Source organism: Rhizobium leguminosarum bv. viciae USDA 2370 (genome assembly GCF_002008365.1).
Taxonomy (GTDB): domain Bacteria; phylum Pseudomonadota; class Alphaproteobacteria; order Rhizobiales; family Rhizobiaceae; genus Rhizobium; species Rhizobium leguminosarum.
Map to the genome: position 1 here is coordinate 223,043 of NZ_MRDL01000051.1, position 115,343 is coordinate 338,385.

The window sequence follows — 115,343 nt, forward strand, 5'->3', positions numbered from 1 at the left end:
GGGCACGTGATCGTTACGAGCGAGGTGTTCGGATACTTCCGTGGCGATGACGAGCACTTCGTCCGCACGCGGAACCATTGGTATCAACTGGGCGAAAAGAGGGGCTGAGGTCATGCAGCACAGAATGACTGCAGCCGCGTTTAAGGAAGTGCGAAAACGTCCCGGCGTCCTGCTCGCCTATTTCCTACTTCGGCGCGCGTTTCGAAATACGCCGCAGTTTCGAGGAAACATCGCGGGCACCCTAATCGCAATTGTTGACAAGCGGTGGATCGGGCGTTTTGAACGGGCCGGCCAACTGCTTCTGTCGGGGCAGGCCAAAGCGTTTTTCCGCCCCGAATTGACCCGCCATCAAGTCATTACGGTGGAGACCGGTTCAAGGAAAAAGGTCGACATGGACGTGCTGAGAGGCTTCGCACAGACGATTGTCGTAGCGGATAGTCCGCAGGCTCTTTCCAAGACGATACGACTCGCCGCCGATGCCATGTTTGTCGTCGAGAAGCCCTCAGCGCGGCACGTGATGGCGATCAGAAAGCTGGCTGGTCGGTCCAGGGTCGAACTCGGGGAGGCAGAGAAACTCGTCCACCAGGATTGGGATGTGCTTGACGCACTTCTTTGCCGACAGGTGCTCGGCGACAATGCGTTCGAATCCTCGGCCATGCAGGATTCAATTACGGAAGTGCAACCACGCCTCAGTGAGTTGCCGGGCTATGCAAAGGCGAAACCTTGGGCGGCGGAACTTGCAGCCGACGTCGCGTCGTGGAGAAACGGAACGCTGGAGTGGTCTCAGGTCGACAGGGCAGCGCTCTTGACGGGTCCACCGGGAGTAGGGAAGTCCTTTCTGGCGGGAGCCCTTGCGGCCGAACTTCAAGTCGCACTCGTCGCAACGTCCCCTGGGCAGTGGCAGTCGTCCGGTGGCGGATATCTGGGCGACATGCTGAAGGCCATGCGCGCCTCGTTCGAAGAGGCACGTTCAAACGCCCCGGCCGTGCTGTTCCTGGACGAGCTCGACAGCATCGGCAATCGGCAACACCAAAGTCAGCACGCTTTCTATGAAACGCAGGTCGTCAACTTGTTCCTCGAGCTGACCGGGAGCGCCTCGAAGTGGCCCGGCGTGATACTTCTCGGCGCGACGAACCGTCCCGACGATATAGACCGGGCGGTTTTGCGATCCGGGAGGTTCGAGCGTCACATCAGGCTGGAAATCCCGACGCCCGACGAACGTGCGGAAATCCTCTCGTACCATCTATCGGGGCCCTGTTTACAAGAAGTTCGTCCACTCACCGATCTCCTCGAGCAATACAGTCCTGCCGATCTTGAATGGCTGGCCCGCGTCGCCAAACGACGCGCGCGAGCCGAAGGACGCGCAGTCGAGATCGTGGACGTCGAGCGGAGCATGCCCCAACGTCTGAAACTACCCGCCGACGTTCTTCGGCGCGTTGCCTTACACGAGTGCGGTCATGCGTTGATTGCCCTAGATTCCGGCTTCGTAGAGTCCGTCATCGTCTCGGTGACCGATACGATATTGGACGATCCAGCCAGGCAGACCGGCGGGAAGGCGCACTTCGACATGAAGGATTCGTTCCTACAGACCGAGGATTTCCTTCGAGCTCAGATCCGGATCGCCTTGGCTGGCGCGGTTGCGGAACAGGTGGGCATGGGAGGTCGGTCGACGGGAGGGGCTGGAAGCCGTGGCTCGGACCTCGATCTCGCCACCTCGATTGCAATGCGAATGGTGGCGAGCTACGGCATGGGGCCGGTGCCGCGCCTGTACGCCGATCTGGACAGAATTGCCGAATCCTTCCATCCATCGCCCGACATCTCCCGCGAGATCGATCGAATCCTTCGTGAAGAGTGGGACAAGTGCAGGTCATCGCTGATGAGGGACCGTGACAGACTGCTGGCCATGGCGGCGGATCTCGTGCGTCAAAGGAGGCTCTCTCTAGCAGCATAGCTTTGCGGGTTCTCGGACGAAACGTGACCTGTCGTGTCCAGCTCGGAACGCGATCGCCCGCCCTACCACGACCAGGTATCGTGTTCGCCTAGTGCTATCATGATGCGTTTCCGCGAAGATGGACGACGTCCCAGTTCAATGGCTTGCTGACGCCGGCTTGGCGTCTGATATTCGTCGTCTCACCCACCACGACCACGACCAATCTTTTTCCCAACGGAGCTCGATTTTGACCCCGCAAGACCTCGCTTCCCGCCTCCATGCAGAGAAGAGATTCCATATCCAACGCGCGCTTTCCGAATCCTTCTATTGGGGCCGCGCGATCGAACGGAACCAGAAGAAACCTTCGGATCAACGTTTGATCGAGACCTTCTCGAAAGGCCGACTGTCGACGATGTAAAGGAATTCTTCCCGACGTATCAGATCCATCGTGCCCCGTGGCAGTTCGAAACCGTTGCTATCCAAGTAAACGGTCTTCACGACGACAAAGACTGCACGCCGACTTCGGGAATTCAGGCCCTTGCGAAATCCCTTCCCAAGGCGCTCGAGAAATCGAAGGACGGGAAGGCGTTGCAGGATCGCCACCGGACATCCGCGGCGAGTAAGGTAGCGATGTTCGCACGGCCTGGAGACGACGTCTTCATCTGGGATCGGCTGGCGAACGTCGCCGTGGGCGTACGGGTGGCAGCGCGAAACACCGTGGCAAAGGCGATCAAGTATAATGTCAAAGGTCCCAACGGATACGACGTCTTCCATCGCCACTGCATGCTCGAATTGGAGGCCGAACTTGAGGTGGTAGAGTTTATTGCGGCGGTCGATGAGTTCATGGACTTCACCGCCTTTACGCGCTCCCGCAGGGAACCAGAACAGCTCGCTGGGCGACGGTATTTCGAGCGTCGCCTGTTTGACAAGCTGCTGGTCTGCGAAGGGGCGAGGATCGAGGAGCTTCGCGCCGCAGGGAGGGAGTTCGATCGCTCCTAGAAAGAAGCGAACGGCGTTCCAGCAAAGCGCCGACTGGAATCATCGTGCCGCACCAAATATTGGTGTGTTCGAACCAATGATGGGTGCATCCATGTCCCTGGTAGATTTCCTTCTCTCGCGACGGCAACAGAAGATGCTGGCGGCTCTGTTGGTCAATCCACGGCGGCAGTACGGCTCGAACGAGCTTGTTTCAATCGGTGGACCAGGATACGGCGCTGGGAAACGAGCTCTCGACCAGTTCGAGTCGTCGGGACTCGTCGTGAAGACGGCGCGGGGTAACCAGCTCCTTTACTCGATAAACACGGAACACCCGGTCTTTGCGGAACTTCGCTCGATCTGCATCAAGACTTTCGGGATGGGAGAAACGATAGCCGAAGAACTTGCCCCATTCCGTGATCGGATCAGCCTGGCATTCGTGTTCGGCTCGATCGCGCGCGGAACCGACGGCGCCGACAGCGACGTCGATCTAATGGTCGTCGGACATATAGACGCGTTCGAACTTGGGGAAACGATCGAGCGCATCGAAAGGAAGTTAGGTCGGTCGCTCGATCTCAACCTTCACCTTCCAGAAGAATGGGAGGCGTTGAAGACCGATCGGGTTGTCGCCGCGATCCTTGGGCAGCCGAAAATCATGCTTCATGGAGAGATACCGCAGCCGTCTGGCGCGCAGCCCGCCACGAGGCGCACATGATGTCCGCCTCGTAAGGTCAGTTACAATTCTTCGGAGCCTTCAAGGTCTTCACCATCCGGTCGACGAGCGGTCCGTAGCGCTGCTGCTTGGAGGCAGGGTACTCTAGTGTGAAGCTGCCCATTGCATCGTCGCAGAGCGCAATCTGCCGCATGTAGATGATGCGGTCGCCTTTGACCCCGGAGTAGCTCGCCCAGGATGCGCTGCGCTTCTCGTAGGTGAACTTCCAGCCGTCGTCGGATTCGAACTTCCGTCGCAGGTCGCTTTCCTGTGCGAAGCCGCCTTCAGTAACGTAGTTTCCCCACACCGATAACTTCCCTGTCCCGTCCATGCTTTCGAGGCCGATGCCGTCCCCGTTCTCTGGCGTAAGCATGGTCCTGAAGTCCGCAGGCAGGTCGATCTCGTAACCGAAACGACCGTTCTCGTAGCGTTTGAAATCCGCAGCGACAGCCGCAGTGGTGCAAATGGAGACGATGGCGATGGTAGCGAGACGACGCATGGCAGCTTTCTGGATTTCTCTAAAATACTGAGGTGACGAACGATGATCGGAGTCAACAGGCGCCAGCGAGCGATTTCACGAAAGTAACGACGGACTTCCGAATTCGGGTGTCGCCAATCCGCTGGAAGGCTTCATTTAGCTCTTTGCCTTCCGCCGAGGCTATGAACGCCTCAAGATCCTTCACGCCGCCGGGAACGCCATCGTTCGCGCTGGTGTCCTGCCGGAACAAGGTTGCCGGTGAAACGCCGAGCGCGTCCGCAATCTTTTGAAGCCTGCTCGGAGACACGCGATTGGATCCGATCTCATGTTTCTGGATCCGTTGGAAGGAGACGCCGGATTTCTTGCCAAGCTCCGTCTGAGACATCGCACGGAACTGTCTAAGCCGGATGCGGGCGCCAAGTTCCGAGTGGAAAGGAGAGCGGACGATTTCGTACCCTATTCAGGTCTTCCTCTCCTCGCCACCGCACTGACATCGTGCCCGATGTCTACCAGTTAATCCGCAGCCATCAATGCCGTGCACCATCGTAAATAATCATCTCTTCGGTGGATCGCGTCGGTCCCAGGCCAGGTCTCCCCGCGGCCGGTAGGATTCCTCGGCCGCGATTCACTTATAGTTGAGAAATGTCTCTGCAAAGGCTGATTTAAGAAGCAGTGAACTTGCCGAAACAGATGACTCTGGCCTTCGGAGCGATCATGTCCCGAAGTCCTTGCCTGCTGCAAGATCCAACAAAACGGGGTTGGCGAAACCTGTGTGGGCATTGATTCCTTGATGCTTTTTACCGACAGATCCAATCAATGTATCGAATATGACGATTGAGCGGGGTGGAATTTCGGCGTTTCCGGTGCGGATTCGGCCAGAACAACGCATCACATATTGTTGACAAAAACCCGGTTGTATTGTGAGTTCATCTAATGGGGATCATAACGAACATCCGACTGATTCACGGCATGGGTATCCATGCGAATCGCAACGCCCGATCTCCGTCGCTCAATTTCCGTCAATACAATCTCATCTACGGTTTCAACGGCTCGGGTAAGAGCACGCTCTCGCGCCTGTTCTCAAGTCTGCAGGCGGGTGAGCCGCATCCACGCTTGCCAGAGGGCTGCTCTTATGAAGTTTCGCTCGATGATGGTGCCGCCTACGGACATCCGTCGAATCCGACGGGTCTCGAAAAACGCATCTTGGTTTTCAACGCAGATTACATCGAGCAGAACCTGCAGTGGAGCGCGGGGATAGCTAACCCGGTCTTCTATATCGGTGCCGAACAAACAGGCGCCGCTGCCGAGCTGACGCGGATTGAAGACGAGATCACCAAGACCGAGACAGCGCGGACGCTGGCACGCGCGACCGAAAAAGCTGCTGAAAAGACCTTTGCGACATTCAGGCGAGAGCGAGCGAAATCTGTTGCATCACATCTCCATCTCGGCAGCCGCAAATACGAGGCACCAACTCTCGCCAAGGATTACGATTCCTGGAAGGACGATGCCGGCGTCGGCTTGACGGAAGAAGAACTGCGGGCTGCTGAGGATACCCGTCGGTCGGACGAGCCGATGCCCGCAATTGAACTGATCGCATTCGACGAGCCGAGCATCGGCGTTGCCTACAGATTCATTTCCGAGATCTGCGCACAGTCGTTGGCAAAAATTGCGCTTGATGAGGTTGAACGCTACCCGGCCATGCTGATGTGGCTGAAGCAAGGCCACGAATTCCATAAGGCCAACGAGGTCGAGAAATGCCTGCACTGCGGTAACGTGGTTACCAGCGACAGGCGGGCTCAACTGGATTCGGCGCTCGACGACCGAGTAGACGAGTTCATTGCGCGCCTCGCCAAGACCTCTGATCGCCTGAATGATCTACTCGGAACGCTCTCGCGCATTGAAAAAAACGTCCCCTCCAGGGACGCACTTGTCTCAGAAGTGCGAGTAGGATTCGGCGAAGCTAGGAGAGATGTCGAGCAGGCCGTCCAGGAGACGATCAAGAATCTCATCGGCCTCCAGAAGGTGCTTGAAGCGAAGCAAGCGCGCCCCGCATCACCTGCCGATCTGGGGAGGCTGGCATCCGAAACCGATGTCCTCGAATCCGCGAGGAAGTTGGCGGGCGCAGTGCTGTCGATAAATGAGCTGATCAGTCTCCACAACGGCACGGTAGCCAACTTCAACAAGCACAAGCATGATGCCGAGATCGCGATCCGACGTCACTTCCTGCTGGAAGCACGCGGCGACTATGCAAAGCATCTGAAGGAATTGTCGACTGCGACGCTTGACGTCGAAGCAAAGGGCCAGGCCCTCGAAAAACTGACGTTGAGCGCGGCCGAACTACGGCGCAAAATTCGTGCGCATGGTCCGGCGGCCACCCTCATCAACAAGCTCATCGCATCCTATCTTGGGCACGGGGAACTGACGATCCACCCGATCGAGGAGGGATATCAGCTTCACCGGCACGGAACACTAATTACCGGAATACCCAGCGAGGGCGAGAAGACAGCAATCGCGATCTCATACTTCCTGTCCTCGATCGAGGCCGAAAACCGCAAGCTCAAGGATGTCATCGTGGTAGTCGACGATCCGGTCTCCAGTCTCGACACCAAGGCGCTCAACTTTGCATGCTCGCTTGTCCGCGGGAGGCTCGACAAGGCTGGTCAGGTCATCGTGATGACCCACAACCTCCAGTGCATGAACGAATTCCGAAAAGGGTGGAAAAGTAAAGCACGACCGCCCGAGGGAAAGGATCCGACTGCGACATTCCTGTTCATCGACGTCGGCATCCCGGAAGGCCAGACGAAGCGAACATCAACAATCGTCGAGATGTCGAAACTGCTCAGAGAATACGACTCCGAGTACCACTTTCTCTTCAGCCATGTTCTCCGCTTCATCGAGAAGACCGACGCCCACGACGAGCACGGGTACATGCTTCCGAACGTCATGCGGCGCGTACTGGATGTCTTTCTTGCCTTCAAGTGTCCAGGCAGCTCGGGATTGAGTGGGCAGATGGCCAAGCTCTATTCCGACTATCCAGAACTCGATCGCGACAAGCTGACCGCGCTCGAGCGGCTTTCTCAAATCGAGTCTCATTCGGACAATCTGGACGATCTCCTTTCATTCTCCTCGATGACCTTGGAGGAGACGCGCGCCGCGGCAAAAGCGCTGATCGAGATGATGGAGGACGTCGATCCAAAACATCTCGCAGGCGTAAGGAAGCTGTGCCGATGAATGGCGAGGGCTCAGTCTTCGGTCATCGTTCGCGTTTTCGAGGGAGTTCATGATGAGCCATTCCCACATCGAAATACCCGCGGCTTTGTACGCCGCCTATACTAGTTCCAGCGCCGCAGTCGCGTCCGCGCCTGTGATGCCGAGGAACTCGCAGCCCAGCATTCCCCCTTCGGGGACCTGTGTTCTTCCGATCGGCGTAGGCTTGCCTCCCGCCCGGTTTCGGGGGCCTCTCGAAGAGAAGCGTTATGACGGCCTTTGCAAATGTGGCCCCTACGAAGGGAGTAACGACTGTAACGCTCGACAGCCTCCACTCCGACTTTGTCGGGAGTAACGTTCAAAGCGGCGAATGAACGCAATCCGGGTGGGGCGACATCATGAAGAAGATTTACGCGGGTATTCTATTCTACACAGCCATATGCGGCACGGCCGCGGGTGACGATTTAATGCCGTTGCTTGAGGATCCGGCCGGAACCCTTGTAGGCGTGGGTGATGCTGTACTTGGAAACGGTCCAATAGATTTGATCCCAGGCGTAAAGGACGCACAGGACAAGTTCTTGACACAGGCAGCCGGGAACGGGGCAGAATTTGTCAATGGGCTTACCAGCGATGCAGGCACGGCGTTCCAACAAGCTCTTACCAATGGCGATAAGGCTTAGAAGGACGCGGCCCGAAACGCGATGAAGGCCGCCAACGATGCCGTGGATGCAGTTAAGGCAGCAGAAAAGTTTGTCGAGCGCCAACTGAAGGGATTGCCCACTATCCTTAGCGATTCCGAGAAGCGCGCGCGGGAAGGAAAGGTCATCGATGCGATCTGGCATGTAGGCATTGATCAAATGAAGAACACGAACAAGAATGCTGCCGAGCTTATTCCCCTGCGCAGCCGCCTCGAGCTTCCGCCTGAGTGCCTGTTCTTGCTCATATGACTTATGCGGGAAATGCTCGAAGCACCACCAGCGGGTCGGCACGGCCGGGGATGGGCTGTTGCCCCAACCGCCCCATTCCTTGCATCCCTCTTCCTCGCAATAGTGGACATACATTTGCGGCGCGTTCGTCAACGCCGGCTTATCGGTGTCGCTCATATTCCCTCGTCATCTCGGTATCTTTTTGGCCGCAAACTTGCAGCGGCCTCTGCCGCCGCACTTCGTGCACTTCAATTGCCGCTCTAGATCGTGCAGCAGCGCGTTCTTGCCGTACCGCCGTATCAGCGGCCGACGATCCATGACTGTATCCCTGAGGCAATCCGGGCACGCTGCCAGTAGAATATACCAGTTGGGGATATCCTCGATCGTGGCTGTCGGCCCTGGTCGTTCAAGAGGTCGTTGCCTGCGCACCATGGCTTTTGCCCGCCAAAGCCCTCATCACAGCAATAGCCTTGGTTCGGCATTGGCATCGGCCACTATCTCTGTCGCCGGTAAAAGTACGAGTTGATCATTGCGGAGCGGTCGCTGCAGCTTGCTTGCCTCCTCCCAGGGAGCAGTGAGCCATGTCTCGAGCTCATCCTGGTTGGTGAGGATCGCCGGCATTGCCTTCTGATGGATCGGCGCCACGATCGCGTTAGGCTCCGTCGTTAGGAACCCAAAAAGGTCTGCGGTTATCAACCCCTCCTTGATCTTCCGGACGCTCTGCCACTGCGGCACCCAAATTCCTGCGAAGAACATCAGCGGGCGGCTCGGATCGGCGGCGAACCATGCATTCGGCGTTCGTCCGCCCTCGGGCTTGCTTGCGGGATCGGGCTCGGCAAAACTTGTGAAGGGCACGACACAGCGAAACTCGGTGCCGTGCCAGCGCTTCCAGTGCTTGCTGGTGACGTTGCGGACATTGGTTGTCCCGCCATCGGGCTCCATCTTCAGCAGCTCTTGAAAGTCGAATTGCTTGCCCTTTTTGCGCAGCGCGTCGGCACGCTTTTTTGCTGCCTGAAAAAGAGCCTGAGATGAACTCGGTAGGCCCCAGCGGACCTGTGCCAATTCACGGCCGGCGGGGGTGTTGCGAACGATCGGCGCCATGCGGTCCGGCCAGATCTCTGCAGTCGGCTCCATGTTGCCGGTGCTGTCGATCATCGCTCGAGTAATTCCGCGGATAGCCTCCTGGTTACTCAGCATGCTGTAGAGATTGCACACATCGCCCTCCTTTGGCGTCCACGTGCCTTTTCGGCTGACTTGGTTCGTGTCGATGAATTGGCCGTTCCAGCGGTCCCTGAAATGGCGGGCAGCTTCGCGGCTGCTGAAGCAAAAGACAAGATAGTCATCCGCTTCGATCGAAGCCCCATAGCTTTTTGAGCCGCCTTCAATGGCTAGCGCCGAGGTGATCACCGCACCCCGCTCGTGAAGGGGATACGCCTTTTCTCCAGTCTGATAATTTCCCCACCAGATTATGACATGGTGCGGCAGGTGGCTGTCGAGCCTCCAGCGCGCAAGCGGATTCTCGCGTCGAGATGCCATTTCTATAGGGTCCCGTCTTCCCAGATGGGCATTTGGACCGTCTTCACCCTGACCAGTTTCCGAACCACGAGCGTGCCGTAGTCGGATCCCTCCAGTTGCTGCACTTTCACGTTGATATAGTCTCCGCTTCGGCAGGGTTCGCACCGAAATCGAACGCGAGCGAGGCTGGTGTCTCGTCGAAATTTGAGGATGTCTCGCGGTCGATAGCGGTGGGTCGTGCGACATAGTTGGCACGTCACGACCAGTAGCTGGTCGGCATAGTCCGCCTGGCTGAGCGTCCAGCCACGCAGCTTTTTGTCGTAATTCATCTCGGGCATTGTCAGTCTCGATCGTAGCTCGGCCGCCAGCCGCGTGTCATGCCTCGGCCCATAGCGCCTTCTGTCAGTGCCAGTGCCGGCGAAGGTGGCGGATATCCTGAAGCAGAGTGCCGATCGCGGCCTGCATATCGCCTTTGTGATAGGCGACAACCTCGGCAAGCTCGTCGTCTACCTGTCTTGCATTTCCTCCCGGTTTCATGACTGCACTCAACGAATGTGCCCCTCCATTCGGAGATATTCGGATAACGTCGCTATGGCTTTTTCAACATCCTCGGTGCAGGAAAACCTGAATGGCCTAGTGGCCACGTCGACAAGGATCGGATCACGGGTCTCAGGGTCGGAGCCTGCTATTTCAACGGTCAGATAGATGCCGCAGGCCTCTCCGGCACCTTCATCGATCGCCATTTGAACACCTCCCAAACTGCAATCGGTCGGTACATCGATGAGATGGGTCTTGAAAAATCTCACGCCGCGACTGCCCGCCACGGCCTCGAGCAGGCTTTCGTGAACCTCGGAGACGTCGATCTCCGTCTCTGGCGGCCACATCACGCCGTCTGGAACCCACTCGTCATCTTCCACGGCTTCGCCGATCGGCTGCTCGCGCATATCCGTTCTCCATATTTTCGGTTTTCAGATTGGCGGCCGCCTCGCCGATGTTCTTATTATGTTCGCATCGATGGCGGAGTCAATAATCAATCTGGGTCAATTGCTTTTTCGGACGTTGCTGATGAAGTGGCGGCATGACCAAGCCACCTCGCATGCCTCCAAAACCGCTGCCGCACGAAGGTGCGCTGCAAGTCTGGCGAAACCGCAGACACAAAAAAAGCCCCACTACGGAGCGGGGCTAAGGTTGAGGTGGGTCGCATCGCGAAGTGTAACGAATCTCCGCACGGCCCGAAGGTTTTACGATCAACGGAGCATATTGTTCCCGTGCCGACAGATTTTTTTGAGTTCGTTTCCCTGTTTCGGGCTCCACGTCGTAGCGAAGCCTTTCTTTCAGTTGAAGAGCGTTATCGACCACCTGCCGGCCGAGCTAGTAGATTTACGCGATCGCCGGCCGGGAGAAGAGCGGGAACTGGCCGCCCATGATGAAAATCACGATTTTTCAAACGGGCTTAACCAAAAGTGTTCTGTCGCTCCTGCAATGCCTCTCTGGACGTTTTCTAACGCCGTGCCATGTGTGTCGAACAGGCAATTATAGGAGTGACAGATGGAGGGTGGCAGCTTGACAGCCATTACGATCGCGATCGTGGACGACCACCCACTTTTTCGAGAGGGCGTGAGCCGCAGTCTGTCTGAAATCAAGGATTTCGTCGTTGTCGGCGAAGGGGCAAGCGCAGATGATGCGGTCACGCTGGCGGCGTCCCATATGCCTGACGTCCTTCTCCTCGATGTGTCCATGCCGGGAGGAGGGATCGGTGCAATTTCCGAGATCTTGGTGCGAAGCCCGCAGACAAATGTCTTGATGCTGACGGCCTCGGAGGAAGTCGACGCCCTAATGGTGGTCATGCGACGAGGCGCAGCCGGATACCTCGTCAAGGGTATTGGATCACGCGGACTTGCTGAGGCTATTCGAACGGTCGCTGGAGGCTCGAGGTACATCTCGCCGACCATGCGCGCCAAGGTCGAACAAAGTCTTCTCGACAGACCGGCTTCACTCACTCCCCGCGAAACAGAGGTGATGGAACTGGTCGCCGAAGGACTTACCAACAAGCATATCGCGCGCCGCCTGGACCTCCAGGAGAAAACGGTCAAGCATCACATGACCGAAATATTGTCGAAGATTGGCGCCAGCAATCGGACGGAAGCAGCAATCAGATGGCGCCAGGGCACCTAGCGCAGCGCTGAAGATTGGCTCATCACTTGTCGAGATCCTATAAGCTGCAGACGTTCGCAATCCTGCCCCGTATCTTCTGCGGGGCTTTTTGTCATGTTGGCGCGAAACCGGTTCAGGCAGGGCTATCGAGAGCTTTCCAAGCGGCGATCGCCGCGCAGAAGGTTCAGCCAGGCCCCCGACACTTTCTCCCCGCCTTTGCCCCCGATATGGCAATCGTCGTAGCGGTCTTCTCCATCGAGCAACGCGTCATAATTTACGCCCTCTCGGATACCGTGGCCGCTTTTTGACAGGACCCGTTGCGCCCGTTCGATCGGATTATCTGGAATATGCTCCTTGAAGCCGCCGTTGCTCGGTTCGAGGCATTTCGATGCGATCGAAATGTAAACGGGTGCTTCGACGCCGTGCTGACGCAACGTGTCGACCATCGACATGAAATGTTCCTGATAGGCCTCCGCACTGGTGCCCATGACGAGGTCCTTCTCTCCTTGCACCCAGAGGACGCTCGTTATCCGATAGCCGGAATCCTGAATCTGTTTCATTGTGTCGACCAGCACAGGATTGAGGTCACCGCCTGTCGCCCATCGTGCAACCTCGGATCCGGAATATGCGAGAGGTGCGAGGATGACGCTGTCATTTTGTCCCGATGCGATCAAATTGTTCCCAAGAAGCGTCCAGTACTCTCCCTTTGTATCGGTCGATCCAAGAAGTGGCGACGCCGCGATGAAGCACCGTTTGTCAAAGGCGTTTACAACGCGGGCGCCATAATTTGACGTGTGCCGTTGTCCACCGTCGTTGGCCGCGTTCGATTGACCAAGAATGAGTAGGACAGCAGTTCGGTCAGTTTGAGTGGGGCAGGTCGCAGGCGTTTTTGATTCATCCCCGATGAGTCGTCCCTTGTTGTCGAAAGTATAACGGCTTGGAGCCGCCGGCTTCTCTCCGCCCACCATTTTCCTCAGCGCGGAAAGCTGTGGCCAAGGAAAGATCTCATGTCTCGCACTCACGCCGCCGAGAAAGTAGATGGCGATCAAGGCGGCGAGGCCGACTGCCATTGTTTTCCGCATGTCGTTACCTTTCAAACACAGCGTCATCAGGGAGGTTCTGACTGGAGTTGGGCAACATGCTCGAACCTCCCTGACGTCCTTGCAAGGATCGGGAGCCTGACAGCCTGACATCCTTGCAAAGATCAGGAAGATCTAAGCCGGATCGAACCGAGAGAAAGGCGGACTTAAGTCGGACAGGCGACCTCGGGACCTGCAGCACATATCTGGTTTGAAGCAAGGTGAAGGTCCGTGGAGGATTAGCCTACCGTCGATGTGACGCTTTTAGCTTTCCGTAGTGCTACTCAACCCTCCGGCATGCCTCTCGCGACGTTGCCTCCCATTCGCTGTGAGGAACGATATGTTCTCGTACCCATGGGACGTGGGTTGCGTTCCACTTCCACATACCACCTTGCCGTGGCTCGTCTGGTCTAGCTGGATTCGGCCGAACGACTGTTCGCCATCGAACCCCGTAAAGTCCTGATGTCCTTCTCCTGGCCAAGTTCCGCGCCATTTGTATCTTGGCTGATATTGATCTGACACCGGGTAGCCTCATCGAATTAGCAGCCGAGCTGGGCTTCCGCCCATATCATCTCGATGAACTCGGCGCTGGTCATGATCCTGGTTTCGTGGAAACCAAATTCACTGACGAAGGTGACCGCCCAGAGCGCACTGTCGACCTGAACTGCCATATGGAATGATCTCATAGTTGCCTCCTTTTTTCGAAGAAGACAGCACGGCAGTCGAGACGTGTCGACTCGCAAAACTGCGGGTCACCCATCGGCGACCGTCCAGGGATGTTGCTAGATGTTCTCGCCGGCAGACGAGTCAATAATGAATCTTAGTCAATTGCTTTTTAAGGTGTGGCTGCTGAACTGCAGTCATGACAAAGCCGTCCCGCAAGACTTCCAAGCCGCTGCTCGGTGAAGCCGATGCGCCGCTCCGCAGTCGCCCACGTCGGCGCCGAGATCCCGCGCAGCCGAACCTTCCCCTCGACCCCATGCCGGATCGCATAGATCCTTGCCTTGCTCTCCTCAAGCCGAAGCCGCCCAAAGGGCCGCATTGGGCTTTCGAGGTGAAATGGGATGGCTATCGCCTGGCAGTCCACATCGCGCCGTCCGGAGTGCGAATCCTGACGCGCGGCGGCCATGACTGGACCGATCGCTTCCCTGCCATTGCCACCGAGGCAAGACGCCTTGCCGTGGCGACGGCAATACTGGACGGCGAAGCGGTCGTGTTTGACGAGCATGGCCGATCGGACTTTGGCAGGCTTCAGCAGTCGCTCGGCGGCCGCGGCGGCAAGAGAATGTCCCGCGAAGCGGTCTTGATGGCGTTCGACCTGCTCTATTTCGACGGGCGGGACCTTACCGGAACCGAGCTTTTCGCACGGCGCCATCTCCTCGAGGGGCTGGTACCGGCCAGCGGCGAGGAGGCCATCCGATTATCCGAGGAGATCGACGCGGATGGTGACGTGCTTTTGCGCATAGCCTGCGAGCATGGGCTCGAAGGGATCATCGCCAAAGACCGCAACAGCGCCTACCGAAGTGGGCGCGGCGGCTCATGGCTGAAAATCAAATGCGTACAGAGCGACGGCTTCCTGATCGTTGGATTTGAGAAGTCGACAGCATCCTTTGGCGGCATCGGCCGGCTGCTGCTCGCCGCGCGCAAGGGAAGCGATCTGGTCTATGTCGGGGGAGTTGGAACCGGCTTTAACGAACGTTCCGCGAGTGAGCTCCGGGAGCAGATGGACAAGCTGATTATTGGCAAGTCCGCGGTCGATACCGGCAGGAAGCGAAATGCAGTCTTTATCCGTCCGGAGCTTGTTGCTGAGATCGAATATCGAGCTTGGACGGATGATGGAAAGCTGCGGCATGCGTCTTATAAAGGATTGCGTGAGGTGCCCGACAACGCGGCAGTTTACGAAATCGAGTAGAGGCGTTTCAAGTACGTTCAGCAAACGGCTAGCGTGGCATCACCAAGTTCCGCGTCCGATCACGCTGGGGCTAGCCTGCTAGTCACCTTTTCGACCAGGCCATCACTGGGCGCTCCAGCATTACCCACGATGCCAAAGCCATTAGCGTGGATAACGATCCAACGACAACCGTTGTAAACGGGCCACACACGAAGAGGTTCTGCCAAAATGGTCGCTCAATCTAAGAAGAACCGCCCAGACTGGAAGATAGTATAGATAGGCGCCGTAGCTGATCCTGCCCAAGCCGCTTAGAGATTTGTTCGCCAGGATCTTGAAAAGCTGCCCTTTTGAAGCCACAGCCACAAAACATCGCCAGAGGCTACCTCCGCTATGTTCCGATCGGCTCGAAAATAAGACCCGAGCCCGACGGAAAACACCCGAATTGAGGTAGCGCCACCGATCTCCGCCAAACGTCAGGGGAAGGCCGGGGTGCGCCAACTCTGATCATTGGACACCGAACGTCGAAGTTGATCTGCATACTCGATATTAACCTTTTGTTGTACTTGTCGCATGATGCCACTCTACATTAGTTAATGCGAATTCTATGCTAGCATCGCCTGATGTTGGCAAAGGGAAGGTTCGGGCCATCGAGAGGCCGAAAGCATTGAAACGGGGGTATGCCGATATGCCGAAACCATTCAAGCTTGCTATTCTCCGCGCTCGTCACGACCCGGCCTATCAATATATTCCAGACCAGACTTGCATCGAGATGGTCATGACCGGCACACAGTCGGTCCTGCGTTATTGGTCCGATACCACCCACGGTTATTTCGACTTTCTCAACAGCGCACTGTTGCCTTGGGTCGAGGTCACGCTCACGCCGCCTAACACCGATCGCGGAACCCAAGTCACCACCGCGATCCAGGCCGTGCGCGCCGCGAACCCCGGCTTTGACCCCCTTGCGGGTTTCGATGGGGTGCTACTGTTCACGTTGCCCGGCGGGCAGATCATCAGTGGCAGCTTTTCGGGATGGGACGGCGGTTCCGGCAAACTCGGTGACGGCCGACCCTATTCGACGATACCTGTTATCCCTTCCACGGGTGTATTCACCTGCCACGAGCTCGGGCACACGCTCGGCTTCGAGCATACCTTTGGCATCGACAACAACGGCACCGACTGGGCACCTGGCGACGCGACCATCATCGTCGGCCCCGAATATGGAGCGCCGCACGACATCATGTCGGCGGAGACCTTTGGTACGCGCTATCTCGGTACCGGGCCCAAGTGGTCCGGTAATCCGACCTATCGCGGCGACTATATACCCAACTGGCCGACGGACAGCTTCCGTTGGCGCGGTCCGCATATCTCGCGTGCAAACCTCCACCATTTCTATCCGGACGCCTTCGTCGGCGGGCGGGTGGTCGAGCACCCGTTTCCCGTCGCGGGGCAATCGGGGAGGGTGCGCCTGGGGCCGCCCAGCGCAAGAGGCGGCGCGACGCTCCTGATCCTGCATCCACCCGGCGAACCGGGCACCGGAGTTGGCCGTGTCTATGTCGAATATCGACCCGCGCGGGACTGGGATGCCGGACTGAAATACGACTTGTCCAACCTCTCCCAAGCGGGTTTAGTGGTGCACACGCTCGAGACTGTAGCGCCTGGAGTCCAGCGGGTCTGGTATCGGGGCGGCGTCCCCATGAACGGCATCGACTTCGACTTCCAACTGCCCGGAAGCGCGCTCACGATCACGCTTGAGGCTTTCGAGAACGACGATAATGGCTGTTGGGCCGACATATCCTGGTCGCTGGGATCGACTCGCTCCGCCATCATCCAGATCGGCGACGCCATCATAACGCCTCTCGGCCAAAGCGGTTCGAAGGAGGGGCGAACCCCGTGTGGCGATGTCACCACCAAGGTAACTTGGTCCACCTCGACGCTTACCTTTTTTTCTGTGCGTACCCTTGGCTTCGGCGGATCGCCGCTCCCCGGAACCCAACCGACCATCGCCTGGCACGTCGACGGAACGCCGGTGTCCGCTCCCTCGGGCACTGTCGACATTCTCTTCAACGGGTCGACCTTCACTCTGGAATACACGATTGATCCTCTGACCTTTGAGCTCGGTCTGACGTCGCGCGGCGGTGAACGGCTTGGAGCTTCGGTCGACGTCATCGCATCGGAAGCCGGCGGCGGGCCCAGTTCATCCGGTTCCGCGCGGTTCGAGGCGGAAGGATGGCATGAGGAATATACTCCGGAGAGCGTTGCGGTCATCGCCCGATGCATCGACCGCCTGAATCGTTATGTTGTGGTCGAAGACGGGCCGATCAGACCGCATGGGCCTGGGCCCGTCGAACGTCCAGACCCGATCCACATCCGCCAATTTGCCGAGGAGATCCGCTCTGGCGGCCTGGTGCTCCACCCACGGACCCAGATCCAGGTCGATCAACTCAGCCGATTTGGGTTATAGGTGACTGTTGTGGCTGCGGGCGTTTCGAATCTCAGCGACGGCGGATGCTCGGCCGACGCCGCCGCCGAATCTTCCACCGGTCGGCTGTGTTGTTTGGTGAACTTCTCCCGGACTAGCCGTTGACAGCTCCACAAATGTTCTCTCCACGATCCGTTGAAATCGAATGCCGCTTCCCGGCGCCTCCGAAGCCTGAAGCCAAGGTGCGGCTGGACGGCGTCGAAACCCCTCCTGACGACCGAGAGCGCCTCGCCACGAGCGGCGCTCTCCCGGTTCTCGACCCGCTCGGCTGATGCTCCGAAAGGAAGGCTTGCGGACGGGCGGCGGCGTCCGGCAGGGGGTAAGTCATCGGTTACGTCGGCGCGACGGGGATGGCCACGGACTTCGCGGTTGCAGGAGTCGATCTTGACGATTTCCATCGGGAGCCCGCCGGATCGACACGCCGCTGGAGTCGCCGCCCGGCGAGAGAGACACGTAGAGAGGTGCCCTCGAGATGTCGCACGCCCATGAACCCGGATCGCACGCGCATGATCATACCGCCGGGTCAAATGCCCGCTCCCTCGGGTGGGCGCTCGGTCTGACGTCGATCTTTCTCGTTGCCGAGGTAATAGCCGGCGTCGTCTTCAACAGCCTGGCGCTGCTGTCCGACGCCGCGCACATGATGACCGACGTCGCCGCGCTCGCGATCGCGTTGATGGCGATCAAGATCGGCGGGCGGCCCGCCGACGAACGGCGCACGTACGGCTACAAACGTCTCGAGGTCCTGCCCGCCGCCTTCAACGCCATCCTTCTTTTCGCGGTCGCCATCTACGTTCTCGTCGAGGCGATCGGAAGGTTCCGTTATCCGGAGCCGACGGAATCGACCGGCATGCTGGTCGTCGCCGTTCTGGGGCTAGTCGTCAACCTCGTCTCGATGCGGCTCCTCGCCTCCGGCCGGAACGAGAGCTTCAACGTCAAGGGCGCGTATCTCGAAGTGTGGGCGGACATGCTCGGTTCTTTGGGCGTCATCGCGGGCGCGCTGACGATCCGCTTCACGGGCTAGACCTGGGTCGATCCCATCGTCGCAGTCGCCATCGGACTGTGGGTGCTTCCGCGAACCTGGATACTACTGCGCGACACCACGAACGTTCTCCTTGAAGGCGTTTCCGGAGGTCTGAATCTTGCTGAAACCCGCGCAGCGGTCGCGTCCGTCCCCGGCGTTGCGGGTGTTCATGATCTGCACGTATGGTCGACTTCCAGCGACGACGTCAGCTTCACGGCCCACGTCGAGATAGTCGATGGCGAAGATCCGCTGGCTCTGCGCCAGATCGTGGAGGAGATGCTGGAGAAGCGCTTTTCAATCGAACACTCCACGATCCAGGTGGAGGCGAAGGGAGAAGAGCATGACGGACATAACTTCCATCCCTAGGCAAGGGATTGGGCTTCGACCGGAACACTTGTCGCCAACTCTGTGCAGCAACTACCGCCAGACGCCAGTTCTGTGAAATCTGAGGGCTATTTCTCGGATCATCCTTGCCGTCTTGAAGACGTGTGCCGCTCCGTTGTCATTTCAACTTTGGATTTTAATGTTATGTTGGCCCGTCAGCACGCATTGATCGCGAGGGGGAACGGCGATGAGGGACATGCGCAGCACGGATTTCGATTTTTCCACGTTATCGCTCGCGGACCTGATCGAGGCGCGCGACACCTTCCATTTCCATCTGATGAGCAAGGCCAACGTCGTAGGGACGGCCGTGGGGCTCTATCTGATCCGCAACGACGAAGAGTGGCCGAAGAACCCTGGCGAAGGCGCGAATCCTCCCAGAAAGAAGACCTATCCCCGCGAGTTCGGCAACTCGCAGGTGCGCGACTATTCCTGGCCCTGCATCATCGTGCTCGTCCGCGAATGGGTCGACGAGCATGCGTTCGGACGAAAGGGGATGCCCTCGTCGACGGACATGGTTCCGAAACGCATATATCTTCCGGACGGAAGGATAGTTCCCGTATGCACGGTCCTCGCGCCTCCACTTCCGCAGGGAGCCCCTCTGCCGATGACGCCGGTCGTCTGGCCGCAGGAGACTTTGGGCGGCGGACTGCCTCTGCTTGTCGAGGTGCAGAAGGAACAGCATGTCGCCACGATCGGCTGCCTAGTTTCGGACGGCCACACGACCTACGCGCTCACCGCCCGGCATGCCTGCGGCGAGCCCGGCACGGAGGTGATGGCGACGCTGCGAGACGGCGCGAGGAGGATAGGAACCAGCAGCGACCGCCAGATCACGCGCCGCCTGTTCTCGGACGTATATCCGGCGCTCCCCTTGAGGCAGACATGGCTCGGTCTGGACGTCGGCCTCGTTCGGCTCGACGACATGCGCGACTGGACCTCGAACGTCTATGGGCTGCCGAAGATGAAGCCTCTCTTCGACGTCTACGAACAGAATCTCTCCCTCCGGCGTCTCATGGACCAGCCGGTCGTCGCCGTCGGCGGCGCTTCGGGTCTGCTTCAGGGCAAGCTCAAGGCCATGTTCTACCGCTACCGCAGCGTTGGAGGATTCGACTACGTTTCCGACTTCCTGATCGCGCCGGTTCCAGGCGGCAAGGTTCCCCGGCATGGCGATTCCGGCGCGCTGTGGCACCTGCAGATGCCAGGCCCCGACGGGAAGGAGGACAAGCGTCCGATGGCGGAGCGGGACTTGCGCCCTCTTGCAATCGAATGGGGCGCGCAGGTCCTCGCCGACGGAGGCGAGCGTTCGACCTATTCGGTCGCCACAAGCTTGAGCAACATCAGCAAGCTGCTCGACGTCGAACTCGTGATGGAGGACGCCGACGGCGTCTCGGGGACGTGGGGAGCTGTCGGCCACTACTCCATCGGGTCGCTGGCGATCGACCTCGTGAGAGATCCGCAACTGAAGGCGCTGCTGGCGGCCAACGCCGATCTCATGAGCATCCCGCTCGACAGCCTGACCAAGGAGCCGAAGCAGAGGGACCTCCTGGAATCCGGCTTCGTCGCCCTCGCGGACGTTCCCGACATCGTCTGGAAGAAGTACCCGTCGCCGCACCGGAACCGAAAGGGCGAAGACATAGGCGTAGTAGGCGGACGCGATACGATGACCGTGAATCGCCGCTCGTCCGGCCCCGAACATCCGAACCACCATTGCGACGCCGACCAGCCCTTCCGTGGCCATGAGACGCTGCTCGACGCCTGCATCGCCGATCCGAACCTGATATCGGCCGCGTCGTGGAACGAGTACTTCAATGGTCTGGGCGAGAATAACGCGCTTAGAAAAGGCATTCTGCCGCTGCGAATCTGGCAGTATTTCGAACGGCTGAAGGACTATGCGGCCACGGACCCGGCGAAATTCCTCGCCGCGGCAGGAACTCTGGCGCACTACGTCGGAGACGCCTCCCAGCCCCTTCACGGCTCCAGCATGAGCGACGGCGACGAGTCGCGGCAGCCCGACATACCCCGCGACAGTCCCACCCGCGAGAACGCCGATGGCTCGAAGAAGCCCGCCTACCGGGGCGAGGGCGTGCACGGGGCGTTCGAGACCGACATGATCTCGTCCGCCGCCAGCCGCGGCCTTCTGTTCGCAGAGATACTCAAGAACCTTCATGCCGATCACGGACTCGATCTCCGCACGGACGGGCGCGAGGCGGCCCTGGCCGTCGTCGAACTGATGAAGGAGGTCGCAGGTATACTGCCTCCCACCGAAATCATCGACGCCTACGAACGAAGCTTTGCGCCCGGCTCGCCATCCCATAACAAGGCTCTGTGGGCCGATCTCGGCGTCCGCACCGGCGAGGTGATGGCCCTGGGCGTGAGGACGCTCGCGATGATATGGGACGCGGCCTGGACCGAGGGGAACGGAAACGCGCAGGCCGTTCGCCTCGACCCCGACGACCTGAGAACGCTTTACGAAAACCCCGATTTCATGCGGTCGGTGACCGTGGACGAGATCGAACACGAGATTTCGAACCCCATCGTGTGAGGCAGCGTCTCAATAGGGGAGTGAAACGTTGGGGTGGACTTCCCCGGCCCACGTCAGTCTCAGTCGTGACGGCGAGCCTCGGCAATTGGGTCGGAACTTCGTACGACCGCCAGAGCGGTGACCTTGCGGCCGTCCGACAGCGACACGGTCGCCGCCGTCTGGTCGCCGCTTCTCCTGCCTCGTGCCGCGCGCAGGAACAGGGTGTCGCCGCTCATCGAAATCTCGGTGCGGGCGGGTATGGTCACCAGACTCTCATCTGCAGGCTGGTCGAGCACTTCGTCGTCCTCGGTGCTTACGATGTCGACGCCTTCGTATCCGCTCATGGAGACGTTGGTCACCACCACCTCCTGATCGGTGCCATTCCAGATGGTGAGGTACGCGGCGTCCGCCCTCGGGTCTTCGGTCCGCTCGACGTCGACCTCCTCCAGGGTGACGACGCCGGGCGCGTGGACGTCTTCGTCCTGCGCGGCGCTGACGTTGCCGGGCGACATGAAGGAGAGGGCGACGAGGCTTACCAGGCGGAACATGGGTTTCTCCATTTGAACTTCGAGAAATAGCGGCATGCATGACTTTGAACAGCCCAATTTTGCATTGAGGAGCGGGCGCTGGTTCGCGAGGCGTTCAAAGAGCAGGCCGATCTCTGCCGAAACGGGATGCTGTTCCTCGCAGCCTTGATCTGTCCCCGTCGATGGAAGCTGCGCCGACGATCATCTGAACAATCCCTCGACCTTGTCCCAGAAGCTCGGCTCTTCATGTGGATGGGGTTTCTGCGATCTGTTGGTGAGCGCGTTGACGAACGTCACCAGGTTGACCGGTTCGAATTTCAGGCCATGGAACCGTGCCCGCAACTGGCCGTCCTGGTCGATCACGTGGGTGACGATGCCATGCATCTGCATGCCGTCGTCCTCTGCAACGAACTTCAGACCGTATGCCTCGGCGATCCTCCGGGTGCTGTCCTCCGGCTGGTCGGATCTGGCGGTGAGGAGGATCCAGTTGACCGGGTCGACGCCATGGGCCGAGCCATAGTCGCGGAGCACCTGCGGAGTGTCGCGCTTCGGATCCGTCGTGATGGTGACGAACGTGACCATCGTTTTCATCGGCGTCTGGTTCACCATCGCCTGGATCTGGGCGATGCGCTCCGTGTGCAGCGGGCAGACGTCCGGACAGCTCGTATAGATGAAGTTGAGCACCACGACCTTGCCGCGGAGATCGGCGAGGCCGACCGCCTTGCCGTCCGAATCCTGCAGCGCGAAGGCGGGCGCCGGGCTGTCGGCCGGCTGGAAATACTTCTCGTTGTCGCGTAAGTCCTGATCGACCTCGTCCAGCGAGTGCGCGAGCACGGGAGTGATCAGCGTTGTCATCAACGCAAGTCCTAGCAAGGCTGAACGCAGGAAGGCAATGACGTCTTGCTGCGCAGATCCTGCGGATGATGAAAATGAAGTAGCGGTCGCCGTCGATGTCGAAGTGGTCATGAGTTATTCCTTCTGCGGCTTGAGAACGAGTCCGTCCTCTCTGAGGGCGATGACCGATCGGAGGAAGGCGGTCATGTCCGGCGCGTCCCATTCGGCTGGTCCGACGAGCCTTCCAAGCTCCCGCCCCTGCGGGTCGACCAGTAGCGTCGTCGGCAGGCCGAAGGAAACAAGTGCAAACCCGGCCTGGCTCGTCGCATCCACGTGGATGGCGAGATGCTGGACGCCGGTCTCGGCATAGAACTTCTTCACCGCATCCGGTCCGCCGCGATCGATCGAGAGCGCCACCACCTCGAAATCCGGGCCGCCGAGGGTGGCCTGAAGCCGATCGAGCGTCGGCATCTCCTTCCGGCAGGGCAGGCACCATGACGCCCAGACATTGAGGAGGACGACCCTGCCGCGGAAGATGTCCAACGTCTGCGGCCTGCCGGCGTCGTCGGTGAATTGAAGCGCAGGGACTGGCTCCGGCGCGTCGTGGAACACGAAGCTCTTCGGCGGCCCTGCGGCGGCGGGAGATGCCAGGACAAAGGCCAGTGCCGCTATGAGGAACCATCTCATGGCGTCTCTTCCCCTGCGCTGATTTCGTTCATGGACATGTTCCGAGGCCCTCGATCACTCCGTCGCGTAGACGGACGGTGGCTTGCCGTCCTTGGTGACAGAATAGATCACGAAGTCTTCAGTCTTGGGGCCGGTCATGCCGGGCGATCCCATTGGCATTCCCGGCAATGTGATGCCGGCGATGGCGGGCTTTTCCGACAGGAGCTTGCGGACAATGTTTACCGGCACATGCCCGTCGACCACATAGCCGTCGATGAACATGGTATGGCAGCCCTCCAGATCCTCGGGCACGCCGGCCTTGCGGCTGATCTCGGCGAGGTCGTTGGTCGCCTTGACGTCGACGTCGAAGCCGTTCTCACGCAGATAGGCGGCGTAGCCTTCGCAGCAACCGCATTGAGGGTTCTTGTAGAGCATTGCGTGACCAGGGCCGTCGGCAGTCGCGGGAAGCGGCAGGAGCAGGGCAGCGGTGCCTGCGAGGAGAAAAGTACGTCTTTGCATCGGAGTTTTCCTTTCACAATGTTAGAGTTCAGGCGACACGCAGCACGGTCATCATGCCGGTCATCTGGTGGTCCATGACGTGGCAGTGCAGCATCCAGTCGCCGGGATTGTCGGCGACGAAGGCGGCTTCGACGACGTCCTTCGGCGCCATCAGCACGGTATCCTGCCATTCGCGGTGCGGGACGGGCGCTCCGTTGCGGCTCAACACCCGCATGCTGTGGCCGTGCAGGTGCATCGGATGCCACCAGGCGGTCTGGTTGCGCAGGATCAGTACGACGCTGCGTCCGCGCTGAAACGTGAGGGCCGGCTCCATGCCCGCATGGCCGTCGCCGGTCATCGACATGCCGTTGATCGCCCAGGCCGGGCCGCCGCCCATGCCCATCATCCCCTGCATCATTCCACCACCCATCATTCCCCCCATTCCCGCCATCATGCCTTCGCCCATCATGCCGCCCTGGAGCGTCAGGTCATGACGCTCGGCCGTTCCAAGGTCGGGTTCCGGCAGGGGGTTGCGTGGAAGGCCAAGCGACGCGTCGAGAGGACGCCCGCGAAGAGGCGGCTGTTGGTCATAGGCGAGTTGCGTCAGCCGATAGGACAGGCCGTCGTAGAAGTCGTCGACGACCTCGTAGCGCCGTCCCGGTTCCCCATGCATGTCCAGGACGACGTCGACGCGCATGGCGGGCCCAAGCAGGATGCGGCCGCCGTAGGGTTCGTGGGGATCGCAGGGCTGGCCGTCGATAGCGACTACCACTGGCTCGTGCCCCTCGAAGCGCAGCGCCATGATCCGCGCGAGCGAACCGTTGATAAGGCGTAGGCGGACGCGTTCGCCGGCGCGAACCGGTTCCCCCTCCGAGGCATGACCGTTCAGGGTGACGGTGTTTCCGACGCGGCCGGACATCGCCGCCTCCATCCGGTTGCCGAAGCCGGAGGCGATCTCGCCCGTCTCCCTGAGCCGCCAGTCGGCCAGGAGCCAGAGCAGATCGCGGTCGACGGCGACAGGGTCGCGCTCGTCGACGATCACGGCTCCGGCGAGGCCGCGGCCAAGCTGTTCGAGGCTGTTGGCGTGCGGGTGGTACCAGAACGTCCCGGCATCCGGTGGCGTGAACTCGTAGACGAAGCTATCGCCGGGCTTGATCGCAGGCTGCGTCAGGCCTGGCACGCCGTCCATGGCGTTGGGCAGCCTGATACCATGCCAATGGACCGTGGTCTCCTGGGCGAGCCGGTTTTCGACGACGAGCCGAGCGGATTCGCCTTGCCGCAGGCGCACGAGCGGTCCCGGTACGGTTCCGTCGTAGGCCCAGACGCCGGTCTCCGGACGATCCGGGCCGGCGAGACGCGCGCGGGCCTGCCCGGCGACGATCAGGTACTCGTTCGAGCCTGCCGCACGCAGCATCGATGACGGCGGCCCAGCGGCCAATAAAAGGCCCGCGCCGGCCTGGAGAAAACCCCGGCGAGAGACGCGGCCATTGAATTCGGTATTCACAGTCGATCCTTCCGATCATCGTTGATGGCGGAACGCGCTGCCTTCGTGGTTGTGGATACACACGTGCCACGACACGGCGCATACGCGTTCGCTTGCCCGGTTCGGTCGCGTCAGACGACCGCCGGAACGTCAGCCGATGTCGGTGGTTCGCGGAGGATGCAGATCGGGCGGCGCTCTCGTGCCACGGAGGAGCGAGTTACTTGTGGGGAACGAGGCGATCTGTCCGACAACCGGCACGGATGCTCCCTCGGGAAGCACGGCAAGGATGGGCGTCGTGCAGACGACGCTGCACGCCATCGCCTTCATGCCGTCGTCACCGCCGTCCGGGCAGTCCGGGCAGCCGTCATGCATCGAACCGGTCATCTGAGAGGCCATCGCCATTTTCATCGACATGGCTGTTACCTGGGCGACGGACAGGCTCATCCCCACGGCGACGAAAACCGCGAGGAACAAGGCGACAAGCTTGCGAGCCGACCAGCGTTTCATGGCAGTATAGAAGATGACGCTAAAATACGTCGAACACAAGCCGCGACTGCGTCCGGCCGCATCCCCACGCCCGCGTCTTGGAACGACTGTGTCCGCGACACGGGCGAAGACTTCAGCGGTAGAACAGATATTTGACCAGCGCGGCGATCAGGAGAACGACCACGACCAATCCGAGGAACCCCGCAAGCCCCATGCCCCACGTCATGCCGCCGCCCATCATGTCGTTCATCATCGCATCCTCCTTTCATTACTCGGCCGCCTCGAGCTTGTCTTGGCTCTCTTCGACGAGCTGATCGGACAACGATGCCGACGGGAGCCGCCAGCCCTTGACCACGCCGTAGACCGCCGGGATGACGACCAGCGTCAGCAGCGTCGACGATACCATGCCGCCGATCATCGGCACGGCGATGCGCTGCATGATCTCCGAACCCGTGCCGGTCCTCCAGAGGATCGGCAGGAGGCCGGCCATGATGGCGACGACGGTCATCATTTTCGGCCGGACGCGTTCGACCGCTCCGACCATGATCGCCCGGTTGAGGTCCGGTTTCGAGAAGGGCCTGCCTTCCTTTTCACAGGCTTCCCGCTGTTCCTTCATGGCGTGGTCGAGGTAGATCAGCATGATCACACCAGTCTCGGCCGCGACGCCCGCGAGCGCGATGAAGCCGACGGCGACCGCGACCGATGCGTTGAAGCCCAACCACCACATCAGCCAGATGCCGCCGACCAGTGCGAAGGGCAGGGACAGCATGACGATCAACGTCTCCGTCAGCCTCTTGAAGTTGAGGTAGAGCAGCAGGAAGATCAGCGCCAGCGTCAGCGGGACGACGACGGCAAGCCGCGCCTCGGCCCGTTGCAGGTATTCGAACTGGCCGCTCCAGGCGACGGAATAGCCGGGAGGCATCTTGATGCTCTTGGCAACCGCCTGCTGGGCTTCCGCGACATAGCCGCCGAGATCGCGGTTGGCGATGTCGACGTAGATGTAGACGGCGAGCTGGCCGTTTTCGGTGCGGATTGTCGTCGCGCCGCGGGTCAGCTTGACGTCCGCTACTTCACCGAGAGGAACGGTTCCTCCACCGGGCAGGGATATCTGCACATCCCTGGCGATGGATTGCGGATCGCTTCGGGACGCCCGTGGATATCGTATGGCCACGCCATAACGCTCGCGGCCTTCGACGGTCGATGTCACGACCTCCGAGCCGAGCGCCATGCCGACGACGTCCTGGACGTCGTTGATGGTCAGCCCGTAGCGGCCGAGCGCGAGGCGGTCGGGGACGATGTCGAGATAGTAGCCGCCGATCACCCGTTCAGCATAGGCGCTCGACGTTCCGGGGATCGTCTTCAGCACGCCTTCGATCTGCCGGGCGATCTTCTCCATCTCTCCGAGATCGGTGCCGTAGACCTTGACCCCGACGGGCGTCCTGATCCCGGTCGACAGCATGTCGATGCGGGCGCGGATCGGCATCGTCCAGGCATTGGAGACGCCGGGAAACTGCAGGGCGGCGTCCATCTCCTGCTTCAGGCTGTCGGTGGTTACGCCGGGCCGCCACTCGGATTTCGGCTTCAGAGTGATGATCGTCTCGAACATCTCCGTCGGAGCGGGATCCGTCGCGGTGAGGGCACGGCCGGCCTTGCCGAAGACGCTCTGGACCTCGGGAAAGGACTTGATGATGCGGTCCTGCGTCTGCATCAGCTCGGCCGCCTTGGTGACGGAGATGCCGGGCAGGGTGGTCGGCATGTACATCAGCGTGCCCTCGTCGAGATTGGGCATGAACTCGCTCCCGATATGCTGCACGGGCCAGACCGAGACCGCGAGGATCGCAAGGGCCGCAAGGATCGTCAGCGTCTTCACCCGCAATACGCTCGCGATCACGGGGCGATAGATCCAGATGAGGAATCGGTTCAACGGGTTCTTGTGCTCGGGGACGATGTATCCCCGAACGAAGAGGATCATCAGGGCTGGCACCAGCGTCACAGAAAGCAGCGCGGCGGCCGCCATCGAGAACGTCTTGGTGAAGGCGAGCGGCCCGAACAGGCGGCCTTCCTGCGATTCCAACGTGAAGATCGGCAGGAACGAGACGGTTATGATCAGCAGGCTGAAGAACAGCGCCGGGCCGACTTCGCTGGCCGCCTCGACCAGGATGTCGATGCGGGGCTTGTCCGGCGGCGCGCGCTCCAGATGCTTGTGGGCGTTTTCGATCATCACAATCGCCGCGTCGATCATCGCACCGATGGCAATCGCAATGCCGCCGAGGCTCATGATGTTTGCACCAATGCCCAGCAGCTTCATGGCGATGAAAGCCATCAGGATGCCGACGGGCAACATGATGATCGCGACGAGAGCGCTGCGGACATGCAGCAGGAAAGCGATGGTCACCAGAGCGACGACAATGGATTCCTCAAAGAGCGTGCCTTTCAGGGTTTCAATCGCCGCCTCGATCAGCGTCGAGCGGTCGTAGACCGGGACGATTTCCGTTCCCGCCGGCAGACTGCTCTTGATGGAATCGAGGCTCTTCTTGGCATTGTCGATGACCGTCAGGGCATTCGCCCCGAACCGCTGCAGCACGATGCCGCTTGCGACCTCGCCTTCGCCGTTCAGTTCTGTGATGCCGCGTCGTTCGTCGGGAACGAGTTCCACCCTGGCGACGTCGCTGAGCTTCAGCGGCACGCCGTTCCGGCTCTTCAGCACGATGCTCTCGATGTCGGGGATGCCCTTGAGATAGCCGCGACCGCGTACCATGAACTCGAATTCGGAAAGCTCGACGGTACGGCCGCCGACATCCGTGTTGCTCGCACGGACGGCGTTGGCGATATCGTTGAGCGAGACGCTCTGTGCTTTGAGGCGGGCTGGATCGACGACGATCGAATACTGCTTGACGAAGCCGCCGACGCTCGCGACTTCCGAGACGCCTTCGGACTTGGAAACGGCGAAGCGCACCACCCAGTCCTGCAGCGACCGCAGTTCGGCGAGCGACAGCTCCTTGGCGACGACGGCGTACTGGTAGACCCAGCCGACTCCCGTCGCATCGGGCCCGAGCGTCGGGGCGACGCCCTGCGGCAGCCGCCTCTGCGCGGCGTTCAGATATTCCAGCACGCGGCTGCGCGCCCAGTAGGGGTCGGTGCCGTCGTCGAAGATCACGTATACGAAGGAGACGCCGAAGAAGGAGAAGCCACGCACGACCTTCGACTTCGGTACGGTCAGCATAGACGTCGTCAGCGGATAGGTGACCTGGTCTTCGACCACCTGCGGGGCCTGGCCGGGATATTCGGTGTAGACGATGACCTGGATGTCGGAGAGATCGGGAATCGCGTCGAGGGGAAGGGAGCGCAGGGCGTAGACACCGCCTGTGACGGCGAGTGCCGCGCCGACGAAGATCAGGACGAGATTGTGGGCGGACCACGAGATGACGCGGGAGATCATGGCTTGGCCTCCTCGGTCATGGCGCTCAGAGCGGAGTTCAGGTTGCTTTCGGCGTCGAGAAGGAAATTGGCGGCAACGACCACCTTGTCGCCGGCGGCGATGCCCTTGGTGATCTCGGTCTTGTCTTCGCCGCGGACGCCGAGCGTGACGTCCTTCGGCTCGAACCGGCCTTCGCCTTTGTCGATGAAGACAACCTGGCGGTCGCCCGTGTCGATGACGGCGCTGTTCGGCACGGCGACCACGGGATTTGGCGCACCGGCCTCGACCTGGACCTCGGCGTACATGTTGGGGAGGAGGACGCCGTCCGGGTTTGGAATCTCGAGGCGGACTTTCGTTGTCCGCGTCTGCGTCTCGACTTCGGGATAGATCAGGTCGATCACGCCCTTGAACGTCCTGCCGGGCAGGCTCCGGACGACGACGTCGGCCGATGCGCCGATCCGGACGGAGGTCAGATCGTATTCGGGGACGTCGGCGACCACCCAGACATTGGAGATGTCGGCGATGCGGAACAGCACGTCGCCGGACTTGGCCATCATCCCGGTCGTCGCCGAGCGCTCGAGGACGACGCCGTCGCGCGGGGCGGTGTAGCTCATGCTCGCCGGCACCTCGCGGGTCCGGGCGATGTCGTCGACGACCTCCTGCGGCACGCCGAGGTTCTTCAGTCGCAGCGCCGGGCCGGCGTCGCCGTTGACGCGCGCTTCGCCCCTGCCGGCGGCGTATTCCGATGCCGCCGTGGCGATCTCCTTGGAATAGAAGCGGAACAGCTTCTCTCCCTTTCCGATGCGGGCGCCCGTCGTCACGTCGGCGACATCGTCGATGAAGGAATCCGTGCGCATCGAAATGATGCTGACCAGACGTTCGTCCAGGGCGACGGTCCCCGGCACCTGGATCTTGCGGCTTATGCGGGCCATCTCCGCGGAGGCCGTCTTCACGCCCGTGCGCTGCAGCTTGCCGAGCGAGACCTTGACGGTCGAGGCGTCGGGTTGATCGCCTTCATAGACAGGGATGTAGTCCATGCCCATGGAATCCTTCTTCGGCGCCTTCGAGGTGTCCGGCAAGCCCATAGGGTTGCGATAGTAGAGGATGCGTCCTTTCGAGGCCGAGGCCTCCGGTGCGGCGTCCGCGGCCGCAATGGCGGCGGGCACCTTGGCATTGTCGTCGAAACTGACGTCCTCGCTCGCATGCACGGCGACGAACAGTCGCCCGTCGTCGGCGTTCTTCGGCGTCGCCGAGAACTGCGGAAGGCCGTCCGGATGGCGGTAGTAGATGACCGCCCCGGTCGGGGTGGGCCTGGAACCAGTGGGCGTTGCCAGCGCCGTCTCGGCCAGCTCGATTCCGAAGACCGACGCCAGGTTGTTCGTGCCAGCCCAATAGCCTCCCCCGCCGACCAACACGGCGAGGGAGAGCGTGGCTGCCACGCGCGATGGCGTGTTCAAGGCGCTGCCTTGAGGACGACTTCGCCCTCGACGGTGTCCGGCTCGCCCTGGACCTTGGCGGCGAGCTTGAAGCGCCAGCCGCCCGCCATGGTGAAGTCGGACTTGAAGGCGTAGACGCCGGGTTCCGTCGAGCTGGCCGCTTCGACCGGGGTCGTCATCATCTCCATGCCCTCGGGGGCCATGTCCATGCGGGTGGTGAAGATCACGGCGTCGGGAACCGGCTTGCCCGTCCGCTTGTCGACCAGGCGGACGGAGACCGGCGATCCCTGACCCTGCTTGACGTCGGTCGAGACAGGCTGGAACTCGTAGTCCTGCGCGGCTGCGAAGGACATGGTTGCGGAGCCGGCGACCAGCGCGCCGGCGAGGAGCAGCGCTCCTGCTGAAAAGGAAGTCTTGTTCATGATTCCGATCTCATCGGGACGGATCTCTTGATCGCGTCCTGGGGTCAAAATTGATGGCCGTCGGATCCGTGCGGACGCATTCGTGCGTCCGGCGTGAACCGCAGGCGTGTTTCACAATTTGGCTTGAGATCAGGCTTTCGGAGGTCGGGCCGGAGGCTTGAGGAATGCCGACGTCAGTTGCGACGCGGGTATCAGGTCGTAGCGGTGCGACAGCCAGGAGACGGCGAACGACCAGCCATGGAAATGGGGAGCATGCGCGAAGATCGATGTCGTGCAGACCAAGGCCAGCGGGCAGCTTTTGGCGCAGTCCGGCTTGACGGGTTCCTTGTCGGGGCAGCATGGCATGTTTTCCGCCATTTGCATGCCGGACATGGAACTGGACATGTCCTCCATCGTCGCCGCACCCGAAGAGGCCATAGCGCTGCTGGCCAGCCCGATACTCATCGGACCGACAACGACCGCGAGCATGGCGAAGAACAAAAACAGACGATGGACGGTCCGCAGGAGAGTCATGGCGCGATACTGGCATGGCGTTTACGGGAATGGAAGCCAGGCTCACGGAGATGTGTTGTGCTCGCTACGCCGAACATGAATGCCAGCCGTGCTTGGATACCGCCCGGAAAGCGCGTCTCCTGAGGCGATAGGCGACGGCAAGTTCGGGAATACGATCAATCGCTTTTCCGGAGCCGGGCGGCGGCTGCCTGTCCGATGAGAAATACACCGCCAGGAAGGCGCTAGCCACAGCACGACCGCGTGGGTTGGCTGGCAAGATCCGTGAATATGACGCATTCGTCCCCCGGACCTCCGGCGCACGCCTCGTCGCACCGCTTCACGAACGTCTCCAGCCGCGCTTCCAGTTTCTTCAGCTCCTCCACCCTCTGCCTTACCTCGTCCAGATGACCCTGCGCGATGTCGCGCGTCTCGATGCAGTTCCTGTCGCTGCTGACGGATAGTTCCAGCAGCACGCGGATCTGATCGATCGAGAAGCCGAAGTCGCGGCATTGCTTGATGAAGGTCACCCGCGAAACATCCTCGTCCTCGTAGTAGCGCTGGCCGGATTGTGACCGCCGCGCCTTCGGAATGAGGCCGATCTCTTCGTAGAACCGGATGGTCGGCGTGGTGACGCCGGCAGACTTAGCAAGGTTGCCGATCGTGAACACGGACGTGTGATAGTTCATCGCATTTTTCTCCTTGCCCTTAAAGTAACTTGAAGGAGTAGCTTCGACCAATCACGATTGAAGGAGGTCGAAGGATGAATACGACAACCAAACTAGCGGGGTTTGGACTTGCCGCCTGCGCGGCGTGCTGTACGGTCCCGCTGCTCTCGGCTGGATCGGCCGTCGCCGCGGCAAGCCTGACGCCGTGGCTCGGACCGGCCGCTCTTCTCGCGGCGCTCCCGGTGCTCGGATATATGGTCCTGAACCGGAGAGCGCAGACAGCGGGCGGTGCGCCGCTTCCCGCGACGGCCTGTGGCTGCGGTTCGTGTGCCGCGCCAACCGCGGACAAGCCGATCGCCTGCACGTTGGATGGGGGCGACTTCAAGAAACGCGCGGCGGAGATTAAGAGGCTTGCGTCCAGCAGCCTACTCGAAGTCGTTCGAAAAGGCCTGTCCATAGAACTCATCTACGACGGCGCAGCTCGGCTGGAGCTGCAGGAGCTCGTCCGGAAGGAGCGCGAGTGCTGCGCGTTTCTCGACTTCGATCTGAAACAGGAAGTCGATACGATCCGGCTCACGATCACCGCGCCCGAGGAGGCCCGCGAATCCGCGGGCGCGCTCTTCTCCCACTTCGCACCTTCCTCCGTCACTCCCCGAAAGGAGATCGTCCTATGAACCGCCGTCAGTTTCTCGCTTCGACGTCCGCCGCACTTCTCACGGCCGGCCTTGCCTCCAATTCTGCATCCGCAGCAGAATTCATCCCTGGGTTCGACGACGCGGCCGCGAGGGGCGTGCCTGTACTCGTCCACGTCACGGCTCCGTGGTGCGAGGTCTGTCAGGCCCAGAAGCCTGTGGTCGCGCGCCTGCTCGGCACCGGCGATTTCAAGAGCATGAAGAAATTCGACGTTGACTTTGACAGCCAGAAGTCCGTCCTGCGCAAACTGAAAGTCCAGTCGCAGAGCACCATGGTTCTCTTCAAGGACGGCAAGGAGATCGACCGGAGCGTGGGCGTCAGCGACCCCGCCCGCATCGAAGCTTTCCTGCGCAAGGCCCTGTGACGATGGCGGCACTGGCATTTCTCGCGGGAGTCCTTTCCATCCTGTCGCCATGTGTCCTGCCTCTCGTGCCGGTCGTCATGGCGACGGCGGCTTCCGAACATCGCGCCGCACCCCTGGCCCTTGCGGCAGGCGTCGCGACTTCGTTCACGCTGATCGGCATCTTCGTCGCCACGATCGGATTCTCCATCGGTCTGGACATGACCGTGTTCCGGCTGGTCTCGGCCGCACTCCTCGTTGTCGTGGGAGCCGTCCTTCTCGCTCCGCGTCTTCAGGCCAACTTCGCAACGGCCGCAGGGCCGATCAGCGGGTGGGCGCAGAGCAGGTTCCGGACGATGTCGACGACGGGCGTCGGCGGGCAGTTCGCCGTAGGCTTCCTGCTCGGTGCGGTCTGGACGCCGTGCGTAGGGCCGACGCTCGGAGCGGCGTCGGTGATGGCGGCGAGGGGAGAGAACCTTGCCGCGGTCGCCTTCACGATGCTCGCCTTCGGCGTCGGTACCGCCTTTCCGCTACTGATCCTCGGATCGCTCTCCCGCGAGGCCCTGCAACGGTGGCGGGGACGAATGGCCGCTTCGGCCTCACGCCTCAAGGCGATCCTGGGCGTTCTGCTAGTGCTGGTCGGCACGATGACCCTGACGGGCCTGGACCGTTCGATCCAGAAGGCACTCGAAGCCGCCATGCCGGAGTGGCTCCTTGGCCTCACCACGCAGATATGATCTAGGGTCGGGTCCCACTAATCAGAGCAAGAAGATGACGGCCGCTGCTATGCGTTGCTTGAGAAATAGGTGTGGGCGCAGCGGTCGTATCGAGTGTGAATACGACGCCAGTCTTTGAGTTTTCCGAACATGTTTTCGATCTTGTGACGTTGCTTGTAGAGCCGTTGGCCCCACCATTCGCGTCTCGCGCCATCTTCGGGAGTAGTCCCCGAAGACCGGCCGAGAACCGCTAAGTCCATGGAATGCCGCGGGCGAACCGAACTGGCTATGATGTCTTGGCCATCGGCGGATGTTTCCACGTGCCATTCAGCGCCTCGTCTTTCGGCCAGTAGAGGCGCATCGCGACGAAGAAGGGGCCTTTGGGCGCTGGCAGCCAATTCGGCTCCTTGTCCTTGCCCGGCGACTCGTTCTGCACATAGAAGGTGTAGCCGCCGTCGGCATCCTTGACGAATTGCGACAGCATCGGCTTGTTGAGCAGGTATCGGTTGATCGGATTGGCGACCAGCAGGCTCGCCGGGAGATCATACATCGTCAGCGACCAGAAGGCGTGAACCGGCGGCATCTTGTCGGCTGCGAAGTGGACGGTGTAGTGGTTGGCGCCGTCGAGCTTCTGCCCCTCAACGTCAATGGCGTAGACCGGGTACATCGCTTCCTGCTTTGAATTTCCGTAAATTCCGAGAACGGCCGCCGCCATACGGTACAGATAGTTGTTCTTGAGGTATTCGCGCGTACCGAACATCTCGCCCGAGGTCACCGTGCCGGCGTCGATTTGCTTTTTCAATTCCCCAAGATCGGCCCAGGCGTCGGCCATGCCTTGTTCCATGGCCGCCTTGATGTCGGGCGAGAGCGCCGCAATGTCTATTGTCTTGCCTGCACCGACGCCGATCTTGGCAAAACGCGCCATCAACTCGGTCTCGGATGGATTGGCCGGGCAGAACTGCAGGACGAAATTCAGGATGTTGAAGAACTCAAGCGACTTGCGCTCGTCGTCCGGCGAAATCGGCTTCATGAAGTCGATTGCGGGAGCAGCCGCAGGCGCGGGCTTACCGAGAAACGCCGAAAGCGGCTCCGCCTTGTAGCCATCCTGGATCTTCTTCACATTGTCGAGGTCGTCTGGATTGAATAGCTGTGTGCGATAGGCCGCGATGATGAGATCTGTCTCCGCGCGAAACACCTTTTTGATGCCCGCAGGCGTCTCGCCTTTCCACCCTGGGCCAGCGACCAGGAAGCTGCCGCCGTCGTTGCCGGTCGTGCGGCTGCCGGCATAGTCGAAGTTGAACGTGTAGGCGTCGATAAGCTGGATGCTGAAGTACCGGTCCTTCTCGATCACTGGCACGGTCAGCACCATCGGCTCCGCGCGCAAGTCCATCCCGATCATCGAATAGGGCGTGTCGGAGTTGGGCGTCTGGATCGCCGTATCGGCGGGCGTGTAGACGCGGGGGATGTTCTTGAGGTGGTTCCACGGCGCCTTGTATTCCGGGTTCTTGTCATCGACGAAATAGGCGTGCTGGATGCGGTAGCTGTCGACCATCGGGAAGCCGTAGATATAGGCCTCCTTGGCGATGGCGCGGGCCTCCTCGGCCGGCACATCGTCGGCTGCGGCACCGGTGGAGCGAAGTCCCAAAAGACCTGCCGCCAATAATGAAGCTCTCGTGAAGTCGCGTCTGGTCAGTCTCATGGCATCCCCCCAATTGATTGAAATACACCAGCGTGTCCGTCACGCTCCGGCGTGGCAGATAGGATTCGTCGCCGGCAGGCTGGCAATACTTGCTGAATTCTCTTGGCGCAGCCCCCAGGTACGCTACTGTACATTAGGTTATTGTAAAATACATCACATAAGGCAGCAGAAATCGTCGAGTGTCTGCTTTAAATGCGGCCATGCCTTAGGACGGGATCGAGCTACGACTTTCGCAGCATCTTTGGCAAAGGTCTGGCGCTTTTGAGCCCTTGATCAAAATCTCACAATGGCGGGAAGTTACCGTTCGTGGCCTATTCCGAAAGCGACGGCTCTTGGCCGTCGATGCCAGATTAATAGGTCCTGACCCTAGCTACGACCGTCTCAATGCTATTCGATGGAGATGGATCGATCGATACGTTAGGACATGTCTTGAGCATTACTCGCGAGCGCCTCGAAGAAAACCAGGTCGCCATCTATTTCGTCGCCGTCGTCGTCGCGGCGCTTGCCGCATATTTCGTGCCGGGAACGACGTGGCTGGAAAGCGCCATCAATCCGGCGCTCGCCTTCATGCTCTTCGTGACTTTCCTCCAGGTGCCGGTGGCCGAGCTTGGAAAGGCGTTCTCACGCTTCAAGTTTCTGGGCGTGCTTCTGCTCACGAACTTCGTCGTCATTCCGTGCATCGTCGGCTTTCTCGTCCAGTTCCTCCCCGGCGATCCAATGCTTCGCCTGGGTGTCCTGCTCGTGCTTCTGACACCCTGCGTCGACTACGTCGTGACCTTCTCGCATCTTGGCCGGGCCGACGCCCGCCTTTTGCTGGCGGCGACGCCGATCCTTCTGATCGTCCAGATGATCGCTCTCCCGGTCTACCTCAGCGCCTTGCTCGGCGAGAACGCCGCCTCCCTCATTCAGGCTGGACCGTTCCTCCATGCCTTCGTTTGGTTGATCGCCATCCCGCTGGCTCTCGCAATAGCCGCGCATTTCTGGGCAAAGACGAGCCATATCGGGGAGAAGACGTCGGCTGCGCTCGGCCTGCTGCCAGTTCCGGCAACCGCTTTCGTGCTCTTCGTCGTCGTCGCTTCCGTCCTGCCGCAGCTCGGATCCGCGATTGGGGCTGCGATGACCGTCCTACCGGTCTACGTCGCGTTCGCCGTGCTGGCCCCGATCGCGGGCTGGCTCGTCGGCCGCATGTTGGGCCTAGTCCCGACCGAAGGTCGCGCAATTGCCTTCAGCGCGTCGACCCGCAACTCGCTGGTCGTGCTGCCTTTAGCGCTCGCCGTGCCCGGTGCCGCGCTTGTCCTTCCCGCCGTCATCGTCACTCAGATCTTGGTGGAACTGTTGAGCGAGCTTGTCTACGTGCGGGTCATGCCACTTCTTGGAAGATCGTTGGAGGCTTCCAAGGCGGCACAAACGTAGGGTCGGCCAGTGGAGCCGTCCTCGGGGCGGAATTTCGCGCGATCGAATTCTTTCAGGCAGATGACGGAGGGCGCAGGATTCTGTACAAGCCGGGGTTTCGCAAAACCCTTACGGCATTAGATGTTCAAGAACAAAAAATTCGACGTCGAACACGCTCTGATGCTGTATGCCCTCAGCTATCTAACACTTCCAGCCGAAGGACTGTACGATCGCAAAGAGCTCAAGGCGTTCAAGAAGCTTACGAAGAAGTGTCACATCTAAGTCGTGGGATTAGCCCCTAAGACCGAGTTCACGGGCGCCAGTGTCGATGGAATCGATCTTCGAATGTCGTTTCGCGTTCTCGGGAAGCCCTATGATCTGACTTGGGTTGTCGAAGAGGGCGTCGAAGCTGTAGAGACGGCCGAGGATGCCTGGAAGCATGGCACCGCCGGATTTCCTCGCCGGCGGTTCAAATGGATGTTTGGTCAATCGGCTCAGACGTGGGGCAGACCAAGGACGGATCGAAGTTCCTCCTCGGCGGCTTCAAATTCAGCTTTGTAGTCGTCATGGGTGCGGATCGTTTCGGCAATGACGGTGCCGGCGATGCGGCCAGCCTCGACGTCCGAAGCATAGTGAATGCCGCCGACAATACGGTTATGACCATATTCCCACGCGCGTGCCATCAGCTCGGTCCTTTTCTCCGGCACCATGTTGGAAAGGACGATGCCCATCAGCGTGCCGACGGTGGTGTGACCCGACGGATAAGCACCAGACTTCGAGAGGGGGACAATCGGCTTGACCAGGTCGCTGTAGAGGTGCGGCCGCGGACGCTTCCAGAAATCTTTGGCCGGATCGACAACAGCGCCTTCTGTGGCGACGACGCGGTCGAAGAAGGCGGCGAACTTCGGCAGGTTTTCCTTGGTGAACTTGGGATTGTCGATCACGTCGGCGAATCGCCAGACATCTTCATCCGCATCGGCGACGGCACGTGCGGCCATCTCAGGTGTGCGGGTAACCTGGATCGTCAGTATTTCAGCGAGTTCGGCCTGCATCTGCGGCGAATTATTGGCGGGCGGTGTCGGCAACAGCGAAACGAGGTCGATTTCCTTGGCATCGGAAAATGGCTTGGCATCTTCTGCTAAAACGGAAGAAGCAAGGCCGATGACGAGGGCGAGGGACAGGGCTAGATTGCGCATTGATTACTCCTTTTGAACGGCGATGCCGACGCTAGCACCCCGATATTCCGCTCGTGTGACAGTAACTTCACCAATCCGTGTGAAAGGGACACACTGTGGCGCAAACCTCCGAGCTTGCTCTCACGCCACCGCGCGCTGCATTTGCTCATTCCGGTCAAGGAACCCCTGGTTTCATTTCGCAATGCGGACATTACTCTTCGCGGAACATGCGCATGACCTAGTCTGTAAGCGGTTGACCAGAAAGGACAGCGTCGACGCTCTTCTGTCTGTACGAAAACCTCGACGGGCATTCCTGGCTATGCTTCATCGGATGTCTCCGTTCTTCCCCTCGTCGCCGTTTTCAACCCTGATTTGAGAGAGTGCCTCCATCTCGGTGCTGGATGATTTTGACTTGATCGGAAACGACCACTTGTTCATTGGCGATGACGGCACCTGGCATCAAACACCTAGGCCTTCATTGAGGCCATTCGTACAATGAGGCATGCGACAAGGCCGGGCCCGTCCTCGCGCATGGCAAGTGCAAGGCGCGCTCCTTGTCTTTCGGCTGCCGCCTTTGCGATCGACAGCCCCAAGCCGCTCCCCTCGCTATCCTGGGGCTTTGCCCTGAAGAACCGTTCAAAGACGCGGGGCATCTCTTCTTCCGCGATGCCGGGTCCGGTGTCGCGGATTTCGATCCGCGCTTCTTGCCCGGCGGCAACCACCGCGACGTCGACGGTCCCGGTCGGTGGCGTGTACCGCACCGCGTTCTCGACCAGATTGTCCAGGATGACCTCGAAATCGGCTAGCGAACCGATCGTGATAGCCCTGTCCTGGCACGTGATACCCAGGTCAATCCGCCGGCTCTCCGCGAGCGGCGTCAGGCTGGCCAACAGGAGGGCTCGAAGCGGTCATTGAACGCGTTCGTCGCAAATGTCCGCAATATCCTCGTCGGCGAGAAGCAGAGCCTGGCGGAGTTCCCTGCTGCGGCCAAGGATCCCCGCGGCAGTACGGAGGTCCAGGGCACTGGCACGTTTGTTATCGGGCAACAGCGAAGATCACCTGAATCATAGATGATGAGCAGCATCTGCAATTCCACGACTACGTGGGATGTAAGAAAGCCGGCGCCTCTCGGCGGCGAATCGCCGAGTTCGACGATACCTTCAGTGTCGCTGGGCCCGGCCGGGTTTGGCCTCGGCCTTGCGCCGACCGAGGCCTTGCCGAACCGGGCCTTCGAAATGAAGGCGGTCAGCCGACCGGGCGAGACAGGCGGCCGTGTCCAGCAAACGGTGCAAGCCTCGTCTATCCCACATGGCCTTCTCGTTATGATCTCCTCGCCTTGGGCAATGATGCCCTGGATGGCTGCGCAGGCCTTGCCACGTGCGGGTTTTCCGACGACTTCGAAGACCTGTTCATGGCGCTCGATCTGGCCTGCATCTCGTCACGGTGCTGCAGGAAAAGCCGGAACAGATGTCGGGGATGTGGCGGGCCTACTACGAAAAATGGCGGACAATGACGCGCGAGCAACTCGATCCGGGTTTGCTCGACATCGTGGAAGCGCTGAGGCATCTTATCCCGCCGGCACGCATACCTGACGACGCCCAAACCATCGTAGCGACGGGGGCGAGACGGGTGTTGACCTCGAGGACATCATGATCGCCACCTACGGCGAAGCGAAACGCAAGGTTCTCCGAGAAACGGAGTTCGACCGGGTGACGGCCGTCTTCGACCCTTTCTTCCGGAAGATACTCGCAATGGAGTAGTTTCCGCGGTGATGTCGGTGAACAACTCCTCTTCACTCGCGTTTCAAGCGAAACGGAGGAGAACGACATGCCAGCCTTGGACGAATCTTTCGACGAGTTCATGAAACGCCGCGAAAGCGTTTCCCTCGACTACATCAACGGCAACCCGGCCACCTTGATCGACATCTCGACGTCGCACGATCCGGCGACCTTCTTCCCGCCGTCCGGCGATCGGATTTCGGGTGCAACGAACGTGAACGCCGCCAACGAAAAGGGTGCATCCTCCTTCAAGGAGGGCAGCTCCGGACATTTCGAGGTGATCCAATCGGCGGAGAGTGGCGATCTCTCGTTCTGGACGGGTCTTCAACATGCCAAAGTGCGCATGGAGGGCAAGGAAGGAGAGGTTCCGATGTCCCTACGCGTCACGGAGGTCTTCCGACGTGAAAACGGCGAATGGAAGCTCGTCCATCGGCACGCCGACATGGCGGACACGAGCAGCAAGTAGCTTCGGCCCGCCCGTGTGTTCCCGATACCCCTCTGCGTACGTTGTCGTCCGAGCCATATGCCGATTGAGATCCGGGTCGCCATCCGTCCATCACGCCGGCCCGCGCTCTTCGGGGGCCCAGCTTATCACTGTATACCCGGATCTGCTCGTCCAGACCTTGCGGCCGGTGGCAGAATTCCCGATCTGATTGGCAGCCGGCCCCAGTCCACCAACGAATTCCCAATCGTCAGAAAAGCCCTGCAATCGGGTGCGCATCCTGTTCGTCAGACCGGGCAGGAATCCTTCCCTCGAAGCATCCTCCTTCGTCGGTGCCGCTTTCGCCAGAGGCGCATAGGAGACGCCATTCTCAAGCGCGCGACGGGCCTCGCTCTTTTTGGGGCTGCCTTGAAAGCCGAGGATCGTGTCCGACAACGCGCCGACGCCGATAGGATTCCAGGACCGGTCGAACTCCGGCCGTTCGCGCATCATGCCCACCCACTCTGCCGCGCCGCTCCATCCGTTCGCAGAGATCAGGTCGTGCAAGACGTCGCCCATGTCATGTTCGTCGCCAGATCGGGAAACTTCGGCGGCATCCGGAAGACGAGCATCGAAAGTGGATAGTGTAGGCGGCCGACGACGGCAGATCGGCCGGATCCTGATGTCAGAGCGTCTCAAGCACGGGTCTCAAGGAAGCCGAGACGACTTCGAACTCGCTGCTTTGTAGCACCGATCGCTTGTCGTTGAACTCGATCACGCTGGCGTCGCCCGGATCGATGCCGTGCATCGAAACCGTCCCCAGGATGGTCTGACCCTTGGGATGGCGCGAGTCTATGATCAGCGAAACCATTGACCGCGCGTTCGTGTCGTCCTGGTCCTGCTGGTTCGGACTGTCGATGACTATTGGTGCGGCGAACGCGGTGGAGAACTCCTGAATGGTCGCAAGCAGGGCCAGCTCGTACGCCAGAAGCAGGCGAGGCTGCTCGCTGCCGGTCTCGACGATGCGCCCGGTGATCTTGGATATGGCGTCGTAATCCGGATTGAGCACGTTCAGCTTGTCGATATAGCTGCGCATCCTGTCGGCATAGAAACGCTCACGCCTTTCTCGATGTTGCCGTTTGTTGAATTTCTTGAGCGCCGCCTCCATCTCGACGATGGACGCCTCGAAGCCCCCTATTTTCTCGTCGAGTTCGGAGATTTGCTCGTTGAAAAGCGACATGGCCTGCCGCCGGCCTTCGTTCTCGATCACCTCTTTGAGGGTGACCCGTCCACGTTCGACTTCGAGCGTCGACTGGACTTCAGCGATAACGCGGTCGGTAGAAACCATCTCCTTTTCGACGTCGCGCGCCTTCTTCGCGAGATCGTCGATCTTGTCGAGGGAGCTTGCCACGAATTCGAAGCACTGGTCGCGGTCTGCAAGAATTGAGAAACGATGTCTAAAATTATTCCGATGATCGGTTCCGCACGTCGGGCAGGCGATCGTCTCGCGTCCGTCCGAGGCCGCCCAGTTCGCATCGGCGCCGAGTTCTCTCGCCGCGGCGCGGGCCAGCTCGATCTGTTCTTCGAGAAGAATTCGCTCATCGACGACCTCGGCGAGTTTCGCTGCGCGCCGTTGCCGCGTGTCGCGCAGTTCTGTCAGGCGGACGAGAAGGTCCTCGACCGCGGCGTCGTGATCGTAGGCAGAAAGCTCGATGCCCTGAAATACCGGATCGAAACCCAACTTTGCGATGACGCCGGAAACGGTGTTCCTTTCGGACAAAGCCTCAGACTTCAGGCGGGCCGTCATCGTTCTTTCAGCGGAAATTTCGTAGAACTGGTTAGGCTTGATCCCCGAATGATATTCGATGATGGCTCGCTTGAAGTTCGCATACTGCGTCAGCCTGTCGAAAGACGAAAGTGGACGCTCCCATCCTCCGTCCTGGTCCATATAGAACGGCAGGAACGCATAGGCCGGAGGAGGGATCTCCGGTTCGTTCTGCCTGTTCAGAAGTGTGAGCCCGAAGTCGAGCTTGCCGGCAAGAAATGGTCCGAACTCATGCGTGATACTGTTCGTGGAGATCAGCTTCTTTCCTTCGGCGTCGAACATGGCCAGTTGTCGGCCGTCCCTGACGACGGAATACGAGGCGTCGTCTATGCGCACGTGAAGTCGGCTCTTCACGTTAGCCGCGACCCAGTCACGATGGATCGCCTGGGGAGCTGCACCCAATGTCCAGTAGAGGCTCTTGATGACCGAGGACTTACCGACCCCGTTCATTCCCGAGATGATCGTCAGCTTCGGGTGAAAGTCTATCGTCCGCGCCTTCCTTTCGGTCAGGGACAACAATTCCAGCCTTTCGAAGCTCAAGCGTTTCATTTTTTTCTTTTCTCAGATTTCGGACGAGAAGGGCGAAGCGTTCGCGTTCGTTCATTGGCGTTGGTACTCGTAGAGGATCATGGCGGCGATCGCGGCGTCGTCGGCGGTGGGCGACCAAGCCCGCACCACGTCCCGAACTTCCACGACGGCCTCTTGCAGAGCTACGGTGAAATCGTGGCGTCCATTGAAAATCGGTTCAATAGCGGACGCGAGCTTCGGCGCGACGTGTCGTAGCGTTTCCCAGCGGGTTCTGCGCTCGATCTCATAACGGTCCCACGCCTTCATGATCGCCGTGACCCTGACGAATCCCAGCGGCTGGAGAAATGGAGCGACATTCGCCCAGCTAGGCGCCGTGTGCTCGCCATGGACACCGAGGAATGATTCAACGTCGGACCTCTTGAGGACATGTGCGGCGTCGAACTCCGCCAAAGTGCGTACTGCGGGCTGGGGCTTCGCCTTCCGTCTGCATTCGCCGGACAGGGCGTCAAAGAACGTCTTCGCGCCGCGTTCGCTTCCCGTGCGCTTGAAAAGGACGTCGGCCACCTGTCCGACGACGGTGTGATGCGCGTTGTCGAAGTGGAGCGGGCTGTAGTGCAGGTGGTAGTACGGCAGGTGCGTCGCCACCACGAACGCGGCATCTTCGGCGCTCATTGCGACGCCGAGTTCTTTCAAGGAGTCCTTGTCGAGTGTTGTCAGGCAATGCTCGCCGACATCCAAGCTGAGTTTGGGCATGGGCATGTTCGTCACCATCACGGCTCGGTCGATGCACGTCGAGAAGCGCCTAATGTTATCGAACATTTTTCCCGCGACAGAAGCGCCGGGGCCGCCGCCGTCCTTCTCCTTCCTCCGCTCCGTGAACCGGCTTACCGTCCAGTTTCCGCTCTTGCGCGTTTTTACCTGGTAAAAGACGACCTTCTTCGGCGTCGCCTCGTGGTCGAGTTCCAAGATATCGTCGTGGGATTCGAACAAGAAAGCGTAGGATTGATCTGTAAGGTGGAGCGCGAGCATCCGTTGGATTCCCCACGCATACTGGTAGTCAAGGCGCTCGGTCAGGACCGCGCCGCCTTCCTCGCGTTTCGCTTGTTGTTTTATCTTCTCGACTACGCCCATCTCGCCCCGACGCGAATCAATATCCTCTGCGGCAGCCGAGAGTAGCAAAGTGTTCGTGAATAACGACAGTAATCAAAGCAGTTGGAGCACTATCCACGGGCAGGGATGCATGGCTCTGGCGCGAGCGATTCCTTTTGCTCGCTTGATCGAGCCAGCTCAAATAGCGGTACGCATCCTTCGCTGAGCACGAAGGATGTCTCCTCGGCTTCTGACGGCAGCATATAGAGAACGTCCAGCGGCAGTTCTTCACCAGCGAGGTAGATCTCGCTTTTCAGACGCGACAGCGGCTCGCCGGATGGGCCGACGATCAGGATGTCGAAGTCGTTGCCGGCGCGGACGAGCGAAGACCCAAACATGAAGGATTCGAACTCGCACAGCGAGGCGCAGGTATCGAGAAGGTGTCTCGCCACTTCACCGGCCGTCTTCAACGCCCCTTCAGAAGCGGCTTGAGCTCTTCCCATTTCATCACCTTGCAGCCTAGTTCCTGTCCGGCTTCGATAGCCTTCTGGGTAGGCTTTCCATTCGGATTGATGTTCCACACGACATCGACCGCACCGAACCGGTCCCATAAGCTCCGCACGGCTTCGGCCGTAGGCTCGTATTCCATGACCATGCCAATCCGAAGCTTTCGGCCGTCTGCGAGCGTCACGCTATGGATCCGATCAAACTCTCGATCGATGGACGTCACGGATCGGAGCTGCCTGATCAGCCGGTCGGAAAAGAAGAACTCCTTGTGGGCGGCCGTCTTTACGTTGTCGTCCTGAATAGCTGAGGTGAGCGTCCCGCTGTTGCCCCAGCCGATCTTCTGACCTTCGAGATATTTGATGGCGGCCCCTTCCCACACGGTGCCTTTTCTATAGCCGCAGAGGAAGTCCATCTCGGGATATTGCTGGTGGTATCCCTTCGCCAAGGTGACATCGATGAAGTCGGCGTCTGATATCACGGCGACGGATTCCGGCCGGCTCTGAGCCGTAATCTTTATCGCGTCTCCACGGATATTCTCCGCCCCCGTCACGCCGCGAACATCATGGATAGATTTGAGGGCGTATGCGACCTGCCAGCTCATGCGAAAATCCCGTCCATTTCTGCTGGATACCGTAAGCCGCTCCCAGCGACGTCGCAGACGTGCCGCTCGGAAAGACCTCTGACGTGTTCCAAGTATCGAGCGAAAGTATCCTTCTCCGCGTCGGTCGCATGATGCAGGTTTGCCTTCATGATCGCCAGGATGCGGAAATGGTTCGGCAGGATGACGCTTCGCATCCGCTGGGACCAGGTCTTCGCGGTTTCGGACTCCGGGTCGAAGTCGAAAGCCTCGCCGTCCACAGGCGCGAACTCCTTCCATACCGCCTTGTTTTCGCTCATGGCGGCAGTGACCGCGTCACGCACCTGCCCGCGCTCGTCGTAGGCCCGGATTCCCTGCTTATGCGCGAGCGCCCCAAGGTGCTCCGCCTTCCATCCCAGCAACGTGTTGCGAGGGTAGGCGTCCGGATCCTTGTCTATGATCGTGTGGCACGTCGGGCATAGGAGGATGAGATTTTCGAACGTGTCCGGTTCGAACTCTCCTGCTGGACGTTCTTCCCGGCGCGGGCCGTCCTCGCCGTGCGGGATGACATGCGCCATCTCCGCAATATGCTTGTCACCTCCCATTTCCGCGGGGAAGAGGGGAGCGAGGCAGTCAGGACGCTGGCAATGGCCGGCGGCCGCCGAGAAGAGGCGCAGTCTCAACTCTGTCGGGATATGCTTTCGATCTGCCATAGGTGGGCCTTAAGTTCGGACGCAATCCGAAATGGCACCGATGGCTCAAGGATTCAAGCCCGGCATGAACGCCGGGCTTTCTGATCCTCAATCCTTAGAGATTGCCCATGCCGCCGTCGATGACGAGCTCGCTGCCGACGATGAAGGAGGCCTTCGTCCGAAGCTAGGAAAACGATCGTCTTCGCAACTTCCGACGGGTCGCCGAAAAGACGAAGGGCAAGGTGAACCAGATCCTCTACTGGTCGCGGCCGCTCGACTGGCACAACCAGACCCTGACGCCCAATCCCGACGCGATCTATCTGATGGCATTCACCGACACTAAGGACGTGGGGCCCGTCGTGATCAAGGTGCCGCCCGTCGAGGGCGGCTCGATCAACGGCAACATCGTCAACATCTGGCAGATGGCGCTTGAAGATGCAGGCCCGTGCGGCGCCGATCAGGGCAAGGGTGGCAAGTATCTCGTGCTGCCGCCGGGATACAAGGACAAGGTCCCGGACGGGTACATCCCGCTCCAGTCCGACACCTTCGGCGGATACGCGCTTCTGCGATCGAACCTTGCCAGCCACAGTGATGCCGACGTTGCGAAGTCCGTCGCCTATGCAAAACGGCTGAAGGTCTACCCTCTCTCGCAAGCCGCGAACCCTCCCGAGACGGTCTTTACCGATGCCGAGGGTGTCTCTTCAACGGCTTCTGGCTGCGTGGCATCGGCCACATACACGCTCCGCTGGACCTCTACGCCTTTTTGTTGCATCTAAAGGTTAGTAAGGGGGCAGGAACATGGATGACATTGCAGGCATCGCGCCCGATCAAGGCGAAACCTCGATCTTTCAAAGCAATCTGTCTGTCGAGGCGAAGATCGAAAAGGCAAGAACTGAACTTCTTGATCTCTCCGCGCGCAATCGACTGCTGAACGTTCCCCGCTTCTCCAAGAGCGCCAAGACCATCGACGTCGTCGAGGAGAAGTCGTCCGAGATCTTCAGGGTTCTAGTCTCCGAGTCGAAGACAATGACTTTCCTGGCGGGCGCGAAGGGGCGCGACAACAAGGATGGCGACGACGGCGAAGAACTGATCGAACTCGCGCTCCCCGATGACGACGAGCGCGACGCCCAAGGGCGGCTCGTCCGTCATGGCGACACCAAGCTTCAGACGCGGATGACTCCGAACGCGCTGCAGAAGCGTCTGCTCGACCTCTACTTCGACGCCCGGACCCTCGAGGAGGAGCAGGGCGTGAACATCCTGTTCCTTGGACTCGGCACTCTGAAATGGATTGATCCGAACAACAGCGAGAATATCAGATACGCGCCTCTGATCCTCGTTCCCGTCTCGCTCGAAAGAGGCAGCGCCGCCGAGCGCTTTCGCCTTCGTGCGCGTCAGGAAGACTTCGCATCGAATCTTTCTCTGGAGGCGTTCCTCGACCGCATCCATAAGATCTCAATGCCAGCCTTCGAAGCGAACGACGAGTTCTCCTTTGACGACTACGTTGCCAAGGTCGCCGAAGCCGTTTCGATGAAGCCGAACTGGTCGGTCCAACCCGACGACATCGTGCTCGGATTCTTCAGTTTCGCGAAGTTCCTGATGTATCGAGACCTCGATCCGACACTGTGGCCAAAGGATTCGAAGTTCACCGACCGGCCGCTCGTGACAGGACTCGTCTCCAACGGTTTCGAGCGGACGGATGAGATGCTGGCGGAAGACGCCAACATCGATGCCCACATCTCGCCTGCCGAAATGACCCATATCGTCGACGCGGACAGCTCCCAGACCGCGGCGATCCATGAAGTCCGCCGCGGCCGCGATCTTGTTATTCAAGGTCCGCCCGGAACCGGCAAGTCGCAGACGATAGCGAACATCATCGCCTCGGCGGTGGCCGACGGTAAGACGGTTCTCTTCGTCGCCGAGAAGATGGCCGCTCTGGAGGTCGTGAAAAGGCGTCTCGATCAGGCCGGCGTTGGCGACGCCTGTCTCGAGCTTCACAGCAACAAGGCAAACAAGCGGGGACTCCTCGCGGAACTGCAACACACCTGGGAACTGGGCGCTCCGAAAGGGGAGTCCGGGAGCTCGGTAACGCAGCGCCTCACCGACGCTCGTGACCAGTTGAACGCGCACCCCCTCAGGATACATCGGGTCTACCAACCTTACTCGCTCTCGCCGTTCCAAGTGATGGGCCACCTGGCGCGACTTCGCCGACAGGGAATGACGCCATCCGACATCGAGCTGCCCGCCGCCGCGCAATGGAATCCTGAAGCGCGGGACCGGGCAAAGTCGATCCTCGTCGAACTGGCCGAACGCATCAAGGACATGGGCCTCCCAAAGTACCATCACTGGTATGGCGTGGGCCTGACAGGCATCACCCCGCTCGACCTCGAGAGGCTTACGTCGAGACTAACGTCGACCAATGCGGAGCTGGCTGAACTCCGCTCGAGCATGGATTCGGTCGCAGGGCTCCTCGAACGCGCACCTCCACCATCGCTTGACGCCTTCTCGGAGGTGGCGACGATCGCTGATCGCGTGGCGTCCTGCCCCTCGGAGATCGCTTCAACGGCGCTGGCCGACGACGTCTGGTCCTCGGAACTGGAACGCGTGCGCGGTCTGGTCGCCGGCGGGGCCGAATTCTCCAGGCAGGCCACTGAAGTGGCGAAGTTCCTTACGCCGGCCGCTTGGGATTTCGATCCGGAGCCAGTTTCGCTTCAGTTCGGACGACTGCCGGCGACGTTCCCACAGAGCGGATTCGAGACGATCGGCAAGCTCGCCCAGGTGCTTCCCCGATTCCTGTCCGCCGCGAACGCTCTGCGTACGCTGCTTGCGGTCGAAGCGCTGCCGACGCTGGGTTCGATCGACCGCCTGATCGTCATCGGTCAGAGGGTCGCGGAGGCGCCCGACGCCAGCCCCGACGCCTTTGTGGCGGCCATTTGGGAGCGCGGACTGGATCAGGCTTCCGACTTAGCGGAAGCCGTGTCGGAATTCAGACGTGTCCGAAGCGAACTTGAAGGCAAGGTTTCGGATCAGGCTTGGGAGACCGATCTCTCGCAGGTTCGAACGGCGGTCGCCGTGCATGGAAAGCGGTTCTTCAAATTCTTGAGCGGGGACTGGCGAAAGGCGAAGGCGCTACTGAAGACGGTGATGCCCGCGGAATACCCACCGGGCGAGACGGTCCGCCTCCTCGATCTCCTTCAGAAGGGGAAGACGGCGAGGGCGGTTGTCAAGGACGGCGATGGACTCGGCCGCTCTGCCTTCGGCGCCGACTGGCGAGGAGAGAAGTCAGATCCCAAACCTCTCGAAAACCTGGTCCTTTGGATGCGGAGCCTTCGTGGCGTCGGGACGGAGGCAAGGCTCATCGCGGGCAGGCTGTCCGACAAGAGCGCCGTCGGCGCGAGAGGCGAGCAAGTAAGAGGTCTGTACGAGGAAACGAGAGGGCTTATGTCAGCGCTCTGGTCCGACCTCGGCGATGTCGCCTCGAATATGTTTTCGGATGCGGCTGGACCAGATAGCGTGCCCCTTCCTCAGGCTACGCAGTTCGCGCGCGAAGTCGCCGAAGCCGATGCAGCCTTCCTGCCGCTTGTCAAAAACATCCCCGATTCAAACGGGGAGCGCCTCGCAGTCCTGAAGTTGCTGACGTTCGCCCGCGTCCTGAAATCAAAGATCCTGAGCCTCGAGTCTTTGGGCCTGTCGGCATTCGGCGCCCTTTGGAACGGTCCCACATCGGAATGGAACAAGCTTTCCGATATAGTGGAGTGGATCTCCGGCAATGCCGATATCCGCATGCTGGCTTCACGCGTCTCCGATCGAACGGCCGTCGCTGCACGTGCTCGCGAGGCGTCGGCAAGGTCCGAGGTTCTGATTCATGACCTCGAAGCCCTGATCGCATTTCTCAAGGCCGATCCGGAGGTCGTTTTCGGAAGCGCCCAGCTTCCTGCGTCCCAACTTGACGTCGTCGGGCACAAGCTGACGAAGTGGATCGAAACCGAGGAGCAGTTGTCGAAGTGGGCCGCCTTCCGCGGTCGTGCGGAAGACGCAAACGGCGCCGGGGTAGGGCTAGTCGTCGAAAGACTCGAAGATGGTCGCGTCCAGGCGGATGCGGTCGTGCCCTATGTCGAAATGGCGATCTACGAGGCAATCCTTCGAGACCAGCAGGGCAAGGACCCGGAACTCGCCCGGTTCGACGGGGAAGTCCACGGGCGGCTGGTGAACGAGTTCGCGTCTTTGGATCGAAGCCGCATGGCCCTTTCTCGCATCGATGTCGTCCGCGCGCATCATAAGCGCATCCCGCAGATCAGCGGGCTCGGACCAGTTGGAATTCTTAGAGGCGAGATGGCGCGGCGTCGCGGCCACATGCCGATCCGGCAACTCATGCAGCGCGCCTCACCGGCGATCCAGGCCTTGAAGCCCGTCTTCATGATGAGCCCGCTCTCCATCGCGCAGTTCTTGCCGCCGGGGGTGCTCGAATTCGATCTTCTCGTCATGGACGAGGCCAGTCAGATTCAGCCCGTCGACGCATTGGGTGCCGTTGCTCGTGCCAAGCAGGTCGTGGTCGTCGGCGACGAACGGCAGTTGCCGCCGACGCGGTTCTTCTCGAAGATGACGTCAAGTTCCGGGGACGAGGACGACGACGGTCAGGATGGCGCGCAGGTTTCCGATATCGAGAGCATTCTAGGCCTGTTTTCGGCCCGAGGTCTGCCCGAGAAAATGCTGCGCTGGCATTACAGAAGTCGGCACCAGTCGCTGATCGCCGTCTCCAACAGTCAATTCTACGACAGCAAGCTTTTCATCGTCCCGAGTCCTTACACAGCGGAAGCAGGCATGGGTCTTCGGTTCCACCACGTGCCGGGCGGTGTCTTCGAGGAGGGCGCCAACAAGGTTGAGGCAAAGATGGTCGCAGAAGCGATCATCCGGCACGCGCTTCAGTCACCTGAACTTTCGTTGGGCGTTGCTGCGTTCTCGATAAAGCAGCGCAGAGAAATCCAGGATCAGTTGGAACTCCTGCGCAGGCTCAATCCGCAGACGGAGGAATTCTTCCATTCTCATCCGAGCGAGCCGTTCTTCATCAAAAATCTCGAAAACGTCCAGGGCGACGAAAGAGACGTCATCCTGATCTCGGTCGCTTATGCGAAGAACGCTCAAGGATTCATGGGCATGCGCTTCGGGCCTCTCGGAGCGGAAGGCGGCGAACGTCGCCTCAACGTGCTGATTAGCCGCGCGAAGAGACGTTGCGAGGTCTACGCATCGATCACGGACGAGGACATCGATCTCGAGCGAGGCAAGGGGAAGGGCGTCTTCGCGTTCAAACTCTTCCTGCACTACGCCCGCACGGGGCGTCTCTCGATGACGCAGCGTACCGATCGCTCCATGGACAGCGTTTTCGAAGAACAGGTCATGGCAGCCCTTCAGGAGCGAGGATACCAGGTTCATCCGCAGGTCGGCATCGCCGGCTTCTTCATCGATCTTGCCGTGGCAGACGAGCAGGTTCCGGGCAAGTACATTCTCGGCATCGAATGTGACGGCGCCGCCTACCATGACTCGCGGTCGGCGAGAGATCGAGATCGGCTCCGCCAAGCGGTTCTCGAAGATCACGGATGGACCATCTATCGCATCTGGAGCGCCGACTGGTTCCAGCGCCCCAAAGCCGAGCTCGAGCGCCTCGTCACTGCAATCGAACGCGCGAAGGTGGACGCCGTATCTGGTGCCGTGAGGAACCATGCGAAACGGGCAGTCCCCGTCGAAGTCGTAACGATCGAGCGCGCCGACGTCACGGAGATCGGCCTCCAGCAGGTCTCGTTTGAAAGCTCCACGCCCATGTATGAGGAGGCGTCGCTTTCGCCCCAGCGAGAGACAGAACTCCATGAGGCGCCGATCGGTATTCTGTCCGAATTGGTGAAGAATACCGTCGAAGTCGAAGGCCCCGTCCATCTGGACGAAGTGGTCACGCGTGTTCGAAGCGCGTGGGGTCTGCTGCAAGCAGGGAACCGGATCAGAAGTCATGTCGGCCACGCGATCGACGTCGCGGTCGGTGGGGCGCACGTTTATCGCTCGGGCGACTTCCTGTTGTGGCCGGGGGCGGAAATTCGCCTGCGCGACCGCAGCACCGTATCGTCGTCGGGTCTCCGTAGGATCGAAACGATCCCGCCGATGGAGATCGATCAGGGCCTGATCTCGGTAATCGGAACTGGCCTGGGCGCGATGGAGGATGAAGCGGTCAACGCGATCGCCCGTGGTCTAGGCTTCAAGTCGACGAGCAGCCAGTTGCGGGAACTGATTGTTTCCCGGATCGAGGTTTTGAAAGCCTCGGGCGCACTGCTCATCCGCGATGGAATGCTGGTCGCGGGGGATGAGGCGATTCCGGGGTGAGAAGCGTTGGAAGAAGCGACGCGACGGGCCGCCGAGGCATGCTTCGATGGTCGCGACCATTATATGTCGTCCTTGCGGTGTTGCTGGCTGCGAACCTCGCCGGAGCTACGAACACGCCTTGCAGCGGAAGCAAGGGCGGCATCGCGGGTTGCCGTGGCGACACGTTCATCTGCAACGACGGCTCCGTAAGCGCCAGTAGGAAATCCTGCACGGGATATCTTGGTGCCGCCGCCGGTTTTCTGGGCGGCACCTCGCCGCAGATGACGCCGGCAGCAGTGGCCGGAGAGTGCTCCTGCCGGTCGGGTGCATACTGCACAAGTCCACGTGGAGGAAGGTACTGCATGACCGATGAGGGGAGGAAAAGCTATCTTCGGAAATGAGTACCACAAAGCGGCCTCGTGAGCGCAGGAGCTGTCATCGGTCCGTCTTCGGTGGATTGATATTTACCCTGTTGCTTCGACCATTGCCTGGCTACTTGCGGGAAGTTGGAGACCGTGCATGTATTGCCGTCTCTGGGGTTGGTTTCATGAATTCTGTCCGATTTTTGATTTATGGTGCGGCCTTGCTGGGTTTTGTAGGCCTTCGTTCTGCCGAGGCGCAGCTCGCGTATGCGATGCACAGCACCGACACGGGAAGCCGGTTCGTCGTCGTCAGCGGATCATTCGACCATGCGGACGACCTATCGAAATTCGAGGATCTTGTCGCGCGCGAGCATCCAACGGCGGTTGGCTTCAATAGTCCTGGTGGAAACGTGTGAAGGCGCTCGAGTTGGGCCGCCTAATCAGGTCGGCCGGTCTTTCAACGCTGCAAGTTAGACAGTCGGAATGTGCATCGGCGTGTTCGCTTGCATTCATGGGGGGCGTAAACCGCTTCGCCGAGCCCGGTTCGATCGGCGTCCACAAATCCTCGTTCAGTGATAGTGAAGGTGTCCCTGTCGCCGACGCCGTATCAGAGATTCAGCAACTCACGGCCGAGATCATCGGATACATGACGGAGATGGGCGTCGATCCCGGTCTGCTGCAGCTCGCATTCAGTTACAACAGCGACGACATTCGATATCTCTCCGGCAGCGAGATGTCCCGGTACAAGTTAACGACGTCGGCCACCCCGGACGCTCCTGCGGCCCGCGTCGAGATTCCGAATAGTGAGCCTCCGCCAACTCCTCGGGAGCAGGGTAGAGTGGTCGCCTCCCTGGAGGTGCCGGTCGCGCGTTCGGGCACGGTCAGGTATCCGAAAGGCGAGGCGGCTCTGAAGAAGGCGGCCGATCCTGATTCGGAGTCCGTCGCCTTGGTGCGAAATGGGACTCCCGTCGCTGTCGATCAAATCCTCGGCGACTGGTACGCGGTAACCGTCGGTCGGCAGACCGGATACATGCATCACACCTGGGTTCGTGTCGATCAGGCCTCGCCGATTTTACAGCGAAATCGTTTTATTCAGGGGGTTGAGGACGTCGAAGAAGTTGATCTCGGCGTAGTCCATGACTTTGATCCGGCCGATCGCATCCTTTCCGAAGGAGGTGTCGCGACCGAAGGCCGCTGGCTTCACGTCGTTCAGCCACGAGGGAAAGGATCCTCGATCAAACTTGTCGCTGTCGTCGAGCGCGCTCAGTCGCTCCATCACCAGAAAGCGGCCAGTCTGGCTGATCGCATAGGATCGGGCGAACATGGTCTGGAGGTGGACGTTTGTCACCGCGTTCAGGTGATCCTCCGCCATTTTCACTAACGCGTTCCAAACCAACCATTCCACCATGTTCGACATAGGAAACGGGTGTTTCATTTCCTTGACCACAAGCTCCGGATGGTCGCGTAGCGCGTAGACGATCCGCGAGGTCCCGGTGCCAATCGGCGGTATCGACCGGTCAATCTTGAGGCTGAGAGTGTCGTCGACCATTCCGGGTGCTATGTCTCGAAGATCAATCGTCACCAACTCGTCCTCCAACGATGCGCACGCGCGCGCCCGTTCCACGATTTTTTTATCGGAGATATCAGACGTCTGACCGAGCATGACGGCTCACTGTGACTCCATAACCATCATCCCAGGCACCAGGATGTCAAGGAAGGCGATCGCGTACGGTGATTGAACGGTGGACCGCGCAGATGCTGCTCTGGCAAAAGAGGACGCGATGCTCCGTTACTAGCTAACAATAATGGTCATCTATTGCGACAGATGTTGCGGCCGGCGGTGAGATCGCAAAGTTGCGTGATTTTCCGTCATCGATTGCAGCAAAGTCGGGGATTACGGCTTTCACGATAGTCATGAGAACGACCAGAGGCTGCCATGCGCCTCTCGACGCCGCGATCTGATGTCCGGGTGCAGGCTCGATCCGGGCCGCTCCGAGGTTCGTGATGGCAAGGCTTTCGCGACCCGTTCCGCGGCGATCTGACGGATTTCCTGAATGAGGAAGGGCCCCCGCCGGAAAGCCATCATCCAAAGCACATCGCCTTCTTGAAGCCCGTTCAGCACTTCGAGTAGCTGGCATGCTGCCTCCAAGATCGATGGCATCGTAGCCCCCGAGCCTACGAGCTTGAGAGCCAAGAGCGCGGATAGTGCCGACGAGTGACCACAAAGATCCGCCTGGCATTGCGGAGGCTTCCCGAGAACGAGTTGATATCGCTGTCTAACGGTGGTGCGGAAGCTGGTCAGCAGGGCGCTACAGATCAGGTAGGCCAGGAAACCACTTTCCTGCGCGCACGAGCCGAGCCGCCATATGGGCGGCCGAGCGTTCACAGTCTGCCCGCCCGCCGTCGGTTCACGAACGTTCGTGGAAGGTCTGTGAACTTTCGATTAAGGTGTGTGGCCGGCGAATGCAAGAGCGCCGCATGAAGCGTTCCTTTCGAACCTGACACGCCGTTATTGAAAGTACCGCGAAGTCAGTGCGAGCGGGACGTAGACAAGTTTAGTTATCGGTTCCGCCCGGCGAACTGTTTGAAAACCAGTAGCCGTTTGGCAGGTGTTGGAATTCGTCGCTCTCCCACATGATCTTGCTTATACGCTTCGCTGGGTTTTTGAATTTCAACTGCACACCTCGCGCAACGAGCCCGTCGAGGATTTCCGCCCGTGACAAGGGGCGCTTCATTTCGCGAAGCAACTGAGTGACCTGAAGCCTGATCGTGTGAGCCTGGCTACCGGTATGAACACGACGGCTCATGGAAGAATGCGGTACGACCTCACTTTCAGCAATCAGTGACGCTGACGTTCCGGTCGAAAGCATCGCGCGATATCGCTTTATTCTGGCGAGGCTGACTTCCGCTCTCCGCTCTTCGATTTCCAACGCTTCTCTTAGGCGCTGTATCACGGGATCACACAGGGGGTCGTCGTCGAGATCGACGCCCGTTGAAAGATCAACGCCATACGGATTATCATTGTTCTCCACAATGGACTCTAAATTTACTCTTTCCGTTCCCCGAGAATCGCGTATGTTTCTGCTCAAGGTAGTCTTGTCCTTCAGGTTGCAGTCCGAGTTGGCAACGTGCGGTACTCCGAATAGCCTATGAAGTTTATCACTCGTTTGACTCACGCACCAGTGTGTGAGGTCCCTTAAGTGCGCCTGTGCAGTGTTTTGTGCAGACTGCAAGGGAAAGGCTTACATTTCAACGTCGGAGGAGCGATGCGATCGATAGTAAGGGTCAGGGGGAGCTGCACGAGCCCACCAAACCATGCCGCCCGATGTTAAGTTATTGTTTGGGAATGATTATCGTCCGGTGATTGAGACCCTCGGCGTTTGCGGGTTGAAGAGAAAATCGCGCGGGCAATTGATTTTACCGGCGTTCGTTAGCGCATGACCTGCTCAGGAGCAACAGAGAGCGTTTATGACCTACCCAACGTGCAGGGGATCGAATCCTTGGCAGAAAGAAGCGACAAACCCTTCTTGCCAAGCGTGCCCGACGCTCCCGCGCAAGGTTTCCAAAAGACGGAAGGATTCAGGGATGTTTTGGAAGCTATCAGGAGCTATGTGCTGCTATCGAATCCTTGAGAGCTCCAGTTTGACCCTAGAAGCGAGCGACGTAACATGATTAGCGGGCGCCGGCCCTGAATCCTTCCGTCGTCTCATGCGAGCGATAGGTCGGAAGGGTCGTCGTTTCTCACGAGGCAACTTTCAGAACCAGGGAGCATGCACATGCGGAAACGTATCAATAGCAACCAGCAAAGCCTGAATTCAGCCGGCGAGCGTTCATCCGAGCCTCGTTCGGATGCCACCTTGCTGGGCGGCAGGTTTAGATTAGCAACGAGGATCTTGCGAACCGATGGTATCGTCTCTCATGGCGTCCGGTACCACGATCCGGAGGTGACCCAAGTCTTGTTGAGACAGTCGCGGGGCGACGTCCGCAAGAGAAACGGCCTTTCGCTCACCGTACAAATTGCAGTTCCCGTAGATGAAGACGGTAAAATCGAGAACGCATCTGAGATCTTTGTATGGGATTCGGACGGCGGCGCCTACGTCCGAATGACCGCATTCGGCGGAAGCCGGACTATGGTGGACACTCTGCCGGCTCAGGAGTTCGAGTGCCGGCCCGATGTAAGGGGTGTGTGATGTCTGCGGCTTTCACTTCGTCGGCCTTCACGCGAAATACGGCAGAGATCGATTGCAACCCGCTCTGGACGATAGGATCTCATCGACTGGATGTTTGGGTGAAAGGGATCCAACCGATCTCCTATGTCTTGGTTGATGAGATCACTCGCACGGTGATTTCGAGTGTAACCGTAAAGGGTAGATCGACCGAGACGGTCATCGCTCTTATGGAGTCTGCGCTCACCATAACTGCGGCGCCTCGCTCAATTAGGACGTCCGACTTGAATCTCATCCGAGATGAAGGTTTCCAGGAGTGGGTTTTAATGAGGGGAATACAGGTTTTGTACATATCCCCGTTCGAACCGTTGACCTTGTTGTCGAGCGGGGAGGGGTCCGATCGAGAACGGGGAAAGCGTGGCCCTAGTTGAGTTTGTGATGTGCTCGCCACCCCGAAAAACTTCGGTTCGGTACATCTGAGCCGGCCCAGATCAACAGGCAAGCAACCGCTACGCCACGACTTTAAAGATGTCGAACATGAAATCTACATCCTTGACGAGTTCGAATGCGAATGATGACTACGTGATCGAGTACTTCGTTTTTGCCAGATCGAAAGATGGGTCACCAGTACGTTGGATTGCAAACGGGCATCGAACTTCGGTGGTCGGCCTCACACCCTTGAACAAATGTCGTCATCTTGGCCTGCCCTGGGAGTCCAGAAACGTCGAGCTAATAATCCTTAAAATGCTCGCGGCATGCCCCAGGGTTGCCGAAGTCGTCTCGCAGCCGCTCAGTCTTTTTTTTGGTATCCGAGGCATCAAACGGCAATTTCGCTACACGCCAGACGTTTCGGTTTGGGTCCATCCTTCATTTCGTGACGAGTTGGCGGCCGGGAAGCCCCTACACGAGATCGTGGCCAAGCCGTTTCGCAAATCACTTGATCGCAGCAGGGTTGTAGAACTAACCCTTGAACTGAAGTCGGATATCGACGACGTCGACGCAGTGAAATGGGAGATGGTCACTGCGATCTACCGCCACGTTCGCCAGGATTTGTTTGTACTGAAGCGCGGCATGCACATCGACAGGAGTTTCAGCCGCCTGATCATGGAACTGGAACTTGGGGCTCACGATCGTGTGGGCGCCGTCGAGAAGGCGCGGTGTTCTCTAGCGTTCGGGCACGATGAATGCCTGCCGTTTGGCATATTGAGCGAGCGATTAGGTGGTCAGCCCTCGGGCGAACGCTTGGTGAAAGCGCTGCACTTCAAGGAATTCGTGTCAATCGATCTGAGGGCCGGCCTGCACGCACTAACGCCCGTTTGGATCAGGGAGGAGGCATAGCGACGATGCTGGATATCTCTGTTGATGACCGGTTTCTCTTTCTATCTATTGATGATCCCGGAGAGTTCGGCGTAACTCACTTTGACGATGGCTCCATCAGTCTGCGCCGGTATCCCCGCGGAGAGAAGAAGGACGTTGAATGGACGGAGTTTGCTTCGGAACACGCGGACGGGTTGATCGTTCGAACGGCTAGACGTGGCCAAAGCTTGAGCGTGCTTTCCACACGCCTCCTTCTGTCGTTATTCAAGCCCGAGGGTCGTGACGTCACTGTCGGAGAAATGGAAGACTGGGACGAGTTAAATGAAATAGTGCTCGCCGCCGCACAGAAGCAGTTTTTCGGCAACAAATATCTGATGCAGCGAGCAAAGAACTTAGATTATACGAAGACTGATGAAGACCTTACCGCCTTTATGGACGAGTGGAAGAAGGCTGCCGAACAACGGGGCCTGGGAGGTTGGGTCCCTTCAGCTTCTACTATTCGTAGGCTGGTGTACCAACGGACCGAGCTCCTCAGCCTCGCCGACTGTCTGTTCAAGACGGGTACGGTCCGCAACAAGGGCATCTGGCCGACATGGGTGTATGAGCTCGCTGACCAGGCACTCGGGAAGATTTCTTCGCGGTCCATGCCCAACGTCGGCGAAGCTTACAAATGGTTTTTCGCTCATTTCTATCTCGGTCGGGACGAGGGCGAGGGGATTCCCGAAGACAAACGACAGACGCCTCCGGACTTGAGGACTTTCCGAAACTGGAAGGCACAGGCCACCAACAGGGAGAGCACCTCGAAGCTCTTTGGTAATCGTGAGGCGAACAAGGAATGGAAGGGGACAATCAGCCCCCAGAGCGCCATTGCGCCTTTGCAGATCGTCATCATCGATCAGACCGAAGGAAACATATGGGCAGCGGTGAAGCAACAAGGCGACCCATCACCAAATGGAGAACTTCCAGATTTTAGCGACACAAGGGACCGTAGCACCGAACACAAGGTGCTGGCGGGGAAACGTGCCCAGGTCGTCTACGCCGTCGATGTCTACAGCCGGAAGACCTTGGGCCTGATAATAACGTTTGAACCGCCCAGCATTGATACTTTCATGGCTTGTCTGAAGATGGTCATGACGCCAAAACTAGCTTGGAAACAGAGATTTCCAGATCTTCCAGACGCCACGGACGGATTCGGGAAGCCACTTACAATCGTGCTCGACAATCTGCGCGTCCATGTCTCGGACAGCGTGCAGCGTGGCCTTCTAAGCATGAAGATAGGGATCGAATATGCTGCACTGGCTTCCCCAGAGTGGAAGTCGATCGTTGAACGGGCGATCGGTACGGTAAAGCGGGTCATGGCTACCCTCCCAGGTGGATTTTCGATCGATGACCGAACGGTCAGCTCTGCGGACTATCAAAAATATGCTGCACTAAGTCTCGATGAGATTGACGAATTCGTTACTCATCGACTCATCACCGAGCACCACATGCTCCCGCACAAAGGGATCAACGAGCCCCCGGCCTACCGTTGGGCAAACGGGATTAGAAAATTTGGTCGAAGCATGGTGGACGACATGCGGATGCTTGATCTTCTCGGGCGCCGTCGTAACACCGTTGAGCTTACAAGAAACGGCATCCGCTTGAATGGGCATCGGTATCATCATCCGGAGCTTGTCACGAAGCTACTCGATGCCTATGCGGCAAAAGCAAAAAAGAAGAAGGGAAGATCTGCGACGGTCATGGTCACGGTCTTGTGGAAGGGGAACGATGTCAGTTCGATCGGCGTCATCGACCATTCCAATAATCAAATTGTAGTTCTTCCGAACCACGATCCTCTTCTCGCCTCCCTATGTATTTCGTTTGATTTCGTAAAAGCGGCACGTAAGGACAACGCTGGGATATTCGATGAGTACTATCCAGTGGGGGTGAGGGCAAAGTACCTTAGACAATACTTTGCGAAGCTTGAGAAGTTTGTCACCACACAAACCCATCGGGCGGCGAAGAAGACCGCAAGGTTGCTAGAAGGTGGAAGAGGTGTCGTCATTGCATCAGATGTCCGCAGATTCGACGCGATCATACCGGTTACCGACTACGGACTGGCCAAGATCGACATTCCGCAGGAGTCGTCGTTGGACGAGGGGATCTTCGAAATCGAGACACCCAAAAAGCGGGCTCCATCTAAACCGCGGTCTACAAGCGACAAGTCCATCCAGCCTCTACCAGTCGCGTCGACGCAGCCGGGGTTTGCAATGTCATTGTCGGAGAGCGAGGCCTATCTCGACCGTCTGATGAACGAGTCATCCGGCGCGGTAAGGCATTAGCAAGACGTCGACAGAGGACGATGAACGTGAACAACGAGACAGATATCGCGGTCGAGTTCCGTCACATGCGTATTGGGTATCCGGCGCTCTTCGAAATTCATGAACGCTTCGACAGTCTCAGACAATCAAGGCGCACCGCTATGGCGGATACGCGAGGGACAAACACCGAAGCAAGTTGCATCTCCATGTTCTGGCCATCACACGCGGGAAAGACAACCGTGATCGATTGGTACGTCGAATCCCGATTTCCAGGGCAGCGTTCGGACGTTTGGCCCGAGATGGTCGATCGCGAACTACGCGTTGTCGTCATAACCCTCGACTCGGGGACCAACTTCGACAGCTTCGGCAAGCAGTGTCTCAAAGCATTCGGGTGTCCGCTTTATGCCAAGAATGAGAGAAACCCATGGGTCATGTTTGACCGATTGCACAAGTATATCGCCGGCAGGAGGACCGAACTAATCATTTTTGATGAGACAAACAATCTGCGAATGCGCAAGGCCAGTGATACTGATGCCACAAACATCCATAACGCGCTGCGAGCAATCGCAAAGAAGCAGGGCTGTCCAATTGTAGTCGTTGGCACTGAGGAAGCAAAGGAACGAATATTCAGCGACACACAGATCGCCAATATCGGAGTCCAACTTCCCTTCGAGCGTCTCAGGCTAACCGACCCGCTGTTTATCCATTATTGCGCCGCGATTGGAATCAAGCTTGTAGAGCATGGCCTTTTCAGCAGTCGGAGCAATTTCGTCCAAGGTTACTGTCTCTCGTGTCTTCATGAGGTAAGCGGCGGCCTGCGGGGAAGGGTTTCACGGCTGGTCCAACACGCTGCTGACATCGCCCGGAGCAAAGGGGCGGAACGCGTTGAACTCCGTCACCTTGAACTAGCCACCGACCTCTACGCCATTCCCAACGGATTCATTAGCTTCAATCCATTTACGAAAGCTCGGAAAATCGATGAGGAATCTCGACGAAGAGCACTGGTAGAGAGGTCTATCGCGAAGGCCTTGGCCACAGCGGCCGCACGAATACGCCCAGGCTCGAGCTACAACCGGCAATTGGTCACACAATGAAATGAGGGTGACCTTTCCGATCCGAGAACCCAAATTGGTGCTGCAGTCCTCTATCGAAAGCGGGCAGGGATTAAGGGAGGCGGTTCAAAAGGCGTGCAAACTGAATGGATTTAAACACACGTCAGTCGCCCTGGAGTTAGCCGGATGTCGGTCGGCGCGGCGCCTGTCTGCTTTGGCTGTGTCAGACAATGCCGCCGAGCTCCGAGCCGTTTCGAAGCTGCTGGGGATAGAAGACGAAAACGAGTTGCTCGCTACTGTCCTGAGTCCGTCTAAAGAAGCAAGTCGGGATTTCGTTTCGTTCTTCGGGCACAATGTGAGGCGAGGGCATATCGCGAGAACCCGTAGGATCTCGCCGCAATCTCTGAAGTCAAAACCTGAAATGAAGGCGATTTGGGCGCTCAAGCCATTATCCTTCGATCCGACCAATCGGGAAAAGCTCCTTGATCGTTGCCCTTCCTGCCAGAGTATTCTTGGATGGGATTGGTCGTTGGATCCATGGATTTGCGAGCATTGTTCTCTTGACCTTCGTTCGGTGCCGATGCCAATGTTCGAACCAAGCGATCCGGAGGCTTTGGATTTCGTAGCCTACATGCTGGACCCTACAGCGGACGGCCGGCGCGTGCATCTCCCTACCGGGTCGACGTTCAGCTCCGGCTCCTACGGAGACCTGTTCCAACTAGCTGTGCGCATAGCGACGACCTGCCAACGGTCGCGGGACACGACGTCTCCTGTGCAGATCGAACCAGGCCACGTCCAAATGGCAGGCCGCGCAATACTCGATTGGCCGAACGGCTTCCTCGAACTTGTAGAAAGTACGCCGGCGCAGGCCGATTCCGGGCAAGCAGCGAGCTGGTTCAAGGAAAAGCCGCTTCGGCAATTGCTCTATGATCCGACATTGTCGTCTGCGATCAGAAACGAGCTCACAAAAACGTTCGAAGTACATCGGCGAAGGGAAGGGCTGACCCGAGGGGATGCGCTGGTCGCGAACGCCGCGAAGACAGATCTCTCACGCGAAAGACTGCAGCATCCAAGGGCAGCGTTACTCAGGCTGCTGCGGACCAGGAACATTGAGATGCGACCGCGTCCGACTTTCGAGACCGTGATGACAGTATTGAGAGATGTGTCGGAAGTCCGACAATTCGCGAAAGAAACCGGTGTGCCAATCCCGGAGGTCTGGAGGCTATATTGGGCGGGATTCGCACCAGAGCTAGTCTCCGCCCTTTCTTATTACGGCTGGTGTGCCCAACCAGTGCTTGAAGGTACGCTGCGTTCCGCTGTCAATAGAGTGATAAGTACCAGTTTGGTCCGCGGAGGTCTTGATCTGGTTTCGGCCCGGTTTGCATTAGACCCCCAAATGAAAAGTTCGTGGTCGTCAATTTTTCAAGCCGTATTTGATGGACGGCTAGAAGTGGGCTCGGGTCCGAGCAACGGAAGCCTGGTTGGCGGCATCTATGTCAAAGACTGCCACTCTCTTCGCACGATAATAATGAAGGAGCGCTCGGATCCAGACGTCGCACATAGTATTTTGACACAGGAAGAGTTTTCGATGCTGATGAGGAAGTCGAGGATTTATGCGGCTCACCTCGTCCGATCCGGCGTAATGAATGGGCCTAGTAACCTCGAGACGTTTGCTCGTCTCAGAGAGCGCTGGGCCTTTGGCTTCGAACTCGACACACTCGCCGCGATAACGGGTTCACTGACTTCATGTTCGTCGAAGAGACTTCGCAATGCTCGCGTCGACCGAATTGATTTCGGGCCAGCGACCTTATGGTCGAGAGAGCAGGCATTATCCGTGCTGGCCTTCGATCACCATGAGTCGTATCCCGCACAGTGACGTCACAAGATGCGCAGATGCGCAAACTTTCTTCACGGCGGCCGGGACGGGTGAGCTAGTTCGTGTCAACTCTCTGCCATCCGAGGTGTAACAACACCCGTGCCGCAGGCGCGTAATCTGAATCTGTTGACAATTAGGATCATTATACGCAGCAAGGAAAAATCGGATGTTGACAGGTTGTCAAGGCTTGGCCTTTAACGAAACGAATCCTTCGGCTTCAAGCGGCTCGAATCCTTTAGAGGCGTGCGCGCGTCTCGTCCTGACGGCCGAGCCCGCTCGTGACGAAGGGTTGCTGAATTACCTTCATCGGCTGATCGCGCTAAACGGTTTTCGAGACCTGAACATACTGAATGATCTCTTGGGCATAATATCGCAGAGTGCCTGGTCACACTTCTCCTTAGCGAAACGTCAGATCGATCCAGCGAGGGTTTCGCACCTGACGAGTCTTGATATGTCACAGGTCGAATCCTTGATGTACAGGAAAAGCGCGAAGCTGGTCGAATTCTTCGGGACGGCAATTTCACCCTACTACTTCAGCAATATCCGTAGGGTGTCGCCCACCTTCCTGCGTAGTCACGGGTACCAGAAGGCGATCTGGGGATTACGCTGCTTTTCATTCGACCCGAGCAACATGGAACGCCTAGTCGACCGCTGCCCTGCTTGTGGCCTTTCGCTGACTTACAGGTTCTCCGCGGGTCCTTGCCATTGCGCAATCTGCGGATGGGATCTCAGGGATTCGCTTCAAGAAACTGTCGTGACGGCGGATCCCAGAGCAATCGATTTTGTACGGCATTTGATAGATCCAGCCCAGGATACATCGAAGACATGGGGTCTGCCGGAGGGCTTGCGTGGGCTTTCTCCTGCAGAGATTTTTGCGATCATAGTAACGCTTGGAAACTTGCTGGAGTGCGAAAAAAATGGCGGAGTGGAGGAAAGGATTTTGACAAGGGCCAAACAGTTCGATCTTTCTCCCGAAACGCTTGTCGAAGCCTCACTCGCGATACTCGGTTGGCCGGACCGCTTCCTTGAAGCTGCCTCGAGGGTCAGGCATGTCAAGCGTCATATAGCAAACAGGGTCAAGCACCCGTTGGTGCTTGGAATTCCGGCTAACATGAGATCGCTGAAGTGGTTCCTGAACAAGGAAATCCGGAAGGATTCAGGCTCGATGAGGCGCCAGATCCACAGATTTTCAAGCGCCGATGAAAAGGTAGAAGCAATTAACTATCAATTTCCGAAGCCCGTCGAGGCTGACGTTTCCAGCTTCGGACTTCCACGAGCTGAGGTGGTGGCACTTTACCGAATGGGCGCCGTATCTTGTCCTGATCCCAAGCTTCGAGAACAATTGGGAGTATCGGAAACCGCAGCCCCCAGGGCGATTGATTTCCTGGAGCAACTGCCACGGGGCTCCGCCGGCCTTCCGCTAAGCGATGTCGTGATTTCATCGAAACAAGCGCGGCACCCCTGGGCTGCGGTACTAAACGCGGCTCTCGACGGGCGTATCAGCATATCGCAGGCGAAAAGCGAGGGATTCGCGCGACGATTTTACACGAAGGATGTTGCAAAAGTCAGAGCGATTTGTCTGGCGGAGGAAACGCAGATCGACGGAAGAACCGAAATCGGATCGGTCGACGCCGGCTTCTATCTGAGTATGGGGTACGAAACGATTGTGTCACTGAAGCGCGGGGGACTGCTGCCAGAGGGCAAATTGAGACTCGGCGATGTCTGGAAGTTCCAGGAAGATTTCATGTCGGCGTCAGAACTCCGCTCGCACCTCCGGGTCATGGGCCACCGATCGAACAACTGGGAACTCTGGTTTCGGATCGAGTCTCTCGGATTGTATCGTGCCGCGCCGGGCGTTAGCGCAATTACGCGCACAGACGGCGAAGCCTTCCTAGCTAGTTGTCGACGCAAGCGGCAAGTAAGCGGTTGAGATTTGTCGATCAGCAGCCCATCATCAGCGCAGCACAAGCCTCTGCGAGCGGAGTGCACTGCAACGGGTGGTCAGGTTGTATCCTGCGTGTTTAGAATCGAGGTTTTTTCCGCGTCCTCTGTTTTCATTGATTTTTCCGGAATCGGACTTTTTTTCCGCCCATAACTATAGGTGTAGAAACCAACCAAACACGATTTTCGATCCAAGCGATCAGAATTCAAAACCAAAGGATTGCGATTTCCTGAATCGATATCCTGATGCATCCTGTGGCGGATCAGGCGCTTATCACCGGGTCATCACCGGACCTCCCGTGCAGAGTCGCTAAACCTCAACTCAAGAAATTCGCGATTTTATCCAAAGGATAGCGATTTTCGTATTTGCGCGTTTGGACTGCGTTGGAACTGCCCATGAGGGCCGGGCACGGCAAACACTGGCTCTTGATATGAGCGCCACCGAATACTGAAGCTGATCTGGAGGCTTCACCTGCGGTCCGGCGTGAGCGTTCTAAAGTCGCACATCACCGCCCAGGCAGACCGGCTTCCCACATTCGCGGAGAATAGCAACGCTTGCGGAGACAAGCCGAGAACCCACGTCGACGTATCGTCGGCTATAACTCATTCATCCTGTGGGCCCTCCTGGTGATCTTATGCGCCCTCTTGGCCTCGCTCCGGATGCTCGACCCACCTCCAGCACAGATGCCCAATGTGGCGCAAGCCACCGAACAGATGGCGATCCGCCAGCTCGATGTCCGCCCCTGTCGCGAAGTGCTGAGAAGAACCTTCGTGGTCGGACTGCCGATCCGAGGCCACCGTGAGCTAAACTCATGCCATCGAAGTCGTCGTGTGAACCTTCCCCGGTGGGAAGACTCGCAGAGGCTTCCATTCTCCCACCCGATGTTGCCGACCCATCAGACGCGAATACCAGTCACGAAGATCGAGCGATCACTCGCGGCCCTCATTCGGGCAAACACGAAATCGTAGTTCACTCCTTGGCCTACTTTGGTGGGCGCGGCCGCCAAGCTCGGCTTCCAACAGGCAAGGAGATCGTCTCCTGACAGGCAGGCAGCAAAAGGAATTCTGTCGCCTTCAGCACACCGATTACCTTGAAATTTATTTCGGAAAATAAGGAACACATTTTCGCGCTAGGTAACGTATTTCCTTGCACCTTATTCGACTTATTTCCTTGCGTATCCAAAAATGTCAACATTTGTCTCCAAAGGAATTCCGTATCCAAAACATCGTTAGGATACAAATTGTCTCGGGATTTTGATCAGATTTCCTTGGGCTTCCGTCGCGTGCGAAAGCGCTTCGGGCGTTCTGCCGCGACAGTTATCGGCTCACCGGCAATCCAGTAGCCATTATCGCGGTAAACGAACTCTTCCTTCGCATCCGTCAAAATCCGTCCCAGTCTTTTCGCCGGGGTGGGGTGGTCGATCTCGACGCCCAGCGCTTTAAGCCTGTCATAGATTTCGATCCTGCTTAGAGGATGCCCTTGATCCTTTAATATCCGGTAAGCCTGTTGCCGAACTTGCCAAGCTTGAGCATCCGGGCGCTGAATCCGCCTTTTTGCGAAATCTTCAGGTACATCTGGAAGTTCACCGAGATGGTTAGGCCTGTCATCAGGGTTTGCGCCGAGCAGGCTGAGCGATCTCTTGGCGTCACGAAGATGTTTCAGGTCAACGTCGACCTGCCGCGTCTCGGCTTCCAAACGTGCCATCTCGGCTCGCATCTCTTCGCGCCGCTTCTCCAAAGTCGCAACCTGCCGATCAATCGAGACCAGTGCGGCGTGTGCAGGGGTTGCCTGGGGGCGATTGGTTGATTGCTGCATCGGGCTCTTTCGTATCCTAGAGAATCGCTATAGGTACTTTAGTCGCCGCGATGCTCCTGTTGGTTGTCGCAAGCGGCGCTGCATTTGGTAACCAGTAACACGATTAGAGGATTCAGTCATCTGTCAGGGGCCGCTCAGCCTCTGTCGGAGCCTATTTCCTATCGCCAATTCACAGAATTCTTCTAGGAGCTTCAAATGAAACACCGGTCTGAAAACATCTTCGATCCTTTCGCAATATTCGGTACCCAAGGCCTTCCCCACCGCGAACTCGACCCGGCGTCCTATGACCAAGAGGACGAATACGTCCCACAGGATGTTCGTCCCAACACGTTAGACGTCGTCGCCAAGCTGTTTTGGGCAGAAAACGGCGGGCCAATCAGAACGATTATTGATGGACGCAAGACCCGTCCCACGGGTACTTTCCACGCCATAAAGGGTGGTGCGAGAGCCATGCCATGGGAATCGAAGCTTGAGCGTACCGCCATGTGCTTGGCGGACTTCTCGACCCGGGTCCATTACCTGCTAGCGCAACCGCACCGGCTCGAAATCTCAGTCCGGGGCAACCGGGGGCGGCCGCTAATATACTTCCCCGACCTACTGCTACAGGTGCATCCTTCCTTCGTCGAAGACCTACGGAGGGGCATGCCATTCTCGCAGGCTGCGTGCAAGGCAGCCAATCGTGATGTTCCGCCACATCGACTGCAGAACCTGCTACTTGAGATCAAGGCGGACAAAGACCCTCGTGACGACGATCCGGCATATCAGCATAAGCTCAGGCTTGCTCAGGAACTCTACCACCGTCGAGGATTCGCTTTTTTCACAATCAGGCAGTCGGTGCATCTAGATAAGCAGTTCACTGCAATCGCGCGACGTGGCGATCTCCATAAGTATTCAACCCTTGATGAATGTGATTTCGCGACCTGCCTTGCGCACTTCGGTGAAAGAAACACGGTGCCGCTTGCGTCCCTACAGCAGGCGTTCGGCGACGGCCCATCAGCGCAGGCGAAAGTAGTTGCCCTTCATTACCGACGGTTCATATCCATCGACTTGACCGCTGGTCCCAACAGCGGGTCGCCAGTTCACTTGATTGACCAGGGGGCGGGCCGATGACCCTTGATATCTCAGTAGGTGATCAATACCAGTTTTGTAGTGGGACAGTCCGAGGCGCTTTCAAAGTTCAAAGCGAAAACGATGAGAATCTGGTTTCACTCCGAGGTCTCGCGGACGGACGCGAAGTTCATATCAAGGCGCTCGACCTAGCTGTGCTGCAAGCGAGAGGTGGCGCGGTTCGCACGAAGCGTGAGGGCGAGGTAATACGTACTGTCACCGCCTTCGATATCCGAAGTCTGCACGAACCTCCCAGAAAGCATCTGACAAACAGACAGTTGAAAGACTGGCAGATCAGGAAGGCGGATTTCGAGCGAGCAGCAACGCTTCTTTTCTACGTGCGAGCTTTTGATGCTGCACCGGGGACTAAGAAAAGCACAGCAGCGCTCGGCGAATTTATCGACGGCAGAGGCAGTGAGGCAAAAGAGGCCGGGCTTGAATGGGCACCGTCTGCCAGTGCTGTCCGCAAGGCGTTGGCAAAAGGAGGGGAGAACAATCGAACAATAGCTCTCTACCTTCGCAAAAGGGGGAACGCCAGGAAGAAGTCGAAATGGCCCGCATGGGTTTACGACCTGGGCCAAGAGACGGTAGCTCACTATTGGGGTGATCCGGTCGTCCTCTTCACCCACGCCCACGGCTATTTCGATGACAGATTCTACGCAAAGCGTGACGAGTTGATCCGCGCTCGTAGAGAGCAAGAAGCAGATGCTTTATCCAGCGACTCTTCAGAACCGGTGGATTATCCGGACCTAATGTTCGAGCCACCCTGCCATCAAACCCTGACCAACTGGATCAATGAGGCACGATGCCACGCGACGATCAAGTCGAAGTTCGGCATCCGGCAAGCAAACCGAGAGCTACGTGGCCGAGGCGAGAGCGTCACCGCGATTGCCCCGCTGGAGATCATCGTACTGGACCAGACGCTCGGCGACATCTGGGCGTGCGAAGAGGTCCAAGTCGACGGCACGACGGCGATTGTGCTGAAAAGGCCTTGGCTCGTGTGGGCAATGGACTTGTTCTCGCGGATGAACGTCGGGTTCGTCATGACGTTCGATCCGCCCTGTCTTGCAACGCTGATGGCCTGCTTGCGTGATGTCGTCAGCCCGAAAGCAGCATTGCTGGAGCGCTTTGGGTTGTCCAAGGGCGCGGCGGACGGTTGGGGGAAGTACAAAACTGTCATCCTTGACAACGCATTGGCTCATATCGGCGTAAGCCTCCAGCTGGTCGGTGACATCGTAGGCTTCGAGGTCGACTACGCGCCAGTCAGGACCCCCGAATATAAACCTTGGATCGAGCGTCTGGTTCGAACAATGAATGGCGCACTGCACGCGCTGCCAGGAGGAATTCCCTATCCTCCCGATGAGTTGGAAGTAAGGGGCATCGATCCTCAAAAGAGCGCTGGCTTGTCCATCGATTCGATCCGAGACCTCATGGATCACAAGATCATCGAGTATAACCTCGATGAACACGACGGCATCGGCATGGCTCCAGCTCGCAAGTGGACGGAAGGCGTTGCCGAGTTCGGTCGCCTTTCCGTTGACGATGCCCGCTCATTCAAACTCGTCCTGGGGCGCTACGAGACCCGGACGCTCGATGCGGAGGGCATTCTTTTGAATGGCCATACTTTCCACGACCAGGGGATCGTGTCGATGCTGCTCGATCACATGGCGCGGTTTCATCGTGAAAGGCGGAAAAAGAAACTAGGTCAGACCGCGTCGTTTCGTGTTCACCTCTTCTTTGACGACATGGATTGCTCCTCGATTTCCGTCATTGATGAGTACACCAACGAGATCGTGGAACTTCCGAACCGCGATGCATTCTATGCCGAGAAGCCGGTCTCCTTTGCCTTCTCCAAGGGCGAGCGTGAGTATCAGGCCAAGCTCAACAAAAACTTCCACACGCGGGAAGAGAAGGCCAAGGCCCGCCGCGAGTACGGCAGGGAGCTTGAGGCAAAGCTTGCGAACGACAATCACGCTGAGGCAAAGCGGACGATCCGCGTGCTCCAGGGGCGTGAGAAGCCGCAGCTAGCACCGGGAAGTCAGATCATTGACCTTAAAATCAACCCTTCGATCAGCGGGATGCCGGTCGCCGAAGCGGTTCCAGTGTCAATGCCGTTCAACGAGCGGGCGGACGTCTTGACCGCACCAAAAGGCCGAAAGCCCAAAAAGCCGAAGACTCGCAAAAACGCGGCAGTCGCGGAAGCGGCAAACGATCACGTAAAGCCTCAAAAGCAAGCAGAGATCGATTGGGCCGTTCAGCCGGACGTCGACGAGAGCGAAGCCGCGCTCGACGAGCTGGCGCGTCGGTACGGCTTCTAACATGACTGGCTGGGACAGGCGAAAAGCCTGCTCCGGCCAGAACCACAACCCATCGTCTAAGGAAACAGCATGCACATCACGTCCACCGTCGATGAACTCGAACACGTTTTCAAAAATCTCAGGATCGAGCACGCCTTCATGAAGCAGGCCCACAAAACCTTCGATGCGCTTCGCTCCACAAGGCGGCGCATCATGGAAAGGACAGCCATCGGGAATGAGGCAAGGTGCGCGACGCTTTTCGCCGACACCCAGAGTGGCAAGACCACCATCGTATCGGCCTATGTGGAACGAAACGTTGTGGACTATTGCTACGAAAGTGGCTTGTTCGCGCGGGACACTCCGCGAGTTGCTGTCGCACTGCTACAGAAGGTGGTGGTGCATATCTCAGTGTCCGGGACGTCGACCCTCATGTCGCTTCTTGAAGACATACTCCGGGCGTACAACGATCCATGCCCCGAAACCGGCAATATGGGAAACAAGAAGCATCGCGTTCTCAACTACATCAATGAGTTTCGAACAGAGCTGCTGATTTTCGATGAGATGAATCATTTGAGGATTGGTGCAGCGTCCATCAGTGCTCGGTCCGAGGCTACCAGAGTGCACAACACGCTGAAGGACTTCCTTCTTGGTGGGTGCCCGGTCGTTTTCGTTGGAACCAGCGAAGCGAGAACGAAAGTCTTCTTGGACAAACAGATACGCGCCCGGTGCATCAAACAGCTCTTCCTGGGCCCGTTGAACTTCAAGAAGCCGAAGCATCGCGACGCGTTCAAAGAATTCGTTGGTCTGATCGGCCTGCATCTACAGCGTTCCGGGTTGCTGGCCGAACGCTCTAATTTCATCAGTAAAGATGTGTCCGCCCGGCTCTTCGTCGCTTGCGGGGGCTATCTCGGCCATGCGGCAAACCTGATCGAACGCGCCGCCCTTTATGCAATCGAGGATGGTGCATCGCGGGTCGAATTCGACCACCTACGGGCAGCAGCTGACGATTACACCGTATTCAACGAGCTTGCGACCAGCAATCCTTTCGACAAGCCGGAGCGAGTGCGCCAGGCTCCGCCTGCGACGGGAGAGGCGGCTTATGTCTGAGTTGATGGAGCGCCACGATGTTGAGGTTGCTCACGCTGTCTACAGGGCCACGAGTATTGGCCGTGTTTTGGCCTTGCCGGTCGATCTGGAGGCTGGCGAACACCTGCGGGACGCCGCGTTCCGAGCCGTCAGCCGAAACGGGTTCTCAAACAGCGGTGTCGTTCTGAAGTTGGCGAAGTCGAAGTCTTTCAAAAGCTTGGCAGCTGTTCATGGCGGAGCGGCCGACGAGATAGGTCGGCTGATTGACGTCCTTGGCATCCGAAAGGATGCCGATGCGGTGAAGGGGTTCCTTACAGACACGCCTGGATGCGGTCGGGACTGGGTCGAGTTTTTCGGCATCAACTTGCGGCGTCGACATATGGCCAGTCGACGCCGCGTCTCGCCGACATCACTTCGCAAACACGGAACGCAAAAGGCGATGTGGTCGCTGCAGCCACTCGCCTTTGACGTCGCAACAAAGGAAGAACTGCTAGATTATTGCCCCGTCTGCCAGTGTGGATTGGGCTGGTGCAAAAACTTCGGCATCAACTTCTGCGACCGCTGCGGACGCCCCGAACAAGCCGCTGTCGATTTGCGGGACTTCCCTCAACCGCTGGCCGACATCCAGGATGAGGCGGCAGTGCAACTTATCGCCGATCTTGTCGATCCCGAAGCGGCTGATCGTCGTTCCAAGCTTCAATTGCATCCCGAGCTGACCCAGCTCGGGCGAGGGGCGCTTTTTCAGTTCGCTGTTCAAATGGCAGGTCGTTTCGAGAGTTCCGGCGCAGGTTGGGGCGGCTGCCTTCAGGTCAGATCGATTGAGCGTGCCGGGCGAGCGATCCTGGAATGGCCGACCAGCTTGGAAAATCTACTGGCACCAAACAAGGCCGGGCAGGACGGAGAGGGCGATATAAGCGCCCTATGTTCCGACCAAACGTTGTCGCCCGAGCTTCGCTCCCTTTTGAAAGGACGAAAAGACAAGTGTCTGGGGCGGGTAGTTGTCGAGAAGGTTGATCGATCAACGAGTTCGTCGAATCCGTCCGCGCCCATTCGACAGATTGGTCCAATGAAACACGGCCGGGTAGAACTGCGGCGTCTGAACGAAAGAGCGGGACCAATCCACGCCGTCGAAGCAGCCGTGGCGCTCCTGCGCTGCTCGCCTCAGGCAAGAAGCATTGCTAACGGCATCGGCGTGCCGGTCCCCCATCTTATCGATCTCTTCGACGAGGGATTGCTTCCAGAACTCATTCCTGTGCTCGGTCCGCTGAAAACGGCTCCTGCTCCTGGTCAGGGGGTGTCTCTGTTCAAGCAGCTGGAGCCCAGCCAACGTACCAGCATCAGTCGTGACGGGCTTCCACTGTTCGACCTGGCATTTGCTTTAGGCGGTTTGAATGGCAAACAGTGGAACCGGATATTCCGAGCCATCGTCACGGGAGCGATGAAAGCCACCTGGATTCCAGCCTTGGACCTACCAATCGTTCAAAGCGTTTTTATTTTCGATCCTGACGCACTAGCGCAGGTCCTATCGTCAGGCGCAACGACGCTCTCTCACGCCGATTTCGTTCCGCTGTCGCAAGAGGATGTCGCAGCGGCGTTCGGAAGATCGCGCACCACAATTCGAAACCTCGTGCGGAACGACCTGTTGCCGCGTAATCCGACGGGTATTGACGTCGCCGAGTTTCGGAAAAACTGGATGTTCCTATCCGAGGTACGTAATCTCGCGTCCCTGCATGGAATGGCGCTCCCGAACGCCCCGAAGCAGCTTGCGGCATCGTCGCTGGCCCGTATTTCGATTGGTGACACGACGATCTGGTCTCGTGTTGGCGTCCAGGAGCATTTCGGCCTGGACAGCGGCAGCTTCTCATTTGCCGGTCGGCACACGACGTAAATAAGCGGAACGCGCCTTATTCGTTAGGGGTCTTCGCACGCAACCCAAGCGGTGGGCCAATCCAAAGCCAGGATGAACTTGGTGACAAGCGTGCAGACTTTGTGGCAAAGCGCTTCCTCTTAGTTGGGAATCTGGAGGTATGACCGCCGCATTGGCCTTCAGCTTCTTTTCTTATCTGCCGCCAGCGGCTCGTGAGCCAGGAAACGCGCTCGTCAAAAGGACATAGGCGTTTTCTGCCCTGTAGAGTGAACTCATGTGCGCAGATTGTTTAGCCTGCAAAGTCCTTCGAGGATTAAGTCGCTGCTTCTTGTTGTGAATGCAGATGAACCGGATAGAGTTTCCTCTACTGATTCTATGCATGGTTGAGGCGACGCGGCAGTAGATGCTGAAATATCCTGAGAAATTTCTGGAAATTCGCACAGATTGTATCAATCTGCCGCCTTTCTCCGCGCTATGTGCCGGGTATGACAGTAACCACTGGCGGGCAAAGCCTTTTGCTGACCACTTATTCAATTGGTTGCCGTTCGCAGCGCTTAGTCAGGAAAACCAACTAGCTTTCGGAGGAAGCAACTTCGTCGAAATGCTCCAGCTCGCCGCTGCACATATCTACAACACCAAGAAGACGGCGAGCCGAGGTGAGATTGGAGAGCTTATCTTTCACTTAGCCTGCATCTTACACTTTGGCACGTCTCCAGTGTTGTGCAAGCTCGTGCTCAAGACCTCATCAAATGACACGGTGAAGGGATTTGACGGGGTTCACATCCTGCCGAAAGGCGACGATTTCGAAATCTGGCTCGGGGAATCGAAGTTTTACTCGAACCCGTTGCGTGGCATTCAGGATGCAGTGAAATCCGTCAAAGAGCATCTTCTCCCGGCCTTTCTCGACATGGAAAAGGCGATGATCTTGGGCCACGTTGCGGAAGGAGTTCCCAACAAGGAAGCCGTCAAAAAAGCCTTTAAGCCGCAAACATCCAAGGATGAGCTGTTAAAACGGGCGGTATTTCCGATCTTGATCGCATACAACAGCGACACTGTTGCCTCTCATAAGGTCCTTTCTGCAAAATACACCGCAGAACTGAAGGCCGAAGCGGAGAAGCTGCGGGATTATTTTGCTGATAAAGCAGCGGGTCTAACGGCCCGTTTTGTGCTCATGTTCGTGCCGATGAACAACAAGAAAGCAGTGATCGAAAGTTTCGACAAAAAGCTTGAGGCCTTCCTATGACGATCTTGGAACGTTTGCGCACGCTTGAACCAGCGACAATGTTAAGTGCTGACGACATTTTCGATGCAATGGCCAGCGCCGGAACTTCGTTAGCAGACGCGTCGGATCGCGAGGATGATGCCGCGCTTGAAATATCTATCCGACTCCTTGAAGCACGCCGTCAGGGCCAAATTCCCATTGACTGCCTCACCGTCGTCGAGATGCTGGCCGAAGAGTGCGGTCTCTATCCCTACGTTGACAGCGAAAAGTTCAGCCTGTTCAGCCAAGCCGTCATTGAGACGCATGCTGTTCAACTGGACGAGAAATTGTACCTGCACTCAAAGCAGATGGAAATTTTGCTGCACCTGCTGGCGGGCGACAATGTCATCTTGAGCGCCCCTACAAGCTTCGGCAAAAGCATGCTCGTCGATGCGTTCCTCACGTACAAGTCGCCGAATACCGTTGTGATGTTACTGCCGACAATCGCGCTGATCGACGAAACGCGGCGGCGTCTCACCCGGCGTTTCGGTGACAGATACGACATCATCACCACCGTTACCGATGGTTACGATTCCACCGTACCAACAATCTTCGTGCTCACACAGGAACGGTTCCTACAACGGAAAGACGTCAAGAAAATCGATCTGCTCTTCGTCGATGAGTTCTACAAGCTCGATCCCACACGCAAAGACGACAGATATGAGAACTTAAACATCGCCCTCTATCGTGCCTTGCCAAAATCAGCGCAGTGCTTCATGGCGGGGCCACACATCAAAAACATCCTTCTGGGTGACCGGTATCGGGGTAGTTTCCGCTTCGTACAGACCGACTACCGAACGGTGTCGGTCAACATCTTTGACCGGTCGGCTCGTGAGGACAAGAAGGATGCGCTCCTGGCCGATCTCGCTGGTGTCGCGGATGAAAGCTCCATCGTATTTACGGCAACGCCTGGCTCAGCCCAAAATCTCATGAAGGACTTCATCGCAGCGAAGCTAGGGACAGATAGCCGAATTGGAGCGCTGCTGAAGACCTGGATTGCTGAGAACTACCATAAGTCTTGGCCAGTTGGAGAGGGCACCGAGAAGGCAATCGCAGTCCACCATGGACGGCTTCCTCGTTCTCTTGGTCAGCTGTTCATTCAGCTTTTCGACCGTGGAATGATCAAAATCCTTATATGTACGTCAACCTTGGTGGAAGGCGTGAATACCTCAGCGGCCAATGTTTTCATTTTCGATAAGAAGATCAACCATCGCGCCGATCTCGATTTCTTCTCGTTCGCCAACATTCGCGGACGTGTGGGCCGGATGATGAGACACTTCGTTGGGCGAGCCTTCCTTTACTACACTCCGCCCGAAGTCGTGGAGACCAACGTAGAGATACCGGTTCTTTCCGACCCAGCTTCGTCTTCAGACTACATCCTCATGAACATCGAGAACGACGAGCTGCCGCCCGCAGGGAAAACTCGAAAGGATCAACTCCGCGCTACCACAGGACTGTCCATCGCCGTTCTGAAAGAACACGGCGCTCTGGGGGTCGACAACCTCGTTGCGGCGAATGACCGCATCAAACAAACTTTAAGGAGTGATCATGCCTTACTGGAATGGAAGGGCTTCCCCAATAAGGAGCAAAGGGTCGAGGTCGCCGAGATTGCTGTAATCATCGCCAGAGCTAGAGGGGACCAATTTGGGATCGGTAGCGGCAAGCAGGTCGCGTGGGCATGGGCGCAGCTTCAGAAGATTTCCACATTGCCGAAGTTCCTTCGCTGGTTTGAGCGAACCTTTTCTCCGAAAGATAAAGCGAAGGGAGTGGACGATGCTTTCCGCTTCCTCCAGGCATGCGAATTCGCTTTTCCTAGATCGCTCGCCGCGATTGAGGCACTGGTCCTGATGAATGAACCCCTTTTAGATGCGAACTATGGGCCTTACGTTGCGTCGTTAGAAAGCTGGTTCCGGCCTGCTTGGATGAAACAAGTCGATGAGGCTGGTATTCCACTCCCCCTGGCAGAGCGGCTGGCAAGGCATCTGAACGCTCCAGCGGATCGACATAATGCCCTTCGACAGATAGCGCAGCTCGATATAGACGGACTCGGATTCGACGAAATTGACGAGCTATTGATCGAGTTAGCTGCTGAGAAGTAACATGCCGTCGCCACCTACAGGCGATGACAAGGCCGATGGTCCTGTCAGATCGGGCAAGAGAAACCCGCGCAAGCTTGGCTGCACCGCGCTCAACGCCAAGCACCTCGTGTGCATCTGAATGGTAGTGATGGTAATCGAACACGCCATGGTGCCAGATGCCGGTCCAGCCGTTCTCCGCGAATGCCTCTTCGAAATCCGACGAGGTGGCATCGAAGACCGCCCGGCGACCCAGAGGAATTGGCCCATTGCGGATTGATCGGCGACGGCTGCGGTAATTCACCTTTGACCAACCATCGAACCCAGCAACGATTCCAAGAGCAAAATGCGCTTCACCTGCCAGTGCGCTAAGGTTACGTCAACCTTGGCCATCCTCACGTTCATATCTAGGACGCCAACCGCGCGTCATACCTGGACTCATCGCGCTCTCGGCCAATGCGAGCTGAAGTCTCAGGTGTTTAATGTCAGCCAAGAGCGTAGCTACAGTAGCCTTGGGATCGTCGTCGTGAAAGGCAAGCGCTGCTTCGACCTCATAGTCAATGTCGCCCATCTGCTGAACCGCTTTAGCGTTCATCGTTCCGCTCTCTGAGAAGTCGGTAAAACCCTTCGAAAACATCCACGACCTCGCCGCTTAGCTGGAAGGCGATGGATCGTTCCATAGGACGGTCCGTATTGAGCTTGTCAAAGTAGCCCCAGCCCAATCCTCCTGCAGGGGCGGCAGCACCACCGAAGTTGCCTCTCGGGCAACCACTCGCGGCATCGAATACCTGACAGGATTTGATTGACATCCGGTCCCGCTGTTCCTGCATTAGGACCGTTGTAATCAAGATCGGACGAATATCTGCGAGCGTGGCGTCATATAGAGTGATCCAGTAGAGGTCTCTCGATTTTTCGGGACGAGCGAAATCCCCTGGCGCGACGTTAATAGCCAACTCCGATATGCAGACAACATTTATGTTCTTATTTTGTTCTGATTCTGCTAGGAGTCAACATGGAACGAGAGGATAGTCAAATGGCACGCTGAAACCGCTCACCTCAGGGACGGCCTCCAGAAGCAAATGAGCGAGGACCAGGGTTAACCGCGTACGGCGGGACGATGATAGGAAATGATGCTGAAAACGCTGCAGCGGGCGGGTGCTAGAGCTTGTAGATCAATTTCCGCTTGATCTTGCTGAGCATCTTCCGACAAATAGTTGCTGATCGATGGGGGATTCATGGTTGACGATGACCGCATTCGCGTCGTGACCGACGCTATCACTGCTTATGTGAAAAGCCCGTCGCTTCAGCATCTTCGCGATCCTCATTCGATTATTACGTTAGCAAAAGCTATTATCAAAGAACTTGATCGCGATAGCGGGATTTGGAAGAAATGGAAGGGTCAACGGGACGCTCTCCTGAAGGCGTCGCTTGGATGTTGGATTCCCGTGGAGGAACTCCAGAGCTATCTAAACGCTCTTCCCGGCCCTAGCCTCACTGTCACGGACGTCTGTCAACGGCAGAGGGCCTACCACGAGGAGCCTTACTCAAGATATCCAAATGAGGACCTGAAGGAGGGCTGCTTGATGCTGTTCAATGAGGAAAAGGCATTGGGCACTGAGCTGGTGGCCATTATCGGGCGGATTGCTGAACATGTTGAAGCAGAAGAGGAGCGTCTTCGGCTGGAGCACGAAGCCCGCTACAAAGCTATGCGTGAGAGCGAAAGACTTGCGGCGGAACGTCGTCTCCTGTCTGGAGCCGACTGCAAGTGGACACATCCGAAAAACTCATCAGAATGCTACAGCCGGGTGAACGGCCGTACTTACCGCTTAATACGGACCGAAGATAAACGATGGAGCCTGTCGCGGGTCGAAGGCGTATCCTCAGGAGAGAGTGGCAATCTCATCGGCACATACTTGGGGAAGGCTGATGCAACGAAAGCAGTGGCGAAAATCGCATACGAAACAGAATACCGATGAGGTTAAGGTGATCGCGGCAGCTTCAGAATTTTCGGTCGCACCGCAGATTTCGTTCCTTGCACTCTGATGTAAGTTTTTGCCGTCGTCTCTGCCGCTCATTCAACGTCAGATAACTGTGTACACGCCACCGGGCTAACTAACTATGAGCCGTATTTTTTCCCGAGAAGAGCTATATGACCTCGTCTGGTCAACGCCTATCCTTCAGCTCGCTGAGCGGTTCGAGATTTCGGATCGAGGCCTCGCGAAAACTTGCAAACGATTTCATATCGCAGTGCCGGGTCGCGGGTATTGGGCGAAGATCGAAGCCGGTCAGCCCGCAACGAGAACGCCACTGTGGAAAACCGACAACCCCGCCTATCAAACCATCGAGATCGGCGGTGCTCAGCATCATGACAACCCGCAGTTAGCGTTCGCAGCTAAGGCGGCCCACGATGCCGTATTCGCTGCCGGACAAAAACCTATCTCGAAGATCAAAAGACGTGATGTTCAAAAGGCCGCTGTCGAGGCCAGTGCGTCGACCGACGACGAGCCAAAGATAAAGGCGGCAGCACCAGTAACCTTTGAGCTGATAGAACAACCTCACGCAATGATTATGGGCATCGTTCTTGAACTCCAAAATGCGACTCCGGACCAGGATGGCGGCATTTCTCTAGAAGGTATTCGAATTCATGAAGGTTCACGGACACGGATCATCGCTCTCCTACACAACCTTGCGCACGCTCTTGAGCTTCGGTCGGTTACAATTTGTAAAGGCCAATCAGGCCTCAGGGCGGAAATGCTTCCGGACGCCATACGCTTCGAAATCCTTGAGGGACGCAAGCTCGTAAAACATGAGCCAACTCCCAGCGAACTAAGGAGGGAGATGGACTTTCAGCGGCGACGCGATTTGGCAACACGTCGTGGGCAATGGTTGCCGCCTGAACATTTCTATCCCGAGTATGACTACCACTACTCTGCCAAGCTGTCATTTGAAGTTCACAACTGGGCAGACGGGGCGAGGAAAAAGTGGTCCGACGGTAAGCGCCAGACGCTTGAGGGTGTTCTTGAAAGTATTGCTGACGGCATTCTCTATCATCTACACTTTGACAAAGCTCGTCGGGAGAAAAGGGAAGAGGACGAGAGACGCTGGCAACATATGGCCCGACGTCGCGAGCTTCAGAAGCGGCGGAATGATCGGGAGCAAAAACGAGTACAATTCCTTGCTGACCTCGCGGCGTACCAGAGCGAAGCCGCCAATCTGAGGGGTGTAATTGCGCACGCTTCAGCTTCGGCGGAGGCTGAACCGGAGTATTGGCGAATGATCGACTGGGCCAAAGTCCGGCTTGCTTATCTAGAGGCTCAGAATGCCATCGGCCCCCTCACAGCGAATTTAAGATCACAGAACTTGTTTCCACAAAATGATGAGCTGTTTGACCCGGAAGGTGACCCTACATGATAGCTGCGCAATTTCAGTTCGCTGGGTCTAGCTATCCCAAAGCAGTCCAACCGGTTCGCGGTTTATTCAGCGACTACCGTCTACCTCGTCGTGGCCTGCTCCTGGACGGTACGCTGATGAAGGGCGTTAAAGCATTGCTTTCGATGTGCACTAGAGGTGTTTCGAGGTTGGTGGAGCTGTCATCGGGGCTCCATCTTCAGCAATTCGTGAAGTCAAATTCCTTGCCCTTTGCCCGAAGTTTATCGGCGCGACGACTACGGAGGCAAGCGGCTTTAGGTCATCAATGGCCCTACTGTTATTGAATTACATTGATGGACCAGTGGACACATAGTCACAAGAAACGACAGAGAACTCATACTGAACCTATCGGGCGCGTACCCCGTAAGGCTTGCGCCATCCCCATCTTCCATTATTTCCTCGCAGCTCCCCCAAATTGGATTCGGGATGCGATGTCGGACGATGAAATTCTTACGATCAGGGAGCTGGCCAGCTATTTGAAAGTTGCTGAGGAGACGGCCTATCGCTTTGTGTCGGAAGGCCGCATTCCAGGGTTCAAGGTTGGTGGGTCTTGGCGTTTTCGCAGATCAGAAATTGAACGCTAGATCGCTGAGCGAGAGCAGAAGTAAAAGGAAAAAAGAGCATGACAAGCGCCGAGCAACGCGCCCACCTACAAAACCAAATCTGGAAAATCGCCAATGAGGTGCGCGGTGCGGTCGATGGCTGGGACTTTAAGCAATATGTGCTTGGAACCCTTTTCTATCGTTTCATCAGTGAGAATTTTGCCAGCTATATCGATGCCGACGATGAAAGCATCAATTACGCTGAGTTGCCGGACAGCGTAATCACGCCTGGAATCAAGGACGATGCGGTCAAGACCAAGGGCTATTTCATTTACCCCAGCCAACTATTTTCCAATATCGCGAAAAACGTCAAAAACAATGAGAGCCTGAATACAGACCTGAAGAAGATTTTTGATGGGATTGAGGGGTCCGCGAGCGGCTACCCTTCAGAGGCTGACATCAAGGGCTTGTTTGCCGATTTTGACACGACCAGCAACCGCCTTGGCAACACGGTGAAAGAAAAAAATTCCCGATTGGCAGCTGTAATCAAGGGCGTTGCGGAGTTGAAATTTGGCGAGTTTCATGGCGATCAAATCGACCTGTTTGGCGATGCCTACGAATTCCTGATTTCAAATTACGCAGCCACTGCGGGCAAGTCTGGCGGTGAGTTTTTCACTCCGCAGCATGTTTCGAAGCTGATAGCGCGGCTTGCGATGCACAAGCAAACGAGCGTGAACAAGATTTACGACCCGGCATGTGGTTCAGGCTCCCTGCTACTGCAAGCAAAGAAGCACTTTGACGCGCACATTGTTGAAGAAGGTTTCTTCGGCCAGGAGATTAACCACACAACCTACAACCTGGCCCGGATGAACATGTTCCTGCACAATATCAACTACGACAAGTTTGATATTCAGCTAGGCAACACTTTGATTGAGCCGCATTTTGGCGACGAAAAGCCATTCGATGCTATCGTTTCCAACCCTCCTTATTCGGTCAACTGGATAGGCTCTGACGATCCAACGCTGATCAACGATGATCGCTTTGCTCCAGCAGGTGTACTTGCCCCAAAATCCAAGGCGGATTTTGCGTTCGTGCTGCATTCGCTTAATTATCTATCTGCCAAGGGTCGTGCGGCGATTGTGTGCTTTCCCGGTATTTTTTTTAGAGGCGGGGCTGAACAGAAAATCCGGCAATATCTTATCGATAACAACTTTGTGGAGAGCGTAATTTCGCTGGCTCCCAACTTATTTTACGGCACCACCATTGCCGTTAATATTCTGGTACTCTCCAAGCACAAGACTGACACTAAAACGCAATTTATTGACGCGAGTGGCCTGTTCAAAAAAGGAACGAACAACAACACGCTTACAGACGATGAGAATGCTGCCAATCCTGGTCACATTCAACAGATCATGCGGGCCTTCGATAGCAAGGACGATATTGCACACTTCGCACAGTCGGTTGCCTATCACGATATCGTCGCCGAAAACTACAACCTTGCTGTCAGCGCCTATGTGGACCCCAAAGACAATCGCGAAGTTGTAAACATAGAAGATTTAAATGCTAAGATAGAAATTGCGGTGGAAAAAATCGACAAATTGCGTGCGGAGATTGACGCCATCGTTGCGGAGCTTGAGGCATGAGCGGCCTGGACTACTTGGATAAGCTACTGGATGGTGCTGATGTTGAATGGAAGCCGTTGGCTGATGTGACGATGTCAACGAGCAACATTAGATGGCGAGATACAGAGCGCACATACCGCTACATTGACCTGACATCTGTCAGCATTGAAACGAAGTGCATCACTCAGACTACTGAGATAGACGCTAAGAATGCACCGAACCGAGCGCAAAAGCTTGTGGAACAGGGCGACGTGATCTTTGCCACCACACGCCCATCACAACAAAGATATTGTCTTATCGACGACGAATATTCAGGCGAGGTTGCAAGCACAGGTTATTGTGTTCTCAGGGCTAAGAAGGAAAAGGTCTTACCAAAATGGATTTTGCATTGCATTTCTTCAAGCGAGTTCAAGAGTTACGTTGAGGAACGGCAGGGTGGCGTTGCTTACCCGGCGATCTCTGATGCCCTTGTGAAGGCCTATTCAATCCCCATCCCATGCCCTGAAACCCCGGAAAAATCGTTGGCAATTCAGGCGGAGATTGTGCGCATTTTGGACGCATTTACCGAGCTTACCGCCGGACTCACCGCCGAGCTTGCCGCCGAGCTTGCCGCGCGTAGAAAGCAATACAACTATTATCGTGACCAGCTTATGAACCACCCGTCTGGGAATATTGCCTTGAAACCTCTGGGATGGGTGGGTGACGTTCGCATGTGTAAGCGGGTGATGAAGAACCAAACGTCGGATACCGGTGATATCCCGTTTTTCAAAATTGGAACGTTCGGTGGAGAACCCGACGCATTCATTTCTAAAGAACTCTTCGAGGAGTACAAAGAGAAATATAGCTATCCCGGAATTGGCGATGTATTGATTTCAGCAAGTGGGACAATTGGCAGGGCTGTAGTTTTCGATGGGAAAGACGCTTTCTTTCAAGATAGTAATATAGTGTGGCTCGAAAACGATGAGACCAAGGTACTGAATAAATACCTTTTCCACTTTTATCAGATTGCTAAGTGGCATGTGGCGGATGGCGGCGTGATCAAGCGTCTCTATAACGACAATATCAAGAGGACCCTTATCCCTGTCCCTCATCCTGACAACCCGGAAAAGTCTCTTGCTGAGCAGGCGCGAATTGTATCAATTCTGGACAAATTCAGCGCGTCAATTAGGTCAATCAGCGACGGCCTACCACGCGAAATTGAACTACGGCAGAAGCAATACGAATATTATCGCGATTTGCTGTTGAGCTTTCCAAAGCCTGAAGATGTGGCCGCATAGCAATGGGAAAAAAACTCGACGAAATCGCAGAAGAGTTGAAGAACGCCAACAAGAAGGTGCAGTTGGTCTATGCGTTTAATGGCACAGGAAAGACACGACTTTCAAGGGAATTCAAGAATCTGATTGCGCCAAAGAACGCTGAAGATGAAGCTTCGGAAGAGCCAACCCGCACCAAAATCCTCTATTACAATTCGTTTACCGAGGACCTGTTTTTTTGGGACAATGACCTAGCTCAAGACGTGAAGCCCAAACTAAAAATTCAGCCAAATTCTTTCACCGACTGGATTTTGAAGGAACAGGGCAAGGGGCTGGATATCGTTAAAAACTTTCAGCAGTACACGACCGACAAGATCACCCCGGTTTTTAACGCCGCCTATCAGGTCACGGATAAGGATGGTAAGAAGATCAACATTCCTGAAAATTCTGAAGTAACCTTCCGAATGAATCCGATCAAAATTGCCACAGAAGAAGGGGCATTACTCGTCACGGAGAATGGCAGCTCGATTGTCACCGTACAATATGACGTCGTGAAAATCTCCAAGGGTGAACAAAGCAATTTCATCTGGAGCGTTTTTTTCACGCTTCTTGAAGAAGTTGTCTCCGTTTTGAGTATTGCCGAGTCTGATGACAGGCCGACGAGTCAATTCAATGGGCTGAAGTATGTTTTCATCGATGACCCAGTCAGCTCGCTCGATGAGAACCATTTGATTGAATTGGCCGTGAATTTGGCAAGCCTGATCAAGGCCGCGATCAAGGATGCACCTCAACTCAAATTCGTGATCACTACTCACAGCCCGCTCTTCTACAATGTAATGCACAACGAACTTGACTTGAAAAAGAAGCCAGCAAACGAAGGGTGTTACCTTTTAGAGCTTCTGGAAGACGGTACCTTCAACCTGAACAGAAAATTCGGCGATTCAAATCAGAGTTTTTCTTACCATTTGCACTTGAGGCGAATTTTGGAAGGGGCAATCTCTGAGGATAAGATCGAGCGATATCATTTTACTTTGCTACGAAATCTCTATGAGAAAACGGCAGGCTTTTTGGGTTATGACAGGTGGAGTGATTTGCTGAATACAGCGCCCGGCAGCAAAGATGCGTATGTGCGCACTATCAATACCTTTAGTCATTCAGCGCTTTCGAGTGAGCAGGTCAGAGACCCATCGCCGCCCGAAAAGCAAACCGTGAAGCTCTTGCTCGACAACTTGACCAAAAATTATGGCTACTGGCCGGAGCAGGCGGTACAGAATGGTTGACCAGACCATACCGCTTGCCGAATCGAAGCATTTTATCGTTCTCGATAGGTACGCCAGAGAATGGGAAGCCCGCGATAGCTATCAAAGCGAAGGCGATTTGGAGCGCGAGCTTATTCAGGATTTGCAAGCTCAGGGCTACGAGTTGGCAAAGCTCAACACGCCTGGAGCCCTCTTGGCCAATGTCCGCCAGCAATTGCAAACCTTGAACAATGTGAGCTTTGAGGATGGTGAATGGGTGCGGCTCGTAGAAACCTATTTGGACAGACCCAGCGACACCGCCACTGATAAAACCCGCAAAGTTCACGACGATTACATCCACGATTTCGTCTTTGATGACGGCCAAATCCAAAACATCTACCTGCTCGACAAGAAAAACATTGCTCGCAACAAGGTGCAGGTGGTCAAGCAATTTGCGCAAACCGGCACACATGCCAATCGCTACGATGTGACGATTTTGGTGAACGGGTTGCCACTGGTGCAGATTGAGCTGAAAAAGCGTGGCGTCGCCATTCGCGAAGCCTTCAACCAGCTGCACCGCTACAGCAAGGAGAGCTTCAACAGCGAGCAATCACTTTTCAAATACCTTCAGCTTTTCGTTATATCGAACGGCACCGACACCCGCTATTTCGCGAACACTACACGCCGCGATAAAAACAGTTTCGATTTCACAATGAACTGGGCGAAGGCCGATAACGGTCTGATTAAAGACTTGAAGGACTTTACAGCCACCATCTTCCAAAAAGATACGTTGCTGAAAGTGCTGCTGCGTTATTCCGTCTTCGATGTAAGCGACACGCTGTTGGTCATGCGACCCTACCAGATTGCCGCTACCGAGCGCATTCTGTGGAAGATCAAGAGTTCACATGAAACCAAAAATTGGAGCAAGCCGGAAAGCGGCGGTTATATCTGGCACACGACTGGTTCTGGCAAAACGCTGACCAGTTTCAAGGCTGCACGTCTAGCTACCGAACTTGAGTTTATCGACAAGGTCTTTTTTGTCGTGGACAGAAAAGACCTCGATTATCAGACCATGAAGGAATACCAACGCTTTTCACCGGATAGCGTGAATGGTTCTGACAGCACCGCCGGACTAAAGCGTAATCTTGATAAAGACGACAACAAGATCATCGTCACGACAATCCAGAAGCTCAACAACCTGATGAAGAGCGAAGGCGACCTCCCCGTCTATGACAAAGAGGTAGTTTTCATTTTTGATGAATGCCACCGGAGTCAATTCGGGGAAGCGCAGAAGAACCTGAAAAGGAAATTTAAGCGCTTTTATCAGTTTGGCTTCACCGGAACGCCAATCTTCCCTCAGAATGCGTTGGGTGCTGAAACAACGGCGAGTGTTTTCGGCCGGGAGCTTCACTCCTATGTCATCACCGATGCCATCCGGGACGAAAAAGTGCTGAAATTCAAGGTGGACTACAACGATGTCCGCCCACAATTTAAGGCAATTGAATCTGAGCAGGATGAAAAAAAGCTCAATGCAGCGGAGAACAAGAAGGCCCTGCTACACCCAGAGCGTATCCGGGAAATATCGCAGTATGTGTTAAACAATTTTCGCCAGAAAACCCATCGTCTGCAAGGCGGCAACAGGGGCTTCAATGCCATGTTTGCAGTGAGCAGTGTAGACGCGGCTAAGCTATTTTACGAGGCCCTGAAAAAACTCCAGGCAGACAGTGAAAAGCCGTTAAAAATTGCAACCATATTCTCGTTCGCTGCCAACGAAGAACAGGACGCAGTTGGCGACATCCAGGATGAAAGCTTTGATGTGTCGGCCATGAATACGAGCGCCAAGGAATTCTTGAGCGCAGCGATTGCCGACTACAACACCATTTTCAAGACCAATTTCAGCGTGGATAGCAACAGCTTCCAAAACTATTACCGCGACCTGGCAAAGCGGGTTAAAGCCAAGGAAGTCGATTTGCTGATCGTCGTCGGCATGTTCTTGACCGGCTTTGATGCTCCTACCCTTAACACCCTATTCGTCGACAAGAACCTTCGCTACCACGGCCTTATACAGGCCTATTCGCGGACCAACCGAATATACGACGCGACCAAAACCTTCGGCAACATTGTTACCTTCCGCGATCTGGAAGAGGCAACCGTAAATGCCATCACGCTGTTTGGAGACAAAAACACCAAAAACGTTGTCCTGGAGAAGAGCTACAAGGAATACATGGAAGGCTTCACCGATCTGGTTACCGGTGAAGCGCGACGCGGTTTTGTGGACGTGGTGACAGAGCTGGAACAGCGCTTCCCAAACCCTGATGAGATTTTCAAAGAGAGCGACAAAAAATACTTCGCCAAGCTGTTCGGTGAATATCTACGCGTCGAAAATGTGCTGCAAAATTACGATGAATTTGCAAGCTTGAAAGCCTTGCAGGATGTCGACACAAATGATGCCGACGCCGTGGAAGCATTCAAAGCTGAGCATCACTTAAGTGATCAAGACTTCGCTACATTGAGTGCAATCAGGATTCCAGCAGAACGAAAAATCCAGGATTACAGGTCAACCTACAACGACATCCGCGATTGGTTGCGCCGAGAAAAAGCAGTCAGCGAAACAGATAAATCCACAGTCGATTGGGACGACGTGGTGTTTGAGGTGGACCTACTCAAGTCCCAAGAGATTAATCTCGACTACATTCTGGAACAGATTTTCGAAAACAACAAAAAGGTCAAGGACAAAGCGGCCCTTGTTGAGGATGTGCGGCGTATGATCCGTGCCAGCGTAGGCAACCGGGCAAAGGAAAGCCTTTTGGTCGATTTCGTTAATCAGACTGATCTTGATAAGATTGGCGACAAGGCTACTGTCATCGATGCCTTCTTTACGTTTGCCCAGGCGGAGCAGCGGCGGGAGGCGGAAGACCTGATTTCCTCTGAGAATTTGAATGTCGACGCCGCAAAGCGCTACATCGCCACGTCTATTAGGCGCGAATTTGCGACCGACAACGGCACCGAACTGAACGCGATACTGCCGAAAATGAGCCCACTTAACCCGCAATATCTCAGCAAGAAGCAAAGCGTCTTCCAAAAGATTTCGATGTTTGTTGAAAAGTTCAAGGGTGTCGGGGGACAGATTTAGAGCTTGACGCTCTGCTTGTATTTCGCATGTTTGCAGTAAATTTGTAACGATAGCCCGTCGCATAAGCTAGACTCGGACCGAACACAAGCTCCCAGATAGTTCGGTCCGACCTGGTCTACGCTTGCGGTATCTCGCTAGCGAGTTGGACGAAGACTGCCTTATAGTTGGTCAGTTTCTGCTCGATTGCTCGATGCTGGGTGATCGTCCATGAAGGGGCATCGAACGTAGCTTGGGCCTGCACATTGTGGAGGAGGTCGCTGTGAGCGTAACTGCATCGGGTTGTCCACAGCTGGCCGAGAATACTTTTAATGTTTTGTAGCTCACCCGGATGACTTGCTTCCATGCGGCTCTCCCCGACGAGAACCTGATGTTCACCGATCAGTTTCGCCAGCATCGATCTGAGGTGCATGGTGTAGTGGAACCCGTTGGTGTTTTTGATGATCTTCTCCGCGACCCAGGGATCAGGGCAGATGCAGCGTCGAGCGACTTCCAAAACCAGATCATCCATCCAGTGTTCGAGCCAGCCGCAGAGTTCAAGTATCGCAAGTTTTGAAAGAAGTTGGGGGCGCTCATTCCCCGGAGTAGGCTCATTATACCAAATGTGGAGCGACGCGAGCGTAGCTGCGACCATAGTCATATACCTGCAAAAGCTTCGCGGGCGATACCTAGCCTGGCTTTCACATTTTTCTCCGACGTGATCGCATAACGAGCAGCCTCAGCAAATTCCGTCGCTTGAAGCATCCTGTCAAATGCCGCAGGCAGCTCCCGCGCATTTACATTCTGAACTGTCGCGAGATTTGAAAGAATGCCTACAAGCGCGGACTCCACGACCGTGAGTGAAAGCTTGCCCCTTAAATTCTGAAGAGCAATGGCCGTGTTTTCAGCGACCGCTGCCAACGTGTCTTCGAGACGCTGATAGTTGAGGTTCCGATCTTGTGACATATCATGCATGTAGTTGTTGAGAAACCTCGCCAGATTTCCGTCGTAGGCTTCGAGTCGGTCGTTGAACGCTAGTAATCGAAGCAGGATTTCCACTGGCCTAAAGCGGTCCATTTTGCCCCATATCGTCCGCTTGACCGATTTCCAGCTGGTGTTCTTCGCGTCGAAGTCTTTGAGGAGGTCGTTAAACGATCCGGAGTAGATACAGTTACGGATTTCCTGGTTGTTAAGCCGAACGCCGCCCGAGTTAAGCCTGTGAAAAATCGTAAAGAGATATTCCATGTGCGAAGTCTTGGTATAATCACACCGAATGACGGTGATTGGTATCGACATGTCGAGGATAGTGGAAAGAAGGCGGCGCGTGCTGGTTTCATCGCTGCGCTGCAGTTCCGTGTTGGCTTTTCCCCGCAATAGAGGATGAATATCTTCTAGATCGCTGAGGACCCATTTTTCGTCTGAAAGAAAGTTGATTATAGAACTCATGCGTTGAAGGCCATCGATGACCTTCCACTCCTGGGTTGTGTAATCAAGGCTGAAACACATGCTGGGTATCGGCAGGCGCTTAACAAGCGAATCAATAAATCGCGTTTGATCATCTTTCTTCCAGACGACTTCTCGCTGGAAATCAGGCTGTATATCAAGCGAGCCATTCTTGTGGAGCCGCACCAGATCGGCGCATGACCTAAGTTCGTTGTAGGCAACAATATCAATGGGCGGGACTGGCTCCGCGCGGTCGACTGCGATGAACGACTCGTCAATCTCTTTTGATCCGCTTCGTGCCATCGTCTCAAGGTTTTCCCAGCTTGTACTCATTCAACAATCCCAGTAAATTTTTGGAAAGATTACTCGTTGCTCTTTGTACGCGGATACCGTTTTTAAAACCTGAACGGGAATGCGTTTTCTCCACTTGTAGTTAGGCTCGGTTCCTTCCAATTGCCCGGTCTGCCGTGATCCTGAGCAACCTTTTTTCGCTCGGTTGATAGACAAGGAATCATCGGATTCTTCCAGAAGTCCAACGCGGTAATCGTCAGGAAGAAACCGCAGCCTGTCTGGCACAACGACAATGGCCGAACCTACTGCGCGAAGATACGCGACCCCCAAACCTAGCGCATCGAAGCATCAAATATCAAGGTTTCCGAAATTTCTATCGGTCCGACAGGACGAACGCCGAGCGTCTCTCATGATCTAGTTGTCGCACGGTCGAGCACCAGCATTAGCAGTGTTTTCCGGGGAGCTTGCTAACGTTATCAGGACGCCAAGCCCGACCTCCACCTGGCTGCTCTCGACCTCGCTCCTGTTTTGGGCCGACGGGAGAGCCCAGAAGAAGACATAGGACTAATGTTGACGGCGGCGTCGGGTCTGCGGCTGAGGTAAAGCGACCTTTCGCGATCCCGGCCAGTATTGCTTCAGTTGACTCGCGTCCAGGCGCTTGTGTTTGACAAGCGCGTCAGCAAGCTTGAGCAGCGCGGGCTTGAGGCCATCGAGCATATCTTTCGCTCGCTGGTATTGCTGTTGAAGGATTTCCGTAACGTCAGCACGCAGCGGGAGGTCCTCCCATAGTTTGGGGGGCGAAGCCATATCGACTGATCCAGGAAGATAATACAACGAATTTCCGAAAGCGTATTCCGTCACCATCCGGATCGCCAACGTGGTTGCGCTGGCGAAATCGCTGCCCTTGTTACCCGTCGACCAATTGGCTCGGTGCCCGAAAATTAGGTCTTCAGCCGCCGCTCCTGCCAAGTCTGACGTAATTATTTTCATCAGGTCCCAGCGGGTTAAAAAGTCACGGGCGGGTCTTTCGATGAACATACCGCCGTTGGCGTCCACAGTGGTCGCAAAGCTTTCGACGTTGTCGTAGATTTCGACCCACTCGATGTTGCCCACCATCAACGCGTGGCTCACAAGCGCATGCCCTGCCTCATGGATTGCGACGCGGTAGAGGGTTTTGGCATCTAGCGGAGGCGGGACTTGTACCTGCGATCTCACGTCGGAAATGTCGACATCTCGGTTTTGTTTTCGGGCGAGCCTTCTGGCGTCTCGGGCCAACCGTTCAAGGTCAGCACCGCTCTTACCGGGGAGGCGTGCAGCGATTTCCTTGAGAGCTGGATCGCCCACCATGCTCGGGAGATGAAATTCAAGGATTTCCCCTCGCGCTAATGCGTCGGGCAAAGGAAATCTAACGTGTTTTTCGAGCCGACCGCTTCTCAGAAGGGCAGGGTCAATCCGCTCCGGATAGTTGCACGCACCAAGGACAACCACGCCCTCCCGGCCTTCCGTTCCGTCCAAGCATTCCAAGAGAGCGTTCACGACCGTGGTCGAATAGGTCTCGTGGCGACTAGGAAACTTGGCTCGGTCGCCAATGGCGTCGAATTCGTCCAGAAATAATAGACAGGGCGCATTTTGCTTGGCGGAGCCGAATGCCTGGTACATGGCCTTCAGCATGTCACCGAGATCGCCGTCTTTATAGGACTGCCACTTCGGAATGGAAGTTGCTTCCAGGTGCAAGCCGCAGTGGGCCGCTAGAGCAGCTGCGAACCGGGTCTTCCCTGTTCCGGGTGGCCCGTACAACAAGCATCCCTTGTCCACCTCGGCCCAGGCAAGTTTTCCTTGTCGCCACTGATCAAGATCATTCTTCAGAGCCCCCGCCCACACGCTCGCTTGGCCGAAGCCTTTAGTGACATCCAGAAGCCGTTCGTCGCCGGGACCAACCTTGGCCGCCTTCAACAGCTTCATCGCGGCCCGGCTCGCTGGTTGGTCACGACGGAAGATTGCTTCCATTCGCTCCGATGCTTGTTCGGCAATCACCGCTGCCTGCGCGTCTGTCAATGTACCGCACCTTCGGAAGATGCTGAGCGCTTTCAAGTGGCGGATATCGCAGATTGCGAGCCGGTCGAAGAGCGTAGCTGCAAGCTCGAAGTCCTCATGAACGACCGAGCCCTCTTGGGTGAAGACGATCAACTTCTCCCCGGACTCAAGGAGTTCGGCGGGATCGATCTCCCATCCCCGTTTGTGCTTGGAAGTAGGATGGAGGCAGAATTTGACGCCCTTCTTGTCCTTCAAAATGATGTTGGCCGCGTCGTGGACATCTTTCAGTTGCCACTGTGACGGGACGGCGATCACCGCGACGCAGGAGGGTTCGGAAAGGGCACCGATGTTTCTGCGGAACAACGCGACCATTGCGCAATACGCTAGAAAATCGGTCGTGGACTTGCGGGCAATTGCCGGAAGATTCCGCTTTGTCAGCCGGAATTCGTTTGTTCGCGGCCTCTCTAGCTGTTCGGCTGCCTCCTGCAGCTTCACGATGTATCGTTCCAGGCTATCGGTCAGGGCTTTGTCCATAGGTTCGCTCCCCTCTTGTCGCTAGCCGATCAGCCCGTGGTCAAAACGGTACCACCTGCTGAGGGTCCTGCCGATTTTGCGTTTTTGATCAAGGTAAAAAAGTTCGCTCGTCACGCCAGGGCTTCCTTCCTTGATATGCGGGTGACCGGACATCTCTCCGATGAGACACGGCACCGAGCGCTGCACGAGCATGCAGTTGCGGATGATCACCGGATCAACCGGTCCATCGAAGCCGCCGGGTGAGGCGAGGCTCTGAATATCGGCAAGTAGCGACTGTAGTCGCGGGATGATCACGCTGGGCGGACCGCCAAGCCATTTGTCGTTCATTCGAAGCCTCCTTCGATTCGATTTCTGATTTCCTTTTCGGGATATGTAAACCGATTCGCGCGACAGATGTAGGAAATTCGCCAAAGAAATAGAATAAACGCAACAGGCGTAGATATGTTGACATTTTTTAGAATTGGCATTTGTTCCGATGCATGGCGGGGCTTCCAACTCATGGTCAGATTAGGGCGGCACGCTCGATGCTTGGGCTCAAACAGAGCGACCTTGCCAGCAAAGCTATGATCACCCGGAGCGTCCTGCTGGGTCTTGAGCAGCCTGGACGAAAGCATCCCGACCAATTGGCGCTCTTTCAATTACGCGACGCCCTTATCCGAGACGGATTGACCTTTGTTGATGCTACTGAGGCTGCAGGCGAGGGTGTACGGTGGGCTAAACCCAGCGGAAAGGTTTGGGTCGACTGCCTGAAGGATGCCCGCGCAATGCTGGGCTACTCATTGGATGAGCTTTCGGAGAAGTCGGGCGTCGGCAGGTACGTGATCGCTCGTCTCGAAAAGACCGACCGTAAGAGGATCAATGAAGAGGCGGCTCGTAGACTTCGAGATGTCCTCTTCGATAACGGGGTCGTCATTCTCGCCGAAGAGGCTGACATAGGCGCGGGAGTGCGCTTGCGTAGTCGCGTAAGACCTGCGAAGTGACGATCCGCCGGAGATCATCTGTGTGACGGTCACACGAGAAACCGCGCTGCGCAGGCTGGATGGAAGCAGGAAGTCCCTAGCCGTCGCTGTCGATCTAAGGCCGGGGGAAGGCATCCCTGACGTGCTTCTGCGGGCGACTGCCGTAAACGGCTTCCAGTTCCCCTATCAAATCGTCCAGTTGATAGGCGGCCGTCGGGAACAGCGGTTTTCGCACTTCGGCTCCGGTAAATGGAGCCTTTCCTACGAGGGCCTTGGCGATCTTCTCGGGCTTCCACACGGCGACGCCGATATCCAGCCTCTCCTGTACGGGTTCTCAGCCAAACAACAGGTGACCTTCTTCGGACGAAATTTGCCGCTGAAGCAATTGATCGGCCATCGCAGGGTGGCTCCAGCCAGTTTACGCACACTTGGCTATCAAAAGGCCGTCTGGCACATCAGCTCGCTGACATTCGATCCCAAATCTTACGAGCTTCTTCTCGATCATTGCCCAGTTTGTGAAACCCGGCTGAATTTCCTGGTGGCGCGAGGTATATCGTTTTGCCATCGTTGTGTTGACGCAGACAATCCCATGCGTCCAGTGGTCGATCTGCGCGAGTTTCCCCAAGGTCGTGCTCAGTTCGACGACGAAGAAGCGCTGCGGTTTGCGACCGACCTCGTCAACCCAGAAACGTCACTTGCCGATCTCGCTAAGTGGAACATTCATCCGTCACTGCGCGATACCGATCCCGGCCACCTCTTCGAGTTCATGGCACAGGTAGCGAGAGCTATCGACTTTCGTGATGGCCGTTGTGGCGCACTCGAAGCTAAATTTTCCTCCGTAGGTGAGGTAAGTGCCGACGCTCTCAGCCGATCCGCACGGGCGATACTCGGGTGGCCGGATGCGTTTGTGGAGCTTGCGGAAAGCCTGAAAGACACTTGGTTCTTCCCAAGGACCAAGGACTTCTACAGCCATCCTCTACGCGTCCGTCTCGCGTCGCCATTTTACGCTAAAGGTTTCCGAAAGCTTGTTACCAGCGCTCTCAAACTGTCCGAAAAGTCGACGCCGATTCTCAGGAGGCCGAAGGAGAACAGCGCTGCGGCTATCGTGCACGACGTCCAGCAAACGTGGGAAGATAATTTCCGGTTCGCGAGAGCCTCGAAATCAGTGAGGCAACAAGTTGAACAGACCGGCTTACCGATCAACACGCTCCTTCTTTGCTATTCTCGGAAGGGCTTTGAGTGCCCGGACACCATAATGCGGCGCACATTTGGACCGGCAGTCCACACGTTTGCGACGATCAATCCCACTCGGCGCACGCGCGGCAGGTATGTGCTCTCACTACGCGATATCGTCGCCGCGCTCTTTTCTGGAGCGGGAAATCCTTGGCCATCTGTATTGGAAGCTATCGCGCAGGATCGACTTCCTCTGGTCAAGCTGAGCCAGCTACCATGCCTCATCGATTCCGTGGGCGTGGTCGATTTCAAACCATTGAAGAACTTCTTTCGCGAGAATCCAGTCGGTTGCGATCAGGACGGACCGCCTATCATCGGCGGCGAGGCAGGCTTCCATCTGAACTGCAGCATTGTTCAAATATCGAACCTTGTTGCCGCTCGTCTGCTACCGTCTGGTAAGATGCCGATCTCCGAAGTTTGGGCCTTCCGCCGGAGTTACATAAGCCCCAAGGAGATAGCCTGCAGGCTGTTGATGAACGGTGAGTTTGCGCGGCCCAATATCGTCGGGGCTGAGCTTAATGAAGGGGGCATCAAGCCGATTGTCGACAGTGTTTTCGTCAGGTCGCGATCTACCGTAGAAGAGTTTTACGGTGAGCGATTAAGGCAGTTTTGAATCTATAAACCTTTGACGGTAGTTGAGAAGCCAATAGGTTGGCTGAATCGCGTTTGATTGGCTTCTACAATAGGGTCGGTCATCCTCGTGGATCTCCTGGCTTTCCGTGCAGGGAGATCTGCTGAGTGGAGCATAATACCGAAAGGAGTGTGCTGTTTTCGGACGACGTCATGCTCTGTTTGATTTAGTGGGCGGCGGATCAGACCCGTGACGAGTATCGCGCTGGCGATCGAGACGACTTTGCCGGAGGCGATGATAGTGGCCGTGATGCCGACTCGCGAGCCTTCTGCGAGCCACTCAGCGCGGGCATACATCCCAGAAGCCCGTCGTCTTGTCGGGTGAGGTGTAGTACCAGCACTGACCGGACTGAGGCGGCGTACCTGCCAATGAAACGGCGGCAGCTCCGGCGACAAAGCCGATGGCGGCGCCTGCGGCGATGGCGGTACCCGGACGCCAGTAGCGGCGAGGGGTCACCACCACGACGCCGCGCCGGACGGGCGGCCGAACGGCAGGACTGGTGCGTCCGACCGCAGCGCATCCGCGCGGTCCGCAAGCCGCAGCGCCGCAGCCCCTCGGGCCGCAGGCCGCAGCGCCGCGACGGGCTTCGGCCGTCGCCGGTACGAGGAGGGGCGCGCAGACCGTCATCAGCACGGCAAGTGTCGCAAGCACATGCGATAGGTTGACCGGGAACTTCATTTCATTTCCTCCCATTGCTTTCGTGTCTTGTTTAAGGGCCTGAAGAATGCCGCGCTCAGGCCGGGTTCGTGGCGCTCGCCGCACTATGCGCCGCGAGCGTCTGCTGGGCAGCGGCGGCAACAGCGTCGTCCTTTCCGCCCGAGACCTGGACGGTTGGCACGGCGAGCTTGATGCCGTTTTCGTTGAACGCCTGATGGATCATCCGCAGGGCGCGCCGCTTCAGCGTGAACTGCTGGCCCGGAAGCGTCATGACCTTCATCCGCAGGAGCAGGCCGGAGTCACCCAGGCTGTCGATCCCCTGCATTTTCAGCGGCTCGATCGTCGTCGGTTTGAATTCCGGATCCTCGAACAGTTCCAGGCCGATTTTCTTGATGATCTTGCGGGCCTTCTCGATGTCGGAATCGTAGGTGATGGTGATAGTCATCTTCTCGATCACCCAGTCGCGGCTCATGTTCTGGACTGCTCCGAGCTCGCTGAAGGGGACGATGTAGACGGCGCCGCGGTGGTGCCGGAGCTTGATGGATCGCAAACTGAAGGACTCGACGGTGCCCTTGTAGCTGCCGCTCTGAATATATTCGCCCACCCTGAAGGCGTCGTCGAGCAGGTAGAACATCCCGCTGATCACGTCCTTGACCACGGTCTGCGCACCAAAGCCGATGGCGACGCCAACTACGCCGGCACCGGCGATCAATGGGCCGATTTCCACACCGAGCGATGACAGCGCCATCATGATCGCGATGGCGACGAAGAGGATCATGAGGAAATTGCGAAGGATCGGCAGCAGGGTCCTGAGACGCGTGCGCCGCCGCTCCCGTTCGCTGCCGACTTCAAGGACGGCCTCGGTGTCGCCCAGCTTGCGATCGATCAGCACTTTCACCACATTCCAGGCGAGATCGACAACCAGGAGAATGATCCCGGCGCTGAAGAGACCGCGCACGAGGCGGAGAAGCGGCGAATCCTGCATCGTCATCTGCGTCAGTCTGACGTCCAAGGCGTCCGCAAGCAGAACGATCGCACCGACGATCAGCGCCGCCCTTATGCCGCGCTCGATAATCACCGAAGCGACGGTGCTTCTTTGCTGGCCGTCCTCCTGGTCCGCGGAAGAGTGCAGGATATTGTTAACCGACGCCTTGGTGAGGGCGATGGCGCCGGGCAACGCCGCGCAGACCACCGCGATCCAGAACAGCTTCATGGCTCCCACCACCCACAGCAGCCAGACGCCAGCGAAATAGACCGTCCAGAGCCAGTTCCGGGCGCGTAGTCCGATCCGGCTGGCTTGGCCGGCAGACAATCCGGACGGGCGTCTCCAAACGGCTTCGATGCCGATGACGAGCAGCACGAGGCCAAGCGAATAGGCGACCAGTTGCCGGGCCGGGTCGGAAAAGCCGAGAGTGCCGAGCAGGCGGATGGTCACCCAGCCAAAGGCATACCAGCCGACGAGATAGCCCAGGCGTTTCGCCCAGTGGCGGGCGGCATCCTTCGTGATCGGGACGACACGGAATCGACCCTCTTCCTCTGCCCGGGGCGCGAGAAGCACGTCGAAAAGCGCGCTCGCCAGGCGGAAGACGACGATCGCGAAGAGATAGCCGACGACGATCTCCCGGATAACAGGCGGCCATTGGAACAGCAGGAAGAAGCCGATGCTGCCAAGCCCGAAGGAGAGGACGTAACATGCCGCCCACAGAAGCCTCGCGGCCAGTGCCACCACCCTCTCGCGGACCGTGGCAAAGGGCGCGCGCGCCATCCATGCGCGCCAGCCGGCGCTGATCCACCAGAACAGCCATTGCGCGGCCAGACCGACAGCGACGAAGGCCGCGACCAGGAAGATCGGCCTCGTCCCGCCATTCGCCTGGACGTCCTGGTTGAGTATGCCCGCACCACGCATCGTCTCCGAAGGAAAAGACTTGATAGCCCCGAGAAGGCCGGAAACGTGGACACGGAACCGCATCGCGAATTCCGAGAATGAAGGGTCGGCGTTCGGGGTTTCCAAGGGCGGTTTCGCCGCAGCCTGGGCTGCTTGGGACTGCTGTTGCAGGAAGCGCTGGACGTCAGGATCCGAGAACATCCCAATGAAGCGTTGAACGCTTTCAGGCTGCGCGTTCGCAGGCGTCACGCTCTGAGCCACGGCAATGGAGGCACAAAGGAGAACGGCCGCCAGGGTGGCCGCCGTGAGAAGCGATCTAACCATGCGGATCTTGGAAACTCGTGGCATTGTCTATCCTGATCTTTGTGAACTGTCAGTTGCCAATTCCTGAACCGCTATTGCCTGCACGACTCCTTCGATCGGCCTCCGGCAGTGCAGTCGGGCGCCCGCTGCTGTTTGCCCATAGGACCCGTGAGGCCGCTGACCTGGCCGGCATAATTATCTCTGGTGTCGGCATCGACGACTGCGACCGGGGCGGCAAGGATCAGGCCGGCTGCGCTGCCCGCTGCGGCGGCCGTGCTCGTTGTTGCGGCAAGGATCTTGTCCCCGAGCCCGACCTTGCTGTCAGTAAGCGTCTGGCCGTCGGAAATCCGCGCTCCGATCAGCTGAACAACCTCGGGCGATTCTGCAAATTTCCCGTGGTTCAGTCTGTCGCCCGCTTTGACTTTGGTGAGGTCGATCACCGTGATCTGGCTGTCGGCCAGTTCCTTCTTGAAGGGAGCCTGCTCGGGATCGATGGCGCCGAGTCTCGCGACGTCACCCCATACCCTGCGGGATACTGCGAGCGCGCGGTCATCTCGCGAGACGAACAAGGTGAACTGCGGATGCTGCTTGCCCATGTCGACGATCTGCTGGCGGAAGACATCGACATCCACGTCGGGCGAGGCCAGCATCACATTCTCGAACTTGGCAGGGAGGCGGCCGTTGCGGATCGCCATCTGGCGAAGCGCTTCCAGCGCCAGCCAGTTCCCCATGGAATGCGCGAGGATGGACACCTCCTTCACTTCAGGATCCCTGGCGAGATATTGGAAGAGCATCTCCAATGCGTTGCGCGTGTAGTTCGTGCTCTCCCTGTCATATCCGTATGCAAGCAGACTGCCGCGCGACGGCCATGTCACGAGCACGGGAGCACTATGGACGCCGGAATCCTTGACGATCTGAGCGAAGCGATAAACGGAGTCTTCGAAGCGGTTGTTGAAGCCGTGGATGAACACCAGCACGCTGCGGTCGTGGCTCTTCCTGACCGAGGCGCTCAGCCATTTCTTGGCGTCGTCGCGCGTGATCTCGTCGGCTTTCAAGGTTGCGAAATCGGTTGCGGGATTGGATGGAAGCCTCTTCGGCCAGGCGACTTCGCCGACCTTTCGGACGTTTGCAGGGGGGATGGATACGGTGATGTCGGCAAAGGCCGGGGCGAGTGCGCGCTCGCCTGTAAACATTTCGCCCCGTATCGTGGAGCGGCTGCGCGTCGTGGTCACTAGCATGTCGACCTTGGTGGAATTCGGCGCGCTGTCGGCAACGGGGATGAGCACATTCTTCGGGTGGCCGCCACATCCGACCAATACGCAGAGCAGCAGGAGAGCCAAGATCCATTCCAGACCTGGGTAAAGTCTCGGTTGAATTCGGCCATCATGACATCTTGCTGTGCTCACTGCGGCTGCTCCTCATAACTCTGCCGAGTTCAAGCAGGCCTCGACGCCGCACGCCGCGGCGGTCGAAGTCTGCACAAGGCCAGACTACGCGAAGATCGGAGACGTTACCCGTATAATCGGGGTATGTTACGCAGAGACAGTGTCAGCGGGGTTGCAGATCCGAGAAGGTGGGAGCAGCCGACGCCGATTTATCGGGCACCGCCGCTCCCGCCTCGCGAACTGGCATCCGGACCTTCAACCCGGACGACAATTGGGACGTGACTGCTGATTGAACACGGTCGCGCGTGTTGGGAACCAAGTCTGCTCCACCTCGTTGCCGCTTCGTACCTGACAATGATGCAAGGAGGAAACGATGATTTCCGCAGAGCAGATCCGTGAACATATGGAAGTGCGGGCTGCCGACGGCACCCATGTCGGCACAGTCGATCATCTCGACGGCCCCACGCGCATCAAGCTGACGAAGCTCGATTCGGAGGACGGCAAGCACCACTTGATCCCGATCGATTGGGTCGATCACGTGGATGCTCACGTCCATCTGTCGAAGAACGCCAGGGATGTTCGAAGCCAGTGGGCCACCATCAACTGACAGCCGGTCGGCTGCGGCTTGCGGGCCGCAGCCTCCTTAGAACAGGATAGTTAGAGCATGATGACTTTGACGCCGGCCACCGCCCGTTCAAGCGATATGCCAGCCAAGTCCAAGGCCCAGCAGAAGGCCGCAGGCGCCGCCCTCTCGGCCAAGCGCGGCGAGACACCCAAGAGTGAACTCAAAGGCGCCTCGAAACAAATGGTCGAATCCATGAGCGAAAAGCAGCTCGAAGAGTTCGCCTCAACCAAGAGGAAAGGCAAACCCCAGCACGTTTCGAAATGAGGGCGCCGAGCACCGCCATGTGTTGCGGAACGTTTCCGCCGCTTAACAGCTACGGGGCGGTGACCTTGAAAGCGGACTGCCTCTGCCGCCGGCGCCGGCCGCCTATCAACCGAGATTGGCGGTTCGTCCGCGGTCGGTGTATGGTTCCGACAATCGTTTCGCGGCAATTGCCCATCAGCTAGAAGAGCGCATCGCGCTAAAACGGAGTCCGAGATTGGCCGTCGCTTTTACCAAGGAAGAGAGTTTCGAAACCGCTTCGGAAACCCTGCTGCCCGATCGTCCGATTTCGGCGCATCCGAACCTTGTTACGGAAGCAGGACTGAAGGCTCTCGAGCTGCGCTTCAAAGAGGCTCGCGAGGCCTATGATGGCGCGAGCACCATCGACGACGTGAACGAACGGCGGCGGCAGACAGCCAATCCCTTGCGTGATCTTCGCTACTTAGCCGCAAGACTTCGCACCGCCCAGCTCGTGCCTGACCCTACGTCAATCGACACCGTCGCCTTCGGCAGCACGGTGAGTTTCCGCCGTGACGACGGGCGCATGCAGACCTATCGTATCGTCGGAGAGGACGAAGCCGATCCCAAGGCCGGATCGATTTCCTACGTTTCCCCGGTGGCGCAGTTGCTGATGGGCAAGGCTGTCGGCGATGTAGTGGAGACAGGCGGCCAGGAACTGGAAATCATCGCCATCGCATAGGAGCGCGCTATTTGCGTAGCCATCCTCGTTATTTTGGTACTATCCGGTACTTTATTTATCGAACCTTTACCATCCGTGGCTAGAACGATGACATTCCACTATCGAAAGTCATGCTCATGGTCAGCGCAATTTCCAGTTCTGCATCCACCATTTTGAGTTCAGCCGCTACAACCTCGTCTTCCAGTTCGTCGGATCAGCTTGCCTCTCTCGAGGCACAGCTTGCCGAGAAGAAGGCAGCCCTGTCGGAAACGCAGGACGAGCAAGAGAAGGCCACGATCGAAAAATCCATCGATACGCTGGAAGCGAAGATTGCCAAGCTCGAAGCGAGCGAGAGCAGCCAAACTCAGGCGTCTGCTGCATCGAAGCCTGCCGGTGACGCTCCTGGAGAATTTTCCGGCGAAAGCGAGCGTATCGGCACGACGAATTTTGACGAGACCAGTGAGTTCGGCAGCCGCACGGCTTACGTCTGATAAAAGGGAGCCGGTTCTGCTGCATTCTTGAGTGACGCGTCAAAGACGGCGCTTGGCCACTGTGACGACTTCGCGCGTCAGATCCGCCAGGCGATCGGCGGCGAGGCGGTTTATCTGCCAGTAGAGCGGGACATCGAGCGGTGTGTCGGGCACCAGCTCGACCAGCCGTCCGGACGCGAGATGCTCGCGGGTCAGCTGGGTCGGGTTCATCCCCCAACCCATGCCCGAGAGGCTGGCTTCGACGAAACTTTGCGGCGACGGCAGCCAATGGGTAGGATAGTCGAGATCGCGTCCGAACATCCGCCGCACCCAACTGCTTTGTAACCTGTCCTTCTGATTGAAGGTCAGCGCCGGGGCGTTGCGGATTGCCTCTGATGTCACGCCATGCGGAAAGTGCCGTGCGACGAAATCGGGCGTTGCAGTTGCGTGGTAACGCAGAATGCCGAGTGCAAAACGTCGGCATCCGCGGACCGGCTTTTCCAGGCTGGTGACAGCGGCGATCACCCGCCCGCGCTGTAGCCATTCGGCGGTGTGGTCCTGGTCGTCGACGGCGACGTTCAGCAGATAGGAAGAGCTCCTGGCGAAACTCGACATGGCCTCGACGAACCATGTCCCGAGGCTGTCGGCGTTCGTCGCGATTTGAAGCGTGACCCTTTGGCGAGGTTCGTCGGGATCGATGAGGGCCGGCAGCTGCCCGAAGAGTTCTGCTTCGAGCATGCCGACATTCTCCATATGGCGGCAGAGCCATTCTCCCTTGTCCGTCGCCGTGCACGGCGTGCCTCTGACGATGAGGACGACGCCGAGACGCTCCTCGAGCTGCTTCACGCGCTGCGAAATGGCCGACGGGGTCACGCTCAGGACGGTCGCGGCTCTCTCGAAGCTGCCTGTCTGGACAATGGTTGCGACGGCACGAAGAGCGGGATAGTCGAGCATGGATTAGTTTCACTTAATCTAGGTAAGTCAGATTAACTAGCCTAATTCTCCCAATCGCGATAGCGCAACCTTACCGAAATGAGGGGCGTTGGCCGAAGAGATGAATTTTTCGATCTATATAACCGGCTTGATGATGGGCCTCAGCCTGATTGTCGCCATTGGCGCGCAGAACGCCTTCATCCTCCGGCAAGGCTTGCGAAACGAACATGTCTTTGCCGTCTGCCTCGCATGCGCGGTATCGGATGCCGCGCTGATCGTACTTGGTGTGACCAGCCTCCAGCAGATCGCCAGGTTCATGCCCTGGCTCGACCCGGTCATGCGCTATGGCGGAGCCGCATTTCTGGTCTGGTACGGGGCAAGAAGCCTCTATTCCGCCTTGCGGTCGTCCGCTGCTCTGACGGCCGGGGAAGCAAAGTCGTCGAGTTTTCGGCAGACGCTGGCGACCTGCCTCGCACTCACCTGGCTCAATCCCCACGTCTATCTCGACACGGTCGTGCTGCTCGGCACGATATCGACGCGATATCCGGGAGAGCAGGCTTCCTTTGCGGCAGGGGCGGTGACGGGTTCCTTCCTGTTCTTCTTTTCGCTCGGATATGGCGCAAAGCGGCTGAGGCCGATCTTCTCGAAACCCTCATCCTGGCGCATGCTGGAAACGCTCGTCGCTTTCACGATGTGGATCATAGCGTTCAAACTGCTGGGCGGGATGTGATCGGCGTTCGACCGTCGATCATCCGCTGCGGCGCAAGTCGAGTAAGACGTTGCGAGTTGACCGGCATCGATGTGCCCAGATCCTGAGCGGATTCAAAGGGATGAAGCGTTTCTACCGCGTCCCATCGCACGCGCGGCGCTCCGGGACGGTCAACTCTAGCTCGCGCTGGCAATCTGCCAGCAGATGTGGCGGAAAGCGCCTTAGCTCTCGGAGCGCATGCTCATGGTTCGCATCCCTGCGCCTCTGCGACTTGAATGCGGAAAGGGCCTGTACGATATTCCAGATGTTTGTTTGAGGCATGTCGGGCCTCCTTTGCTGCATTTAGCTGCCGACGCCCGAAATATGAGGGTCAATTGACATTCAATCAAACAAAATGATATGGGGTTATGAATCAGAAAAATTGAAAGATGCGACGATGAGCATTCCCTTTCGCCGTCCCATTCCGCTGCTTGATAACGAGGTGCTGCGTACCTTCGTGGCTATCGCAGAGACAGGCAATTTTTCGACCGCCGCAGAGGCGGTCTTCCGCACGCCATCGGCGGTGTCGATGCAGATCAAGAAACTTGAAGAACAACTGGGGGCAACGCTGTTTCTGCGCGACGCCCGCTCGGTGTCGCTGACGCGCCACGGCGAGATGTTGCTGTCCTACGCGCGCAACATCCTGGCGCTGTCGAACGAGGCGGTGTCGCGCTTCATCATGCCGGAGCTTAGCGGCGTCGTGCGGCTCGGCGCGCCTGAGGATATCGGCGAACGGCTGCTGCCGAGCATCCTGAAGAGTTTCGCCGAGAGCTATCCCGGCATCATGGTCGATGTGACGATCGACATGAGCATCGGACTGAAGAAGCGCATGGAGGAGCAGCGGCTCGACCTCGCGTTGATCAACTGTGCGACACGGCCGTTCCCGACGGGCGGCGAGGTCGTGTTCCGCGAGCGGCTGGTCTGGGCTGGCGCCAGGTGCGGCTCGGCGCATCGCCGAGATCCCCTGCCGATCTCGATCTGGGAGGATGGCTGCATCTGGCGCCAGGAGGCGCTCTCCCAACTCGAACGCAACAAGCGGCATTATCGCGTCGCCTATCTCAGCGGCCACACGATGGCGCAGCGCGCCGCCGTGCTTTCCGATCTCGCCATCGCGCCACTGCCGCTGTCCTATGTCAACGAGGACATGGCGATCCTCGGGCCTCAGGAAGGGCTGCCGGAACTCGGCGCCTTCGATATCCGGCTGCTAACCGCCTCGCAGGTGTCGGGGCCGATCGAGACGGTGGCCGACAGCATTCGCGGCGCCTTTGCCGAGAGAGCAAAGGCGGTCGCCGCCTAATCCCCGAAAATCCCATTCGATTTTCGCAAAGGATTATGCGCGGATAGTCTGACAGGTATCCTTCTAGCCGGTGAACCTTTTGGTTTGTCGTGCGTTATTGGCGCGGACGGCAATTGTCGCCGTTCGGGGTTGATTTCAAACAAGGATATCCGAGATGACGACAACGGCCAAAATAGCCGCAGCCTTGATGGTTCTTCTTGCCCTTTCCTCCTGCGGAAACACGATCCGCGGCATAGGAAAGGATACAGCAAATACCGTGAACGCCACGCAGGATGCCGGCCGCTCAGTCGACCGCGCCGCGAAGAAGTAACGACCGTTCAGATCGCTGCCAGAATCGCCGGATCAGGTGCTGACCGGAGTCGGATCATCCTAACGGATGACCGGGGCCGGACCATCCTAACGGATGACCGGGGGATAAACCTTTTCCAGCCCGCCGGATCGGTCGAGACCGGTCCGGAAGGCTTGGTAGGTGGGATGTTGGCTGGAGCGGGCGGTTTCCATCAGTCGGATCTGTAACCGGTCCGGCGCCTGGGTTCCGAGCCAAATTCCCAGATTTTCGAGCTTCAGCGAGTTCAGGAAACGCGATCCGGCGGCAAGATCGAGATGGCGGCGCAGGCCGTCGAGCAGGTTGTCGTCCTGGGCGGCGTTTTCCATCAGTAGCGCCACATACGACTTGTCGGTCTCCGACAGCGCGGCAAGCTTTTCCGCAACGGTATCGCGGTCGGGAAAGGGAACATTGCCTGTCATCGAATCGTCCATGCTTGCTCGTGTCTTGTCGTTATAAGCTCGCCTTGACCTTCTCGGCTACATCGACAGGCACCCATTTCGTCCACAGGCCCTCGTAATTGCGAAGGAAATAGATCGCGGCATCCTCGTTGCTTTCGCGGTTTTCGTCCTGCCAGGCGAGCACCTGGTTGATCGTCTCATTGTCCCATTTGCGGGTCTTGAGATAGGTCGTGACAGGTCCGGCACGGCTGGCGAAAGACCGGGTCATCAGTGTGAAGGCGCGCGAGACCGGATAGGAATTCAGCTGCGGCCTGGCGCAGCCGGCAACTGCGGTACAGCGGTCCCATTCGTTCTTGTTGTGGCCGACGCCGAAGCTCAGGCGCGTCATGTCATATTTGCCGAGGATGGCGGTCGGCGCCCAGTAATAACCGAGCCAGCCGACCTTGTTTTCGAAAGCGCGGGCAATCGAGGCATCCAACTGTTCGGGACTGCCGGTTTCGACAAGCTCGAAGCTTTTCTTGTCGGCAGCAAGCGCCTTGAACAGGTTGGTGGTTGATATCTGGCAGCTCCAGTCGGCGGGACAGTTGTAGACTGCGCCCTTCGATGGGTCGTCCTCGGCGGGGAAGAGCTCGGGATGTCTCAGCGCGTCTTCGACCGAGCGGATGTCGGGGTGGGCGTCGGCGATGAATTTCGGGATCCACCAACCCTCGACGGCGCCGTCAGCCAGGATTTCGGCCCCCTGCACCAGCCGGCCGCTGTTGACGGCTTGATCGAGCAGGGCCCTGACGGAATTGATCCAGTATTCCGAGGCGATGTCAGGGGTGCCTTTCTCATTCATCGAGGCAAAGGTCGGCAGGGTGTCGCCATCGACAATGGTGACGGAACAGCCGTAGCCCTTTTCCAGGATGATCTTGTCGAAGCTCGCCGCAATTCCTGCCGAGGCCCATTTCATTTCGGCGATCGAAACGGTGCCGCATTCGGCTGCTTCAGCCGGCGCAACGGTAGAAAGAGCCGCGGCAAAGACGGCCGGAATCAGAAACGTCTTCATCGTCATTCCCCGAATTCTTCTTAGGCCGACGCGCAGGCTCTGAAATCAACCGACATATATCTCTGGCACCTGAGGGGAAAACGCCTGCCGGGCGATACAGCAACAGGCTTTCCGGTTCATGGCACCGTCCGTCCTTGCGGCTCCGGCAACTCGTCGCAGGCCATGTTCAACAATGGCGCATTATGACGGAGCCTACGCGTTCGCTCGCAGAAATCAACCATCTTCTGCTCATGGTTGCGTGACTAAATGATTGAATTCGAAGAATTTATGTGAAGATCCCGAAAATGGCGCCCCTGGGCGAAATGCACGCTCTTCGCGATCGGCGGCGGATCTTCGGCAGAAATTTCGACGAGAATGTCAAAAAAGATCAAAATTAACATTTGCGTAAGCCTTCAATAACCCTCCGGTAAGAATGTGCCGTTATCAGTTGGGTCGTGGCAGCAATGACCGCCGCTTCTCTGGTTCAGGTAGTGCGTACCGGAGAAAGCGAGCTTCGCCGTGTAGGGGCGAAGACGCCTGAGTTTTCGGCAAACCGCGCAGAGCCAAGGCCATGCGCGGTTTTCGCGTTTGCGGCACGGAACTTTGGGGCAAGTCTTGACCCGGGATTACCGCCTATTGTAGGCCTCGCCTGAACGAGAGGCGGATGCGGGCCACCATGGCAAGAGCGATCATGCTGCAGGGAACCGGCTCCGATGTCGGCAAGACGGTTCTGGTTGCAGGCCTCTGCCGGCTGGCGGCCAATCGCGGGCTGACGGTCCGGCCGTTCAAGCCCCAGAATATGTCGAACAATGCGGCGGTCGCCGATGACGGCGGCGAGATCGGCCGGGCGCAGTGGCTGCAATCGCTGGCCGCGCGCACGCCATCCTCGGTGCACATGAATCCGGTGCTGCTTAAGCCGCAATCGGAGAATGGCAGCCAGATCATCGTGCAGGGCAGGGTGTTCGGCCAGGCGAAGGGGCGCGACTACCAGCGGCTGAAGCCACAGTTGCTCGGCGCCGTGCTCGAGAGCTTCGAAAAAGTGGCTGCGGGCGCCGACCTCGTTATCGTCGAGGGTGCCGGATCGCCGGCAGAGATCAATCTCAGGGCCGGCGATATCGCCAATATGGGCTTTGCGACGCAGGCGGGCGTGCCTGTCGTGCTCGTCGGCGATATCGACCGCGGCGGCGTCATCGCCTCGCTGGTCGGCACGCATGCAATCCTCGACGATGGCGACCGGGCGATGATTGCGGGTTATATCATCAACAAGTTCCGCGGCGACGTCTCGCTGTTTGACGACGGCATCCGCGCCATCGAGGGCTTTACCGGCTGGCCGTGCTTCGGCGTCGTGCCGTGGCTGCCGGGTGCGGGACGCCTGCCGGCCGAAGATTCTGTCGTGCTCGAACGGCTGGCGAGGGGCGGGACGGGCGCGCTGAAGATCGCCGTGCCGGTGCTGCCGCGCATCGCCAATTTCGACGATCTCGATCCGCTGAGGACCGAGCCGGATGTCGAGCTGGTGTTCGTGCGATCAGGCGAGCGGATACCTGCCGATGCGAGCCTCGTTGTGCTTCCCGGCTCGAAATCGACGATATCGGATCTCGCCGACTTCAGGGCTGAGGGCTGGGACCGCGATCTCAAGGCGCATGTCAGGCGCGGCGGCCGGGTGATCGGCATCTGCGGCGGCTACCAGATGCTCGGCCGGACAGTGCGCGATCCGCTCGGCATCGAGGGCGGGACGCTCGAGACGCCGGGGCTTGGGCTGCTCGACATCGAGACCGAGATGGCGCCGGAGAAGACCGTGCGGAACAGCCAGGCTCGCTCGACCGAATATGACGCGCCGCTTGCCGGCTACCAGATCCATCTCGGCATCACCCGCGGCCCGGATTGCGATCGGCCCTCGGCGATCATTGACGGCGCGCCCGACGGCGCGCTGTCGGCCGACGGTCGGATCATGGGCACCTATCTGCACGGGCTCTTCGGCAGCGACGCCTATCGCGACCGGCTGCTTCAAAGCTTCGGCCTATCAGGTGGGCGGAGGAATTACCGCGAGAGCGTCGAGCAGGCGCTCGACGACGTCGCCGGGGAATTGGAACGCCACCTCGATTCGCGCTGGTTGGCCGGGCTGCTCGGTTAGGCCGGATGTGTACCGGACGGGCTGCCTCACCGTCATCCGGTCTCGTCGTTCGGCTATTGCCAAATTAGTTGACTGAGTCCATTAATTGTCGCGACGGACCCGGTTGAGAGCGACGAAAACCATGAGCATATTGGATAGATTTTCACTGGCAGGTCAGGTGGCGCTCGTGACCGGCGGCGGCCGTGGTCTGGGCTTCGAGATGGCGCGCGCCCTTGCCGAGGCCGGCGCGCATGTCATCGTCAACGGACGCAGGGCGGCGACGCTGGAAGGCGCCGTCAGGACCATCCGTGCCGCTGGCGGCACGGCGGAGGCCGCCGCATTCGATGTCGCCGACCGCGAGGCACAGCGTGCTGCGATGGCCGATATCGACAAGATCCATGGTCGTCTCGATATTTTGATCAACAATGTCGGCGCCCGCGACAGGCGGCCGCTGGCCGAATTCGACGATGATGCGATCATCGAGCTGCTGCGCACCGACCTTGCGGCGGCGATGACGCTTTCGCGCGACGCTGCCGTGTTGATGAAGCGACGCAATCACGGCCGCCTGATCGCGGTGACCTCGATCAGCGGCCATGTCGTAATGCCCGGCGACTGCGTCTATCCGGCAGCCAAGCAGGGACTGACCGGACTGATGCGCGGCATGGCGGTCGAATTCGGCCCGCACGGCATCACCAGCAACGCAATTGCGCCCGGCTGGTTTGCCACCGAGACGAACGCGGCGATGGCTGCGAACGAGGAATTGATGCCCTTCGTGCGCCAGCGCATCCCGGTTCAACGCTGGGGACGGCCGGACGAGATCGCCGGCGCCGCGCTCTTTCTGGCAAGCGCCGCCGCTTCCTTTGTCAACGGCCACGTACTGACGGTCGACGGCGGCATGACGGTCAGGATGTGAGCGGAGCCCGCAGCTGCCGTGGCGCCGGCGTGCTTTTTCGCGTAATCCGCCCAATCGACCGAAGTTTGATGTCGACTTCTTAGGCGCGCCTGACAGGTGGGCTGAGTTCGCGGACGAGCTGCTGCAGGCTGCGCTGGTCTTCCGCGCCCGTCTTGTCGTAGATGGCGGCCAGTTGCGATTTGACGGTGCCGTCGGCAACACCCTGTGCATTTGCAATCTCGGACCGCGTCATGCCTTCGGACACGTAGCCGACCACGCGCCGTTCGGCAGGCGTGAGAGCAAAAAGCGCGGCAACGGCTTCGACGGCCGATTGGATCACGGTTCCAGCTGCGGCGAGAAAGATCGCCGCCGCCGCCCGGCTTTCGAAGCGTCCCCTTTCGGTGCGCCGCTGCAACGGCAGAACGTGAGCGACGGCGGGGCGTTCGGCCGAGGCAAGGGGAACATCGATCCCAGCGGCTGCGAGACTGATTTCGTCGCGCGCGCCAAGCGTCACGGCGTTGGAAAGGGCGGCGCCTGCATAACTGTAGCGAGCCGCCAGCCGGCCTGAAAGCGAGTGGACCACCTGCTGCTCGCGCAGCCGTGCTTCGGCGGCATCATTGGCGAAGAGGATCGTCATGTCTTCGGCGACGATGAAGACCGCATGGTCGAGAGCGTCGATGACCTCCCTGAGGACGGCGGATTCGGCGCGCTCCATCTCGAACATATCGTGGATCGTCACGGCACGGCGGATATGCGGGCCGAGCAGCCCGACGATGTCGAAGACGCGTCGTTCGTTCGGTTCGTATTGCACCGAAATGTTGATCGTCCCGACACGGGTCGGGCGCTTCAGTACGGCCATGTCGATCGAGTTTAGAACCCCATACCTGGCATGAAAGTTCTGGTATAGCGCACCGCTCTTCCAGACGGCTTCGCCATCGGGTCCATAGAGGGAAAACATCCGCTCCAGCGTATCCGGCTGATCGATCTCCATTCGGTGAAGAAGGTGGAAGAACGGGACGTCCTTCGCATGCGCGACGAGGGTGCGGATGGCCTCTCCGTCGTCGCAGGCGATCTGGGCCAGACGTGCGGAACGCGTGGTCGTGTCGAAGACGGCAAGCGTGGTTAGAAAACCATTGACCTGGCCATTGATCAGACGAAGAGCGTTTGGCCAGGCATCCTCCCGGGCCACGCAATCATAAATAGCGCCAATAATTTCCGACAGCTGCTGTTCCATGATCACAATCCTGCATCAGCCCGGCCAGCGCGGTCAATTGTCGCCGGCCATGGCGCCTTCATTTCCGGGATTTGCGGAAGATTTCATCCCCCACGCGGGAGATGTTTCATCGCGCGGATTTTTTACAACGCAATGCCGGCCGGAATCCAATCGGCTTGGACAACCAGAAATTGGAGGGCAATCTTCATGAAAGTGACAAAAGCGCCAATCGCGGCGCTTCTCATTATGGCAGTTCTTCCGGCTGCAGCGCTCGGCGGCGGCGGCCTGCCGGAACTGGTTCGGGAGGCCAATGCGCGCCTCCGGGACGTCAACCAGGCCGTCAAGGAAGGCTATTCGCCGATCCCATGCACCAGCGGCATAGATGGAGGTGCGATGGGTATCCACTATGTCAGTGCCGACCTCATCAAGGATGAGGCCATTGATCTCTCCAAGCCGGAGGCTGTGATGTACGAGCCTGACGAACACGGCAAGATGAAACTCGTCGCTGTCGAATACATCACGACAAAAGGTCCCGCCAATCTCGGCGGCCAGCTGTTCAGTTTCACGAACGCACCGAACCGCTACGGCCTTCCGGCTTTCTACGAGCTGCACGTCTGGGCATGGAAGAACAATCCGAAGGGACCGTTCGCCGACATGAACCCGGACGTCAGCTGCCGGCATGCGCACGGTTGATGAAGCGCTGCGTCACTCAAAACATCATGGAAGGATAAAACAATGCCGCAATTCGTTGTCGAACGAAACATTCCAGGTCTCGGGGACATGGACAAGGAAACCCTGCGAGAGATCTCGGCGAAATCCAACGCCGTCGTGGCCTCCCTCGGCGAACCCTATACCTGGATCACCAGCTATGTGACCGGGGACAAGATGTACTGCGTTCATGAGGCCGAGAGCGCCGATGCGGTCTATCGGCACGCGGAAAAGGGTGGCTTTCCGGCGGACCGCGTGACGGAGATCACCACGCTCATCGGCCCTCATTCGGCCGCGCGTTAAGACCGCGTTCGATAGGGCGCGCCAACCACGCTCTGTCGCTTTTCAATCCACGCATAACCCTTTCACCAAACCGATCTCGATTCCGAGGTCTGCGCTGGGCGCGGGAGCCGGCCGGCGGACGAGGCGCCGACCGGCTCGCAGGGCGCACCGATCTTTGTGATCGGCGCACGATTCCATGGGGACGATCATGAACGAGAAGCTCTTGTCAGGCGGGTTCGAACTGCGACTGCGCAAAGCGGTGCTGCTGCTGTTTTCTCCGGCTCATAGCCTCATGCTGTGGCGACGACGGCGATCGGTGGAAAATCGGCTTGGGGCGTTGTCGGACCACATGCTGAAGGACATTGCGGTGTCGAGAGGCGAGATCCCGTTCGTCGCCTCGCGGGACGGAGACTGGAACAGATTCCGCTAACCGAGCAGCCCTTTACATATCGAAGTGAAGCCGAACGGTTGAGGAAAAGCGCCGGCGCTCCTTGTTGTCATCATTGGATTCCCTATCACTTCCATTCGCCCAGGAGTGGTATAGCGACGTGAAGCAGGCTAATGAATGAGATGCGTGATATCGCTCTTTTCAGCGCGTATCTGCGGTTCGTGTTGCCGGGCTTTGGTGGCGAAAACGGTCATTCCCGGTTCCCGGTCCCATGCGGAGGTTCGAAAATTAACGATCATATTCAGTGGCTTATAGAGCAGGGACTCACCAGCGAGCATATTGGCGATCTCGTCGCCGGCCTGTGCGACCGGCTGATCGCAGATGGCATTCCGATCTGGCGGGCCAGCATTACCATGCCATCCCTTCATCCCATGTATCGCGGCGTCTCGGCCAATTTCGTGCGGGGCGGTGCAACCGTTCTCGAAAATGCAGCGCATGGCAGCGTAGAAGAGCGCAACTTCGAGAAAACACCGATATTTTACCTGCTGAACCGCGGCGAGAGAACAGGGCGCTGGATATTGGCCAGGGGTGAAGGGCTTGACTATCCGCAGCTCGCGGAATTTGCGCTTGCCGGCGGCACGGACCATCTGGTCAGCCTTTGCGAATTTCCGAAGGAGGTCGCGTTGCGCGGGCTTGGTTTCTCCCTGACCAGCGATGCGCCGGGCGGATTTTCCGATGATCAGCTGGCGATCGTCAAAGCGCTTGTCCCGGCGCTGGGTCTGGCGGCTTACCGTGTGGCGGCATCGAAAACCGCCACCGACATCCTCGCGGTCTATACCGGCGCCAGGACGAGCGCGCGCATTCTGGCCGGGGAGACCCAGAGGGGAACCGGCGGCTCCATCAATGCGGCGATCCTGATTGCGGACCTCAGAAATTTCACGGCCTTGACCGAGGTCTATCAACCCAGCGAGATCGTCGGGTTTCTGAACGAACATTTCGAGCTGATCGACCGGCATGTCGAGGAAAATTCCGGCGAGATCCTCAAGTTCATGGGCGACAGCGTGCTTGCGATCTTTCCGACCGACGCCGAGGATCCGCAGAAGGCCTGCATGGCCGCGCTGGCTTCTACGAAGAATCTGCTGAAAGCAAACGAGGCGCTGAACCGTGAGCGGACGAAAAACGGCGGCCCCGATATCCGCGTCGATGTCGTCCTGCATCTCGGCGAGGTTTTCTACGGGAACGTCGGCGCCCGTGGCAGGCTCGATTTCACGGTGATCGGCAGGGCCGTCAACGAGGCTTCGCGGCTCGAAAAGCTCTGCGGCACGCTTGAACAACACCTGCTGATGTCGGAGAGCTTCGCGGCCACCTGCGCCGTGGCCTGCGAGTATCTAGGATCGTTCGAGCTGCGCGGTGTTTCGAAGCGGGCCGACGTGTTCAAGCTCGCCGACGCCGTATCCTGAAGCGTCGATCCGATCGGCGCGACGACGCTCAGATCTCGCCTGAGACCTCGCGGCGGCGGCGGTCGAGTTCTTCGCTGTAGCGGCGCAGCGTATAGCTTTCGCTGAGCTGGCCGATCACCTTGCGTTCGATCAGGTTGTTGACGACGGCGAGTGCTTCGCTTTCGCTCTTGTCGAAGATCGCCGCCGCTTGCCTGGCATTCATCTGCGGCTGCAGGAAATCGTTGCGGTAGTGGATGAAATCGGCAAGCGTCTTGCCCTCGTCCTGGGCGTCGGTCGGGTTGGCGTAGATCTCCGGCACCAGCACGAGGCCCGCATATTTGTCGCTCTCCTCGACGAGGATGACGCGCTGGGTCGAGCCGATCGGGAAGGCCTGCTTGAATTCCTCCAGAGAGATGCCCGCCCTTGCCGTCTTGACATCGGCGCGCATCAGCTTGTCGACCGTCAGATTGCGGATCCAGCCGACATCATGGGCGCTGCGGATGCTTTCGCCGCGAAGATGAAAGCGCCATGTGGCGAAGGAGTAACCGAAGGTCGAGCGGACGACGAGCGAGGAGGTGATGACGGCGGCGAGCACCAGCGCCGTAATCGGGAAATCGCCGGTGATTTCGAGCGCCAGGAACGTCATGGTCAGCGGCCCGCCGATGACGGCGACGGCGAGCGAACTCATGCCGACCACGGCATAGATGACGGGCGTCAGCGTCGCATCGGCGAAATAGGGGCCGCAATAGGCGAAGAGCTTGCCGAGCAGGGCGCCCATGAACAGCGAGGCGAAGAACAGCCCACCCCTGAAGCCGGAGCCGATCGAGATCGCCGAGGCGAAGGATTTCAAGAGGAAGAGACCGATCAGCGTCGGGATCGCCACCTCACGGGAAAGGTTGAGATGCAACGCGCCGTGGCCGGCCGAGAGCACCTGCGGTGAGATCATCGCCAATAGCCCGACGATGATGCCGCCGAGTGCCGGGCGGAAGGGTGGGGCGATCGAGCTCTTGCGCGCCAGCTCTTCGACAAAGGCGACGCCCTGCATGATCAGGATGCCGACACCGGCGCAGAAAGCACCGAGCAGCAGTGCCGGGATATAATCGGCTGGCACGACCGAGCCGAAGCTGCCGATATCGATGGTGAAATCGCTGCCGGCAAGCAGCCTTGCGATCAGGGTGGAGACAAGGGCGGAGACGACGACAGGCGTCAGCGACACGATCGTATAGGTGCCGATGATCAGCTCAAAAGCATAGAAAGCACCGGTCAGCGGCGCGTTGAAGGCGGCGGCGATGGCGCCCGCCGCGCCGCAGCCAACGAGGGTGCGCAGGTCCGAGCGGCGAAGCTGCAGCTTCAGGCCGAATTTCGAGGCGAGGCCGGCAGCAAGCTGGGTATAGCCGGCCTCCAGGCCGACGGAGGCGCCGAAACCGTTGGAGATCAGGTTCTGCACGGCAACGATGATGCTGTCGGTCAAGGACAGGCGGCCGCCATGCAGCGCATTGGCCTCGATCGGGTCGACCATCGGCTTCTTGCGTCGTTTCGCCAGCACTAGGAGCAACAGGCCGAGCAGGGCGCCGCCAATGACGGGGGCAGTGAGCAGCAGCATCTTGTTCTCGATCTCGGACGAGCTCAGTCGCTCGCTGTCTGATATGCCGAAGACCAGCTGATGCAGCTCGTTGGAGACGTAACTCATGCCGGTGACGGCGAGACCCGAGATGATGCCGACGACGGCGCCCGCCAGCGACAGGCCAACCTCGCTACGGCGGGTCAGCGCCCGCAGGCGTCCCGGATCGAAGAAAACACGCAGCGCACGAAAACGGCGCCGATCCAATTTCATAAGCATGGCTAGACAACTAGGCGGGGAGAGGCCCGGTCAAGGGCAGAGATGGTCGCGCAGTCCGCTTGCGACGCAATTGCGGCGAAAAGCCGGCGGGGGGGGGACAAATTTTTATAACGTAAGTCTATGATAAATGACGATATTTTAGGTAGAGTAAGTCGTGTTGGCGGAGTTGCTTCCTCTGGCCGGCCATTGCCCGGTCGCCAAGGCCGGTTGACTTCACCTCTGAGCTTGCCTAACCATCCCTCAACGGATGGTCGCCCGACCATCCCGACATAACGGATGGTTCCGGATCGGTGTTACGCCCTTCCGGATGAAAAGGGAATGTGACGGGGCGGACCCAAGCCGGGCGCCTTCATCACAGCCGACCCCGCGACTGTAGAGCGGTCAGGGTCCTCCATCCGGCGTTAAGCCTTTTCTGCCGGCAGCCTGCAATCGTGCAGGCGGGCGGGACGGACGACATGCCGGAAAAGCCACTGGATATGCATGGTGATCAACCGGGGTCGGACGCCTCTCAAGTCTACGAATCGTCCACCTTTTCACTGATGCAGCCGGGAAGGCGAGGATGATCCGCTGGCACGATCAGGGCGACCGGTTTCCGGTCTGCCCCGATCGCGGCCGATAACCGCGAGCCAGGAGACCTGCCATGCGTGCCGGGCGCGAAGCCCAC

General features: G+C 58.0%; 94 protein-coding genes, 8 pseudogenes and 1 riboswitch. Of the genes and pseudogenes, 52 read left to right on the plus strand and 50 right to left on the minus strand.

Annotated elements, in window-relative coordinates; translation table 11 throughout:
* The first annotated feature begins 46 nt into the window (after positions 1–46).
* The 3 genes from BS629_RS27885 to BS629_RS27895 all read left to right on the plus strand — a co-directional run bounded on the left by BS629_RS27885 (position 47) and on the right by BS629_RS27895 (position 3,620).
* The gene (locus tag BS629_RS27885) at positions 47–1,951 is read left to right on the plus strand and encodes an AAA family ATPase (protein WP_077988631.1); all 1,905 of its coding nucleotides are present in this window, start codon (positions 47–49) and stop codon (positions 1,949–1,951) included.
* Positions 1,952–2,257: 306 nt separating this feature from the next.
* Positions 2,258–2,929 carry a hypothetical protein gene (locus tag BS629_RS27890; RefSeq protein ID WP_077988632.1) on the plus strand — a complete coding sequence of 224 codons (672 nt, stop codon included), beginning with the start codon at positions 2,258–2,260 and terminating at the stop codon, positions 2,927–2,929.
* Positions 2,930–3,008: 79 nt separating this feature from the next.
* Positions 3,009–3,620: a nucleotidyltransferase domain-containing protein gene (locus BS629_RS27895; RefSeq protein WP_245315117.1), complete on the plus strand. Its 612-nt coding sequence runs from the start codon at positions 3,009–3,011 to the stop codon at positions 3,618–3,620.
* A 16-nt stretch (positions 3,621–3,636) separates the two neighbouring features.
* On the opposite strand, the gene BS629_RS27900 is transcribed toward BS629_RS27895, so the two are convergent.
* Complete coding sequence (locus tag BS629_RS27900; protein WP_077988633.1) at positions 3,637–4,116, minus strand: hypothetical protein; 480 nt, start codon at positions 4,114–4,116, stop codon at positions 3,637–3,639.
* Positions 4,117–4,168: 52 nt separating this feature from the next.
* Positions 4,169–4,555: a helix-turn-helix domain-containing protein gene (locus tag BS629_RS27905; protein WP_342588342.1), complete on the minus strand. Its 387-nt coding sequence runs from the start codon at positions 4,553–4,555 to the stop codon at positions 4,169–4,171.
* Positions 4,556–5,028: 473 nt separating this feature from the next.
* Here BS629_RS27905 and BS629_RS27910 point away from each other — a divergent pair, with 473 nt between their 5' ends.
* Positions 5,029–7,326, plus strand: a complete 2,298-nt coding sequence (locus tag BS629_RS27910) for an AAA family ATPase (protein WP_077988635.1) — start codon at positions 5,029–5,031, stop codon at positions 7,324–7,326.
* 440 nt (positions 7,327–7,766) lie between these two features.
* Here BS629_RS27910 and BS629_RS40070 read toward each other — a convergent pair whose 3' ends face one another.
* The 4 genes and pseudogenes from BS629_RS40070 to BS629_RS27935 form a co-directional block, all read right to left on the minus strand.
* A complete protein-coding gene (locus BS629_RS40070; RefSeq protein WP_077988636.1) occupies positions 7,767–8,405 on the minus strand; it encodes a hypothetical protein in 639 nt (212 codons plus the stop codon).
* Positions 8,406–8,684: 279 nt separating this feature from the next.
* A complete protein-coding gene (locus tag BS629_RS27920; protein WP_077988637.1) occupies positions 8,685–9,764 on the minus strand; it encodes an SOS response-associated peptidase family protein in 1,080 nt (359 codons plus the stop codon).
* A gap of 319 nt (positions 9,765–10,083) precedes the next feature.
* Positions 10,084–10,280, minus strand: a pseudogene (locus BS629_RS27930) (hypothetical protein).
* Positions 10,281–10,288: 8 nt separating this feature from the next.
* Positions 10,289–10,687, minus strand: coding sequence for a hypothetical protein (locus tag BS629_RS27935; RefSeq protein ID WP_077988639.1), 399 nt, complete (start codon positions 10,685–10,687; stop codon positions 10,289–10,291).
* 619 nt (positions 10,688–11,306) lie between these two features.
* On the opposite strand from BS629_RS27935, the gene BS629_RS27940 reads away from it, so the two are divergent.
* On the plus strand, positions 11,307–11,918 hold the full coding sequence (locus BS629_RS27940; protein WP_077988749.1) for a response regulator: 612 nt from the start codon (positions 11,307–11,309) through the stop codon (positions 11,916–11,918).
* Positions 11,919–12,040: 122 nt separating this feature from the next.
* Here BS629_RS27940 and BS629_RS27945 read toward each other — a convergent pair whose 3' ends face one another.
* From BS629_RS27945 to BS629_RS39390, 3 genes and pseudogenes are all read right to left on the minus strand, one after another.
* Entirely contained in the window at positions 12,041–12,979 is a 939-nt protein-coding gene (locus BS629_RS27945; RefSeq protein ID WP_077988640.1) for a sialate O-acetylesterase, read from the minus strand.
* A gap of 277 nt (positions 12,980–13,256) precedes the next feature.
* A pseudogene (locus BS629_RS40075) lies at positions 13,257–13,498 on the minus strand (hypothetical protein).
* A 17-nt stretch (positions 13,499–13,515) separates the two neighbouring features.
* Entirely contained in the window at positions 13,516–13,662 is a 147-nt protein-coding gene (locus BS629_RS39390; protein WP_184328243.1) for a hypothetical protein, read from the minus strand.
* A gap of 176 nt (positions 13,663–13,838) precedes the next feature.
* Here BS629_RS39390 and ligD point away from each other — a divergent pair, with 176 nt between their 5' ends.
* The 4 genes and pseudogenes from ligD to BS629_RS27970 all read left to right on the plus strand — a co-directional run bounded on the left by ligD (position 13,839) and on the right by BS629_RS27970 (position 21,290).
* Positions 13,839–14,888, plus strand: a complete 1,050-nt coding sequence (gene ligD, locus BS629_RS27955; RefSeq protein ID WP_077988641.1) for a non-homologous end-joining DNA ligase — start codon at positions 13,839–13,841, stop codon at positions 14,886–14,888.
* Between the two features lie 664 nt (positions 14,889–15,552).
* The gene (locus BS629_RS27960) at positions 15,553–17,328 is read left to right on the plus strand and encodes a hypothetical protein (protein ID WP_077988642.1); all 1,776 of its coding nucleotides are present in this window, start codon (positions 15,553–15,555) and stop codon (positions 17,326–17,328) included.
* 490 nt (positions 17,329–17,818) lie between these two features.
* Positions 17,819–18,733, plus strand: a pseudogene (locus BS629_RS27965) (cation diffusion facilitator family transporter).
* A gap of 205 nt (positions 18,734–18,938) precedes the next feature.
* Positions 18,939–21,290, plus strand: coding sequence for a phospholipase C/P1 nuclease family protein (locus BS629_RS27970; protein WP_143529707.1), 2,352 nt, complete (start codon positions 18,939–18,941; stop codon positions 21,288–21,290).
* A 59-nt stretch (positions 21,291–21,349) separates the two neighbouring features.
* On the opposite strand, the gene BS629_RS27975 is transcribed toward BS629_RS27970, so the two are convergent.
* The 11 genes from BS629_RS27975 to BS629_RS28025 form a co-directional block, all read right to left on the minus strand.
* Positions 21,350–21,817 (minus strand): copper chaperone PCu(A)C, encoded by a 468-nt coding sequence (locus tag BS629_RS27975; protein WP_077988644.1) that lies wholly within the window; start codon positions 21,815–21,817, stop codon positions 21,350–21,352.
* 180 nt (positions 21,818–21,997) lie between these two features.
* Positions 21,998–22,651, minus strand: a complete 654-nt coding sequence (locus BS629_RS27980; RefSeq protein ID WP_245315118.1) for an SCO family protein — start codon at positions 22,649–22,651, stop codon at positions 21,998–22,000.
* Between the two features lie 114 nt (positions 22,652–22,765).
* Complete coding sequence (locus BS629_RS27985) at positions 22,766–23,317, minus strand: TlpA family protein disulfide reductase (protein WP_077988646.1); 552 nt, start codon at positions 23,315–23,317, stop codon at positions 22,766–22,768.
* A gap of 54 nt (positions 23,318–23,371) precedes the next feature.
* The gene (locus BS629_RS27990; protein WP_077988647.1) at positions 23,372–23,815 is read right to left on the minus strand and encodes a DUF411 domain-containing protein; all 444 of its coding nucleotides are present in this window, start codon (positions 23,813–23,815) and stop codon (positions 23,372–23,374) included.
* 28 nt (positions 23,816–23,843) lie between these two features.
* Positions 23,844–25,298: a multicopper oxidase family protein gene (locus BS629_RS27995; protein ID WP_077988648.1), complete on the minus strand. Its 1,455-nt coding sequence runs from the start codon at positions 25,296–25,298 to the stop codon at positions 23,844–23,846.
* Positions 25,299–25,427: 129 nt separating this feature from the next.
* The gene (locus BS629_RS28000; RefSeq protein WP_077988750.1) at positions 25,428–25,784 is read right to left on the minus strand and encodes a hypothetical protein; all 357 of its coding nucleotides are present in this window, start codon (positions 25,782–25,784) and stop codon (positions 25,428–25,430) included.
* Positions 25,785–26,031: 247 nt separating this feature from the next.
* The gene (locus tag BS629_RS28005) at positions 26,032–29,202 is read right to left on the minus strand and encodes an efflux RND transporter permease subunit (RefSeq protein ID WP_077988649.1); all 3,171 of its coding nucleotides are present in this window, start codon (positions 29,200–29,202) and stop codon (positions 26,032–26,034) included.
* Positions 29,199–30,638: an efflux RND transporter periplasmic adaptor subunit gene (locus BS629_RS28010; RefSeq protein ID WP_210322562.1), complete on the minus strand. Its 1,440-nt coding sequence runs from the start codon at positions 30,636–30,638 to the stop codon at positions 29,199–29,201. The genes BS629_RS28005 and BS629_RS28010 overlap by 4 nt, the downstream gene beginning before the upstream one ends.
* Positions 30,635–31,039 (minus strand): FixH family protein, encoded by a 405-nt coding sequence (locus tag BS629_RS28015; protein WP_184328242.1) that lies wholly within the window; start codon positions 31,037–31,039, stop codon positions 30,635–30,637. Before BS629_RS28015 ends, BS629_RS28010 begins: the two co-directional genes overlap by 4 nt.
* A gap of 129 nt (positions 31,040–31,168) precedes the next feature.
* Positions 31,169–31,552 carry a hypothetical protein gene (locus BS629_RS28020; protein WP_077988650.1) on the minus strand — a complete coding sequence of 128 codons (384 nt, stop codon included), beginning with the start codon at positions 31,550–31,552 and terminating at the stop codon, positions 31,169–31,171.
* A 221-nt stretch (positions 31,553–31,773) separates the two neighbouring features.
* Positions 31,774–32,217, minus strand: a complete 444-nt coding sequence (locus tag BS629_RS28025; RefSeq protein WP_077988651.1) for a MerR family transcriptional regulator — start codon at positions 32,215–32,217, stop codon at positions 31,774–31,776.
* 74 nt (positions 32,218–32,291) lie between these two features.
* Between BS629_RS28025 and BS629_RS28030 the strand changes: the two genes are divergently transcribed.
* The 3 genes from BS629_RS28030 to BS629_RS28040 are packed head-to-tail and all read left to right on the plus strand — an operon-like array spanning position 32,292 to position 33,966.
* Entirely contained in the window at positions 32,292–32,870 is a 579-nt protein-coding gene (locus BS629_RS28030; protein ID WP_077988652.1) for a hypothetical protein, read from the plus strand.
* Complete coding sequence (locus tag BS629_RS28035) at positions 32,867–33,253, plus strand: thioredoxin family protein (RefSeq protein WP_077988653.1); 387 nt, start codon at positions 32,867–32,869, stop codon at positions 33,251–33,253. The genes BS629_RS28030 and BS629_RS28035 overlap by 4 nt, the downstream gene beginning before the upstream one ends.
* 2 nt (positions 33,254–33,255) lie before the next feature.
* On the plus strand, positions 33,256–33,966 hold the full coding sequence (locus BS629_RS28040) for a cytochrome c biogenesis CcdA family protein (RefSeq protein ID WP_077988654.1): 711 nt from the start codon (positions 33,256–33,258) through the stop codon (positions 33,964–33,966).
* 47 nt (positions 33,967–34,013) lie between these two features.
* Here BS629_RS28040 and BS629_RS40080 read toward each other — a convergent pair.
* Together BS629_RS40080 and BS629_RS28050 are read right to left on the minus strand one after the other, a co-directional pair.
* Positions 34,014–34,130: pseudogene (locus tag BS629_RS40080) on the minus strand (IS5/IS1182 family transposase); the annotation flags it as partial.
* Between the two features lie 101 nt (positions 34,131–34,231).
* Positions 34,232–35,644 (minus strand): DUF1254 domain-containing protein, encoded by a 1,413-nt coding sequence (locus BS629_RS28050; protein ID WP_077988655.1) that lies wholly within the window; start codon positions 35,642–35,644, stop codon positions 34,232–34,234.
* 429 nt (positions 35,645–36,073) lie between these two features.
* Between BS629_RS28050 and BS629_RS28055 the strand changes: the two genes are divergently transcribed.
* Positions 36,074–37,057 carry an arsenic resistance protein gene (locus tag BS629_RS28055; RefSeq protein ID WP_108565366.1) on the plus strand — a complete coding sequence of 328 codons (984 nt, stop codon included), beginning with the start codon at positions 36,074–36,076 and terminating at the stop codon, positions 37,055–37,057.
* A gap of 270 nt (positions 37,058–37,327) precedes the next feature.
* Here BS629_RS28055 and BS629_RS39000 read toward each other — a convergent pair whose 3' ends face one another.
* From BS629_RS39000 to BS629_RS28070, 4 genes and pseudogenes are all read right to left on the minus strand, one after another.
* Positions 37,328–37,477 carry a hypothetical protein gene (locus tag BS629_RS39000; protein ID WP_158081464.1) on the minus strand — a complete coding sequence of 50 codons (150 nt, stop codon included), beginning with the start codon at positions 37,475–37,477 and terminating at the stop codon, positions 37,328–37,330.
* 53 nt (positions 37,478–37,530) lie between these two features.
* Positions 37,531–38,232, minus strand: coding sequence for an acid phosphatase (locus BS629_RS28060; protein WP_077988657.1), 702 nt, complete (start codon positions 38,230–38,232; stop codon positions 37,531–37,533).
* Between the two features lie 446 nt (positions 38,233–38,678).
* On the minus strand, positions 38,679–39,101 hold the full coding sequence (locus tag BS629_RS28065; protein ID WP_245315119.1) for a sensor histidine kinase: 423 nt from the start codon (positions 39,099–39,101) through the stop codon (positions 38,679–38,681).
* A gap of 431 nt (positions 39,102–39,532) precedes the next feature.
* Positions 39,533–39,666: pseudogene (locus BS629_RS28070) on the minus strand (DUF892 family protein); the annotation flags it as partial.
* Between BS629_RS28070 and BS629_RS40090 the strand changes: the two are divergent.
* A pseudogene (locus BS629_RS40090) lies at positions 39,655–39,804 on the plus strand (cysteine hydrolase); the annotation flags it as partial. The pseudogenes BS629_RS28070 and BS629_RS40090 overlap by 12 nt on opposite strands.
* A gap of 234 nt (positions 39,805–40,038) precedes the next feature.
* A complete protein-coding gene (locus tag BS629_RS28080; RefSeq protein WP_077988659.1) occupies positions 40,039–40,455 on the plus strand; it encodes a YybH family protein in 417 nt (138 codons plus the stop codon).
* Between the two features lie 90 nt (positions 40,456–40,545).
* Here BS629_RS28080 and BS629_RS39395 read toward each other — a convergent pair whose 3' ends face one another.
* The 6 genes from BS629_RS39395 to BS629_RS28110 all read right to left on the minus strand — a co-directional run bounded on the left by BS629_RS39395 (position 40,546) and on the right by BS629_RS28110 (position 45,514).
* The gene (locus tag BS629_RS39395) at positions 40,546–40,989 is read right to left on the minus strand and encodes a hypothetical protein (protein ID WP_077988660.1); all 444 of its coding nucleotides are present in this window, start codon (positions 40,987–40,989) and stop codon (positions 40,546–40,548) included.
* Positions 40,990–41,095: 106 nt separating this feature from the next.
* Entirely contained in the window at positions 41,096–42,784 is a 1,689-nt protein-coding gene (locus BS629_RS28090; RefSeq protein WP_077988661.1) for an ATP-binding protein, read from the minus strand.
* Positions 42,785–42,835: 51 nt separating this feature from the next.
* The gene (locus tag BS629_RS28095; protein WP_077988662.1) at positions 42,836–43,894 is read right to left on the minus strand and encodes a dsDNA nuclease domain-containing protein; all 1,059 of its coding nucleotides are present in this window, start codon (positions 43,892–43,894) and stop codon (positions 42,836–42,838) included.
* Positions 43,895–43,983: 89 nt separating this feature from the next.
* A complete protein-coding gene (locus BS629_RS28100; protein ID WP_077988663.1) occupies positions 43,984–44,355 on the minus strand; it encodes a hypothetical protein in 372 nt (123 codons plus the stop codon).
* Positions 44,319–44,960: a hypothetical protein gene (locus BS629_RS38630; protein ID WP_108565365.1), complete on the minus strand. Its 642-nt coding sequence runs from the start codon at positions 44,958–44,960 to the stop codon at positions 44,319–44,321. The genes BS629_RS28100 and BS629_RS38630 overlap by 37 nt, the downstream gene beginning before the upstream one ends.
* Complete coding sequence (locus tag BS629_RS28110; RefSeq protein ID WP_198943676.1) at positions 44,957–45,514, minus strand: HNH endonuclease; 558 nt, start codon at positions 45,512–45,514, stop codon at positions 44,957–44,959. The genes BS629_RS38630 and BS629_RS28110 overlap by 4 nt, the downstream gene beginning before the upstream one ends.
* Before the next feature lie 341 nt (positions 45,515–45,855).
* Between BS629_RS28110 and BS629_RS28115 the strand changes: the two are divergent.
* The 3 genes and pseudogenes from BS629_RS28115 to BS629_RS28130 all read left to right on the plus strand — a co-directional run.
* Positions 45,856–46,326 (plus strand): annotated as a pseudogene (locus tag BS629_RS28115) (DUF1254 domain-containing protein); the annotation flags it as partial.
* Between the two features lie 100 nt (positions 46,327–46,426).
* The gene (locus BS629_RS28120) at positions 46,427–51,991 is read left to right on the plus strand and encodes a DUF3320 domain-containing protein (RefSeq protein WP_077988666.1); all 5,565 of its coding nucleotides are present in this window, start codon (positions 46,427–46,429) and stop codon (positions 51,989–51,991) included.
* Positions 51,992–52,517: 526 nt separating this feature from the next.
* Positions 52,518–52,748 (plus strand): hypothetical protein, encoded by a 231-nt coding sequence (locus BS629_RS28130; RefSeq protein ID WP_077988668.1) that lies wholly within the window; start codon positions 52,518–52,520, stop codon positions 52,746–52,748.
* Positions 52,749–53,404: 656 nt separating this feature from the next.
* Here the strand turns inward: BS629_RS28130 and BS629_RS39005 are convergent.
* Both BS629_RS39005 and BS629_RS28145 read right to left on the minus strand, forming a co-directional pair.
* Complete coding sequence (locus BS629_RS39005; RefSeq protein WP_077988669.1) at positions 53,405–53,995, minus strand: hypothetical protein; 591 nt, start codon at positions 53,993–53,995, stop codon at positions 53,405–53,407.
* Positions 53,996–54,887: 892 nt separating this feature from the next.
* A complete protein-coding gene (locus BS629_RS28145; protein ID WP_077988671.1) occupies positions 54,888–55,364 on the minus strand; it encodes a hypothetical protein in 477 nt (158 codons plus the stop codon).
* Between the two features lie 744 nt (positions 55,365–56,108).
* On the opposite strand from BS629_RS28145, the gene BS629_RS28150 reads away from it, so the two are divergent.
* The 6 genes from BS629_RS28150 (at position 56,109) to BS629_RS28175 (ending at position 64,973) form a co-directional block, all read left to right on the plus strand.
* Positions 56,109–56,522 carry a hypothetical protein gene (locus BS629_RS28150; RefSeq protein WP_077988672.1) on the plus strand — a complete coding sequence of 138 codons (414 nt, stop codon included), beginning with the start codon at positions 56,109–56,111 and terminating at the stop codon, positions 56,520–56,522.
* 513 nt (positions 56,523–57,035) lie between these two features.
* A complete protein-coding gene (locus BS629_RS39010) occupies positions 57,036–57,836 on the plus strand; it encodes a hypothetical protein (protein ID WP_158081465.1) in 801 nt (266 codons plus the stop codon).
* Between the two features lie 5 nt (positions 57,837–57,841).
* Positions 57,842–60,136 (plus strand): DDE-type integrase/transposase/recombinase, encoded by a 2,295-nt coding sequence (locus BS629_RS28160; protein ID WP_158081466.1) that lies wholly within the window; start codon positions 57,842–57,844, stop codon positions 60,134–60,136.
* Positions 60,137–60,162: 26 nt separating this feature from the next.
* Positions 60,163–61,209, plus strand: coding sequence for a TniB family NTP-binding protein (locus BS629_RS28165; protein ID WP_158081467.1), 1,047 nt, complete (start codon positions 60,163–60,165; stop codon positions 61,207–61,209).
* 7 nt (positions 61,210–61,216) lie between these two features.
* Positions 61,217–63,043, plus strand: a complete 1,827-nt coding sequence (locus BS629_RS28170; RefSeq protein ID WP_143529708.1) for a hypothetical protein — start codon at positions 61,217–61,219, stop codon at positions 63,041–63,043.
* Between the two features lie 166 nt (positions 63,044–63,209).
* On the plus strand, positions 63,210–64,973 hold the full coding sequence (locus BS629_RS28175) for a hypothetical protein (RefSeq protein WP_077988677.1): 1,764 nt from the start codon (positions 63,210–63,212) through the stop codon (positions 64,971–64,973).
* A gap of 1,269 nt (positions 64,974–66,242) precedes the next feature.
* Here BS629_RS28175 and BS629_RS28180 read toward each other — a convergent pair.
* Entirely contained in the window at positions 66,243–66,800 is a 558-nt protein-coding gene (locus tag BS629_RS28180; RefSeq protein ID WP_077988678.1) for a hypothetical protein, read from the minus strand.
* A gap of 195 nt (positions 66,801–66,995) precedes the next feature.
* On the opposite strand from BS629_RS28180, the gene BS629_RS28185 reads away from it, so the two are divergent.
* From BS629_RS28185 to BS629_RS28210, 6 genes are all read left to right on the plus strand, one after another.
* Positions 66,996–67,910 carry a hypothetical protein gene (locus BS629_RS28185; RefSeq protein ID WP_077988679.1) on the plus strand — a complete coding sequence of 305 codons (915 nt, stop codon included), beginning with the start codon at positions 66,996–66,998 and terminating at the stop codon, positions 67,908–67,910.
* A complete protein-coding gene (locus BS629_RS28190; protein ID WP_077988680.1) occupies positions 67,907–70,225 on the plus strand; it encodes a hypothetical protein in 2,319 nt (772 codons plus the stop codon). Before BS629_RS28185 ends, BS629_RS28190 begins: the two co-directional genes overlap by 4 nt.
* A gap of 69 nt (positions 70,226–70,294) precedes the next feature.
* A complete protein-coding gene (locus BS629_RS28195; protein WP_077988681.1) occupies positions 70,295–71,311 on the plus strand; it encodes a TniB family NTP-binding protein in 1,017 nt (338 codons plus the stop codon).
* Complete coding sequence (locus BS629_RS28200; RefSeq protein ID WP_077988682.1) at positions 71,304–73,178, plus strand: hypothetical protein; 1,875 nt, start codon at positions 71,304–71,306, stop codon at positions 73,176–73,178. Before BS629_RS28195 ends, BS629_RS28200 begins: the two co-directional genes overlap by 8 nt.
* A 382-nt stretch (positions 73,179–73,560) precedes the next feature.
* The gene (locus tag BS629_RS28205) at positions 73,561–74,400 is read left to right on the plus strand and encodes a HamA C-terminal domain-containing protein (protein WP_077988683.1); all 840 of its coding nucleotides are present in this window, start codon (positions 73,561–73,563) and stop codon (positions 74,398–74,400) included.
* A complete protein-coding gene (locus BS629_RS28210) occupies positions 74,397–76,517 on the plus strand; it encodes a DEAD/DEAH box helicase (protein ID WP_077988684.1) in 2,121 nt (706 codons plus the stop codon). Before BS629_RS28205 ends, BS629_RS28210 begins: the two co-directional genes overlap by 4 nt.
* 70 nt (positions 76,518–76,587) lie before the next feature.
* Here the strand turns inward: BS629_RS28210 and BS629_RS40095 are convergent.
* Together BS629_RS40095 and BS629_RS28220 are read right to left on the minus strand one after the other, a co-directional pair.
* Positions 76,588–76,719, minus strand: a pseudogene (locus BS629_RS40095) (cupin); the annotation flags it as partial.
* Between the two features lie 153 nt (positions 76,720–76,872).
* Positions 76,873–77,064: a hypothetical protein gene (locus BS629_RS28220; protein WP_376775202.1), complete on the minus strand. Its 192-nt coding sequence runs from the start codon at positions 77,062–77,064 to the stop codon at positions 76,873–76,875.
* 664 nt (positions 77,065–77,728) lie between these two features.
* Between BS629_RS28220 and BS629_RS28225 the strand changes: the two genes are divergently transcribed.
* The 7 genes from BS629_RS28225 (at position 77,729) to BS629_RS28255 (ending at position 87,710) form a co-directional block, all read left to right on the plus strand.
* The gene (locus BS629_RS28225) at positions 77,729–78,469 is read left to right on the plus strand and encodes a hypothetical protein (RefSeq protein ID WP_077988755.1); all 741 of its coding nucleotides are present in this window, start codon (positions 77,729–77,731) and stop codon (positions 78,467–78,469) included.
* Between the two features lie 142 nt (positions 78,470–78,611).
* Positions 78,612–79,904: a hypothetical protein gene (locus tag BS629_RS28230; RefSeq protein ID WP_077988685.1), complete on the plus strand. Its 1,293-nt coding sequence runs from the start codon at positions 78,612–78,614 to the stop codon at positions 79,902–79,904.
* 449 nt (positions 79,905–80,353) lie between these two features.
* The gene (locus tag BS629_RS28235; RefSeq protein ID WP_077988686.1) at positions 80,354–80,506 is read left to right on the plus strand and encodes a helix-turn-helix domain-containing protein; all 153 of its coding nucleotides are present in this window, start codon (positions 80,354–80,356) and stop codon (positions 80,504–80,506) included.
* A 38-nt stretch (positions 80,507–80,544) separates the two neighbouring features.
* Positions 80,545–82,107: a type I restriction-modification system subunit M gene (locus tag BS629_RS28240; protein ID WP_077988687.1), complete on the plus strand. Its 1,563-nt coding sequence runs from the start codon at positions 80,545–80,547 to the stop codon at positions 82,105–82,107.
* Complete coding sequence (locus BS629_RS28245; RefSeq protein WP_077988688.1) at positions 82,104–83,363, plus strand: restriction endonuclease subunit S; 1,260 nt, start codon at positions 82,104–82,106, stop codon at positions 83,361–83,363. The genes BS629_RS28240 and BS629_RS28245 overlap by 4 nt, the downstream gene beginning before the upstream one ends.
* 2 nt (positions 83,364–83,365) lie before the next feature.
* The gene (locus tag BS629_RS28250) at positions 83,366–84,619 is read left to right on the plus strand and encodes an AAA family ATPase (protein ID WP_077988689.1); all 1,254 of its coding nucleotides are present in this window, start codon (positions 83,366–83,368) and stop codon (positions 84,617–84,619) included.
* Positions 84,612–87,710, plus strand: a complete 3,099-nt coding sequence (locus BS629_RS28255; RefSeq protein ID WP_077988690.1) for a type I restriction endonuclease subunit R — start codon at positions 84,612–84,614, stop codon at positions 87,708–87,710. Before BS629_RS28250 ends, BS629_RS28255 begins: the two co-directional genes overlap by 8 nt.
* A gap of 115 nt (positions 87,711–87,825) precedes the next feature.
* Here the strand turns inward: BS629_RS28255 and BS629_RS28260 are convergent, their stop codons facing one another.
* The 4 genes from BS629_RS28260 to BS629_RS28275 form a co-directional block, all read right to left on the minus strand.
* Complete coding sequence (locus BS629_RS28260; RefSeq protein WP_131704953.1) at positions 87,826–88,218, minus strand: hypothetical protein; 393 nt, start codon at positions 88,216–88,218, stop codon at positions 87,826–87,828.
* A gap of 125 nt (positions 88,219–88,343) precedes the next feature.
* A complete protein-coding gene (locus tag BS629_RS28265) occupies positions 88,344–89,462 on the minus strand; it encodes a DUF262 domain-containing protein (RefSeq protein ID WP_077988692.1) in 1,119 nt (372 codons plus the stop codon).
* Positions 89,463–89,984: 522 nt separating this feature from the next.
* On the minus strand, positions 89,985–91,988 hold the full coding sequence (locus BS629_RS28270; RefSeq protein ID WP_077988693.1) for an AAA family ATPase: 2,004 nt from the start codon (positions 91,986–91,988) through the stop codon (positions 89,985–89,987).
* Positions 91,989–92,009: 21 nt separating this feature from the next.
* Positions 92,010–92,315 carry a hypothetical protein gene (locus tag BS629_RS28275; protein ID WP_077988694.1) on the minus strand — a complete coding sequence of 102 codons (306 nt, stop codon included), beginning with the start codon at positions 92,313–92,315 and terminating at the stop codon, positions 92,010–92,012.
* 197 nt (positions 92,316–92,512) lie between these two features.
* Here BS629_RS28275 and BS629_RS28280 point away from each other — a divergent pair, with 197 nt between their 5' ends.
* Both BS629_RS28280 and BS629_RS28285 read left to right on the plus strand, forming a co-directional pair.
* Complete coding sequence (locus tag BS629_RS28280; protein WP_077988695.1) at positions 92,513–92,968, plus strand: helix-turn-helix domain-containing protein; 456 nt, start codon at positions 92,513–92,515, stop codon at positions 92,966–92,968.
* A 22-nt stretch (positions 92,969–92,990) separates the two neighbouring features.
* On the plus strand, positions 92,991–94,793 hold the full coding sequence (locus BS629_RS28285; protein ID WP_077988696.1) for a hypothetical protein: 1,803 nt from the start codon (positions 92,991–92,993) through the stop codon (positions 94,791–94,793).
* 297 nt (positions 94,794–95,090) lie between these two features.
* Here BS629_RS28285 and BS629_RS28290 read toward each other — a convergent pair whose 3' ends face one another.
* Genes BS629_RS28290 through BS629_RS28300 form a run of 3 tightly spaced genes read right to left on the minus strand, consistent with a single transcriptional unit; the run spans position 95,091 to position 99,062 of the window.
* A complete protein-coding gene (locus tag BS629_RS28290; RefSeq protein ID WP_018242420.1) occupies positions 95,091–95,489 on the minus strand; it encodes a hypothetical protein in 399 nt (132 codons plus the stop codon).
* A gap of 55 nt (positions 95,490–95,544) precedes the next feature.
* Positions 95,545–97,701 carry a mechanosensitive ion channel family protein gene (locus tag BS629_RS28295; RefSeq protein ID WP_018242419.1) on the minus strand — a complete coding sequence of 719 codons (2,157 nt, stop codon included), beginning with the start codon at positions 97,699–97,701 and terminating at the stop codon, positions 95,545–95,547.
* 47 nt (positions 97,702–97,748) lie between these two features.
* Positions 97,749–99,062: an alpha/beta hydrolase gene (locus BS629_RS28300; protein WP_018242418.1), complete on the minus strand. Its 1,314-nt coding sequence runs from the start codon at positions 99,060–99,062 to the stop codon at positions 97,749–97,751.
* A 352-nt stretch (positions 99,063–99,414) separates the two neighbouring features.
* On the opposite strand from BS629_RS28300, the gene BS629_RS28305 reads away from it, so the two are divergent.
* The 4 genes from BS629_RS28305 (at position 99,415) to BS629_RS28320 (ending at position 101,097) form a co-directional block, all read left to right on the plus strand.
* Positions 99,415–99,648, plus strand: a complete 234-nt coding sequence (locus BS629_RS28305; RefSeq protein WP_012757858.1) for a DUF2171 domain-containing protein — start codon at positions 99,415–99,417, stop codon at positions 99,646–99,648.
* Positions 99,649–99,744: 96 nt separating this feature from the next.
* Positions 99,745–99,930 (plus strand): DUF3008 family protein, encoded by a 186-nt coding sequence (locus BS629_RS28310; protein ID WP_003560205.1) that lies wholly within the window; start codon positions 99,745–99,747, stop codon positions 99,928–99,930.
* A 214-nt stretch (positions 99,931–100,144) separates the two neighbouring features.
* A complete protein-coding gene (greA, locus tag BS629_RS28315) occupies positions 100,145–100,627 on the plus strand; it encodes a transcription elongation factor GreA (protein ID WP_018242416.1) in 483 nt (160 codons plus the stop codon).
* A gap of 110 nt (positions 100,628–100,737) precedes the next feature.
* Positions 100,738–101,097 (plus strand): hypothetical protein, encoded by a 360-nt coding sequence (locus BS629_RS28320; RefSeq protein ID WP_018242415.1) that lies wholly within the window; start codon positions 100,738–100,740, stop codon positions 101,095–101,097.
* Between the two features lie 39 nt (positions 101,098–101,136).
* On the opposite strand, the gene BS629_RS28325 is transcribed toward BS629_RS28320, so the two are convergent.
* Positions 101,137–102,030: a LysR family transcriptional regulator ArgP gene (locus BS629_RS28325; RefSeq protein WP_018242414.1), complete on the minus strand. Its 894-nt coding sequence runs from the start codon at positions 102,028–102,030 to the stop codon at positions 101,137–101,139.
* A 100-nt stretch (positions 102,031–102,130) separates the two neighbouring features.
* On the opposite strand from BS629_RS28325, the gene BS629_RS28330 reads away from it, so the two are divergent.
* Complete coding sequence (locus tag BS629_RS28330; RefSeq protein ID WP_032980688.1) at positions 102,131–102,739, plus strand: LysE/ArgO family amino acid transporter; 609 nt, start codon at positions 102,131–102,133, stop codon at positions 102,737–102,739.
* A 111-nt stretch (positions 102,740–102,850) separates the two neighbouring features.
* Here BS629_RS28330 and BS629_RS40365 read toward each other — a convergent pair whose 3' ends face one another.
* The gene (locus tag BS629_RS40365) at positions 102,851–103,039 is read right to left on the minus strand and encodes a hypothetical protein (protein WP_018242412.1); all 189 of its coding nucleotides are present in this window, start codon (positions 103,037–103,039) and stop codon (positions 102,851–102,853) included.
* Between the two features lie 73 nt (positions 103,040–103,112).
* Here BS629_RS40365 and BS629_RS28340 point away from each other — a divergent pair, with 73 nt between their 5' ends.
* Together BS629_RS28340 and BS629_RS28345 are read left to right on the plus strand one after the other, a co-directional pair.
* Positions 103,113–104,054, plus strand: coding sequence for a LysR family transcriptional regulator (locus tag BS629_RS28340; protein WP_018242411.1), 942 nt, complete (start codon positions 103,113–103,115; stop codon positions 104,052–104,054).
* Between the two features lie 154 nt (positions 104,055–104,208).
* Positions 104,209–104,364, plus strand: a complete 156-nt coding sequence (locus tag BS629_RS28345; protein WP_003540537.1) for an entericidin domain-containing protein — start codon at positions 104,209–104,211, stop codon at positions 104,362–104,364.
* Positions 104,365–104,450: 86 nt separating this feature from the next.
* On the opposite strand, the gene BS629_RS28350 is transcribed toward BS629_RS28345, so the two are convergent.
* Complete coding sequence (locus BS629_RS28350; protein ID WP_018242410.1) at positions 104,451–104,813, minus strand: hypothetical protein; 363 nt, start codon at positions 104,811–104,813, stop codon at positions 104,451–104,453.
* 19 nt (positions 104,814–104,832) lie between these two features.
* Positions 104,833–105,834 carry a glycine betaine ABC transporter substrate-binding protein gene (locus tag BS629_RS28355; RefSeq protein ID WP_018242409.1) on the minus strand — a complete coding sequence of 334 codons (1,002 nt, stop codon included), beginning with the start codon at positions 105,832–105,834 and terminating at the stop codon, positions 104,833–104,835.
* A 649-nt stretch (positions 105,835–106,483) separates the two neighbouring features.
* Here BS629_RS28355 and BS629_RS28360 point away from each other — a divergent pair.
* Positions 106,484–107,938, plus strand: coding sequence for a cobyric acid synthase (locus BS629_RS28360; protein WP_026188424.1), 1,455 nt, complete (start codon positions 106,484–106,486; stop codon positions 107,936–107,938).
* 121 nt (positions 107,939–108,059) lie between these two features.
* On the plus strand, positions 108,060–108,830 hold the full coding sequence (locus BS629_RS28365; RefSeq protein WP_018242406.1) for an SDR family oxidoreductase: 771 nt from the start codon (positions 108,060–108,062) through the stop codon (positions 108,828–108,830).
* 79 nt (positions 108,831–108,909) lie between these two features.
* Here BS629_RS28365 and BS629_RS28370 read toward each other — a convergent pair whose 3' ends face one another.
* The gene (locus BS629_RS28370) at positions 108,910–110,043 is read right to left on the minus strand and encodes a helix-turn-helix transcriptional regulator (protein ID WP_018242405.1); all 1,134 of its coding nucleotides are present in this window, start codon (positions 110,041–110,043) and stop codon (positions 108,910–108,912) included.
* A gap of 186 nt (positions 110,044–110,229) precedes the next feature.
* Here BS629_RS28370 and BS629_RS28375 point away from each other — a divergent pair, with 186 nt between their 5' ends.
* From BS629_RS28375 to BS629_RS28390, 4 genes are all read left to right on the plus strand, one after another.
* Positions 110,230–110,715 (plus strand): hypothetical protein, encoded by a 486-nt coding sequence (locus BS629_RS28375; RefSeq protein ID WP_026188423.1) that lies wholly within the window; start codon positions 110,230–110,232, stop codon positions 110,713–110,715.
* A 42-nt stretch (positions 110,716–110,757) separates the two neighbouring features.
* Complete coding sequence (locus tag BS629_RS28380; protein ID WP_018242402.1) at positions 110,758–111,033, plus strand: DUF4242 domain-containing protein; 276 nt, start codon at positions 110,758–110,760, stop codon at positions 111,031–111,033.
* Between the two features lie 187 nt (positions 111,034–111,220).
* On the plus strand, positions 111,221–111,442 hold the full coding sequence (locus BS629_RS28385) for a DUF1127 domain-containing protein (RefSeq protein ID WP_077988756.1): 222 nt from the start codon (positions 111,221–111,223) through the stop codon (positions 111,440–111,442).
* A 131-nt stretch (positions 111,443–111,573) separates the two neighbouring features.
* Positions 111,574–112,860 carry an adenylate/guanylate cyclase domain-containing protein gene (locus tag BS629_RS28390; protein ID WP_018242400.1) on the plus strand — a complete coding sequence of 429 codons (1,287 nt, stop codon included), beginning with the start codon at positions 111,574–111,576 and terminating at the stop codon, positions 112,858–112,860.
* A gap of 28 nt (positions 112,861–112,888) precedes the next feature.
* Here the strand turns inward: BS629_RS28390 and BS629_RS28395 are convergent, their stop codons facing one another.
* Positions 112,889–114,679: a chloride channel protein gene (locus BS629_RS28395; protein ID WP_018242399.1), complete on the minus strand. Its 1,791-nt coding sequence runs from the start codon at positions 114,677–114,679 to the stop codon at positions 112,889–112,891.
* 260 nt (positions 114,680–114,939) lie between these two features.
* A riboswitch (cobalamin riboswitch) is annotated at positions 114,940–115,336 on the plus strand.
* The last annotated feature ends 7 nt before the right edge of the window (positions 115,337–115,343 follow it).

Bases quoted from the DNA above. Each gene is read 5' to 3' on its own strand.
- BS629_RS27885 (WP_077988631.1), top strand. From the start codon at position 47: ATGACGAGCACTTCGTCCGCACGCGGAACCATTGGTATCAACTGGGCG.
- BS629_RS27895 (WP_245315117.1), top strand. From the start codon at position 3,009: ATGGGTGCATCCATGTCCCTGGTAGATTTCCTTCTCTCGCGACGGCAA.
- BS629_RS27900 (WP_077988633.1), bottom strand. From the start codon at position 4,116: ATGCGTCGTCTCGCTACCATCGCCATCGTCTCCATTTGCACCACTGCG.
- BS629_RS27910 (WP_077988635.1), top strand. From the start codon at position 5,029: ATGGGGATCATAACGAACATCCGACTGATTCACGGCATGGGTATCCAT.
- BS629_RS40070 (WP_077988636.1), bottom strand. From the start codon at position 8,405: ATGAGCGACACCGATAAGCCGGCGTTGACGAACGCGCCGCAAATGTAT.
- BS629_RS27920 (WP_077988637.1), bottom strand. From the start codon at position 9,764: ATGGCATCTCGACGCGAGAATCCGCTTGCGCGCTGGAGGCTCGACAGC.
- BS629_RS27935 (WP_077988639.1), bottom strand. From the start codon at position 10,687: ATGCGCGAGCAGCCGATCGGCGAAGCCGTGGAAGATGACGAGTGGGTT.
- BS629_RS27945 (WP_077988640.1), bottom strand. From the start codon at position 12,979: ATGCGGAAAACAATGGCAGTCGGCCTCGCCGCCTTGATCGCCATCTAC.
- BS629_RS39390 (WP_184328243.1), bottom strand. From the start codon at position 13,662: ATGAGATCATTCCATATGGCAGTTCAGGTCGACAGTGCGCTCTGGGCG.
- ligD (WP_077988641.1), top strand. From the start codon at position 13,839: ATGACAAAGCCGTCCCGCAAGACTTCCAAGCCGCTGCTCGGTGAAGCC.
- BS629_RS27960 (WP_077988642.1), top strand. From the start codon at position 15,553: ATGCCGAAACCATTCAAGCTTGCTATTCTCCGCGCTCGTCACGACCCG.
- BS629_RS27970 (WP_143529707.1), top strand. From the start codon at position 18,939: ATGAGGGACATGCGCAGCACGGATTTCGATTTTTCCACGTTATCGCTC.
- BS629_RS27975 (WP_077988644.1), bottom strand. From the start codon at position 21,817: ATGTTCCGCCTGGTAAGCCTCGTCGCCCTCTCCTTCATGTCGCCCGGC.
- BS629_RS27980 (WP_245315118.1), bottom strand. From the start codon at position 22,651: ATGACAACGCTGATCACTCCCGTGCTCGCGCACTCGCTGGACGAGGTC.
- BS629_RS27985 (WP_077988646.1), bottom strand. From the start codon at position 23,317: ATGAGATGGTTCCTCATAGCGGCACTGGCCTTTGTCCTGGCATCTCCC.
- BS629_RS27990 (WP_077988647.1), bottom strand. From the start codon at position 23,815: ATGCAAAGACGTACTTTTCTCCTCGCAGGCACCGCTGCCCTGCTCCTG.
- BS629_RS28000 (WP_077988750.1), bottom strand. From the start codon at position 25,784: ATGAAACGCTGGTCGGCTCGCAAGCTTGTCGCCTTGTTCCTCGCGGTT.
- BS629_RS28005 (WP_077988649.1), bottom strand. From the start codon at position 29,202: ATGATCTCCCGCGTCATCTCGTGGTCCGCCCACAATCTCGTCCTGATC.
- BS629_RS28015 (WP_184328242.1), bottom strand. From the start codon at position 31,039: ATGAACAAGACTTCCTTTTCAGCAGGAGCGCTGCTCCTCGCCGGCGCG.
- BS629_RS28020 (WP_077988650.1), bottom strand. From the start codon at position 31,552: ATGACTCTCCTGCGGACCGTCCATCGTCTGTTTTTGTTCTTCGCCATG.
- BS629_RS28025 (WP_077988651.1), bottom strand. From the start codon at position 32,217: ATGAACTATCACACGTCCGTGTTCACGATCGGCAACCTTGCTAAGTCT.
- BS629_RS28030 (WP_077988652.1), top strand. From the start codon at position 32,292: ATGAATACGACAACCAAACTAGCGGGGTTTGGACTTGCCGCCTGCGCG.
- BS629_RS28035 (WP_077988653.1), top strand. From the start codon at position 32,867: ATGAACCGCCGTCAGTTTCTCGCTTCGACGTCCGCCGCACTTCTCACG.
- BS629_RS28040 (WP_077988654.1), top strand. From the start codon at position 33,256: ATGGCGGCACTGGCATTTCTCGCGGGAGTCCTTTCCATCCTGTCGCCA.
- BS629_RS28050 (WP_077988655.1), bottom strand. From the start codon at position 35,644: ATGAGACTGACCAGACGCGACTTCACGAGAGCTTCATTATTGGCGGCA.
- BS629_RS39000 (WP_158081464.1), bottom strand. From the start codon at position 37,477: ATGCTTCCAGGCATCCTCGGCCGTCTCTACAGCTTCGACGCCCTCTTC.
- BS629_RS28060 (WP_077988657.1), bottom strand. From the start codon at position 38,232: ATGCGCAATCTAGCCCTGTCCCTCGCCCTCGTCATCGGCCTTGCTTCT.
- BS629_RS28080 (WP_077988659.1), top strand. From the start codon at position 40,039: ATGCCAGCCTTGGACGAATCTTTCGACGAGTTCATGAAACGCCGCGAA.
- BS629_RS39395 (WP_077988660.1), bottom strand. From the start codon at position 40,989: ATGGGCGACGTCTTGCACGACCTGATCTCTGCGAACGGATGGAGCGGC.
- BS629_RS28090 (WP_077988661.1), bottom strand. From the start codon at position 42,784: ATGAAACGCTTGAGCTTCGAAAGGCTGGAATTGTTGTCCCTGACCGAA.
- BS629_RS28095 (WP_077988662.1), bottom strand. From the start codon at position 43,894: ATGGGCGTAGTCGAGAAGATAAAACAACAAGCGAAACGCGAGGAAGGC.
- BS629_RS28100 (WP_077988663.1), bottom strand. From the start codon at position 44,355: ATGGGAAGAGCTCAAGCCGCTTCTGAAGGGGCGTTGAAGACGGCCGGT.
- BS629_RS38630 (WP_108565365.1), bottom strand. From the start codon at position 44,960: ATGAGCTGGCAGGTCGCATACGCCCTCAAATCTATCCATGATGTTCGC.
- BS629_RS28110 (WP_198943676.1), bottom strand. From the start codon at position 45,514: ATGGCGCATGTCATCCCGCACGGCGAGGACGGCCCGCGCCGGGAAGAA.
- BS629_RS28120 (WP_077988666.1), top strand. From the start codon at position 46,427: ATGGATGACATTGCAGGCATCGCGCCCGATCAAGGCGAAACCTCGATC.
- BS629_RS28130 (WP_077988668.1), top strand. From the start codon at position 52,518: ATGAATTCTGTCCGATTTTTGATTTATGGTGCGGCCTTGCTGGGTTTT.
- BS629_RS39005 (WP_077988669.1), bottom strand. From the start codon at position 53,995: ATGCTCGGTCAGACGTCTGATATCTCCGATAAAAAAATCGTGGAACGG.
- BS629_RS28150 (WP_077988672.1), top strand. From the start codon at position 56,109: ATGCGGAAACGTATCAATAGCAACCAGCAAAGCCTGAATTCAGCCGGC.
- BS629_RS39010 (WP_158081465.1), top strand. From the start codon at position 57,036: ATGAAATCTACATCCTTGACGAGTTCGAATGCGAATGATGACTACGTG.
- BS629_RS28160 (WP_158081466.1), top strand. From the start codon at position 57,842: ATGCTGGATATCTCTGTTGATGACCGGTTTCTCTTTCTATCTATTGAT.
- BS629_RS28175 (WP_077988677.1), top strand. From the start codon at position 63,210: ATGTTGACAGGTTGTCAAGGCTTGGCCTTTAACGAAACGAATCCTTCG.
- BS629_RS28180 (WP_077988678.1), bottom strand. From the start codon at position 66,800: ATGCAGCAATCAACCAATCGCCCCCAGGCAACCCCTGCACACGCCGCA.
- BS629_RS28185 (WP_077988679.1), top strand. From the start codon at position 66,996: ATGAAACACCGGTCTGAAAACATCTTCGATCCTTTCGCAATATTCGGT.
- BS629_RS28190 (WP_077988680.1), top strand. From the start codon at position 67,907: ATGACCCTTGATATCTCAGTAGGTGATCAATACCAGTTTTGTAGTGGG.
- BS629_RS28195 (WP_077988681.1), top strand. From the start codon at position 70,295: ATGCACATCACGTCCACCGTCGATGAACTCGAACACGTTTTCAAAAAT.
- BS629_RS28200 (WP_077988682.1), top strand. From the start codon at position 71,304: ATGTCTGAGTTGATGGAGCGCCACGATGTTGAGGTTGCTCACGCTGTC.
- BS629_RS28205 (WP_077988683.1), top strand. From the start codon at position 73,561: ATGCTGAAATATCCTGAGAAATTTCTGGAAATTCGCACAGATTGTATC.
- BS629_RS28210 (WP_077988684.1), top strand. From the start codon at position 74,397: ATGACGATCTTGGAACGTTTGCGCACGCTTGAACCAGCGACAATGTTA.
- BS629_RS28220 (WP_376775202.1), bottom strand. From the start codon at position 77,064: ATGGGCGACATTGACTATGAGGTCGAAGCAGCGCTTGCCTTTCACGAC.
- BS629_RS28225 (WP_077988755.1), top strand. From the start codon at position 77,729: ATGGTTGACGATGACCGCATTCGCGTCGTGACCGACGCTATCACTGCT.
- BS629_RS28230 (WP_077988685.1), top strand. From the start codon at position 78,612: ATGAGCCGTATTTTTTCCCGAGAAGAGCTATATGACCTCGTCTGGTCA.
- BS629_RS28235 (WP_077988686.1), top strand. From the start codon at position 80,354: ATGTCGGACGATGAAATTCTTACGATCAGGGAGCTGGCCAGCTATTTG.
- BS629_RS28240 (WP_077988687.1), top strand. From the start codon at position 80,545: ATGACAAGCGCCGAGCAACGCGCCCACCTACAAAACCAAATCTGGAAA.
- BS629_RS28245 (WP_077988688.1), top strand. From the start codon at position 82,104: ATGAGCGGCCTGGACTACTTGGATAAGCTACTGGATGGTGCTGATGTT.
- BS629_RS28250 (WP_077988689.1), top strand. From the start codon at position 83,366: ATGGGAAAAAAACTCGACGAAATCGCAGAAGAGTTGAAGAACGCCAAC.
- BS629_RS28255 (WP_077988690.1), top strand. From the start codon at position 84,612: ATGGTTGACCAGACCATACCGCTTGCCGAATCGAAGCATTTTATCGTT.
- BS629_RS28260 (WP_131704953.1), bottom strand. From the start codon at position 88,218: ATGGATGATCTGGTTTTGGAAGTCGCTCGACGCTGCATCTGCCCTGAT.
- BS629_RS28265 (WP_077988692.1), bottom strand. From the start codon at position 89,462: ATGAGTACAAGCTGGGAAAACCTTGAGACGATGGCACGAAGCGGATCA.
- BS629_RS28270 (WP_077988693.1), bottom strand. From the start codon at position 91,988: ATGGACAAAGCCCTGACCGATAGCCTGGAACGATACATCGTGAAGCTG.
- BS629_RS28275 (WP_077988694.1), bottom strand. From the start codon at position 92,315: ATGAACGACAAATGGCTTGGCGGTCCGCCCAGCGTGATCATCCCGCGA.
- BS629_RS28280 (WP_077988695.1), top strand. From the start codon at position 92,513: ATGCTTGGGCTCAAACAGAGCGACCTTGCCAGCAAAGCTATGATCACC.
- BS629_RS28290 (WP_018242420.1), bottom strand. From the start codon at position 95,489: ATGAAGTTCCCGGTCAACCTATCGCATGTGCTTGCGACACTTGCCGTG.
- BS629_RS28295 (WP_018242419.1), bottom strand. From the start codon at position 97,701: ATGCCACGAGTTTCCAAGATCCGCATGGTTAGATCGCTTCTCACGGCG.
- BS629_RS28305 (WP_012757858.1), top strand. From the start codon at position 99,415: ATGATTTCCGCAGAGCAGATCCGTGAACATATGGAAGTGCGGGCTGCC.
- BS629_RS28310 (WP_003560205.1), top strand. From the start codon at position 99,745: ATGCCAGCCAAGTCCAAGGCCCAGCAGAAGGCCGCAGGCGCCGCCCTC.
- BS629_RS28320 (WP_018242415.1), top strand. From the start codon at position 100,738: ATGCTCATGGTCAGCGCAATTTCCAGTTCTGCATCCACCATTTTGAGT.
- BS629_RS28325 (WP_018242414.1), bottom strand. From the start codon at position 102,030: ATGCTCGACTATCCCGCTCTTCGTGCCGTCGCAACCATTGTCCAGACA.
- BS629_RS28330 (WP_032980688.1), top strand. From the start codon at position 102,131: ATGAATTTTTCGATCTATATAACCGGCTTGATGATGGGCCTCAGCCTG.
- BS629_RS40365 (WP_018242412.1), bottom strand. From the start codon at position 103,039: ATGCCTCAAACAAACATCTGGAATATCGTACAGGCCCTTTCCGCATTC.
- BS629_RS28340 (WP_018242411.1), top strand. From the start codon at position 103,113: ATGATATGGGGTTATGAATCAGAAAAATTGAAAGATGCGACGATGAGC.
- BS629_RS28345 (WP_003540537.1), top strand. From the start codon at position 104,209: ATGACGACAACGGCCAAAATAGCCGCAGCCTTGATGGTTCTTCTTGCC.
- BS629_RS28350 (WP_018242410.1), bottom strand. From the start codon at position 104,813: ATGGACGATTCGATGACAGGCAATGTTCCCTTTCCCGACCGCGATACC.
- BS629_RS28355 (WP_018242409.1), bottom strand. From the start codon at position 105,834: ATGACGATGAAGACGTTTCTGATTCCGGCCGTCTTTGCCGCGGCTCTT.
- BS629_RS28360 (WP_026188424.1), top strand. From the start codon at position 106,484: ATGGCAAGAGCGATCATGCTGCAGGGAACCGGCTCCGATGTCGGCAAG.
- BS629_RS28365 (WP_018242406.1), top strand. From the start codon at position 108,060: ATGAGCATATTGGATAGATTTTCACTGGCAGGTCAGGTGGCGCTCGTG.
- BS629_RS28370 (WP_018242405.1), bottom strand. From the start codon at position 110,043: ATGGAACAGCAGCTGTCGGAAATTATTGGCGCTATTTATGATTGCGTG.
- BS629_RS28375 (WP_026188423.1), top strand. From the start codon at position 110,230: ATGAAAGTGACAAAAGCGCCAATCGCGGCGCTTCTCATTATGGCAGTT.
- BS629_RS28380 (WP_018242402.1), top strand. From the start codon at position 110,758: ATGCCGCAATTCGTTGTCGAACGAAACATTCCAGGTCTCGGGGACATG.
- BS629_RS28385 (WP_077988756.1), top strand. From the start codon at position 111,221: ATGAACGAGAAGCTCTTGTCAGGCGGGTTCGAACTGCGACTGCGCAAA.
- BS629_RS28390 (WP_018242400.1), top strand. From the start codon at position 111,574: ATGAATGAGATGCGTGATATCGCTCTTTTCAGCGCGTATCTGCGGTTC.
- BS629_RS28395 (WP_018242399.1), bottom strand. From the start codon at position 114,679: ATGCTTATGAAATTGGATCGGCGCCGTTTTCGTGCGCTGCGTGTTTTC.